This is a genomic window from Chitinophaga sp. sic0106, from assembly GCF_019219075.1.
Taxonomy (GTDB): domain Bacteria; phylum Bacteroidota; class Bacteroidia; order Chitinophagales; family Chitinophagaceae; genus Chitinophaga.
The window spans coordinates 173,015-288,357 of the sequence record NZ_JAHUWJ010000007.1 but is presented as its reverse complement, the minus strand read 5'-3'; the positions used below and the strand labels follow the sequence as shown (position 1 = coordinate 288,357).

Sequence of the window (115,343 nt, the reverse complement as noted above, 5' to 3'; positions counted from 1 at the left end):
TGGAGCTCGCTGGCACACTGAAGTTACAGGGACCTTTGCCGCAACAGGTGAAAACTGCTTTAAATAAATTATACCCTTACCAGGTAGGTAAAAAAGGTAATCTGCAGGAGTGGTATTATGATTGGGAAGATGAAGATCCTCGTCATCGTCATTTGTCGCATTTGTTTGCAGCTTATCCGGGGAACAGCATTACCACTACGGGCACGCCTGCACTGGCAGACGCGGTACGGAAGTCGCTGGAAATACGTGCCAACGATGGTACCGGCTGGGCTATTACCTGGCGTATTAATTTGTGGGCGCGACTCCAAAACGGTGATAAGGCCTACGATGCACTGAAGAAACTCTTGCGTTTCATCGGCAATGAATCCGGTATCAGAATGAGTGGTGGTGGTACTTATACCAACCTGTTCTGCGCGCATCCGCCGTTTCAGATAGATGGTAACTTTGGTGGTGGCGCCGGTATTGCCGAAATGCTGCTCCAGAGCCACCAGGGATTTGTGGAACTGCTGCCTGCACTGCCAAAGGAATGGGCTAGTGGGGATGTGAAAGGACTGCGTGCCAGAGGGGGCTTTGAGGTTAGCATGCGTTGGGAGGATGGTCAGCTGAAAGCGGCGGAAGTGCTTTCGCATAATGGCGGTAAGCTGATGGTGAAGAATGCCGGCAGACAAAAAGAAATAGAGACGCAGGCAGGCAAAAAGTATACAATCGCATTTTAAGCTATCAACCCGTTTTCGTTTATCCGGGAGCGTAATTAACCATCGGATATACATCCGATAGCCGCATTAATCGCCGGGTTAATGCGGCTATCTTGTATTATTGTAGCCAGCTAAGTATTATCTTTGTAGGGAGAAATAAATCCAGCGCAGCAAAAAAGCCGTGTCCTATGGATGCGCTGGGATCAAAATAACTACTATCACGACCTGGAAACAATGGAATTAACCTTATCTAACCGTAACTTCTGCCTCTTTTTGCTGACCCAGTTCCCTTTTGCCTCTAGCGATGACCTGGAAATTATGCTGTCCGATTACCTCTTTGATCATTTTGAAATGCCTTCCGGTGAGTGGCTGAGTGGCCTTACCGGTACTGAAGAGGAGGACCCCTGGAGCGGCTATACCTTCGCGCATCCGCTCAATGAACAGGTAACCCTGTACGCAGAATTTCGCCCGCATGAAACTGTATATTACTTTAACGATACTTACCTGGGCAATACCGGCGGACACTTTCATCTATCCCTCTTCAGCTGGGAGGAACTGAAAGCGCTCACGGCAAAAGCGACCCGGAACGAGTCGCTGTTGTTTTTGCTGTTGCTGCCACTCACCGTGGGCAATGTGGCGGAGCAAGCAGAAATCGAAGCCCTGATATCCCAACATCTCCATAACACCAGCCTGGCATTAAATGCAGAACAGCTGGAACTGATCACCCAATTCCTCAGCCGGCACCTGATTTTCGAAGACCATGAGCAAAATATATTCGAGATCCTGCGCAATGTAGGCCCGGTAATTAACCGCAATCACTCTGAAAGAAGCAGAAAGAAAGAGGATGAAGCGTTGTTGATAGTAAATAAGGCGATTGAATCGGCGCTGAGCTAAATCATTAGGCAGGGAGAAAACCTTGCCCCGAAAATCAGGGAAGTAATTGCAAAATACCCGCCGGTGAAATATGTGATCACCCAAACGGCACGCAACGATGATGGTACGGACCCGTTTCCGCCCAACAGAACGGAGATTCTGGTAGGTCTGAAGGATTATAAACTGTGGAGTGATACCATCCCTAAGAAAGAGCTGGTAAGGCGTATACAGGCGGACCTGGAACGTAATATTCCCGGTGCGAGCTTCAATGCAGGACAGCCGATTATTGACCAGGTGATGGAGATAGTGACGGGTAGTGCAGCTGACCTGGCGATTTCTATTGTGGGGGACGACCTGGAAATGATGCGGCGTAAGGCAGACAGTATAGCCGTGATCGTGAAAGGAACAGCAGGTGCGGCTTCCGTAAATATTGAGCAGGAGGGCACGCAGGCGCAGCTGGCCATTAATATCAACAGGGAAAATGCCGCTCGTTTTGGCATTAACGTTAGTGATATACAGAATATGATTGAAGCCGCGATTGGAGGCCGTGCCGTAGGAACCATCTACCATGGAACCAAGCGGTATGACATGGTAGTCCGATATCTCCCTGAAAACAGAAATTCAATAGATGTGATAAAGACCCTCCAGGTGCCCAGCGCCACAGGTGGACTCATCCCCTTGGAGCAGCTGGCGGATATCCGCTTTGTGGATGGCCAAACGAATATTTACCGCATCGATGGCAAGCGCATGGTAACGGTACGCACCAACGTGCATAACCGCGACCAGGGCTCCTTTGTGAAAGAATTGCAGGAAAAGATTGGCCGGGAAATTCATGTGCCTAAAGGCTATAGCATCATTTACGGCGGCCAGTATGAAAACCTGGAACGCGCCGGAAAGCAGCTGCTGATCACTATTCCGCTCACTATCGTGATTGTGTTTGTATTCCTGTTTATGCTGTTTAAAAATATGCGGCACACCTTTGTGACCATGAGTTGTATGCTGATGGCGATGGCGGGTGGCATTGTGGCGCTGTTTATCCGGGGATATCACTTCAATGTATCTGCCGGAGTAGGTTTTGTATCCATCTTCGGTATATCAGTGATGGCAGGCGTTTTGCTGGTATCTGCCCTAAACCGGGAGTTGTATAAATCTCCCCTCACCGTACGGGCCTCCGTGCAAAAAGTGGCGGTGGATCAGCTCAAAGCTATTATGATGATGCTCATTGTAGCCATCATCGGATTAATGCCGGCCGCGCTCAGCACCGGTATAGGATCGGATGTACAAAGGCCGCTGGCAACCGTGATCATCGGGGGACTAACCGCTACGCTGCTCTTTGTGCCTGTGGTTATTCCATCTCTCTACTACTGGCTGGAAAGAAAAGGCCATAAACCCGCCGGGGAAGCGTGATTCGGTGGCAGACAGGTACTTGTTTACAAGTATCTGTCTGCTTCATTGATTGCAAGATCATTTATGCTCGCATATCTTTTCTGCATTAAACCATTTTCATCGAACTCCCAGTTTTCGTTGCCATATGCCCGGAACCATTGTCCCTCCTTATTCCTGTACTCATACTCAAACCGAACAGCAATGCGGTTGCCGGCATGTGCCCAGTATTCCTTCTTAAGTTTATAATCCAGCTCCTTTTCCCACTTTTGGCGGAGGAATTTTATAATGGCTTCGCGGCCGTTGACAAACTGATGTCTGTTTCTCCACACACTATCTGGTGTGTAAGCCAGTGATATCCTTTCCGGGTCCTGACTGTTCCAGGCATCCTCGGCCAGCTGGATCTTCTGTTTTGCCGTTTCCAGTGTAAATGGCGGCAATGGGTGACGTTGTTCCATGTTGTCAGATTAATTTAGTGATGATTTCTTTGGATTTTTTGATCAGCTCATTGGATTTAAAGAGCTGACTTTCTATGATGGAGCTTTCGAACAGGAGGTATACCTGCGCTGATAGCAGTTCATCCTCCAGCTCTTTTTCAAAAAGATTTCGCAGGTCTTTTTTGTGCGACTGTATCACCGCCAGTATGGCCGCCTGATCGCCGGATATTTCCGAAAGTATATTCAGGAAGCTACATCCTCTGAAGTTCTCCTTTTTGTTCATGTGTATTAGGAAGTCAAAAGCCGCCAGTATTTTTTGCTGGGTGTTTTTGCCTTTGTCCATATGTTCCAGCAGGCCGGCGAACCAGTAGTCGTGCCGCGCTTCCAGGAAAGCTACGCACAGCTCATCTTTGGATTTGAAATGCTGGTAAAAGCTCGCTTTTGCCACATTTGCCTCACTGATGATCTGGTTGATGCCGGTGCTGTTGTATCCCTGCTGGTGAAACAGCACGGTGGCCGTGTCCATGATTCTTTGTCTGGGAGTATTCATGATGTAAAGGTATGGAAATTTTTATTGAACAGACAAGTCTGTCTATATATTTTTTTACAGGGAGATGAAATAGTTTGTTTTTTAGTAATTTTACTTCCGTTTAATACTCCCGCTTAGTCTTTTGCGACAAAAGGCAGTTACTTAAAAACAAGAATGAATGAAGTCTGTCAGCGTTCCGTCCGAGCTGGTTGCAGCGCCGTTTAATCATCGAAGCCTGCAACTGAACGGCTTTTCTGCCATTGAAAGTTGCACCCATGCCGATTGTACCACCGGCAGTATGTTCCTCGAAGAGCACATGCTGTTATATGTGGCCAAAGGCCAGAACATTGTAACCTACGGCAAGCAAACTTTTCCCGTGCGGGAAAATGAGATGCTGCTGGTAAAGAAAGCATCCCTTATCCAGTATAATAAAACCGGCATACCGGCCTCTGGTTACGTATATGAAAGCATCTTATTTTTCCTGAAAGATGAGTTTATACAGGATTTTGTGCGCATGGCGGATATTACTGCCCATAAAACTGGGTGCTCACCACTTCCTGCTTACTTCCGACAAAGCACAGTTTGAAGCAGCGCAAAATACTTTTGATTTCATCCTTGACACAGTGAGTGCGCCACATGATATTGCTGCGTATATGTCGCTGTTAAAAACCGATGGTACGCATATTTGCGTAGGAGCTCCGCCAGAGCCATCCCAGATCCCCGCTTTTGCACTGATTGTTGGTCGTAAGAGTGTGGCTGGTTCCATGATTGGCGGTTTACCTGAAACCCAGGAGATGCTGGATTTCTGCGCTGCCAATAACATTGTTTCCGATGTAGAAGTGATTGATATCAAAGATATCGCTACAGCTTACGAGCGTATGCTGAAAGGAGATGTGCGGTATCGCTTTGTGATTGACATGGCTACGTTGTAGCTTTTTTGTGATATAAGCGTAAAACCAGCAGTGCCTTGGCATTGCTGGTTTTTACGTTTATGAGGATGTGAATGATGATGTTGCCATTTGCCTGAACGTCATTTTCTCCATTAATAAAGGCAGCAGTTGCATGCTACTTGTACGCTTCCATCCCTTCTCCAATCGCATAAAACTGTCCGCCGGAGATATAGTGAATACTCCGCAGCTCAGGATCAGCAGTATCAAACAGCCAGTGGCCATTATTGAATACGCGGGTATCTGCCCAGGCGCCAACTACTTCTCCAATAAAAAGATCATAGGCTTCCTGATTATGTGGCTCCGGGATTACCTTACAGGCCAGCCAGGCAATACAGTCTTCTACAAATGGTACGTCTATGCCGGGCATCTCAAAAAGTTCCACACCAGCGATGTTTAGTTTATCGGGAATGTCGTTCATGCTGATGTTGCCCAGGGTGCGGGTGGTGTTTAACAGTGCTACGGTGGGTACCTGCATCACAAATAATCCACTTTTTTCTACCAGCTCCCGTGTTTTAGTATGGCTGTCAATCACCACGGTTACTTTAGCCGGCACATAATCCAGGCCACAGGCCCAGGAAGCGGCCATCACATTTTCCGTCTCGCCATAGCGGGAGGAAATGAGGGTGGTAGGGCCGTGGTTAATGAGGCGGTAAGCCTTTTCGAGGGGTACGGATGCAATGTGGGTTGTTGCCATTTTTCGGAATGATTTTCTGATTAATTGAATACAAGGTAATAGGAGGAATGTTGCAAATATCAAAATTCATTTTTTGTCCGAAAAATCCTGCATTATCTTTATACCATGTACGAGCAAATTGATCAATTCGTAGACAAGTGTATCCAGCTCACAGCAGAGGAGCGGGAATACTTTCATTCGTTGCTGAAGTTCAGGCGGGTACGCAAGCGTACCTATCTGTTGCAGGAGGGAGAGGTATGTGATTTCGAAGCCTTTATAGTAAAGGGTTTGGTGAGAACTTATTTTCTTAGTGAAGATGGTACCGAAACAATTTTATCATTTGCAGTAGAAAACTGGTGGGTGAGTGATTTATATAGTTTTACGGAGCAGAAACCTACCAACATGTTTATTGAAACCCTGGAGGACAGTGAGTTGCTGCTGATAGATTACAAGAGCAAGCAGCGGTTATTTGAGCAGGTACCCCAGTTTGATACCATGTTCCGTTTGCTGGTGCAGCGGTCGCTGTTTGCGTTGCAGCGTCGGTTTCACAGTCTCGTTTCTCAAACGGCGGAGCAACGTTATGTGGCGTTTACAGAAAAATATCCCGAGATTGTACAGCGCGTACCTCAAAATCAGATTGCCCGTTACCTGGGTGTGTCACCGGAATTTTTGAGTAAGGTGAGGGGAGCGATGCATAAAAAAAAGTAAGCCGGTGAAGGCTTACTTGAATACCAGTCTGTTTGCTTCTCTTATTTCGTCTACCGTTATTGTATGGCCCATCTGAGGATATATCGTTGCGGTTACTTCAGCCCCCATTTTTTTGAGTATTTCGGCCGACTCATGTACCCTTGCTACAGGTACGTGGAAGTCGGGGTCACTGCTGCCGATATACACCGGCGTATGATTAAAGTTTCCTTTATAATTTTCCGGGTAGATGTGATCGCCGATGAGGCCACCTGTAAAGGCCACTATGCCACCGTACTTATCTGCGTTCCGGGTGGTAAATTCCAGCGTAAGGCAGGCCCCTTGTGAGAATCCCAGGAAGTAAATGTTTTCTTTGGCGATGCCGGCAGCTACGGTGTCGTTTACCACTTCGTTCAGGAGGTTTAATGCGCTGCTGAGCCATGGCTCATTCTGGGCCGGTGGCGCCAGAAATGACTGCGGGTACCAGGTATTGCCGGTAGCCTGCGGGGCAATCAGCGTATAGTCTTTCACGTTAAGGTGTGGCGCCAGGGTAATGATATCGCTGGCGGAGGCACCGCGGCCATGGATCATGATGAGCGCTTTTTTGGCTTCGGTGATGGGTGTGCCGGCGGTGATTATATTTTTCTGATGTGTCATTGTTGCTCTAGTTTAGTTTGTTGATAGCATAGGCATTTGTTGGTTTTGGGATGACACCTTCGGTGTCATTCTGGAGGGCCCCGCTGCGCGGGGCCTTAACCTTCATGTTATCCGTGTAGCCCGCGTTACTTGCGGCCTCCCGCTTATTGCGGTTGTTGTTTCTGGTGTCATCCCGCAGGACCGCGCAACGCGCGGTCCTGCAACCTGAATAACTATTTTAATACCGGCAACACACCTTCAATTTCTTTTCTGTGTTGCTCGTATTGTTTTGGGAGTCGCAGGCCCTGACCCAGTTCGCTCAGTGGCTCATCCACGGTGAATCCGGGATTATCGGTAGCGATTTCGAAGAGCACGCCTCCTGGTTCTCTGAAGTAGAGGGAGTAGAAGTAGTCTCTGTCGATTTTCGGTGTGATATGATGACCGGCGGCGACAATTTTTTCACGCAGGGCCATTTGTATCTCATCGTTTGCTACGCGGAATGCCACGTGGTGGTTGGTACCGGCGGCGTTGTTACCACGGTCGCCTTCCGGTGTTGCCAGCAGGTCAATGATGTTGGCGCTTTCCACGGTGTTGGTACCGAAGCGGTAGCGGTTACCTTCCTGTGCCAGCAGCGTGTAGCCGAAGAGGTCAGTGAGCACTTTAGCGGTGGCGTCAATGTTTTTGAGCGTCAGCGTGGTACTGTGGAAACCCTTGGTGGCGGCGTCTTTTTTGATGTCGGCCGTTTCCCATGGGAGGCGGCTATCGATGGCGGGTGTTTCTACGAAGCTGAGTTGCAGACCATCCGGATCGGTAAAGCGAAGTACTTTATCACCAAGGCGTTCGATGGTTTCTTCGAAAGGCACGTTGAATTGTTTGAAGCGTTCTTTCCAAAATTCCAGGCTGCCTGTAGGAACGGTGTAACTGATTTCGGTAGCCATGCCGGTACCGGATGTGCCTTTGCCAATGTTTTGCCATGGGAAGAAGGTGAGGATGGTGCCGGGTGTACCTTGTTCGTTACCGAAGTAAAAGTGGTAGGTGCCGGGATCATCGAAGTTGACGGTTTTTTTCACCAGTCGTTGTCCGAGTACTTTGGTATAGAAGTCGAGATTTTGCTGTGCGTCGCCTGCAATAGCAGTGATGTGGTGTAAGCCTAAAATATTGTTGTTCATAGTAATTATTTTAAAAAGTTAGATTTCAAATGCAATGCGTATTTCATTTTCCAGCAGTCCGCTGCCGCCGCCGTAGTGGCGGATGATGCGGGTGTTGGTTGCTATATTATTTACCTGTGCTTCATCCGCCTGGCTAACGCCGGCGCAGAGCAGGATGCCATCGTAGGCATTGTTTTGCAGCAGTTGCTGCGCCTGTGCCAGTGATTCGGCGATGGTGCCGTGCCAGCCGTTATGGCTGTTGATGAGTCGGTGTACCACCTGCATAATTTCAGGATGGTAGCCTATTGCCAGCAGGTTCAGTGATGATTTGTTTGTCATAATCTTACAATTGAATGTTCATGGGTACATCAATTACCAGGATGGTGGCGCTGCTGCTTTTCACCTGGCCTTTGAAAGCTGCTGTGTCGCTGATACCGAGTGCATCGCCGGAAGAGAGTACATGTCCGTCTATGTCAATACTTCCATCGATTACATATAAATAGGCGCCGTTGCCATTTTGTTGTATTGTATAGGTAAATTCTTTATCTCCGTTGAATTTTCCCATGCTCAGGTAAGCATCCTGCTGGATCATGGCGGCCTTTTGGGAAGCTACCGGCGCTACGAAGGTGCCGAACTGGTTGTCGAACCAGGCATCCTGGAGGGTGAGGCGGCTATAATGCGGCGCTACGTTCAGGGCAGCAGGGTAGATCCATATTTGCAGGAAGCGGGTGTCTTCCGCCGTTTCGTGGTTGTATTCGCTGTGGAATACGCCACTGCCGGTGCTCATGACCTGTATTTCGCCGGCGCGGATCACTTCTTCGTTGCCGAGGTTGTCTTTATGGATCAGGCTTCCCTGCAGTGGTATGGAGATGATTTCCATGTTGTCGTGCGGATGTTTACCAAATCCTTTGGTGGCTTTCACGACATCGTCGTTGAATACACGCAGTGCGCCAAAGTGAATCCGTTTAGGATTGTAGTAATCCGCGAAGCTGAAGGTTTTTTTGCTTTCCAGCCAGTCGTTGTATTCGTGGTGTCTGCTGTCTTCTTTATGTAGGATATACTTGCTCATGGTTTGTATCGTTGTTTGTGATGTAAAATTGCGAAGAAGTGGGGTAGTGGCAAATGAACTGGATTAAGAAGTGGACTTAATCTAGGTTAAGAATTTCTGTCCGATGGGATAGCAAGGTGCACCGTGAAGTTTGCGGAGTGTATTTATTTTGTACCAGGGATTCGATTGAGGAATCGTCAAATTGAGCTAAACCTATATTGTGATTGAATTTTCAGGGTTTATATTTTTATATTAAAAATAAATGTATATAATTTAATTTGAGTTAAATTGGTGTAATTATTCATTTTTGAAAGAAAAAATTAACATCTTCAAAAAAATAATACATACCTTTATGTCGGCATCAGCAAATATGATCGCCATCTTTTAACCCAAGGTAAGCGCTTCACATCATGGAGCATTACCATAAACATCGGACTCAGTACCGGTTACCAATGCCATCCGGCAACCCCGCCTTTATCCATTCCATAGTTAATTAAGATTGTGAATTTGTATCAACTATAATATAGTTTAACCAACATCTGATTGCTATGAAAAAAAAGGGATTTTTGATCGACATGGACGGCGTGATCTACAAAGGCTCCGAACCCATTCCGGGCGCAGTAGACTTTATCAACGGACTCAGAGAAAGGGAGCTGCCTTTTCTGTTTCTGACCAATAACAGCCAGCGTACCAGCAGAGATGTTTGCTACAAGCTAAACAAGATGGGCTTTAAGGTAAACGAAGAAGATATTTTTACCTGCGCCATGGCTACCGCCCGTTACCTCGCCTCCAAAAAAGAAAACGGTACCGCCTACGTAATAGGAGAAGGCGGACTACTCACCGAACTATACAATGCAGGATATTCTATTGTGGATGATCAGCCGGATTATGTAATCATCGGGGAAGGACGTACCATCATGCTCGAATCAGTGGATAAAGCACTGAACATGATCATGAAAGGTGCAAAATTAATTGCCACCAACCTGGACCCTAACTGCCCCGTAGCAGATGGTAAATACCGCGCCGGCTGTGGTGCACTGGTAGCCATGCTGGAATGCGCCAGCGGCGTACAGGCATTCAGCGTGGGTAAACCCAGCCCGGTAATGATGCGCATGGCCCGCAAAGCATTGCAACTCACCACCGACGAAACCGTAATGATCGGCGATACCATGGGCACCGATATCCTCGGCGCCGGTTCCATGGGCTTCACCACCGTGCTTACACTTACTGGTGTCACCAGGCGGGAAGACCTCGTACACTTCGGCTACGCACCTGATTTTATTATCGAATCCATCAAAGATCTGCTCAACCAAAACCTGTTCGAACGCGTGATTGGTCGATCACTCGTACCAGCGGAATATTAGAAAATAGCTGCTGTAAAACCGGCCCTGCTGGCGGTGCGTGACTGCATCTGCTGGTAGGGCTTTCTTGTTTTTCACATCCACAAGTGCCACCCATAAAGTGGTATATGCAAATACCAGCAGACGGACCAGGACCTCAATTAATAAATTCTTGTTGGCAGTCAGACTTCCGGCAATTGCTACCAAAGCTGCCGTTAAAGGAAGAGAGATAAGAAGGTACAGGCTATATTTTTTCATAACGTTGATGAATATAGGAAAACTCCGATACATATAACAGCAGCTGATAAGGTTTTGGGGAGATATCAGTGCTGCTGGGGATCGTAAAGTCGTGAAATCTTGGTGGCCCGCGGCTCATTAGTTTTTGATACTTTCGGGAAGAATTAGTGATTACCCAATCCTTAACCCTTCGATCCCATAGTATGACTAAACGATTTTCCATTTTTTTCAGGCAGCTGGTAATGCTGCTGCTATGCCAGTTTTCCATGATGACTGTTTTCGCCCAGCAATACACCGGCAGCTGGTACGGAACGCTGGCCACGCCATTTCAGAAGATGGTGCTGGTATATCATGTTACGGCCGATGCTGCCGGCAATTTATCGGCTACCATGGACAGTCCCGATCAGAAAGCTTTCTGTATTAAAATGGACACGGCCTATGTGGCCAATGATTCTCTTCACATAATATTTAAAAGAGCACGTATTACCTATGCTGCTGTATTGGTAAACGATACGGCGTTACATGGCAGCTTTTACCAGGGAGCAGCCCTGCAGCTGAACATGACACACGATAAGCTGGACGCCGCACCTGCGGTACGCCGCCCGCAAACGCCCAGGCCGCCGTTTAGCTATAACGTGGTCGATACTACGTACTTTAATGCGGATAAGTCCATCCAGTTCGGCGCCACGCTTACCTATCCCAAAGAGAATAAGCGCTATCCCGTTATGCTGATGATCACCGGCAGCGGACAACAGGATCGTGATGAAAGCCTGTTTGATCACAAGCCTTTCGCCATCATCGCGGATTACCTGGCCAAACAAGGTTATGCCGTGCTTCGGGTAGACGACAGGGGAGCAGGTAAAACCACCGGCCAGTTCAAAGACGCTACCTCCGCAGATTTTGCAAAAGATGTACAGGCAGGAATCGCCTTTCTTAAAACCCTGCCGGTAGTAGATCCCAATAAAATCGGTTTGATGGGACACAGCGAGGGTGGCTGCATCGCCGCTATGATAGCCGCAGAATCAAAAGACGTCGCTTTTGTAATATCGCTGGCAGGCGTGGGCGTTAGTGGTAAAGAGCTGGTGGTGCAGCAGGGGATAGATATGCGCCGTGCTACAGGAAAAACAACCGCCGGGGACCTGAAAATCATCGAAAAATCGTTGGATATGGTAGTTAACACCGTTATCGCAGAACCAGACCCGGTAAAAGGCCTGGCCAAAATTACGGCAGATTCAAAAGCATTTGAAAAAAACATTCCGGATACCACACTGGCACGCCTGTATGAAAATACAGATGCTGCGGGGCGCGACAAAAACCTCCAGGCCACTGTGAATCGCTTTTACGATCCCTGGTTCCGCTTTCTCATCACCCGCAACTTTCCTGACTACTGGAAAAAGGTAACCGTACCTGTGCTGGCTATCAACGGCGAAAAAGATATCCAGGTAGCAGCGGAATCAAACCTGGCAGCTATACGCACCGCCACCAAAAGCAATGGCAATAAAAAGGTTACCACGGTAAACCTGCCGGGGTTAAACCACCTGTTTCAGCATTGTAAAACCTGCACTTTACAGGAGTATGTGTCGCTGGAAGAGTCCCTTGCGCCGGAGCTGCTGGAGCAGTTACGGGTATGGCTGGCTGCAAATGTGAAGTAGTTAATTAATCATAACGCACTGGGAGCAGGCCGCCGGCCTGCTCCCAGTGCGATTGGGGAAGACCTTCGGTCTTCCCCAATCGTTTTTTACGAAAAAAAATAAACCCCGCTTCACCCTTTTTCCAACCCCAATTGCCTCTATTATAAATAGACGCCACCGCGGAGGTATCTATTATTAAATATAATAAATATGACAATTTCGAAATACTGCTGCTATCTGCCGATAATGCTGATGGGATACAACGCCATAGCGGGTGAACCTACCGATCCACAAAAAGAACTAAACCGTAAAAACACCATACGGTTAGTGATGAAGCGAATAAATAACGAACACTATGCTCCTAAACTGGTCAACGACCAGTTCTCCCAAAGGATCTGGCAGCAATACCTCCGCGTGATTGATGCCAATAAAAATACACTGCTTCAGCAGGATGTGGATGGCTTGCGTAAATATGAAACCCTTATCGACGATCAGCTGACCACCCAGTCCCTGGAGTATTTCAATGCCGCATACACCATACAATTAAAGCGACTCGCCGAGTTGCAGCAGCTGTATCGCAACCTGCTCGCTCAGCCTATGAACTTCCGTCAGAAAGAAACCGTTGCCCCCACCAGGACAATGGCATCTTTCCCAAAAACAGAAAAAGAACGTGCAGAAATATGGCGTAAGTCCATGAAGTATGAAGTGCTGAAAAAGGTGATGGAAATCCAGCGCCAGGACAGCACCAAATCCGATGTGGCAGCAGAAGCAGCCGCCCGCAAAGCCGTGCTGGCCAATATGGACCAGCTGTTTAGTAACCTGATGAGCACCACCGCTGCGGATGATCGCTTTGCCGCCTTCCTCAATGCAGTAGCCATGGAAATGGACCCGCACACCACTTTTATGGCGCCTATCGACGCCTCCCTGCGGGAAACCATGATGACCCACCGCTACTTCGGACTCGGAATGGAACTGACTACCCTGGATGGGGATGTAGTCATCAAACGCGTACTCCCCGGTGGTACCGCTGATCTCAGCGGATTACTCCAAGCCGATGACCACATCCTGGAACTGAGTGACGACAACGGTAAAATGGTGACTGTAGCAGGCATGAGTATCACAGAGGCTTCCAGGCTCATACGCGGCCCGCTCAACTCCTCCGTGAAAATGAAGGTGCGCAAGTCTTCCGGCGAAGTGAAACAAATAGAAGTAAAAAGAGGGGAAATAAAGGAAGATGCCAATGCCGCCAGAAGTGCGGTAGTAATAGAAGGAACCAAAAAAATCGGTTACGTACAACTCTCCGAATTCTACCTGGACGCTAAAAATATGAATGGCGTGCGCTGTGCCCGCGATGTAGCCATGGAAGTACTGAAGCTGAAGCAGGAAGCAGTAGATGGGATCGTGATCGACCTGAGAGGCAACCCAGGCGGTTCACTCGATGAAGTAGTGACCATGACCGGCCTGTTTGTGAAAGCAGGACCTGTAGTTTTAGGCAAAGGAAAAGATAAAATAGAATCGTACAGTATAGATAATAATGGCGAAACCCTCTACGATGGCCCACTGGCAGTAATGATAGACGAAGGCAGTGCATCTGCCTCCGAAATATTTTCTGCGGCCATTCAGGACTATAAGCGCGGTATTGTAGTAGGCAGCCCTACCTCCTTCGGAAAAGGCACCATGCAGGTGACTTATCCAATGGGCAAGCTGGGCGACAGCGCCAGAGGTATTCCTAACATTAATTACGGTAGCATAGGCCTTACCATCAAGAAGTTTTACCGTATCAACGGCACCACCACCCAGCTGGGAGGAGTTGTACCAGACGTAATTTTCCCAAGCAAAAAAATATATGCGAAAATCAGGGAAAAGGATTTCGATTCCGCGATGCCGGCAGATACCATACCAGCCGCTCGTTTCCAGCCATACACCAACACTGCGCTCCTGCAGCGAACCATCCAGCAGGCAAATGCAAAAATTGCCGCCGACCCCAATTACCAACAACTTAAGCAACACGTAGAATGGCTGCATAGCCAGCAAAATCAGCCTGTCAACCTGGAAAAAACGCTTTTCAGCAAACAGATGAAGGAAAGCCGCCAGCACGAACTGGCCATTGATAGCGCGCTGACACTATCACCCGATCACCAACTTAGTTTGAAAGGAACCGCGGATGACAAATTACCGGCCGACAAGCGCGCACGGTACCAGGACTGGCTCAAAGCCTGCGCCCGGGACAGGCAACTGGCCGAAACGGTGCAGATGCTGACCGGAATGGCGAATAATTAGCCTGGAGTATTGATTATCCGGTTTTTACGCTATTTTGTGTTGATAATTTTACGGGTGCCAACACGATATGTATCAACCAAACTCTATAGAGCCGGCTTCTTTTGAAGAACTTTTTCGTAGCCACTATTCTATATTGTGCGCCACAGCTTATTATGTATTGGAAGATGAAGATGCAGCAAAAGACATGGTGCAAGACTTTTTCATGTACTGCTGGGATAAGCGCAATATTATCCAGATCACACAAAATTTTAGAAGTTATGCAACCAGAGCTGTTCGTAATGCCAGTTTAAACTACCTGAAAAAAAACGGTAAAGTAATATTTAATGACCCTTCCGATTCCATGGATCAGGCACCGGATACGGTGGAAGACAAGGAATTGGAGGAAAGCCGCCATGCTGCCCTGTGGGCAGCTATCGGCCGTTTGCCGGAACAGCGCCGCCGCATTTTTTTAATGAGCAACCGCGATGAATTGTCGTACAACGACGTGGCCGGCAAACTCAATATTTCTGTCAATACCGTTAAAACACAAATGAAACTGGCCTATCAATTCCTGCGGAAAGAATGTGAATGGATGTTCATCTACATCGTCTTCCTGATTTTTTTTAAATAAAGGAGATTTTTGATTCACCCTTTTTCTGACTCGAATTGCCTTAATTCATATAATCATGAATACACCAGATCAAGATATCAATTGGGATAAGATTTTATCCGCCCTCGCAGATGGTGATACCAGCCAGCTGACCGATGCGGAGAAGTCTGCCTACCTCGCCGCCCTGGAAATGAAGCAGCTGACCAAATCTGCGGAACGTTTTCCGACAGAGGAAGGGTGGCAGCGGTTTGCCGCTGACAGGGAGCAACGTAGCTTAAAGGTGCGCTGGCGCAACCGGCTGGCCGTAGCGGCCACGCTGCTGGTATTGCTCGGCGCGGCCGGTACCTGGTGGGCACTCCATCAAACAAAACCTTCGGCCAAACCGGGCATGCTGGCCAAAGCCACCTTGCCGCCTTCTTCGGGAGTGCAGATTAAAATGGGTAACGGCCAGTTCATTTCCCTGGATAGCGCCGGGAAAACTACGCAACTGGCCAATGGTACTACCGTGCAACTGAATAAAGCCAACGTGATTCAATATAGTGTAAGCAGCACCGTTACCATTCAACTGGATACCCTCGTGGTGCCAAATGGTAATAAAGCACATATTGTTTTGGGAGATGGTAGCCATGTATGGCTCAACGCCGGCTCGCAGCTGGTATACCCTACCGCCTTCAACGGTAAAACCAGGCAGGTATACATAACAGGAGAGGCCTTCTTTGAGGTAGCCCCTAACGCGCAGCAGGTGTTTGAAGTGGCCGCAGGTGCGGTAAACGTGAATGTACTGGGTACATCCTTTAACATCAATAATTACAATACCACTATTCAAACTACGCTGGTAACAGGGAAGGTAAGTACAGGTACAGCCGGTAATACACTGGTGCTTACACCAGGGCAACAGGCGCAGTACAACAGCCATACCCACCAGCAGCAACGGATCAACGTAGATACACGCATTTATACCGCCTGGAAAGATGGCGACCTGTATTTTGAAGAAGCAGGACTGGGGCAGATAATGGAAAGCCTGGGACGTAGCTACGACTATACCTTCACCTGCAAAGATGCCACCCTGGCGCAATTACAGCTCACCCTGGATATGCGCCAGCCAACAAACCTGCAACAGGTGCTGGATCAGATCAGCCGTATCACCGGAACTGTACAGTTCCGAATCGAAGGAAGAAATATTGAAGTATTTAGAAAATAAGTGAATAAAGAGAATCAATTAGAAACGTGGCATCAGGGTACCGCTATCAGCAGGTGAGCCAGACTGTTTAACCAACTAATATCAATCAAGATGAAAACAATGAAGGGCACACCCTCGTTCAGGAGGGCCGTGCAGGGCTATGCTATGCCATTGCTGCTGCTATTTACATTGCTGCTGACCACAGTGACAGCAAGCGCCTGGCAGTCGGACGTACTGGCTAAAAGGGTAACGTACCAATCAAAAGATTTGCCGTTATCCACCGTGTTAAAGCAAATCCGCGACATTACAAAAGTGCGCTTTACCTACGATAACGCCCTGGTTAAAAAAGGCCCCGCGGTTACCGTAGACCAGAAAAACGGCACTTTAGGTGAATTGCTCAAAAAAGTACTGGTCAACTCCGGGCTTGAGTTTGTGGAAGACTTTGGAGGGATTGTAATCTTTCCGCATATCACTGCTTCTATAGACGTACAGGTGGGATTTTACATACAGGGACAAGTGCAAAATGCCCAGGGCGAACCACTGGCAGGTGTATCCATCGCGGCCTCCGGCAAGTCCATGGGTACTACCACACAGGCAGATGGTATGTTTGGGATGGTAGTGAATGATAAGCAGCCCGTGCGCTTTTCGTTGGTTGGAATGAAAACGCTCGTGCGCTCCTTTTCTTCTACCAACAACAGTACCCTGTTTAAAATAGTCATGGATACTGCCGTACAGGAAATACAGGAAGTGGTAGTAAACGGGTATCAGAAAATCGATGCCCGCATGTCTACCGCTTCGGTATATAAACTGGATGCCGCAGAAATGATGATACCAGGCTCACCCAGCATTGATAAAATGTTGCAGGGTAAGGTGCCGGGATTATTGGTAATGAATAATTCCGGTAGCGTAAATGCACGCCCCACCATTCGTATTCGTGGTACATCTACCTTTGTGGGCAACGCCAGCCCATTGTGGGTAATTGATAACGTGGTACGTCCTGACCCGGTAAACATCTCCGCCACTCAGCTGAACAATGTGGTAAGTGATGCGCAGACAGGCGACTTTTCCATGATAGGCAGCGCCGTTAGTGGACTCAATCCATATGATGTGGAGAGTATCACCTTCCTCAAAGATGCTGCCGCTACCGCCATCTATGGCGTACGTGCTGCCAACGGAGTAATAGTCGTGACCACCAAAAGAGGAAAGGCAGGTCCCATGCGTGTGTCCTATAATAGTAACTATGGCTTCAGCCAGCGCCCGGACTTCACCAAAATGAAGCTCATGAACTCCGCCGAAAGAGTGGAACTGAGCCGCCAACTGCTGCAGGACGGACTCCCTCATAGAACCCTTAGCGATTTTTTGAACGAGCCGTACTCCTACGAAGGCCTCTTCATGTCACTGAATGCAAAAAAAATTACAGAAGCCGAGTTTAACACTGCTGTGGAGAAGCTGCAAACCAATAATACAGACTGGTTCAAGCTATTGTTCCGGAACCAGTTTTCCATGACCCAATCCATCAGTATGGGCGGTGGTGCCGGTAAAACAACTTATTACACTTCCTTTTCCTATACCGATAATAAAGGTCTCGCCCAAAAAGACAGGCTAAAAAGATATACAGCAGATGTAGGTGTGCATACGGAAGGAGGAAAGCGACTGGAGCTGGACGTACGCCTGCAAGGTAATTTCAATAAAAATGTAGGTTATTACCCCAGTGTACAACCGCTGACTTATGCACTCAGTACCAGCAGGGCACTGGCGCCGGATATTGCCTATGCACTGTCTTCTTCCACCGTTATCAAGCATCCGATGCCGGGGCCCATTACTTTTAACATCTTCAACGAAATTGCCAGCACAGAAAATACCAGTAGTGTAAGGTCGTTGATGGGTAGCTTATCTGCCAGGTACAAGATTTTGCCGCGCCTGTCTTTAAGAAGTACCATAAATGCAGTACTGGATAACAGTGAGAGTTTTATGGCCGCTTATGAAAACAGCTACAATATTTCAGCGATGCGTGGCTGGGACCTGGGCTATGCACCCACCACACTGCAGGTAAACGAGTCTAAAATACCTTATGGTGGCCTTGCCAACATCGGTACCAGTTTCTCGTCTACCATCACGAACACCAATATGCTGGATTACTCCCTGGGATTATTTAAGGAAAGAGATCAGCTGGCATTTATGGTCGGTACGGAGGCCCGTTCCACACAGCTGAAGATGAATAAAACCCAGCAACCCGGTTACTTCCCGGATCGAGGGCAAACTTTTTCTCCTTCCTATCCCAGCCTCAATCAGCTGATGAATTACAGCATCACCAATTCCCTGAACAACGTATTCTCCCTGATGGCCACGGCCACCTATAGCCTCAAGAGCAGATATGCGTTTAGTGTGACTGCGAGGTCTGATGGTTCCAACCGGTTTGGCCAATATTCCAATGCTAAATTTTTACCCAACTATGGAGTTTCCGGAAGATGGGATGTATCCAGTGAAAAATGGTTACAAACCAGTCGGCTCATTAGCGGCCTCGTGTTGCGTGGTTCCTATGGTTCCCAGGGAAATGTGGTGGACGCGGTAGGGCCTGAGCTGATCGCCTCTTATCCTGTAAACGGCTCCATTAATCAGATCACCGGCTTTCCACAACTCGATATCAAATCATTGGCTTATCCTTCCCTGCGCTGGGAAAAAACGCACCAGTTTAACCTGGGGATGGATGTATCCCTGTTCGACAGAAGGGTAAATATAAACACCGATTTTTATACCAAAAGAAGCCGTGATCTTATCATGGCACGTACCATTGCTGCTGAATATGGTGTTACCACCATGTATAAAAATGAAGGAAGGATGGTTAACAGCGGGCTGGAGCTGACGGTAAACGTAGAAGTGATCCGGAAGAAAAATATGAATCTCTCCCTGACTTTTATTAACAGCAGAAACTATAATACCATAGGAGATAATCAGTTCAGTAATGATTACCAGAGCTATTTTTCTGGTACAGCAAATGTTCCGGGCAGGGCGATCAGTGGTTTTTATTCCTATAAATTTACCGGGCTGTCCCCGGAAAACGGATTGCCGAAATTCGCTGATTTGGATGGTAAAAGGGTTACACTCGATGATCCAACCACGTGGCTCGTGTATTCAGGACAGTTACAACCTATTATGAATGGCAGCTTCTCTGTGAGTGGACGGTATAAGCAACTGTCGCTCCATGCCACCCTCGCCTATGGCTTTGGTAGCCATAAAAGATTAGATCCATTGTTTCTCAATAAAACCAATGACGGCGTGCCGCCGCCATTTGGTAATGCCAACAGTGTACTGCTGAACCGCTGGCGTAAACCAGGTGATGAAGCCATCACAAACATACCTGCACTGGTGGATCAAACCGTCGCAAATGCTAATGCTGCATTGTCGGATAATGTTTATGCCGCCTATACGAAGTCTGATATCAGAGTTGTCCGTAACGACTTTATACGCTGTCCCAGTGTGAACCTGAATTATGCCTTCCCGTTATCAGTAGTAAAGCGGTTAGGTGTAAACGGACTAAACGGAGGAGTATTTGTATCCAATGTGTTTACTATCGCCAGCAAAGCCCTGAATGGGCAGGACCCTGAAACCGACGGGGTAGGTACCTCGGCATTGCCCATTGCACGGCAATATGGTCTTAACCTGACGCTGAATTTATAATACAGATCCATTAAATAAATTATTATGAAGAAGTTATTTCTCCTGGCTTTTTTAGTGGTCCCGTTTGGTGGATGTAAAAAGTTTCTTGAAGAGCGTTCGCAGTACGAAATTATACCTAAAACGACCAAGCAGTTTAGCGAAATATTATATACAGAAGGGATGCCCGGTGCAAAAACATTGTTGCAGCCCTACCTGACTTTTATGGATGATGATTTTCAGGCTTTCAATGGTGAGATGCTCCCTTCCGATGAGGATCTTACTGTTAATGCGCCCTGTTATCAATGGCAGCCAGATTTTATAGACCTGAGTAAGAATGGAGGAGGTACACTGGCTTCCAGCGGAATGGATTCCTGGAGTACCTACTATCAGTTGTTGTTGGGTGCCAATGTGGCCATTCAGGAGATCGATGGTTCGCAGGGAGAACTAAAAGATAAAATTCAGTTTAAGGGGGAAGCCTTTGCAGCCCGGGCCTTTTATCATTTTATGCTTGTGAACCTGTATGCTTTGCCATACAATGACTCCACCACCACACCGGATAAACTGGTGGGTATACCCATGCGTTTGAATGCCAACCTGGAGGACGAAAGCCCGAAGAGAAGCTCCGTAAAAGCGGTATACGATCAGGTGATTGCTGACCTGGATTCTTCTATACAGCTCCTGGAACAGCAAAAGCTGCAACTCCCCGCATTTCGTATGTCCTATTTAGGTGCAGAGTTGCTGGCGTCCCGCGTAAACCTGTACATGGAAAACTGGGAAAAAGTTATTGAACATGCCAGTGTGGTGATCGAACGTCATCCGCAATTGATGGACTTCACGGAATGGCAGCCCATTCCGGATCCCAATGATCCGAATCCAAGGCCGTTCATTGCACCTGATAATCCGGAAGTGCTGTGGTATTATGGCAGCGTCCTGGAATATACATCCAGAGGTTTGATGGTAGCTTATGATGTATCGTACGACTACATGTCCATCCTGGAACCTGGTGACCTGCGCCGGGATAAATATATTTCCGAAGTACCGGAGATCTTCAAACCACTGGTGTTAACCCCTTACTCGCAGCTAAAAAATGTGGGCACGATGGGGAATAGTATGCTCGGTAATGCCTGGAGAACCGCAGAAGCCTATCTGAATCGTGCGGAAGCCTATATTCAACTCTACCGTACCACCGGAAATGCCGAAGCAGCACAGAAAGGTTTGGATGACTTAAATAAACTCCGTGCTTCCCGCTGGGATAAGACCAAATTTGTACCATGGACACTGCACCCCGGCGATGAACTGTTGCAGCTATGCCGCCAGGAAAGAAGGAGGGAGCTGTTTATGGAGGGCGGTCACCGCTGGTTTGACCTGCGTAGGTACGGAATGCCCGCTATCAGGCATTCTTATATGCCTACAAAAAATACGACGGAAATCTATGAGCTCAAAAAACGTGATCCACAATACGTGATGCCAATCTCCAATGAAGTGCTGGAGAAAAACAGGACGCTGGGACAAACTCCCAGTATTGGTGCCAGACGCATGCCTATCTAATGGATTATTCACCTAATAAAAAAACTACCATGCAGATATACAAAAAATTAAGAGGGATTGCCGCAAGTCTGTTTGTGATGTGCAGCCTGTATGCCTGTAAAAAGGAAGCTGCTATTCAACCAGTACCCAATCCTCCTTTCTATACGCTTCCACAGGGTGATCAGCCTTATGATGATTCCATCGTGGCTTTCAGGAATCAATATAGCTCCTACATTTTATACAAGTTTACCAATCACGACCTGTTGTATGAGGTAACAGGGAATGTGCCACGGTTAGCTGCTAAAATAGCCAACCCGCCATACATAGATACAACATTGAAGCTTTTCAAAACTGTATTTATGAATTATTTTCCGGAGGAATTCCTGAAAAAGACAATGCCATACAAGATTTTGCTTGCGGCCTCTATCGATACAATGAATGTCTCTGCCATCACCAAACTGGTTCCTTCCATTACAGGTACTTTTGCCACCGCTACCTCATTGGTGATTGGTTGGGCGGATAGTGCTTTTCTGAAGAAAAAATACCCGGCCAGAACTCTCCGGGAATGGGTGACTGCAGCCTATTTTAAAAATGCTACTTTGGGCGGTGCTATTAAAATTCCCCTTGATTTTGTGAAGCTGGCCCCGCCTGCATACAATACTGCCACCAGTGACCCCCGTGGAATGGGTTTTTTAGGGCAGGCAACCCAGATGTCGGATATCAGTATTTACTGGGATTTTGGTATGTATGTAGCCTATATCTCCAGCCGTACACGTGCTGAGTTGAACAATACGATCTTCAAACCGAATTATGATACCAAAGGTATGGTCAGGAAAAAATATGAGGTAGTGTGCAATTTCTTCCAGACCGAGTATGGGATCGATTTACAGGCTATTGGTGAACGACCGTAGCGTTGTACTGATTTAAATTTGTTTTGACGGGCCCTGCTTTGCGGGGCCTATTTTTTTTATCAAAATTTATTTAAAAAATAACCTGGAAGCTTCACCCTTTTGAAGCGATTGATTGCCTTAATTGTAACTAATACTGTTACGAAAATGAGAGCAATAAGTCTTTCTCTGATGATGATGCTGGGCTGGAATAGCATGTATGCCACAGGCCCGGCAATGCCGGCAAAACTGCAATTACAGGTGACCGGTAACAAACCTTACGGCGGTCAGATACTGGTAAGTTATTTCGGTGGTAAGGAAACAGGTGTATTTAAAGATGAGAGCTATCGCATGGGCAATACGCCCAGCACATCCATTACCAGCACTTTTCCGGCAGTTACACAGGTGATCACGGTAAATGAGGTGGCCATGGTAGTTGAAGCCGGTGAAACGGTGTCAGTAGCATTAAGGTTGAAAGACAAATACACTGCCGCTCCAAAGGGCGTATTTACAGCCCTGTGGTCTGGAAAAAATGCAGCCAAACATGCTTTATTGTATAAAATTGATAGTATCTATCTGTCGGTAGATGTTAAAGCTGTCAACACAACGCAGCAGCTGGATCAGGCAATTAGTTCCTGTGAAAAAACTATCGCGCAGCTCATTGCGGACGCGAAAATTAGTAATCCTACCGTGCGTAATCTCGTGGATTTTCATGAAGATAAAGCCCGGATTCAATTAAAAAGTCGTTTTGCAGATGAACATGCGGCACTGAAAACTACAGCTGGTTTTGGTGACTGGTACCTCAAAGGTTTCAATATCGGTGATTCTGCCATCGCGGCAATTGGTAGTGAAAGCATTACCCGGGAGATCGTAAGTTTCTGGTGGGCCGGTCGCAAAATGCAGGACCCTACACTCAAAACTATCAATCAGGTAACTGAAATACTCACCACCTGCAAATCAGATGCGATGAAAGGAAAATCCGCCATCGCCTGGTTCGTGGTAGAAGGGCGCAACAATGGATTTTTCTCTGAAATGAAGCAGATTCATTCCATTGCAAAAGCATCACTGAAACCCAACAGTTCAGGTTACAAAACCACTGACTCCCTGTACAAAGCATATGCACAGCTGGAAGCAGGACTGCCTGCTTTTAACTTTGCCCTGAAAAACGAAAACGGTGACATTGTACGCCTGTCTGACTTCAAAGGTAAAATTGTGATCATCGACATCTGGGCGATGTGGTGCCATGGTTGCGTAGAAGGTTTGCCTTTCTTCCGTCAGCTGGCTGATTCCTATAAAGACAAAAACGATATCGTATTCCTCACCATCTGCTGGGAAGCACCAGACTCCGAAACCCAGGAAGAGTGGAAGCGTTTCAGCGTGAGAAAAAATATCAACGGGGTGAACAACCTGTTTTTATCCGCTGACAGGTCCGATCCTAAGGCACAGGAGTTCATGCTCCGCTATTGCCTCACTGCCATCACCCGCTGGGTAGCCATTGATCAGAAAGGTAATATACTGGATGGCCACCTGAACTATTCCAAAGATGAGAAGTTCGAACGCATTATTGCCAACGTCTATAAAATGAGAGATTAATTTTCTCAGTTATGCTAAACTATTTACTTTGAACAGCATATTTCCAAAACTGCTGACAGTAGCAGCCTTACTTGTGTGTAGCTCCGGCTACGCACAAGTAAAAAAGGATAGCAGTGTGAGTGCGCGCGAAGCCTTTTATGCGGTAAACCTGCCTGCTGCCAATGCGCAACGCACCGCTGATGGGAGACCAGGGCCAGGCTACTGGCAAAACCGCGCCGACTATGATATTCACGTCAGCTTCGATACCGCTGGCCGTAAACTAAGCGGCCGTGTTGATATCGCTTACCGCAATAACAGCCCGGCAGCGCTGGAGTATATCTGGCTCACCGTGATGCAGAACCGCTTCAAAGCTAATTCCCGCGTGGCCGCTACTACACCGGTCAGCGGTACCCGTTTTGGTGTACAGGAGTTTACGGAAGGCTGTAACATTCACGCCGTTAAATCCGCCGGTGGCAAACCGCTGGCTGTTGAAACTACGGATACCTATGTGAAAGTATTGCTGCCGGCGCTACTGGCTCCCGGGCAGCAGGTGAAGCTCAGCGTGGATTATGATTTTGTGCTGCCGGTAAACGGTTCTGATTATATGGGGGTGCTCAGTACGCCCACCGGCAAAGTGTATCAGTTTGGCGGATTGTTCCCACGTGTATGCGTATACGATGATTTACACGGCTGGAATGTATTTAATGCCGGTTACTACGTAGAACCGGGAAACCTGAATCTGTATTGTACACTGCCCGCTAATGTGGTGATGCAGGGTACGGGGCAGTTAATGAATCCGGAAGAGGTATTAACACCAGCTATCCTGAAACGTTATCAGGCTGCCTGGAAGAGTGATACTGTTGTAAAAATTATTACTTCCGCTGATACCATTCCTGCTTCATCCAACCAGGAAAAGCGGACCTGGCATTTTGCTTCGGACAATGCCGGTGACGGCCTCTGGGCCGTTTCTTCCGCTTATCTGTGGGATGCCGTAAAAGTGAACCTGCCGGGTAACCGTACCTCGCTGGCAATGGCGCTGTATCCGAAGGAAAGCCACCCGGAATGGTTTGGGATAACGGCGCATATGAAGCGTATACTTGAAACCTATTCCAGCTACCTGGAACCATATCCTTATAATACCTGCGTGAACCTTGCTGGTGGCATCACCGGCGTAGGCGGTCCCGGCGTGTCGGTAATTTATTACCAGCAAAGTTTTGGAAGCCCTACCACCTGGACAAAAACCAACCATGAACTTGGGCATACCTGGTTTAATATGATGGTGGCTGCGGATAGTCGCCACGGCTGGATGTGCGAAGGCCTCAACACCTTCATCAACTTCCTGAACTGTGAAAAGCTGAACGGCGCCCCCAGCTTTGAGTATACAGCAGGTATAAAATACCTGTCTGCATTCCCGCCGCTGCCACCGCTGAATACACCGGCATCCGCTATCACCGTAAAGGAAATGGCGATGCATATGTATATGAAACCCGCCATGGCACTGATGATGCTACGCAATGAAGTTGTTGGTAAAGCGCGGTTCGACAAAGCATTCAATAATTTTATACATGCCTGGAAGTTTAAACATCCTTCACCTTATGATTTCCTTAGAGCCATGGAAAACGGTACAGGTGAAGATCTCAGCTGGTGGTGGAACAGCTGGTTTTTGCAGGACTGGCGGGCAGATGTGGCCATCACGAAAGTGGATTACGTAAAAAATAATCCGGCAAACGGCGTGGATATCACGATAGAAAACAGGGATAAGATGCCTGTGCCGGTGATCGTGGAAGTGCGGGAGTTTAATGGGAAGGTATCCCGGCAAACATTGCCGGTACAGGTATGGCAACAGAATAATGTTTTTGCATTCCATTATCCCTCTACCTCCGCCGTTACTTCAGTTACCATTGATCCGGATGGAGTGATACCCGACCGTAACCGGGCAAACAACCGCTGGAAAGGCACAGGGGCTACCGGATTGGTGCCGCCCGGACTTACAGCCGCCAGGGTGATAGATAATTACCTGGCAGCCATAGGAGGGAAGCAGCAGCTGGAGCAGCTTACAAAGGCAGCTGTGAGGTATACTTCAGCAGATACCGCGGCCCTGAGTTTTGCCAGGCAGTGGAGTGTCGACAGCAGCCGGCTTAGTCTCGAAATGAATGCCCTTCACAGTGAACTGGCCACGCTGACAGTAGTGCCAAAAGGTGTACAGCTGTCGATGTTCGGTCAGCAAAGGCATTATGCCCCTGCTGAAGCGCAGCAGTTGTTGTTAAACGCTGCATTTATTCCGGAACTACATTTCTTTGATACTACGTGTAAGGCTACACTGTTACCAAAAACGGTAAACATAAACGGTATGGATGCCTATGTGGTGCGGCTGGAAGCTCCCCGTGGCGGATGGCTGTACTATTATTCCGTGGCGGATGGCCTCAAAATAAAGGAGCAGCCGGACAATGACATGCCAGCACAGCAGCTTTTTTACAATAACCTGGAGTTCGCGGGTTATCAGTCCTACAAGGGTATCCGGTGGCCAACATCGATCCTGTTTGGTGTTCCCGGCGACGAACCAATTACAATGCAACTGAAACAAATATCTCTGTAAAAAAATATTTCTGACTCAATATTAAAACCAAAAGCTATGAATAGAATTTTCCTGGGGCTTGCGTTAATGGCTGGTTTGTCAGCGAGTGCGCAGCAAAAGAAAATGCTGGAACTGGATGTAAAAATTAAAGGGCTGATCAACGGTGATATCGTTCAGTTATGGGGGCCACTCACCAGTACCATTGATACCGCCTATGTGAAAGATGATCATTTTCATTATTCACTGGATATGAGTAAAGGTGGAAGTACTTATATCCTGCAGGTAGGTAACAGGGGAAAGGAATCTGAGGGAACATTTTTGTACCTGGAAGCCGGTACTATGAACATCACCGGCAACGGCCCGTATTTTCAGAATGCGACCTATACAGGTAGTCAGTTTGTAACTGACTGGATGGATATCAATGATACCGTGTTAAAGGGAGATTCATTGTTGTCGGAGAAAGATGCAGCGCAGCAGCGTATGATTGCTGCCACCCAAATCGGTGACCAGGAAGCGAAAGATGAAGCGTATGCAGAATATCAACGTTTGCAGCAAAAAGATGTGGAAGCAAGTTTGGCATGGCTGAAGAAGCACCCTAACTCAGGAGCGGGTTCATACCTGATCAATGCATACCTGGCACAGGGTATGGGCAAAAAGGAACTGGTGGACCTGATCGAAAGCCTGGGGCCGAACCTTAGAAACACCTTTACCATAAATAAAATGATGACCGGTACCATTGGTGGCGGCAGCGCTATGGCTGATTTACTGAACAAGCCTGCACCTGCCTTTAAGCTGAGTAATGCTGCTGGAAAACCTGTGTCGCTGGCCGATTTCAAAGGTAAATATGTAGTGCTGGACTTCTGGGCAAGCTGGTGTAAGCCTTGCAGAGCAGCTATTCCGGAGCTGACCAGTGTATATAACCAATACAAGAGCAAAGGCCTGGAAGTGCTATCTGTTTCCCTGGACGATAAAAAAGACAAATGGCTACAGGCACTGGACGAAGAGAAAATGGCCTGGCCACAGGTATCTGACCTGAAAGGCGGCGCCGGTGAAGTGCCAACGCAATACGGCGTGGTGGCTATTCCTGCCTGCTTCCTGATTGACCCTTCCGGAAAGGTGATTATGCTGGGTGCCAGCGGAGAACGCTTGAAGCAGAAACTGGCTGAGTTAATGAAATAAATTCCACCTACTCATAAGCAAGAGAGCAAGCCGGCCCTTTGGGGCCGGCTTTGTTAATGTAAGGAGTTAATTCAAACGACCACGACTATACGATCCGGAACAGGCTTATGCCTGCCGCTTTCCGGCTTTAATATTCATAAGCTGATGTTGCTCATTGAAATCAAACGCCAGTGTGCCTTTCAGTTGAGCGTTGCCGCTGGTGTGGCCAAGCATTACTTCACTTTTTTCCTTGTTGCGCAGGATGCGTAAGCTGCTGTTATAGCCATGGTGGTGGCCACCGGCAATGAAATTTATCCCGTTGGAATCATTTGCCAGTAGGTAGTTGGATACTTTGCCAGGCGTGGGGTCAAAGCCGAGATGAGAGAGGCAGATTACTACCTGGCAGCCCTGCTCCCGGAGGCGCTTTGCTGCTGCATTGGCCGCAGCCACCGGATCAGTAACGGTAACGCCGCTGATACCCGGCAGGGCAGGGCCTACACCGGTGATACCAATTTTGAGTAAACCTTTGCGTACAATTACTTCCTGTTTCACCAGACTGCCCAGCTGTGCGTCCGCAAAACGGTAGTTACAATTTACCAGGGCGAAATTCATGGCGGGGATCAGCGCAGCCAGTGCAGCGGGGCCGTTGGCAAGTTCCCGGTTGCCAATTGTGGCAGCGTGGTAGCCGGCTTTATTCATCGCCTCAATAAGCCGGAAATGGCTGGCTGGATCATTACTGCCGTCTGTAAAGTCGCCGGCATCCACCAGCAAATCACCAGGGAGTCCATTGTCCTTAAATATAGCGCCATGCATATCGTTGGTGTAATGGACCCTAAATTGGGTGCTGTCGCCTTCAAGGTGAATAGTGGCAGTACTGGAAGATGCAAATGCTCGTACGGGGGATTTAAATAATAGCAACCCCGCTGCCAGCGAGGTGTTTCGGAGAAAACTACGTCGTGTATTCATTAGGTATAAGAATAGTGCTACCGATAAAGATAGACATACTTATCTAGAGTGCAAAGGAGACAACCGTATTTACCGCAAAAATGCCGCATTCGTGTTATTTAGTTTTTAGTTCCGTGGAAATGTTGTTTATTGAGCCTTTTTTCAAAATTTAGTAGGACTATGCCGCCGGAAATAACCGCCCACACAGCATCTGGGACCGTTCCCAGGAGCTGGATTTTTCGCCTGATTACCAATCTGACCTTCTGGGTATTGATTGCCATTATTGCTGCCGTGCTGCTGGGCGTGCAGGCGCCGGCAACTGCCGTGAAAATGGAAATCATCGGGAAAACATTCATTGACATCATCAAACTGTTTATTGCACCTATCATATTTCTCACCATTGTGTTGGGTATCAGCGGCATGGATAGTCTGAAAAAGGTAGGCCGCATTGGTGTGAAATCCCTGTTGTATTTCGAAGTAGTGAGTACCTTATCGCTCGCCATTGGCGTAGGCATGGCTTTGCTGTTAAAACCCGGGCATATCAACCGGGAAGGGTTGCAAATGCAGAGTGCTGCCAAATATACTTCCGCAGCGGAAAAAGGATTTAGCTGGCTGGATTTTTTCATGAGCAATCTTACCTTGCAGGTATTGCTGGCCGCCATTGTTATTGGAGTGGCCTTAAACTATAGCCGTTATCGCTGGCAGGTGATTGAGTGGTTAGGGAAGATATCAAAGGTTGTTTTTACGGCCCTTAAGTACGTGATGTACCTGGCGCCACTCGGCGCTTTCGGAGGGATGGCGTATACAGTGGGGAAGTTTGGATTGCATACCCTGGTACCACTGGCTAAGCTGATGGGTACTGTTTATTTAACCATGATCATTTTTGTGGTGGTAGTATTGGGAAGCATTCTTCGCTATTACAAAATGAGCATCTTCAAATTTCTAAGATACATCCGTGAGGAGCTGCTGCTGGTACTCGGTACCTCTTCTTCCGAATCGGCGTTGCCCTCCATTATGCAGAAACTTGAAAAAATGGGTTGCAGTAAATCAGTAGTGGGACTGGTGATTCCAACAGGTTATTCCTTTAACCTCGACGGTACTTCTATTTACTTATCCATGTCAGTAATTTTTATTGCGCAGTTGTACGATGTGCATCTGGGCATGATGGAACTACTCAGCATCATCGGTATTTTGATGATCACTTCCAAAGGTGCTGCTGGTGTAACAGGCAGTGGATTTATTGTACTGGCATCTACTTTAACAGCCTTACACAAAATCCCCGTGGAAGGATTGGCTTTCCTGCTGGGCATCGACAAATTTATGAGCGAGGCGAGGGCGCTGACTAATATTGTTGGCAATGGTGTAGCTACCATTGTGGTGGCAAAAAGCGAAAATGAGTTTATGGAAACACCGGCTTCATAATTATTTAATAAATGACATTTGCCGGCACCTCCGGTGCCGGTGGGTGGTTCCGCGCATTGCGCGGTAGTGAATTTATACATCAGGATTCCGGGTTTATACAACAAAGCATAGGCCTTTGCCCTTAGCTGCTTCCCGGCAAAAAAAATCGCGAAAAAACCTTACCTCCTACGAACACAATCAAAACGTCATTTGTTGGGCTAATTGGGAACCATATAACACCCATGTGGGTAGATATTCTAAACCAATTAAATAGTCAAACAATGAGCAAGATTACAGTACAAGACGGTACCGAAATTTATTACAAAGACTGGGGCACCGGTCAACCTATCGTATTCCATCATGGCTGGCCTTTATCCGCTGACGACTGGGATGCACAAATGTATTTCTTCCTGGAGCAGGGCTACCGTGTAATTGCGCACGACAGACGTGGCCACGGCAGATCCACTCAAACCGAGGTAGGTCATGATATGGATACCTATGCAGCGGATGTATTTGAGCTGGTGAAAGCACTGGACCTGAAAGATGCCATTCACGTAGGTCACTCTACCGGTGGTGGTGAAGTAATCCGTTATGTAAACAAGTATGGTAAAGGACGTGCAGCAAGAGCGGTACTGATCAGTGCTGTGCCGCCGGTGATGGTAAAAAGCGCCAGCAATCCGGGTGGTGTTGATATCTCCGTATTTGATGATATTAGAAAAAATACTGCTGAAAATCGTGCTCAGTTTTATATAGACCTTACTATGCCTTTCTATGGTTACAACCGCGAAGGGGCGGATGTAAAAGAAGGTATCAGAAGAAACTGGTGGCGCCAGGGTATGATGGGCTCCATCAAAGCACATTACGATTGTATCAAGGCGTTTTCAGAAACTGACTTTACCGAAGACCTGAAAAACGTGGATGTACCAGTGTTGGTGATGCACGGTACCGATGACCAGATCGTACCTTACGATAACGCAGGTCCTAAGTCAGCCGCACTGGCTAAAAACGGTAAGCTGATTTCTTATCCGGGCTTCCCGCATGGTATGCCTACCACAGAAGCAGCTACCATCAATAAGGATCTCCTTGCCTGGCTGAAGTCATAGGCATCACTCCAACGGGTGATAGCCAATAATAATTGCGTTCACTTGCTTATGATAGATTTAAAGCGCTGCGTTGCCGGTTGGTGACGCAGCGCTTTCTTTTAGCAATGGGTCGTGCATGGACAATCTGCACGTTCCTGTTTTTCCTGGTTGCGCGGGAACCCTCCCGCGCAACCAGGAATCCTTTGATGGCTGCAGGCCATCAAAGGATTCCTGACTAATTTTGTTCCCCTTGAATATTATTACTTAAATTTACGAAAGAGACGGCCCCATTATTAAACAACCTCAGATGTTATGAGATTAAAGGTATCTCGTAGACTTTTATTATTTGTTTGCCTCTTACTTTCATACATATGTAGTGCAGCGCAGGATAAGCTTTATGTGGTGAACGGGAATGATCTTGGTTATGTGGATATGGCGGATTATACCTATCACAAGATAGTAACCCTACCTATCGTTTTCACTGACCTGGCGAATACTCCGGATGGAAAGTTTTACGGATTGGACGATGCATCCATTTATGAAATTAACGTAACGGATGGTACCTGTACCCCGGTACCCATTGGGACACACCCTACGTTTACCTATGGTAACTCCATGGTGAGCGACAGGGAGGGCAACCTGTTTGTTGCCGGCAGCGCTGACTATCTCCATAAAATAAATCTGAAAACAGGTGAAGTAACCCAGGTAGGACTCATGGGATATGCGCCCGGTGGCGACCTTTGCTTCAGCGATGGGAAACTGTATATGGTGACCCACGACAGCGAATTGCTGGAAATCACACTCGATGCCACCCGCAGCACCATCGTATCTACCCGGTTGATCGGTAAACTGACCGTAAAAGGGCAGGTGTATAGTATCGGCACCAACCAGTATGGAATTTGTTACCTCATCAGTACCATCGGTGAGCTGGCAATTATTGACCTGGAGGATGCTGCCACCTATGTCATCAGCAACGATATCAAAGGTGGACTGAAAGAAGTAAATGGGATCGCTATACTGAATGAAGGCGCCAACGATAAAGACATTGAAATTTGCGGCAATGGCATCGATGATGACAAGAACGGTTATGTGGATGATAACGACCTGGCCTGTCGCATGAAGCGCGGCGTGTGTACTACGGAGAGTAAAGAAATTTTCCGGGAAGACTTTGGTACCGGCGGTGGCTATGGCAGCGCTGTGCCGGGCCTGCAGGTGGGAGCGTATACCTTTTCCAATACTGCACCACTGCAGGAAGGCCAATATACTGTAGTGGATAATCCACGTACCGCCATCGGCAACAATACCTGGAAGCAGATGCCGGATTACAGCGGCCAGCCTGGCGGCCGTATGATGGTGATCAACGGGTCTTTTTTTCCGGGAGAGATTTACCGCAAACTGATCGGCAGCTTATGCGATCAACAACAATACTCCCTGTCGGTAAAAGCCTGCTCCGTTATCTCGCCGGAGCTTACCTGTGGGGAAAATACGACCCCTATTCCTTCGCGGATCCGCTTCCGGATTGAGGATGGCAGTGGGAACATATTGGGGCAATTATCAGAGAGATATATACCACCGGATGATAACCCCAACGGTACCTGGAAAGATTATGGCCTGATCTTCACCCTTCCTGCCGGCATAACCACGATACAACTGGTACTGCTCAACGATGCCCCTGGTGGCTGCGGCAATGATATGGCAATCGACAATATAGTGCTCAGTACCTGCCTGGTGGAGCAATCGGTAAAAGTTAACAATGGCAATAGCCTGAGTGCCTGTACAAATGAACCAGCCACCTTTACCGCTGATATGACCGGCTCGGCTATCAGTAATCCGCTCTTTACCTGGCAGAAATTTGATGCAACCACCTCCCGTTGGGTGGATGTAAGCGCCACCACGGTACCTTCCTATAGCATTCCACATATCACCCAGGCCGACGCCGGGCAATACCGCGTTATGATAAGGGAAAACACCAGTGCCGCCTGTTTTAAACAGGCCGTATCACAACCGGTAGTACTCACGGTGAAAGCGCTGCCGGAAGTACAGGTAACAGCAGCGATTACGGTATGTATGGGTGAAGCCTTACAGTTAAATGCGACCACCGCTGCGGGTAATACCCTCAGCTGGACGGATGCCAAAGGAACTGCCTACAACGGCGCTTCGCCGGTAGTAGCCACTGCGGCCACGGCGCAGCAGGCAGGCGTATACACGGTACGCGTTACGGCGACGGATAATTGTGTAAATACGGCTACGTCCACTGTAACAGTGCGGGACCGGCAGGCCTACGCATTCAGCCTGCCCGCGCAGCCCATATGTGTGGGAGCTACCCTTCAGGCCACCGTAGCCACAGGGCCTGTCATTGCCGGTTACGAATGGAGTACCGATGCCGCCGGCACTATCATCGGCCAAAATACTGCCACCCCCACAATTAGCTGGAATACACCGGGCACGCATACACTCACTTTAAAAGCAACGGGAAACTGTTTGCAGTTGCTGCCGGTAAGCCAGCAAGCCACGGTAGTAGCAGCTTCGCAGCCAGGGCAACTGAGCTTTAAAACGCCGGTATGTGTGGGCGAAGCAGTAGCAGTGACATTGAGCGGTCAGTCGGCCGGCACCATCACCTGGGACTTATCCGGCAATCCTGCCATGCAGGGAACTGGCACGCCACTTACTGCCACCTGGGCCACCCCCGGGCGCTACACCATAAAATATACCGTCAATGGCTCCTGCGGCCAAACTACCGGAACTGCCGATATAGAAGTAACCAGCATGCCGGTGGTACAGGTAACACCCGCCATCCAAATATGTAATGGGGAAAGTCTGCAACTAAAAGCCACCGCCGGTGCCGGCGCCACTTTCCTCTGGACAGATACCAAAGGGAACACTTTTACCGGCGCTTCGCCGGTAGTGACCACTGCGGCCACGGCGCAGCAGGCAGGGGTATATACTGTGAAAGTTTCGGCGGGCGCCAATTGTACCGCCACTGCGCAATCAACGGTGACCGTGCAGGAAAGAACTGCTTATTCCTTTAGCATACCTCCGCAAAGCATTTGTGTAGGAACGCCTGTTACAGCCACTGTTGCCACCGGACCCACCATTACCGGTTACGAGTGGAGTACCGATAACGCCGGTACCATCATCGGCCAAAATACTGCTACGCCCACTGTACAGTGGAATACACCGGGTACGCATACACTGACCCTGAAAGCCACTGGGAATTGTTTACAGCTGGCCTCCGTACAACAACAAGCTACCGTAGTGGCTACCGGCCAGGTAGGGCAGCTGAATTATAAGCCGCTGGCTTGTATGGGTGATCCGGTGACGTTTACGGTGAGTAATCAGTCGGCCGGTGATATCACCTGGAATTTTTCCGGCAACCCTGTAACGCAGGGGAATGGCACTCCTTTCACTGCCACCTGGGCGTCGCCGGGGCAATATACGATCAGCTATACGGTAAAGGGAAATTGCGGCCAGGCCACGGCTGCTGTCAGAACCATAGAGGTAGGAGGGATGCCAGCGGTTACACTCGCAAAAGATACCACGCTTTGCCGCGGCGTGCAGCTGTTGCTGCAACCAACGTACAGCAACGATGTTACGGGCTTCAGCTGGCAGAACGGAAATTTCAGTACTGATCCTATCTCAGTTGCCAATGAGGCAGGCACCTACACCGTGGTAGTGCAGAATAAATATGGGTGTCGCGCCAGCGATGCTATTACCGTAAAATATGGCAGTTGCGGCTGCGACGTATACATGCCTAATGCTTTTACGCCTAATGGCGACGGGAAGAATGATATTTTTAAGCCGCTTGTATATTGTACCACGCGCATGTTTCGCTTTAATGTATATAATCGCTGGGGGCAGTTGGTTTTCAGTACTAACAAACCTGGTGATGGCTGGAATGGCAGTTTAAATAATTCCGGAAGTCGTAAAGCGGATGCCGGTACTTATGTGTGGGTGCTGGAATATGAAGGTGCGGATAATCCGGTAGCGGTCCGGAAAACAGGTGCAGTAACATTGTTGCAGTAGGAGTTAGGGAGATGTGAGTGTTGTGGTGGAGCGCTTGAAGGAAATAACGTATCGCAGTTGTTAGGGCGTGAGTGCCCTGGTGTCCATAAAGATTTAATCTTTATTTTTTTATATTTTCCTTGGATCGTTGCAGGTATTTACTATTTTTGCAACGATGTTTCATTTAATTATAAATAGGAAAAAGTCGCTCCGGGCCTTTACGGCCGGGCTGCTGCTGGCATTGTTCAGCATCAGCCAGGTGCCTGCACAGTGGCTTCATGGCTGCTTCTCCAGTCATGAGCATTCCTGTTCGGATGGCGTACATAGTGAGCAGACCAGGCTCACCAAAACGCAGATTAAATGTCATTGTTCCCATGTGGTGCACCATGATACACCTTACCTGGTGTGGACTGTTTCCGGCGGAAATAGTGAGGTGGCCTACCATACATCACTTTATAACAATTACCTGCATGCCTTCACCTATGCGGCGCCCAGGTATTTCTTCTCTATTCAGGGGCCTCCTGAAATGTAATGTTCCATTTATTTTTGTAGCGGATGTGGAATGAATTGCCATGCCTCGTAGAGACGCAATGCTTGCGTCTCCTCGGGTCAATCTACTCCATAACTTCCGCGGTTATCAATGCTGATAAAGGATTTTCTGGTAGATTTTAGCGAAGAACCCAGTGTAGAGACGCAAGCATTGCGTCTCTACACTAGGAAAACTGTTTCCGGATCGCAATAATCATTTGATGAAACCATATCAAACGTGATGCAGGAATTTAATCAATAGTCTGTTTATAGTATGCGAATTATAATTGTCTGTATGCTGCTGGCGGCATGGAGTAGCCCTGTGCATGCCCAAAAAGTGGTGGCAAAAGATACGTTGACGGGTGTAACCGTTACAGGAAATCATACGGAGCGCCGTATTAAAGAAAGTGCGCTGCCGATGGAGATCGTAAACCGGGAATACATCCGTCGTAATATGGGCGGCAGTTTGATGAAGTCGCTCGAAAAGCTGCCTGGTATTAAATCCATAGGCATTGGCTCGGGCAACTCCAAGCCGCTGATTCGCGGACTTGGCTTTAACCAGGTAGTGGTGGCGGAGCATGGGATCAAACACGAAGGGCAGCAGTGGGGGGCGGATCATGGATTGGAGATTGACCAGTTCAACGCAGGGCAGATAGAGATTGTAAAAGGTCCGGCTGCATTTCTGTTTGGTGCGGATGCGATTGGTGGTGCTATTGATATCAAGTCGCCGGCCCCGCCCTCGGTGCATACCTATGGCGGCTCCCTGGATCTCACCGGAAAATCAAATAACCAACAGCTGGCTATATCCGCACAGGCTTTTGTGCGCACGAATAAATGGTTCATGACTGCCCGCGTAACGGCCACCGATTATGGCGATTACCGCGTGCCGGCAGATACGGTTTATGTATACAGTTTTGCCGCGCCATTGCATAACCACCAGGTGCGTAATACCGCAGGGCGGGAGCGCAATGCGCACCTCAGTACCGGCTGGATAGGTAAGCATGCGGCCACCACTTTTTATGGCAGCATCGTGTATAACAAATCCGGTTTCTTCGCCAACGCGCATGGGCTGGAGCCGCGCCGTGTGGATACGGAGCTGCATGATCGTTCATCCAGGGATATAGAGCTGCCCTCGCAGGAAGTAACGCATTACAAACTCGTTAACAAAACTACTTTTCATATAGGCCCACATCAATTGCTATGGCAATCCGGCTACCAACAAAACTTCCGGCAGGAGTGGAACAACTATGTAAATCATGGTTATATGCCGCCGGTGTACCCGGAGAGCATGCCCACCCCGCAAACACTGGAACGGCAGTACGATAAAACAGTATGGAATACCGCGCTGAGCGACTACTGGCAGCTGGGGCGGCATGAGCTGCGCTATGGCGGTGAAATTTCGTATCAGCGTAACCGTATCAACGGATGGAGTTTTCTGATACCGGCTTTTTCACAGTTGCAGGCAGGTTTCTACGCCTATAATAAGTTCGCGGTCACAGATGATTTGCTGCTGCACGGCGCCCTGCGCTATGATGCCGGAAAGATCGATATCGCTGCTTATAACGATTGGTTCACCTCTCCCATTATCAATGGAAAAGATACCAGCCACGTGTACTTATCACGTGCCGCGGAGGCTATCCGCCGATTTTCGAGTGTTAACTGGTCGTTCGGGGTCAGCTACCAGCCCGGCCAGCTGGTGCTGAAAGCCAATATGGGCAGTAGTTTCCGCATGCCTATTGCCAAGGAGCTGGGGGCAAACGGTGTCAACTATCACTATTTCAGGTATGAGCGGGGAGACATCAACCTTTCGCCGGAACGCAGCTACCAGCTGGATCTGGGCATCGGGTGGAATGCGCAACAATGGTCGGTACAACTGACGCCGTATTTCAATTATTTCTCCAATTACATCTACCTCAATCCCACGGCGGAGCACGACTACCAATATGGTGCGGGCAACCAGGTATTCTATTATGCACAAAGTAAGGTAGGGAGATACGGAGCTGAACTACAGGCACAGTACAAGTTATGGGAACGTTTACAGCTGGCCCTGGCGGCCGAATACCTGTACAATCGGCAGTTGTCGGGCAGCAAGAAAGGGTATACGTTACCATTTACGCCGCCGCCATCGGCGCTGTTTTCGGCCACATATGCCTTTAGCAGACATACCTGGGCCGGAGTGGATTACCGGATCACCGCTGCGCAGCGCCGGATAGTGCCACCAGAGCGGACTACACCGGGCTACCAATTGCTGGGTCTCAGTGCCGGTACGCAGTTGCATATCAAAGGGCAGCCTTTGCAACTGAACCTGCAGGTGCAAAATTTACTGAACAATAACTATCTCGACCATACCAGTTTCTACCGCCTGATTGCGCTGCCGGAGGCAGGAAGGAATATTGTGCTGTCGCTTAGTATACCCGTTACCGTTAGTAAAACCGAAAAGGCTATCTGACGCATCTTTACCATCTCCCGAAAAAAGAATATCCGTTACCGTTAGTGCCCGAAAAGGCTATCTGACGGCAGCTTTAACATCTCCCGAAAAAAAATAAAACCAATATGAAACGTACACGATTGTATTACGCGTTGCTGTTACTGACAGCGGTATCACTTTACTCCTGTAGCAAGGACGATCAGCAAACCGATACTACCTATCCGGAAATAGACCTGGGCATATCAGGCGCTTTTCCGCAACAATGCAGCATTATGGAACGAGGCAAGATTTTCACCTTCCGTGCAAGGTTTACCGACAATATGGCATTAGGATCTTACAGCCTGGATATACACCACAACTTCGACCATCACACGCACAGCACGGAGGTGAAAGTTTGTGAAGAAGAGGCGGTGAAAGGCGCGGTAAAACCCATGCTTTACATTAAGGACTTTGCTATTCCCGCCGGAACCAGCGACTACACAGCAACGGCGGAAATTGATGTGCCGGCGGACGTAGACCCCGGCGACTACCATTTCCTGATCCGCCTGACGGACAAGGAAGGCTGGCAAACGCTCAAGGGCATCAGCATAAAAATTATCTAATTCATTATTCATTTAAAAATTCAACTATCATGAAATTATCCCTCGGAAAAATCGGGATGGTGCTGGCTATGTCGGCCGGTTTATTCGCTTGTTCCAAAAAAGATGAGGTGGCGCCTAAAGCTACTATTACGTTAAAGGAAATCGGCAGTGGTAACAGTAAGGTAGCCTATGCCGGCAGCGACCTGCATGTGGATGCTGAAATTATTGCCCCTGGCGGTATTAAGGAAGTAAAACTGGATATTCATCCGCAGGAAGCCGGTGGCTGGGAGTTCGACTCCACCTATACGGAAGGCTTCGTCGGTGTGAAAAATGCAGACTTTCATAAACATATCGATATCCCTGCCGAAGCGGCTGCCGGTAAATATCATATACACCTCACCGTTATAGATCAGCATGGTCAGCAAACGGAAGTGGAATCGGACCTGGAAATTAAAATAGATGCTACATTGCCTTCCCTGGCTAGTTTGGAGCTGAAATTAAATACAGCTAAAACCGATTTACATGTAGGGGGAGATATTTCTGCACCTAATAAAATTGCCAGCGTTACGGTGGAAATCCATGGTGGCTGGGAGTACGAAGTAACGTACACCGATGCAGCTATGGTAGGCCAAACTACTTATCATTTACATAAGCATGTGAATGTAAGTGCGGCGCCGGCAGGGCATTATCATGTGCATGTGAAGGTAGTGGATCAGCGTGGGAAGGAGCGGGAGTTTGAAGAGCATTTTGATAAATAATTAACCGGGAGATTTTCTGCTCCCGGTTAATTTGGGGGTTGTTGCGTGCAACAACCCTTTTTTTGTTGCTGTGCCACCGGCACAGCTATATGGTGCATTGGCTATTTATAGTTTAATTTTATCCGGATCGTCCACATTCCTTCTTTACGTATAGCGAAAGCAAACCAGAAGTTGAAATACGCGCCGTTGATATCTCCGTTGTTATACATATCGATGGTAAGCGATTTTCCGGCCACATATGGTAGCGGAAAATTGGCTACTTCCAGTTCCAGGTGGTCCGGAAATGCAGTGTATTTCGTAGGGTTTTCCAATCCCAGGTTATGCCAGTCTTTCAGATCCGGAACGCCGGGAGTAGTGGAATAATCATACCCGAAAAGTTTTTCAGGATCTACCGGGTTGTTATTCTTGTCCACAAAGTAGACTTCGATTTTTTTACCGGTAAGGCTGTTTCTTTTAAAACTTACTTCAATCCCTGTCAGGTTCCCATCTATCCCCTGGAAGGTGTAGGCATAGTCCAGCGCATACGAGATATTAATGGTAAGCGCATTTTTTATAACCATTTCGCCTCCTGAATTTTTTACCCGGATATCAAAGGTGTATTTACCCTTAGGCATTTGCAGCGTATCAAATTCGGGATAGATGACGATGGAGCCGTTAACAGGATTGATATCGATCCCGGGACGTTCTACCACATCGCGTTTAGTATCTATTTCCTTGGCTGTTTTTTCCTTTTCTGTATAGGCAGCATGCCACCAGTTGGTTTTTAACTTGTAGTCCATCAATGACTGCAGGATTTTCCCGTCTTCGGAGCGGATTGCCTCGATAGAAAAGGTGAGTGGCTTGCTGGATTCGTCCGTTACCATGGCACCTGTTACGATGAGGGTGCCGCCAATGCCCGCATTGATGGTTGGATTCGTGTATTTAATAGCCGGACTCAGGAATCCGTCTGTTTTATCTTTCGAGCAGGACAGGGCCAGGAGTATAAAGGCCAGTATCCCGTAGTTTAAAATATGTTTCATCGTACAATGATTTTAGGTTATCTGTAATATCGCTGTTTAAGGCCGGCGGCAAAGCTGGCGCCGTTTTTCAGCACATGCACCACGGCGTTGGCGGTCATAAGGTTATGTGTTTGGATACCGCCGGTATAGCGTACGGAGTCTACCCCTGGAATTTTCACGTGCGTATACTCGATATAGAACGCGGAAGTAGGCAGGGAGCTACCTGGTTGGATGCCACCACCTTTTCCATAGAGGAAGAGGCTATCGCCATTCTCTGCTTTGTAGAACATCTCTTTATCCGTTACTGCTTTTTCCAGGGTAATTTTTGCGTTCGGGATAATGAACCGGCCCAGGAGGAAGCGCAGCGTATCCTTTCCGATGGCGGAGAGGGGGCGTGGTGTTTGTTTGTCGTCCGGCGTGAAGTTCATTTGTAGTCTTTGCACGGCAGAATTTGGTGCAGCAAAGAAGGTGATGTTGTTCTGGTTTACCAATGCTTTGGCATCCAGGAGGTCGATGATTTTCACGAGGGAGTCGAACATATGGTTGGACCGGCTGGTGAGGAAATCATAAACCGGCATGCTCATTTCTTCGCGGGACTGGCCTGACAGGCCACCGTCTACATAGTAGTCGTTTTTGCGGCAGGCTGGCAGCGCCAGTACGACTACTAACAGGCATGCATATATTTTCAGGAAGATATTATTGGTCATGGTGCGTTGATTATTTCCAGAAATCATTCTGGGTGATGACGAAATTGGATTTGGCGATGATCGTTTGGCTGATAGGTAGCAGCCATGCGCCTTTCTCGTACCAGTCGGCCTGTTTGATGCGGGTATCCTTATCAATTTTCCTGTTTCTTACCAGGTCGAAGAAGTATTGGCCTTCACCAAGCAGTTCTTTTTTACGTTCCAGGAGGATGGTATCCTGGATGTTGCCGCCGCCGGTATATTCCGGTGCGTTGGCGCGGCGTCGTACGCGGTTGAGGAGCTCGGCTGCTTCTGCGTTGCGGTTGATACCGTTGGAAGCGAGGGCTTCTGCGCGTAACAGCAGGATATCCGCCAGGCGGGTAATGATGATATTGGATTCATTAATATTTTGGGAAGACGTATCGCCTTTCAGCTGCAGGGTTCTGTACTTGCCAAGAAACACGCGGTCTTCGTTTTTACCCTGGAGGTAGGTTTCATATATAAACCAGGTGGCTATACGATCATCTTTCACGCCAGGTGTAAACATATTGTTGATCTGATCGCGGTGAGGGGTGAGGAGGTATCTGTCGCTACCGCCGCCACCGTCGCTATAATCGCTGTACCATGGTCTGCCCAGTGTTCTGTTAAACACGCGGTTTTTCTGCACTTCCCTGGTATTCACATCGAAGTTGAGTTCGAAGATACCTTCGGTGGATTTGCCGATGAAGATGTTGATGAGCGTAGCGGTGGGCACCAGGCTGTAAGGGCCGGCGGTGATTACGCTGTCGCAATATTTTTCGCTGGTGGCGTAATCGTGGTTCCAGGCCAGCACATGTGCTTTGATGGCCCAGGCAGCACCTTTGGTGGCGCGTACGGCTGCATCACCATCTGCATATTTTATGTCCAGGCTGTTGATGGCTATGTCGAGGTCGGCATTGATTTGTTTGAACACTTCCGCTTGCGGCGCACGCGCAATATTTTCGATATTGATGGCCTGGAGGTTTAAGGGCACATCGCCCCAGAAGCGCACCAGGTAGAAGTAGGTGAGGGCTCTGATGAAGCTGGCCTCACCGATGTGGCGGCGACGTGTTTTTTCGTCGTAGATTTTTATTTGCTGTATGCGTTCCAGCACGAGGTTGCACTGTGCTACCACGGTGTAAAACTGGTTCCAGTTCCCTCCGTCGTTATTGAGTAACGCTGCGGCTGTGTTTTGCGGGATGGGTGTTTCCACTCTCACGTTCTGCACATCCGAGTAACTGGTGAACAGGTTGGCGCGTACATCTCCCATTAAAAAAACTTTATCAGGAACAACAGCGCGCAGGTAAGAGTAGGCCGAGGCGATGGCCTTTTCCACATCAGCGGAAGAGGTGATAGCGTTATCGGCGGTGGGTAATTCAATGATTTGCGGGTCCAGGATTTTTTTACAGGAGAAGAGGGTGGCTGCGATGATCAGCGCATATATAATCCTGTATTTCCGGAATGAGAATAGCTGCATAGTAATTAGAATTCGAAGTTAAAGCCCAGGTTGAATTTGTACGGAATCGGATAGCCGTTACCGAGGTCATAGCCGTAAGAGTCCACGTTTTCAGGATCTACGCCGGTGTATTTGGTGAGGATGAAAACGTTGCTCATGCCACCGTATACACGCAGTTTACGGATATGTGCCCTGCTCAGTACTGCCGGAGAGAAATCGTATGACAGGTTGATGTTATTGAGCCTGATAAAGCTGCCATCTTCCAGAAACAGGTCCGTATTGGTTTCATAGTTACCGATGAAGTCGTAGCTGGACAAACCGTAGTATCTCCACGGATTGAGTACCGGATATTTAGCGTTGGTATGTTCAGGTGTCCAGAAGTCGAGGTCAGAAACATCGAGGAGGTTGCGTTGTCCGCCCGGATAGTTTACGTTTTCGCTGGCGGTCCAGCTAACTGCTTTGATACGGTCGGCCAGCACTTTATTGAACACCTTAGCGCCTACGGAGTAGTTGAAGAACAGGTCCAGTTGTACCACGGCGTTGTTTTTAAACCGGTAGCTGAAGGTATGGGCGAAGCTGCCGCTGAATTTAGGATTCGGATCACCGCTGTATACTCTATCGCTGTTATCCATTACGCCTATACGACCATCGCCGTTCACGTCCAGCAGTTTAATATCGCCGGCGCGGTAAGGGTCCTGGGAGGTAAAGCCGCTGGTGTTGGGATAGAGTTTCATGCCGGTATATTTATTTACAGGCACTTCATCATCCGTGGCATATACGCCGAGGTACTTCATGAGGTAGAAGCCGTTGAGCGGGCGGCCTATCTGCAGGTAGGGCTGGCCAACCGCATAACCGGAGCGGGACACGGAGCGGCCGAAGTCGGGCAGTTTCGTGAGCTCATTGCGGTTGATGGCGCCGATGAAGGTGGCAGAATATTGGAAATTTTTATTTGGTTTGGTGATATAGGCGGTGATGGCTGCTTCGTAGCCGTAGTTGCGAACGGAGCCGCTGTTGACATAGCGGGAAGAATAGCCGCTGGTACCATTAAGTGCATCCGGGAAGAGGAAGCCATCCGTATTTTTATTGTAATAATCGAGGGCCATGGTGATTCTGCTGTTGAAGAATTCCAGGTCCAGCCCGATGCCCTGGTCTTTGGTAGTTTGCCAGGTAAGATTAGGGAGGGCGATACCGTTACCACCGGCGTAGTTAGGCGCCAGCAGTGGGATGCCGTTATAGGTGGCGTTATCGCCGCTTTTGGTGAGGTAGGCACCTACTGCCAGGTAGTTATCTTCGTACTGCGTACCTGATTTGCCTGTGCTGGCACGGATTTTACCGAAGTTGAGGATGTTGCCCAGTCTTTTATTCAGGAAGTTTTCTTCTGTAAACACCCATCCGGCGGACACGGAGGGGAAGTAGCCCCATTGGTTGTCCTTACCGAATTTGGAGGAACCATCTGCACGGACAACGCCCTGGAGGAGGTATCGTTTTTTATAGTTGTAGGAGAGTCGGGAGTAATAGGATAAAAGGCCGTATTTGAGGTTGTGTGTTTCCAGCTTCAGGTTGGCCTGCGGGTAGCCGAGGATCACCTGTTGCGCATCGCTGGGGCCGCCGGTGGCAGCGCCGTAGATGTTATTGTTTTCGCTGGTATTGATGGTATTACCTACGGTGAGGTCGAACGAGTGTTGGGAAGGAAAAGTATGGTAGAGGCGAAGGAATGTTTCGCTCAGCAGGTTTACTTTTTCCTGGGAGTAGTAGGAGGCGGCTGCTTTAGCGTCGCTGCGGGTGCCGCTGGGCTCAAAGGTGCGGGTACGGTAAAACTCGTAGTTGCCGGAAGCGCGGGAGGTGAGGTTGAGGAATTTAAAGATATCGTAGCTCACTTCCAGTTGTGCGAGGCCTCGGCGGGTAAGGTCGAGGTTTACTCCTTTGCTGTAGGAATCGAGGAAGGTGTCGAAATAACCACTTGCAGGACCCGGGCGGAAGGAGGAGGAGAAGTTGTTGCCCACAACGGCGGCGTTATAGGTGTCGCCACGTTTCTGGCTGGCGTCTGTCTGACTCAGGTTAGCCCTTCCCGTTATGGTGAGTTTGGAGGTAGGTTTAAATATACCATTATAAGTCAGGGAGAAGCGGGAGAAGCCGGAGCCCAGTACAATCCCTTTTTCTTTGTAGTAGTCTACGCCCACGCGGTAGCTGGCATTTTCAGTAGCGCCGCTGATGCCGAGGTTGACATTTTTAATATCTGCATCGCGGAAGTAGAGTTTTTGCCAGTCGGTGGAGTTGTTATAGAATCCGTTGAGACTATCTGTTAGTTCGATGGGCATGTCGGTAGCGCCGCCACCTACTTTAGCAGATTTGTACTGGTTGTACAGTGCGATTTTGAAGTTGCGTTCAGCGGCGCCGCCCAGTGTTTTACGGAGGCTGGGGTAGTAGCTGAGGCCGTATTGCGTATTTAACGTTACGATAGGCTTGCCGATTTTACCGCGTTTGGTGTTGATGATGATTACGCCGTTGGCGCCTCTGGAGCCGTAGATAGCGGTGGCAGAAGCGTCTTTGAGGACTTCTACTGATTCGAGGTCGAAGGGGCTGAAACCTGCGAGTATGCTGGTGATGGCTTGTCGCGGGTCGGAAGGGTTGAACACATCCTGTTCCAGTGGTACCCCATCGATGATAAAGAGCGGGGTACTAACTACGCCGGAGTTGGCGGAGTTGGAGAAGGAGGCGAGGCCACGGATTTGTACCATGCTGCGACCGCCGGGCATACCCGAGTTGTTTTGCACGAGCAGGCCGGGAGCGAGACCCTGGAGCAGGCCTTCGATGGAGCCGCTGGGTTTATTCTGCAGTTGCGAACCTTTGATGGTGGAAATGGCAGAAGTAGTTTCTCTTCTTTTTTGTGTACCGTAACCAACGGAGATGTTTACTTCCTGTAATTGGGAGGAGGAGGGTTGCAGGGTGATGAGCAGGTTTTGGGTATTGCTGCGCACGAGCTGGCTCCTGTTTTCTCTGTTGGGTACTGAGAGCGTACCATTATCCAGTTTCAGCAGTAATGGGTTAAAGCCGATGGAGGAGATGACGATGGAGGCGTTGTCCGGTACGTTTTGCAGGTTAAAGTAGCCGTCAGCGTTAGCCGTGCTGCCGAGGCGGGTGCCCTGTACGGTAACGCTGGCGCCTATCACCGGTTGATTGTCCGGGCTGAGGATGCGACCGATGAGGGTGATGGTAGCCTGGTTGATGGCAGTAGGGCTGGTGATGGTAACGATTTTATCCGATACTTCGTAGGTAAAGGGTTGCCCTTTGAATACCTCAGAGAGGGCCTGTTGGAAGGAGGCGTCTTTGAGGTCGATGGTTACCGGCAATGCGTTTTTGGTGAACCGGGCGTCGAATACGAATGAGTAGCCGGTTTGGGAGCGGATGGAAGCCAGGACCTGGTCCAGTCGCGCATCGTGTACTTTCAGATCTACCTTTTGTGAGTAGGCTGAAGCGGCGGAGGCCAGTGATTGTACGGCTGACAGTACGAAACAGCAGGCATAGCGTTTCCAATGGCCCAGCATGTGGCCATGTTGAATTTTCATGATAATAGCGGTTTATAAGGGTGATTGGTTGATAATCTCCTGTCTTATTGCTCTATTGATAAGCGGTTATTATTCAGACTGAATTTTATGTTACTTGTTTTTTCAATTGCTCTTAATAGTACAGGGAGTGGTGTACTCCTTGGTAGTTGGCCGTAAAGTCGGGCTTCCGGTAATGATGCATAATCTATTTCGATATCGTACCAGCGTTCCAGTTGGTGTGCCACGGAGGAGATATCGGTGTCTGAGAAGTAGAACAGGTCGGACATCCAGGCGACATCTTCTTTTGTGTCCACTTTTCTGATGTGGAGCTGGTGGTTGTTCAGGGTAGCCTGTTGGCCGGGTTTCAGCATTGTTGGTGGCTGCTGTTGTGGCTGAACGAGGATGCTACCTTGCAGCAGTGTTGTTTTTACATACGCTTCATCGTGATAGGCTTTAACGTTAAATGATGTGCCGAGAACGGTAATTGTTTGGTTGTCCAGGATTACTTCGAACGGGTGTTGTGCCTGCTGCGCCACTTCAAAATAGGCTTCGCCGGTGAGTGTTACCTGTCGGGAGTCCCCGAATGTGGTAGGGTACTTCAGGCTGCTGGCGGCGTTGAGCCATACTTTGGTACCGTCGGGCAGTTCGAGTTTGAATTGTCGCCCGCGTGGGGTGGTGAGTGTATTGAACACTATTTCCCCTGTGGCGGTGGCGTTGCCGGTATAGGCCAGTGTGCCTTTGTCGGACTGCACTGCGGTGGCGCCGTTGTCATCAATCACTTTGTGGTGGTGCAGCGTATCGAGCGTAACCTGTTTTCCGTTTGACAGGGTGAGCACGACGGCGGCGGACTTAGGTGATGCTGCAGCGATGGTTTTGGTAGCCGGTGGTTGTAAAAGAACATACTGTCGGTATCCCAAAACGATGGCTGCAAACGTGATACTGGCGGCGGCCCAAAGCACGTAAGGTTTTATGCGGGTCACCTTTTTTTCCGGTTGTTTAGCGAGGATCCGTTGCAGCATGGCGTTGGTATCGTCGGTGGTAAACACGGCCGGGTCGGCGGCGGTCAGCGTAGGAAGCTTTTCAAAATAGAGTCTGTACTGGCTTTCGTTGGCAGGATCTGCGAGTAAAGCGTGCAGTTCCTGGTACTCTGCTTCGGTACAGGTGCGGTTGATTGCTTTTTTGAACAGTATTTCCAGGCGTTTGTCGTTCATTGTAAGTCTGTGTACATTATTAAAGACAGGGAGGGATATCAAAAAGGAGATATGGGATAGGAAATTTTTTTTCCGCTACGGCTTTTTGAATAAAAATACGGCGAAGGCGATATGGATTTTAATGGAGATCATACGTTGCAGGAATTTCAGGGCCAGCTGGTTATATTTTTTGACGGAGTCGGTGGAGAGGTTCATTTTATCTGCTATTTCGGGGTTTTTATAACCCTGGGCGCGTAGGAGGAATACGGTTTTTTGCTGGGAAGGGAGGCGCTCGATAGCTTTTTCCAGGTGTTCGTGTACTGTGTTTTGTTCTGTGGTGTTGTGCAACACGAACTGGGAGTATTGCTGCTGGTGTTTTCTTTCTGTGACCAGTTTGTTTATATAGTTGATGGTATGATTTCTTAGTAAGATAAAAAGGTAGGCGTTGAATTTATGGATTTCGGGCAGCCTGGTGCGTTCGTTCCATATTTTGAGGAATACGTCCTGCACGATTTCTTCGGTTTGCTCTTTGGAGCCGGTGATGGCGAATACGATTTTTCCTGTTTGCTGTACATAACCGTTAAAAAGGGCGGCAAAGGCCTGCTCGTCATTGTTGGCAATTTGATTCAGTATGTCGCGCTCATTATCGATACTAATTAACCCCATACTATCCTTTGGTTGATTGTGACCGGTAATTTAGTAAAAAAATAGGTATTTATTAACCTGGGTTAACGAACGGCGGGCGGGCGGGGGCTAGTTTTGCCTTATAAATATTTCAATTATGCTTTTCAGTATTGTATTATTAATCCATTTCATTGCTTTCGCCTTGTATTTAGCCTATTTGGGTATATTATGGCCTACCCGCGGTGCGGGGCCGCGTAGTAAGATGAGTTTGTATTTAGGTATTCTTTTGCTGATTACCGGGGTGGTGCTGGTGTACCTGATGTACCCGCATGTAAATTATTACAAGGTGGTACCGAAAACGGCGGCATTCCTGGGGGTAACGGTGATAAATATACGATTTGCGGAGAAGGAGTTGTCGCGCTGGGCGTATTATATTCTGCTAGGATTGGCCATAGGCGCGGGGTGTATTGCTATTTTTCATTAATTTTTATCTTGGGGGCTTGATTATCAGATAGTTTGCATAACTTTGCGGTCCGAAAGGATGATTCCGTAGCTCAGTTGGTAGAGCAATACACTTTTAATGTATGGGCCCTGGGTTCGAGTCCCAGCGGGATCACACAGGGCGACTCAAAGTCGCCCTTTTTCATTTAAAATCTCCGGCTATAGCAGGTCTGCTAATATTTCTCAATCAAATTAGTATAAAGTCACGCAAGTTATTCGGGTACCTGTTCGGGTACCATCTTGTGTGATTTATATTGGTACCCGAATGCTTTTGTGTGAAAGCGGTTTTAGGCAAATTTCAAACCATAAAACCTTTGAGAAATGAGAATTAACAAGCAACTATCCATTCTTTTCCTTCCAGAAAAATCAAAAATTGATGCCAATGGCGATGCGCCGATTATTGCGAGAATAACTGTCCAAGGGATACGTAGGGAGATATCCCTGAGTATCAAAATCGATCCAGACCAATGGGACCAGTCAAACGAAAATGTCAACCTTGTCTTAGTGGCGGATAAGAAAAAGGGGATGGAGGTTTATCAGAAAGTGGAGAACACACTGAATGATCTGGTGTCATTGTATAAAATGTTAACCAGAGGACAGCAACAGGTAACGGCAGACCTACTCAAGAACAAATATTTAGGACTAGTATTGCCTGATGCCGGTAGAACTGAAACTTCGGCCTCAAGAACCCTCTGCCAAACATTAAACTATAAATACAGTAAACTCGTGGCGCTGGTCAAAGCTGGCGAAAGATCAGCCAACACTTTAAAGCGCTGGAAGGTAACCAAAAAGAAAATCAGGTCCTTTCTTGATTACACCGTGAATAAGAATGATATACCGCTAGATCAGGTAGGCCCATCCCATCCGCACGAAATGCTCCACTTTTTTCTTGTGCACCAGAAAATTTGTAAGAATACAGCTATGAAGTACCTAAAGAATACTAAAGAGTTATTATCCATAGCAGTATTGAAAGGTTGGATAGAAAAAAATCCTTGGGCAGAGTTCATGAGCACATATAAACAGCCCAAAAGAAGTGTGCTAAATCTATTTCAGTTGATCACGATGTACAAAAAAAAGCTTATTGGCAGGTTAGAGCATGTACGAGATGTATTCCTGTTTGCATGTTTTACTGGCTATGCATTCAATGAAATACAAGGACTCTCCAAGGAAATGGTTTTCACTGGTATTGACGGGAAAAGGTGGATTCGTATTGACCGCCGAAAAACAGGTAGCGAAGAGTGTTTGCCATTATTACCTATAGCCGCAGAAATACTGGATAGATATAAGAATGATTCTTATTGCGTCGAAAATAATAAGCTGTTGCCAGTTAAAAGCTATTCCAATTACAATGGCTATCTCAAAGAGGTTGGAGATATATGTGATATTTCATTTGAATTGTCGACCCACGTGGCTCGCCATACTTTTGCGGTTACTGTCTGTTTGGAAAATGGTATTCCAATTGAAACAATTTCTAAAATGTTAGGTCATAAGAATATTAGGACAACTCAGATTTATGCACAGGTGAGCAATGCTAATATCGCATTAAATATGGGAAGGTTGGCACGGCAACTATTCAGTGAGAATGGGGAGTTAACCGTCAAACTTTACTCAGAGATTATAAAAGCTGCATAGTTTGTTCCTTGGGCGATCATCTGTTTTCATCGTCCAAGGAATAGCTAATTCCTTTTAGCTTTCAAGACCAATATGAATTGCCAAGGACAACTGGACAGCTGTTTTTATATGGAGCTGAATTGCTATTGGTGGGTACTGGAACCAGTTTCAAATTTAAGAGCAGTGTTGTTTTTTCATTCGTTTCTATTTCTGAATTAGTGAAGCAGACAATTCACAATATTAAGTGGCAGTAAAATATTATACAAATATTGAAATTATAATTTTTTTGAGAGCCTTTACCTCTTATTTAGGACCCGTTAATTTGATTGTTATGCCTCAATTTCAGATTATGTTGTTGGCAGAAAGTCCTTTTTCATATTGTTGATTTCCTTATTACTAAAATTTTTATAGGTGCGTACCATTATGTGATATAGAGCCGATAAATTAGCTTCACTTAAGTTTCCAGTCTCGGCTTGTTCTATTAGCATTGCCATTTCTTCATCGGTGAAAGGCCCCTTATTTTTGTATTCAATATTAAGTAAAATTTTAATTAGTTTTATTTTGTTTAAAACTGTATTTCTATTGTCCTTTTTTGAACCACCTTCATTATCGGTGACAACTTGGGCATTGATTAGGTCAACGACATCGGTTTCCCTTAAGGTTTCCATTTCTGCAATTGTATCTTCGCTAATTTCTTGGATAAGATTCCTGTCTTTAGCCAATCGCAAAAACTGATCTGCGGAATACAGTAGAAGGCGAGTCTTAGTTTCATCATAAAATTCTTTTATCAATTCTGGTCTGCAACTAACGGTCTTGCCGCTTTCTTTTCGCCACCAGTCTTCTTTAAGGTCATCTGTGATAAGAATGAACATGTTTTTGGTTTTCTTCGACTGCGCAATTAGATCTGACCATATGAGCCAATCACCATACATTGCTCTTTCTCCATCCTTCTTCTTTGTTTCAGCATCCTTATAGCCAGGAGGTATCAATTTTTTATACCTTTCTTCACCTCTTTTATATAACTGAAGCAGTTGTTCCTCGGAAGGAGCATCACCTATCCGCTCACTAAAAAGTTCCGTGATTTTCATAAGTAATTCATCATTCCCACTAAAGTCAGGGTGCTTTTTTTCCTGTTCTGAAAGGTCCGCTTTGACTTTATCCATGAATTCTTCGTAGTACTTCTTAATTCTACTTATATTAATCGTAGGATGCCTTTCAAACCTGTTTATTTGCGCTATTAGGTGTTTGTTAAAATAGGTATTGATGTCTGAATTTAACTCCTCATATGCTCTTCGAGTAGTTTCGATCACAGAGCGCCGGTTCTTATGGAATTCGTAAGCAACCTGATAAGGAATATAAAGCCTATTCCTCTGGCTTTCCAAGACCGAAAGGAAAACCTTTTTGGTTGACTCGCTATATCTGTACAAGTTTAACAGTGTATTAGCATCTAACACGAGTACTGCCTCATTCCAGGATTGCTCCAATTCTTCTTTGGTTGGTTCATAATAGCCGATAAATTCCTTATACATCTGTTTGGGATTATTGATAAATAACGTGACAAGGGAAAAGTCAATAAAAATAACGTTTTATCAGTAATAATCAGTACAAAATAATTAGATCAGTAAATACTTACTTATTAGTAAGTAAATGTTTGTTGTGAATAGTTGGTAAAAAAAGGAGAAAGATTATTGGCTGCATTACAGGTGAAAACCCCGGCAAAGGTAGCGCCCCGCCCGAATTGCCCATTCCCGCAGAACGTGCGGGCGCTGGTCATATCGGTCTGGGGCGCTAATAATTTTGCCGGGTTTTCACCTGTAACACATCCAATGATGACGGTGAAAACAACAGAATTCTTAAACTCAAAAACTTCTGTTATGAAACCTTCACAACTTTCAGTTTATCTCCAATTTGCAATTAGCAACAAGTTTCCGGTGATGATTGTCGGCCGACCAGGTATCGGCAAGACCGACATTGTAAAGGATGCTGCTAATAAAGCCCAGGCGGACCTGATTATTTCTCATCCGGTCGTCAGTGATCCAACAGATTATAAAGGCCTGCCCTTTGCTTCGGGGGATGGTACGGCTGACTTCCTAACCTTTGGAGAACTTAAACGACTAGTTACAGCAAAGAAGAAAACGGTATTCTTTCTCGATGACCTTGGCCAGGCTTCTCCACTCGTGCAAGCTGCATGTATGCAATTGCTTTTAGCCAGAGAAATCAATGGGCAAAAAATTAGTGACCATGTAACATTCATTGCTGCCACTAATCGCAGACAGGACCGAGCTGCTGTTACAGGTATTTTAGAGCCTGTAAAATCTCGTTTTACTAGTATCGTTGGATTGGATGTCGATATTGATGATTGGGCATCATGGGCGGCTTCTAACTCCATGCCTAATGAACTGATAGCATTTATGAGATTCAGGCCAAACTTCCTAAGTGACTTTAGTCCTGTCGCAGACATAGAGAATATTCCAAGCCCAAGAACTATCGCAGCTGTTGGTAAGCAACAATTGGCAGGTATCCCGCAAGGTTTAGAGATTGAAGCTATCAAAGGTGCGGCAGGTCTAACGTTTGCGATTGAATATACCTCGTTTTTAATGTTTTGTAGAGATCTACCGTCACTTAATGATATTCTGGAGGATCCGCTCAAAGCATTAGTACCACAGGAGGTAGCATCAGCTTACGCTATTTGTGGGGTTATTGCTTCCATCATAAATAAGTCAAATATCTCTACCGTACTTAAATATCTCGACCGTCTTCCTATTGAAAATAGTGTTTGCTGTTTGAAGGATGCCTGCCTCCGGAACCCCGCTATAGCCTCGAATCGTGAATTTATTGAATGGGCATCAAAGCACGCATCTTCTTTACTCTAAAAAAATATAGCTATGAAACAGACAAGTATACTGAAGGCAAAGGTCCAACTGATATTGGAACATCCGTTTTTCGCTACCCTGGCGCTAAGACTGCCTTTTGAGATAGATGAGTCTATTGAAACTGCAGCGACAGACGGTACCCGGATTATTTATAACCCTGCTTTTATGGAATCATTGACTTTAGCAGAGGCTGTTGGTGTATTGGTGCATGAAGTAATGCATATCACCTTATTGCACCATGTAAGACGTGGTAATAGAAATCCAGAGAGATGGAATGATGCATGTGACTATGCTATCAATCCACTTTTGTTAACAGCAAATATTAAACTACCAGTCAATCACCTTTACAAAGCGGAGTATGTTGGTAAAAGCGCAGAACAAATCTACGATCTGTTGCCTCCCAAATCCTCAGCCGCTGCTTCCTGTGGAGTAATTCTCGATTTACCGGATAATTGTAGTAAACAGGAAGAAGAGATGAAGATTGATATAAGATTGACCGAGGCCTTGATGGTAGCTCGAAAGCAAGGCAAGGCACCGGCTTTCATGGAACGAATTGTTGACCAGCGTAAGAAGGCTAAAATTCAATGGAAGGATATTTTATCAAAATTCATATGTGAGGTAATTCTAAATGATTATACATGGACTAAACCCTCACGTAGATCCTTGTCAAGTGGGGGGTATTTACCCTCCATCCGGCCTTCGCAAATTGGCACAATCGCAATTATAGTAGATACCTCCGGCAGTATTGATGATGTTACACTGGCGCTCTTTACATCCGAAATTATGGAGATAACAAAACTGGCAGAGTCAGAAACTATTGTGATTTATGTAGATGCAAAGGTTCAAGGGGTCGAGAGATTTACTTCACAAGATCAAATTGTTCTTCACCCTAAAGGCGGAGGAGGGACCAATTTCAAACCAGGCTTTAAATATCTCTCAGAAAATGAAATCGAATGCAAGGCCATTGTTTACCTGACGGATGGATTGTGTAGTTCTTTCCCTGAAGAGCCGTTATGCCCAGTCTTATGGGCACATTTTCCACCTCCATTTGATTTTCCATTTAAACCACCTTTTGGGGATGTCATTGAATTACTATTTCCAAACAATAAATAATTCTTAACTAAATCTTTTTCCAATGAAAAATCTTAGCGAAAAAGCTCTCCTCGTAAACTTGCATATTAGCCAATGGTCTGCCCGTAAACTTGATAAGAATGTTATCAGGCAGTTAGAAAAGCAAAATCATACCCGTAACATTGGCCGTTTTAATAAACTACTTATTGACGAGGAAAAGCTTAAACCGATTCAGAAAATCGCGAGTGCTTGCCGGATATTTGTCATGGATAATACTCTTCCTTGGGGAGACAACGGTGACCGGCTTTTACCAGCGACGAATTATTTCGAATTTCTATCAGAAATTTCTAAATATAAGAATGACTTTCAAGCTGCGGCTGTCCAGTTTTCGCGGGAGTATCCAACCTTGATACAGGACTCAAAACAAAGGCTAGGAGCAATGTTTAGTGTAACCGACTATCCGGCTATTGATTCGATGGAGCAGCGTTTTCAACTTCGGGTTGGGTTTATGCCGATGTCAAATACAGAGGATTTTCGTTTACAAATTGATGACGAGGAGGTCAAAGAATTAAAGAAAATAATGGAGGAAGAGATTAATTCCCGCATTTCAACGGCGACTAGGGATATCTGGTACCGTATCAAAGACCAGGTTGGACATATGGCTGAACGCCTGTCGGATCCAAATGCTATCTTCAAAAATAGTCTGGTTGAAAATATAAGGGACCTGGTGAAAGTGCTTCCCCGTCTTAACTTCACCAATGATCCAGAGGTTGAGAAAATCGTTTTAGAAATGCATAATCTTCTAATAGATCCTGAATTACTTCGAGTGAATCCGGCAGTTCGTTCAGAAAAGGCCGATAGAGCAAGAGAAATTTTCGACAGTGTATCTAGTTTAATTGCGTAAAATCTATACTGGTAGGCGCCTACCAATTTTCACTTTCTATCCTTAAGTATTTCAATCCTACTTGATTGAAGTTCAATCAAAGCCTTTTGTTCCTCAATAATCTTTTCCTTACGGGCTATTTCCTCTTTCAGTCTTTTATTTTCCTCAATTACGTGTTTAATGTCGTATTTGATACTGTCCTTATCAAGATATAAACTAAATAGATCAACCTTAAGGAGATTAGAAATAGCCAGAAGTTGATCGGTATCGATGGATTGCCTTTTGAACATTTTAAACATGGTTGTCCTACTCACATTCGCCGCCTTGGCTAAAGTATCAACTTCTACTTCCTGCATACGGGCAAGCTTCTTTATAGTCTCTCCAATATGTATCGACATTGTTTTCCTTTGAAAATGAAATCTATTGATTATGAAGTTGTTGCATGGAAATTTTCCTAATAATCCTATATAGTTAAATTTCAGTGGTAAAAATTGGATTTTTGTGTTTATTATTTCATTTTTGTGTCGAAATGGGTACTATAGTATCGAAAACGATACTATTGATTGGCCTGATAATATAGATTGGTTAAAAAAAATGTCATAAATACCTATATAAATATGCGTACTCACGAAAAAATAGTGATGCCAGAATGGGCATATAAGCCTTTTCGTCTTACACAGGAAGAAGTAAATGATCCTACGTCAGTAATTCTGGATTTTTTTGAAGAAACCTCTCTGCCAGAACTTCGTCAAACACTTGACAAGTTACAGGATGAATTGCTGATAAACTCCCGGATACCAACCAGAGATTATTTATGGTTTCGCGCTGATTTGGAACGATGTCTGGAGGCAAGTTATCTCCTTGCCCAAGAAGTAGGTGAGGAATTACGCACAGCAAGGCTAATGCAGGATATAGGCCATGAACTCTCAGGTAAACTTGGCATTATATGTATGATGTTGGATGAGTTGTCAGCACAAACTGGCTTTGGGCATAAGCCAACTGAGTTGGCGCTCAGCGAATTATCCCTTGTGGCTAATCTAAGTCATAATATTCTTAAGAATATGTTACATCTTAATGAATCTCCTGAAATTTTAGTTTCTAATTTGTCTATCAGGGATTTGATTAGTCAATGCAGGCTGTTTTCAGTTTGGTATGCCGTTTTGAAACAAGGCAATTTGGTAATTGATACTGAGTTCCTAACACTAACAGAGGTTAAATCAGACGGAGTCATGTTACAGCAATGTCTTTTAAACCTAATTCAAAATGCATTTAAGTACGCTATTCCTGGATCTGATGTATCGTTAATAATAGCAAATACTGATAATGAAGTTTCATTTAAGGTGTTGAATAAAGGCAAAAGATTATCCGATGATCTAATGGCGAAAATTTTTGAAAGATATTTTATGGTTGAGCCGGGCCAAGGAAGCGCAGGATTAGGATTATTCATCACAAAGACCTATGTGCAGTTGTTAGGAGGTAACATTACTGTACATTCCGAAGAACATCAAGTGATTTTTACTATTACCATCCCCATTTAAAAAGTTATACTTATTATGGCTAGAAAAAAATACAAAAATTCTCTCCACGATCTCCATAATCAACTTATGAAGGCTCCAATTTTATTTAGGAATTCAGTGTGTAAGGACTGTGGAATTTCTGTCCCTACCTACTATAGGCTACTTCGGCCAGAGGTTGTTAGAGATGAGGCTAACCCTCCTAAACCGAAGCTTAGTAATGCGGATCTGGAGAAGATCCTAAAAAATGGGGAGGAGATACTAAGAAAGGTTTTGAATAATTTCAATCGCATAAAGAAAAACCCAAAGAACTAAACTATTTTTGGCGATTCTTACCTATGCGTTGTTCCTCAATTTCATCGGAATATCGTAGATATTCATGCTTTACCCAATCTTGAAATGTTGTTGCACCTTTTTTTCGACGCAATATCTCCTGACGAGCTACTGTAATAGTGCCAAGGTCCACCAGGAAGGTCTTTTCAAAATTTTTAGTAATTGCTTCCAATGTAACATTACCATCATTAAATACACCGGCCGCAAAAAAAGCATAAATATACTCGACCAAGCCAATCTTACTTGCAGTCCATCGCAGTGCAGGAAAGTTCTGTTGCGCATTTAGTCTAGTATTGTCTTGGATTCCTAAGCATTCATGGATATAATCCGTTAATTTTTCATATGCTTTAATTGCGGCCACCTTTAAACTATTGATTGTTGTTATATAGTTATCCATAAGGGGGCTAAAATCGTTGAACTCCACTTCTACGGTACCATAGTGCATGAAAAAGTTTTTATCCTGATCGGTGGACTTCGTTCTGTAATACCTATAGAATTCCATATGTTCAAGGAAAAATTCATCAATCCTGCGTAATTCTTTCTGTAAATACTTATTCTTGAGCTTAGGGGATAATGGCTGTAATCGACACTGAATTTTATATAACGAGCAATAATAGAATAAAAGAGCATAATATTCAACGGCAATCTCTTTATTAAATGTTACTTCCTCTTCCTCAGATTTGAATCCGTGCTCATTTACTAATGCTTTAAGGTCTTGCAGGCCAGTTTTTATATGTCGTATAATAGATTCAAGATGGGTTAATTCTTTACTGTGTGCAAGAATGTTGATTTTTTTAATCAAGTTAGTTAACAGAATTTGGGCAGCGGAAAGGATCATGGTATTTAATTTTGAGAGTGTGAGATTTATTCCAATCAAAAATAAAATCCTAATTCATTTCCAAAATTGATATAAATCAACTCAATCAGATCTTATTCCTGATACGTGATAAGGTCTCGGTTGTCATTCCTAAGTAGGACGCGATGAATTTAGCAGGTATCTCCTCCAAAATATAGGGGTATTTTTCGACTAGGAATTCGTATCTATCCTGGGTTTTCTGTTTTCGTAAGCCTAAAATTCTTTCTTCCGATTTCATATAGTAGTGTTCAGTTATTTTTCTGCCCACGATATTAAATTCCAGGTATTTTTCATATAGGAAATTCAGATCTTCAAAGTGCAGGTAGACAAGCTCTGTTTCTTTGATTGTTTCAATAATTTCGAAGCTGGGATTTCTGGTAAAGAAACTGTATACGGAAATTATGAAATCGCCGCTTGTCATGAACCAGCTGCTAACTTCTTCTCCATTTTTCTCATAAAAAGCCCGTAGCGTACCAGAATTTACAAAATAGATATATTGGTTGATATCCCCTTCTCGTAATACCAGTTCTTTTTTCCCATATTTTTTATAATGTAGTCTTTCAAGTAGATCAGATTTGAATTGATCGGGTAATCGATATATGTTATCGATATAACTAAATAGTTGGTCGAATTTACTGTCCTGATACATGGTGATATGGTTATTTTGGAATGGAAAATTATGGTTTTCAATATATTATATATAGTTGCGATAAGTCAATATGAGGCTTGATATTGTTCTTTAGTTTTGACCTATAAACCATATCTTCTATGAAAAACAACCACCTACTCATTATGCTGATACTAGCGTTTTTTTCCTGTAAGAAGGAATATTCGACCAATACAGCGTTACCTGAAGGAACATTTTCAATTGAAGGAGCAATGGAATTATATTCTAAGTTACAAAATGATAATTCATTTTCAAACAGATTTCCCGCTTTAAAAGGCCAGTCTCCAAGTTGGGCCTATGTCAGCATAAGTGGGGACTCTGCTGTTCGGAGGATAGTCGTGCCTTTCTCCAATGTTAAGACTGTTACAAGGTTTACTGATTCAAGTAAGGAGATAGGTACGCCAGCATTAATGTTTGAAAATACGTCATTTGGCAGCACAGTAGATTTATTGATAATTAACGCTCCATCTGCCAATTACCCAAGATCGTATATACGCTACAGTGCGGAGCTTGATAAAGCGAGTTTCCATCGAAGTGCGAAAAGAAATGCCAAGTCGTTCGGTCGTCCACCAACTACAGAGTATATGATTTGTTCTCAAACGGATTGGTATACTTGTACTGAAAGTGGAGGCATAAGTTACGGTTGCAACTATAATTATACTGCAACTCAATGTCTAGATCTACCTGATGGTGGTTCTGGAGGGAGTTCCGGTGATCCAGGAGGCGGTGACGGTGTTTATTGGAATTATTTGGATTACGCAAACCTGATACTTCCACCTGTAACGGAGAGAGCTGTAGAGATAAGGAATTATGTGGCATGCTTTAGTTCCTCCCCAAGAGCGCGATATGAAGTTAAACTTTGCGTACGGCAGCCTAAAGTTGGTAGTAGGGCAAAGGTAGCGGACGCTAATGGAAATACCGACCCATCTTCGATGGATTACACCGCATTAACGGCTGGACATACATTTATAACGTTGGACCAAATATTTGTCATTACACGTGAACCTATGAGGGTAACTCGCAGTGTTGGTTTTTATCCGGGCACCATCACTAAACCTATTTCACCTGTGGCCCCTGGTTTATATGCGGACGACAGTGGCCAATCATTTGATATTGCTGTTACCATTCAGGTAGATGCTAATAGTTTTTTTACTATACTTGATGCCCTGCAAAACAGTACTTCCGGAACCTATAATTTAAACACTAACAATTGTACTAGTGTTTGCTTAGATGCGCTTACTAAAGCTGGCATTCAACTGCCAAAGACAGTTGGCAAATGGCCAATAGGAGAGGGATTAAACCCTGCTGATTTGGGTGAAGACCTTCGCTCTTTGCCAGTTGGAGGTAATATAACAGCAAAAATAATCGGCGGAACTGCACCTAGTAATACCGCACCATGTAATTAACTGAAACTTTTCTATATGAACTTAATATTATTAACCATTGCTGCACTCAGTTTTGGTACTTCAACAAAGGATACAGCCTGCATAGACTGGGACAATGCAAAGACCTTTACTATTTACCGGTGGCCAAGTGGTGGTAAACTAAATGAGCTTAGAGCTGGCATTGACACAATGAAGGGATTTGAAGTCGATATACATAAGGTCAAAGAGTTCCTAGTGCCTGCTAAATGTGAAATGCAGCCTATGCATATGTGGCAAGGGTACTACCTGGGTAGAGTCTTTTTTCTGACTGGACAGCCGAAGATATTGTTGGTGAGTAGTCATGGAGATGTGGTGTATGATGTGGACGCGCGGCGATTTTATTCTTTGGTGACAGAACGTTGGACCGGTTGGACTAAGTCATTGTTAAAAGCTCAAAATATGGCAGCCCCTTGAGTGTTTTTCAGAGTTTACCAAACAAATTTCATCAAAATCTTTCTATAAATGCTGGGTTTGCATTCCTTAGGATCGCCAGGACCGATCATAGCTAAATCAAGGATGCGAAGGCCAGAGCAGCTTATAGATAAAACGGGCTGATCATCAGATCAGCCCGCCGCATATTCATGCCAACTCAATTACTCTGGAACAAGATTTATTAACTTAAATTTCATATCCTCCTGCTGTTTTACGAACATTTGAACTAGATCAATAGCTTCCCATTTCACACTGTTTTGAAGGAATAAAATAAACCTCTCTAAATCCAAGTAATCGTAAGCCCCGATCAATATGACACATTCCAAATTCTTAGTACCACCATACCAGCTGATTGGTAGTTTATCATCATTTACAGAAACAATATTAAACTCTTTCGTAAATCCCTTAATTGCCTGGATAATCTGATATTCATCCTCTAATGTGCTACTGGTAATTATAAGATTCGTTACATTACTCATAATTAATTAGCAACGTTTACTTGTTTTGTAAAGTCAAATCATTCGCCTGCGATATTATAGGAACAGCAAATCAGGGAACTCCCAATCTAATCGATTTTACAGTATGGCTTCCATAGCACTTTGAAAAATATCGCTAGTAGTCTATTTCAAACTGATACTAAATGCGTTTAATAAGATAAATCACCATTAATCATTTGCATTAAATACCAGCAACTAGTCTGAATCTGTTAGCACGCAAGTATTGACATGGCAAATTTCTGCAATAAATCTGGCTAACCATAAAGATAAATTATACATTTGACCAAGTGATAATACGTCATGGCTAAGACTTGTTTCAATTTGCAAAATAAAATCATCGCCTTCCATCACACACTTGATTTATTAAGCCCAAGCTCAAAACCTAGAGCCTCACATGAACCAGTTAGATCATATGGAGGTTCCTCTCGATTTTCAACTCTAAAATCAGGCAAAATTAAGCCCTTACTTAATTTCTCAGACAATACATTTATCTCTCCTTTATAATCAATAAAGACCTCTGCCTTGGCGCCAAATATCCTATTCATAAATTATTGCTTTGATGGTTTAAACTTGATTGACAAGCCTTCCTTGTTAGGTTTTAGACCTTCAAAACCTGGTATTTTACTTAAAATTTCTCTAAACTTCAAGTCAGCCCTTAAATTAGGGCCGTATTTTTTGAATAGGATATCGCTTTCTATCCAATAATCAATATCAAATTTCTCCAAATTGACACTTTGGCCATAAGTAGGTTTACTCGGATTCCCAACTTTACTAGTCTTAAACGAACCTGTACATCCAACTTTTAAATTTGGATCATCAATTAGATATTTCGGCAATAATTCTGTCTCAGCCAACTGCTCAAATTGGCATTGAAGATCGGCCAATTTGGTATTTGCATCAGAACTAGAACCTCCAGAATTTGTATTATATGTCTCATTATTATTACTACTTGAAGTTGCGGTTGAACTCGCGAATTTAAGAGCACTCAATTTGATAGTTAAATCTTGCACTCTCGCAAGTGGAGTGCTTCCTCCGCTAGCGCCTGCAAATACGGGGGATGGTCCAGATGCGATAGGCAGGTCAGGCAACGGTTGGGACTGCGCTACCAAACTTGCCATATCATACCATCCTCTGTATTCCTCTGGCAAGTTCAGTTTATCATAAGGAGTACTATATAGCCCCAAAGTTAGAACCTTCGTAGTTCCATTTAAGACACCTAAGCCAGAACATAAACTTGTGCTGTCGTTTTCCCTAAAGTATTTTCCGCATTGGTTTTGCCACTTGCTTTACTGTTGCCTGGATAACTACTTTAGCCGAATACAACAGTATATTAACAAATAATTGTATAGCATTACCTGGTCCAGCTCCTGCTGTATGGATGAAACGGATAGGACTATTTCCTGCATATAAATATGGAGAATAGAAAGGATAGGTCGCAGCCAAAGGATCTAAACTAAGGAAGTCACCTACTCTCGGATCATAAATCCTCATTCCATAATCCTGCTGATTAAATCTCCAATTGCTTTTTTTTCCAATTTAGGTACTCTAGTAAAGTACTATAAACCTTATCATCACCGGTGCCTATACCATTTTCAGCTGGTAAGAAATAAATGAATGGCTCCCATTCATTGGGGTAGTCAAATTTTTCCCACAGAATTTCTACATCAACAAGTTTTTCTTTAATAGATTTATCAGAATCGACAATTTCCTGCAAAAAAATGACTCCCCACACTTCTATTGCTCTATACCTAAGGTCATCAACTGCATCACAAAGTGTTGATATATAAGAAGAGAAGGTCTTCAAGTCATCTTTTCTTATTTCCAATTCAACAATAATCGATTCATCTATTTCTGTCCTAAAATCACCATTATAAGCAGCAGCGGCAATGTCAGTAGGCAACACCCATCCATTAGAGAGTCCAAAATCGACAATACACCAATCTAATTTAATTTTACTTTTAATTAATTTACTCATTACACTTATTTCTTTATCGGTATTCCGTTTATGGCATCCACTTCTTTTTTCGTGATCTTTTTAGGATTTGACTGTCCTATCTTTTTAAGAATTGGTCAATTATCTTTAGAGAGTTTTTATCATCATAGTAAATTTCCGTTTTGATTTTGTCTGAGAAGACTTTCAATGAAATTTTCTGACAAAATGAAATTTGGTTTTCACTGTTGACCCATCCATTAAAAGTATAAATTTGGTCAGTTTTAGAAGTGTCTGGATTCATGATTTGGTCCAGAGACTCCCAAATAGTGCCATCCTTTTTGTGAACTACTAAAATTCGACCGTCTGCCGATTTATAAATCGGCAGTGATATTTGTATTGTGAGATCGGAATCTGCAACAAAATCGTGACTGGATATCAATATCTCCGCTTCTTTTTTCGTGATCTTTTTAGGATTTGACTGCTCCATAGTATTAAGCTTTGATAAAATAACCAGTTAATTAACTATCATGCAGATGTTGTTGTAGAGTATCGGTCACCAAGTAACAATGGAAACATTCTATAAGCTCATTGCCTAACCAACCATTAAAAATAAAATGTAAATAATTTACTATAGGTGGGTGAGTAGAGTTTTCTATTTTTGTTCCTTCACCTAATTCCCCTGATACTTCAAGTAGTAACCTGTCATATTCTTTATTCATTTATCAATTATTATAGCTTTTTCAGAAGGAGGGATTAGTGTACCCATCTTTCCGATATCAGAATTGCCATCCATGGGATATCCTTGCCGCCAATAATAAGCTTCTCTGCTTGCTGTCTGTAATTTTTTATCCAATTTTCTATTAGAATTGATCTTCCTAGCAGCGTACAGCCTTGCCCCTTTTGAAAATATTTGTACTGGCAATTGAAATAAGTTAAATCTTGAAGCTGTTTGAACCATTCGGAGCATTAAAAAGGTTAGGTGTTTATCGGAATACAGAAAGATTTTATCCGTCAACTTGATCTATGCTCAGGAGACAGTATTCAGACAGCCGAGATTAACTGGTAGTAATTATGCTCCGTCAAGTAGTTTGTAACGCTGGGATTCTAAATATATTATCTCGCTTAAACTACATTTTTCTTTTTCTAAAATGCACTCAATTAACTCTACATAAGGCTTATATGTTCTTAATTTCTTATCCTTTACAACTAAGGTATATTCCGATTGACTGTCTGTTTTATCAACTGTGACTTCTCCACCTAATCGTTGCGATAATAATTCGCAAGAAAAATAAACTAATGATAAAAATACATGGCGATCAATGTGATTCTGCCTTTGTAAATATTTATCCAGTAAATTAAGAGAGTTTTCACTATAATCAATGTTTGTCTGGAGTTCGGTTGACAAAACCTCAAGTGTAAGGATAGGGAGCTCTTTAAGCTGCTGAATATCAGTGATCCAATTAGATAAATCATAAATATCAGTATTTTCTGAATCTAATTCAAATAAGTTTAGCATATCAGATAATGAACTCCAAATAAAGCCACCTTTATTATTAACAGTTAATATGTTTCCACTTTGTGACTTGTATGTTGGCGAATTATACTTATCGGATAACTTCGCATCTAGAATAAATTCTCCTGATGCCACTTTCTCCTTTATTTGTTTTTTACTTAACGGTAATGGTTTGGATTGAGCCATGATATCTATTGCACATAGAATGAAAAAAATAATTGATATTAAATACCTATTTGACGTCGGCGTCATTTGGATCGGGATCATTTGGTATTTGCGGTGTTTCCCATGCTGGATGAAATGTGAATGGCAATGGTTTAAAATTGCCTTTAGGCCAAACTCCATAATTTAACATTCTTGGGTATGAAAAATAAATTCTATCATTATCAGTTTCATAATTTGCTGTGACTTGAAACAATTGAATTCCATTTTTAGTTGCATAATTGACAACATCAAGTCCGATTTTAGTATTTGCTGTTGTGACAAAAGTAAAAAGTGCTCTTTTCTCAGAATAACCGGGAGTTTTTTTAATTGCATCTAGCTCTCCCTGAATTTGATAATTACTATATGATAAATTGATTGTTCCATCAACTGCCTTCACTTCATAAAAATGACTATTGGGTAAAACCACAGTTGACATTTGTAAATATGCGATGTCGAGCCTTTTATAAGTCACGGCACTGATTCCATCTGGAATTACGTCTTTCACATTTCCACCTGTTTTTTGAAATCTTTCTATTGAACTGTACTTAACTCCGTTCTTGGTCAATGCTCCTTGTGACTCCAATGCTAACCCTTCAAATACTCTACCTACAAACTTATTAAATCTAACTCCCTGCCTATCTCCAGCAAGAGGTCGAGCGATCCTTTGTAATTCAAAAGTCGTTAAAGGGGCAATTGTATCTCCTTGTGGATCATTATATTGAATCGGTCTATTAGAGAATGCTACATATTGGCTTATGCTAACATTCGGCTTAGGGTCCACATTCCATCTTCTTCCAATCCTAGGATCATACTCCCAGAACATTGCAGTATAGCTGTTTCCTTCTCCTTTTATCTCATTACTCTTCTCTTGTCCGTTGACGCCATAACGGTATCCACCTCCATTCACTACCCAATTCCCACCCGTATCCAAGCTGCCATTCCTTCCAGGAATCAACATCCCAAAAGCGTAATAATCATGTGCACTTAAGACTACAGGTTCATAACGATCTATCAGACTATCATTAGTACTAATAGGGCGCTTTCGATCTGACAGGGTAGTAAGAACATTCCCCAGGTGATTACTTAATTCAAAGACCTTGTTTCCTCTATTAAATATACTAATAATTCCATAACCAGCGCCAGTGAGTGAGACTGTGTCAGGAAGTACCCTGTTTTTTACATTAATACGCTGATTCAATACGCCCAGCCTGCTGCTACCATAAAGTGAAGTTTCTACCTGTGTCATGTCACCGCTGTTGACGCTAAGGTCTCCAGCCGTATAGATGCTCATGATATTGCCGCTGGCATCACGTACGTAATAAGTCCCAATGCCACCAACTTCCTTGCTTACACGATTACCCATTGCGTCATAGGCATATGTGATTACTGTGCCATTATTCTTTTTAATACGCGATATTTTCCCATATACTGACCAGCGGATACTATCGATGCCGGCTGCTTCGTCATACACCAGGTTGCCGATGGAGTCATATACGTAATTTTGGGAAGGCTGATTGTCTAGGTCAGCGCTGTAATTGCTATTGCCGACAGAGTCTTCCACATGATTTAGCTGGTTTTTGCCAGGATAGTATTCATATGTCAGGTTATCCATCACAAGTGGATTACCTGCAACAGCGGTATTGCCATTCCGCCTGTATGCTGTAATGTTGCCATTGGCATCATAGGAGAGCTCTTCTTTGAGGTCTTCCGTCGCCACCGGAGTCCAGGTGTTGGTAGTAGTGTTGAAGCCATTGGCTGCACGTTTAGCGCTAAGCCTGTTCAGAACATCATATTGATATGTATAGAGTAGGGGAGAACCAAATTTCGGTAGATTCACGCCCATGGCTGCAATGTTGCCATTAAACAGCGGTTTGAATAGTGTGGTATTACTGGCAGTGCCTTTTGCTAATTTATCAGCAGTACCAATAGCTATATAATCACTATCTCCATAATAATGCAAACTGAAGCCAAACGCGTCTTGAGCTGAATAGCCACCGGACTTACCATCATGCCCCATGTCAGTGGCCGTAGCAGGTGAGCCTCCATTTACTCCCTTCAGCCATCCCTGTAAGGTATAGGCATAATCGATACCCTGTATCTGTTGCTGCCCAATTACACTACGCGCCAGGGGGCCATGTTTGTAATACTGGTAAAAGGCATCCTTTTCCCAGTGGAAATCATCAGAGCTGGTTTCCACATCGGTAATGCGGTTTTCAGCATCGTAGCGATACCTATGATAGAATGCATCGATATTTCCCGGTTGGTAGCTTACCTTATTTACCTTGCCGGAGATCAGGTCATAATTGTATGCAATTTTCTTAAATCGGTTGAAACTACTATTCATAGCACCACTACGGAAATCCTGAAGCAGTGTATCTACATTGCCATGTGTGTCATAACTATAGGCGGTGGAACGGGTGTAGGTGTCCATATCCACAGCATTGTTGAAATACGACACCCATGATACCCTGTTACGCAGATTACGTTGAACCAGTGGAGAAGGAGATCCCAGGTAGCCGTAATATGGCTGATCATAATTCGTTTGTACAATCTGTGTCCGGGTACTGGCAAAATAACTAAGAAACATCTCCAGTGTTGCAGGATCGCGGGTGATGTAATCAAAGAACCCAAAAGTGGATGTGATCTCGCCCACTTCATGAACCCTTCCCAGTGTATCATAGGTGGTATAGCTATACATGGCGCTCCGACCCTGCTTCTCATTCCTTGAGATCACCAATCTGCCAATCCTGTCATAGAAGAAATGGCTTTGGCCACCATCAGGAGAGACCTGGTCGGTGACTTTGTTGAGGGAGTTGTATCGATAGCTGGTTATAAAGTTATGTGGTGGCGTAAGATGTGTCCCACTGGCCCTTGCAGCACGTACGTCCTGCAACCAGGTAGCAGTCGTGTCCAGCACTACTCCTGCCGGAGGAATGGTTTTGGTGAGGTTGCCTGCCTGGTCATAATAATATAAAGTATAATGATACTCTGATTTCTTATGTGCTACTGTAAATTGCTCATTGGTAGCTGCATTTAATGCTGTCTGTAAATATTTTGAGATGAAATCAACGCTGGCAGAATCAATCTTCGCTTTGTATATTTCTGTGGCAGTATTGACGATAAAAAAGGTACTGTCGAAGCAATTATTAACAGTGTCAATGGCCGTAGACTCAAAAGTAGGTTGCGACTGTCCACATAACCAGGGGCCAGTGTAGTAGTGGACGTTAGTGATATTACCCGTGCCGGTACTGCAGGAGTAATAGGATGTTGAAACAGAAATACTGGAATCTTTCAGATCTAACCTGCCATACAGGCCCACTCCGAGCAGGTTAACGATATTAGCCGTATCCACCGCAAAAGTGTAGGAAGCATAGGAAGGAGTTGAAGCAGTAGGCGCTGTAACTGTTGTTTCGCAATCCGCCGCGGCAGAATTGTTAAACGTATATATCTCTGCGGCTGATCCACTGGAGCCAAGCGACACAATTTTGCTTCCTATTGGTCCTGTCCACCTCGTAAAACCATAGATACCAGTGAGCTTTTTACTCCAGGAAAATGCACCGGTGTTACCACTATTATATTTCATCAGGTAGACGGGCCCAGGTCCACTTTCCATTTGAAGGCCAAAGAATATAGAACCATCCGTTTGTTGACTGGCTGCCAGCCAACCAAAATTAAAGCCTTCGAGTCCAGTAAGTGTTTTCTGGCGCTGTATAACTCCATATCCACTTACATCTATGATTGTTATTGGCCCCCTGGTAGCTCCATTACTTTGGGATAATATAGCACTGATGCGGTAGGTGCCATCTGCTAACTTATCAAACTGATTCATATCCGCTTTAAAGGACGTATGAATATAGAAAGATGGTAGGAATGCTCCAGTGGTCTTATTCCACCTAAGCAGGTGGGGCTGAAACAAAACCTCAGGTGGTTTTACGAGGATACCTGCTAAAATCAGGGTATCATTGTCTTCCAGCAATCTTATTGATAAACAATGGTTAGGCATATTCTTAATGCGTTTCCGCCATTTCAGGATACCACCATTGCTCATCACACCTACCATCCACTGTGCCGGGGTTACATCTCCAGGATAACTCCAGTCTCCCATAAATCCATAATCACCATTCTGTAATTCAATTACCTGGCGGATAAGTTCTACCTGATCACTGTTAAATCCTTGGCCCCACTGTACGACGCCTGATGCGTTGAACTTCACCATCGTACCTGCTCCTTTTAATGCAGGGAGGCTGTCAACAGTGATGGCGTTGCCGCTGAACTCAGAACCCAGGTTCACACCGCAGGCAACAATATTTCCATCGCTGGCTACCATCACCCGGTAAAAGAATCCACTGGTCATTCCTTTGGATGCCACCGTCTTCTGAAATACAGGATTACTATTCCTGTCTACTTTGGAAATAAATGGAATTGCGACACCACTGGAATTGTTAACACTGCCCACAAACACGTACCCACCATCGCCGGTTGGGCGTGCATCACGAATAGTGAGGCCGCTGCCATAATTAAAGGTGGATCTGGTGTAATTGGGCTCCGTTATAATAGAATCAATAAATACAGCTGTTGAGCAGTTATTCAGAAATTGAAGGTAATCGCCTGATCGGAAGCTAAAGCCTAACCGGCTGTTCATGTAATTGGCGTATACCTGATTATAGATTTGCTGTAATGAGTCTACACCAATACTATCCGGCAAGATGCCCGGGTAGGTGTATTTAAAACTGTCACTGACCGCTTTTACAACCGCACACCTGGCACAAGGAGGAGCAGTATAGCATTGGAAAGCGGGAGGTATAACCAGTTCCCTTTCTGTATAAACGCAGGCACTCTGGCCAGAGCATGCACTCAGTAAATCATTCAACTGTTGCTCAGTCATCCGCAGGTGTTGTGTCCGGAGGAGATATTGAGAAAATGATTCCCCTGAAAGTTTTGCGAGATCATATGAAAACTTGATTTCCTTTATTTTGGTACACTCACAGGGGGTAGGTGGTGTAGTGGTTCGCCGGGTTACACCTTGCTGCTGCGCATAGTAAGGAGCAGGTATCGTCAGTAGTGTCGGACAGCCGGCAGGTACATTCAGTTCAGGATGTGCCACCTTGAATTTGGTAAGCACATCTTCAAATGAGGAATCACTCAGACTACTGTTGTAAGGAACAGAGCTTGCACCCATCGGGTGATCAGTATCGGTACCGGCTTTACATACAGCAAGAAGCCGGGCCTTGATTTCAGTCCAGTAGGGTGTGTAATTGCATCCTGTGAGTTGTTTCATCCAGGTATCCACATAGCTGTTACAGGCGTCATTTTTAAAACTAGCTCCGGCGGAATCGGCAAAGTGTTGCACGCTGCTTTGTGTACTGCCTATGTTAATTCCGCTGAGGCCATTCCTTGTCAGATGGTCTTGCACCGCTGCAAAGTGGGAGAACTTACCTTTGGTCAGGAGCTGGGTAGGAGTAGGGCTGCAACTGATATTACGGATGGCCGCATTCATCAGTGAATCGCGCCGTTGTAGATACAGCTCCCGAAAGGTTCTCCAGATAGCGTCCTTATCACCGGTGCATAAACCACTTTTACTGAAAATATTTGATTCTCCCTGATAAGTAGATAAGCATATACTCTGAGAACAAAGGGTTGTAGCGGCTGCCACGACCCAGATATTGTAACTGGTGCTTCCTTGTTTGATATAAGAGGAGAGAAAGGTGTTCACCAATGCAGTGTTACTTCCCATGTTCACAAACGGATCCTTATTTGCACCTACCGGCATACCATATGCCGCGCTGTAGCTGCTGTTGGCAGTAGGGTTTAAGTACCCTTTCAACAGCGCTTCCTGATAGGTGTCCACGGCACGTATTTCGTCTTCCCATCGTTTGCTATCATCGAATTTCCGTGACTCTACATACCTGCAATATTCCGGATGATAAGGCAGCAGTTGTTGCGCCCAGGAAGCCTTGAACTTATTGGTAAACTGGTCCGGCGATAATTGCTGTGGCAAAACCATTCGCTCCATGTCTTCGTCATACACCAGATCAGGTTTTCCTTCTTCGTTCAGATAGACGATAGCAGGATTTCTAAATAATGCCTCCGTTTGGCTTCCCAGTTCAAAAAAGATTGAATACTTATCGGTGGTGTCAGTGTTTGCATATTGACCACCAGGAGGTGTCATGTCCTGCAACATGGCAGCTTTGAGATTGTCGCCCTGGGGAACGGTGTTACATAGCTTATTGCAATAATCTATTTGCTGAGTGTATGCGGTTGCAATTTCTGTTCTGTAGGCAGCTGAATCAGACACATTCAACCCTGCCCTGTTCATATAAGCGACAGTAAAGGTTGCAATGCTGCCTATCTCTGTTTTGCAAGTGCTACAGTCGGGTGCACAGTTGGGGCTATTCATTATAGTACGTTGCTGCCGGGTAATACTGTCCAGGTTGATACATACACTACCGGGAAGGTAAATACTGTCCCGATAGCGTTCCATTTCAGCCTCATTGATTACCAGGGTTTTCGTTACTTCATAGTTACCTCGTGGTAGAAATATGGAAAAGGTATCTGTCAGTGGACCAGTGATCGTGTACCTTTTAACAAATGGCTGATTATCGGGAAGTAGCAAGTTATTTACATCATCCGTTATCCGGATCTCCAGGTTATATTTTGCGGTATAATCTATTTCATTGTTATTGCAGTCCCGGATCTTCAACGTAGGAGGGGTGATTGCATATTTAAAAGTATAGCGGGTATCAGATTCTACCAACAATGATCTGCGGGTAAGCAGCGAATAATGTTGTATCTGCGTATTAGATAAGCCGCTTAAAGTATCCAGTACGGTTGCAGGTTTATTGGATGGCAGACTTTTTAACTGGCTATTTTCATCCGTGCCTGCCAGGGCGGTGGCTACCGTACGGCCATGCATATCGGTATAAATAACTGATAGTTGGCCATTGGCATCCTGTAACATATTCTTGAAATAATGAGAGGCATCTCCGGCTTCGGTACCAAATAAACGATCTAATTCCTCCTGGCTGGGGCTGCCATAGTAATATTTGGTAGTATGGGTCCCATTGGTCCGGAACGCCGGGCCGACGTTGCCCTGCCTGCTGATCCTTCCTGTATTATCATTGGTATAAACAGTTTCCGTGAAAGGATAACCACCTGCATTGGGTACATTAGAATGTATGCTGTCGGTAACAAAAGGACTTTGGGGCGAATAGTACTGTGCAGCACCTGAAGTCGTCCCCATGGCCGGTGCGGCAGCATCTATGATGTCCCGGACAGCGACCACTGTATCATATAATGATTTATCGTACTCATTTCCGTTGATGTCCGTATTAAATCGGAAAGTATACTGTATGATATTGGAAAGAGTAGGAGCGGGTAATACCTGGATGGCTGGACGGCCTTGTCTGTCATAGAGTGTTTCTGCAACAATAGTGGTGTTGGTCGTATTGTCTTTGGTCACCGTTTGCCGGTTCAGGAGTCCTCCATCGAAATACTTTACGACTGCTTTACGTTTTCCATCTTCCGCATAGTTAATGAAAGACTGCCAGTTGAGATTGCGCTGATGTCCACGATAACTCATGATGGCTACGTTGCCAATTGCATTGCTCCACTGTGTTTCAAAGCGGGTGTTATCCGCTTTTAGCGATACTGCACGTACCCTTACATACAGAAATCCTCCATTGTCATATAGCAGTGGGATCGAATAACTGTTGCCAGCAACGGTGACACGAGTAGCGTTATTGTTAAATATTTTTTCATAGTTTAGGGGGCTGCCATACCTGCCACTTGCAATAACGGAGGAATCAATATAGGCCCATTCTACGTCATATTCATCTGCACCCAGAACCGCATTCCAGGTGGTGGTTGCCTCATCTGACTCTGGCAGGGAAAGGGGGGTGAGCTGAATGTTTTGGACTGCATCTGTAGTCCGGTTCAGTTTATACACCGGTCTTACCTGTATTTCATTTTCCAGCAGTACTGTTTTCAAGGCCCGGGGAAGGGATGCTGTGACACTCTGTACTTTTACCGTTACCCGGTGCGCACGGCTGAATACAAAAGCAGCATTGTTTGTATAGGCTTTGCCCGTATCATATTTTATCTGTAATTGTTTTGTGACTGATCGCAGCGTGCTATCGCCGCCAATATAGCTGATCAGGAGGTCAGCAGTAACGGTGTAAGGCGCATTGATATACACATTACTATACTCATTGATCTTAAGTGTTACCGCATTTTTTAACGGATATTGTCCTTCTAGTTTTCCGATGAGAGTAGCGTTGAAAAAAGCACTATCCTGTACCGTTATTTCGGCATTTGTCACTATTTCATTCAACGCACCATTCAGCACCTTTTTAATACTGGTAAAGGATTGCGCTTTTACTGCCATTGGTGTTAACCAGAATAGCAATAGACCAATGATAGCTGGCATAGTATATTTTGCACGCATGGTACAGGTTTTAAATATTAGGGCTAGCAAGAAATATCTGATAATCGGCATACGCAGCAGCAGGCTTTATAACATTGCCCTCGCGGGTGAAAAACATCTTTTCATTGAAAATGGAATCATTTGGTTGCTCCGTTTTCATGGCAGTGAAAAAGGTTCTAATCATTATATATTGTTCGGAGCCACGTGTAGTTACGGATTCTTCCGGTGACAGCGGTTGTGGTATCTGGGTGACGACTTCCCGGATAAGGCTGGTGGCTTCGTCGATAGTGATTTCCATTCTCCGGCACGGGCTTTCTCGTGAGTATTCGAAAATGATCGTAGTCAGTTGATGATTCCGCAACAGTCGGCATGCAGTGACGCCGGCCTGGTGCAATGCGGTGCTAATCTGATCTGAGGGTAGTTGCATCTCCTTGCTGAGTGTGGAGGGTCTGCCCAGCATGATCAGTTTATCCTCTTTAAATACAGAGATATTGTAAGACTGATTTCTAAAAAAGATAATATTTCCAAGGGTCATGAAACAATTGCTCCCCTGGAGTCGTGCGTCACCCTCTAAGGAGTCCGTTACAGTATTGGGTTGATCTGCCTCGGCATATGTATACTTTAGATGAAAGGAGATATTAGCGGAATCATATGTTTGTTTGACTCGGCTGAGTAATTTGCCTGCTTCGTCAATATCAGCTTGTGCATACAGTCGGTGCCCTGATATACAGAGGAGGAGTAGCAAATAATATTTTGGAAGATGTGATTTCATGGTATCAAGGGGTTTCGTCTTTGATTAATGCACTTCTTGTTTCCTGGATAGTTTTTATGCCTCTTTCTGTTTCCTTTTTTACCCTTATTAGTGTGCCATCATCATCATATTCGTAAAAGGAAGCGAAGTTGTTTTCATCCATCTGCGCCATAAGTCTCAGCGTAACAGGGTCATAGACATATGATTGCATATTGGCGTTGAACGGATGAATTCTTATATCATCGAAGTATACTGCTGTGTTGCTACTGGCCTGAAATTCCACGGTAAAGAAGGTAGCTGCTGCCGGAATAAGCACTGCTCCTTCTATATGCTGCCAGCCATCAATGATCTGTCCGGAAGGGGTGCAGGTAACATTAGTGGTGCCTGCGCGTAGTATGATGGCTGATTTCGTATAGCTGGTACAGTTACAATCTGACTGCTCTTTGACCCAGGCGCTCACCAGCATTTTCTTACCTGGAAACGGTGAGAATGGAGGTATGATCACCTGAGTGTTTGCACGGATACTTTGGAGGCCTGTACCCGAAATACAGGTCATGTTTTTTCGGTTGATGTTGAACGAAAAGTCTGTGACATCATTTGTAGTTACGTTGGAGCCAATAGAAATCGACTGGGAGGCGGGAATGCGGAGGCAATACCGTCCGGAATGGGCTACTGTACTATCAAATTTTGTTTTATAAGGCAGAAAGTCAAATCCTTTACTGACAGGACATGCTGTGTCATACGCGGCCATTCCGTAACCATAATCCTCAAATCCTTCAAATACTACCTCCCTGTACCTTGCATTTTGAATCACCGCCACGGGAAGTTCGTTATCGTATCCATATATGCCGGCATTATATCTCTCTAATGCATCTTTATTTTCCAGTTCGAATCCTTTTCCATTGAAGATGGTAGATTGCTGGTTCCAAAACCAGACAGTCGTATCAGGATCGGCCTGTAGGCGGCCCGACTGAAACTTCCAAAAGGGTATAAAGGATGAGATGGTGCCGGCAGTCCGGATGTTTATATCTGTAGTCGCATTTTGTTCGTTACGTGTACTATAATAAACGTAGGTGGCCTGTGGACGCCAGTTGCCAGCAATGCCAAGGTGGTAGGGATTTACAGCGGTATCCAGAACCGCGCTGTAGCAGGTACCACTAGTATCAGCTTTGCTGCTATTGAATCTTTCCATACCATGCAAGCTGCTGGCATAGAAAAGGAGGAGCGTGATTGTGATAAGTCTCATCATAATTTAATTAATTCACTATTATGTAATCATCACTGGGTAGTAAGGTGAACGTGGCCAGGAAGGTGGAAACAATGACGGATGGGTCTGTGTTGGGGAGTGATTCATCTTTAAAAAGTACCTGATTAAAAACTCTATTAATATCATCTCCTATAGAAAATGAACTTTCGGAATATGACTGTTCCACAAGCCCAGTTGGGGTTCCATTTTGATAATATGTCCTTACATTAGATTTTTTGATCCCAACTGTTATATTGTCACCTGGAGTGTAACGAATGGTGCAGGCTGCATCTGCAAAAAAGTGAATGTCTACATTTTCAAAAGAGTAATAATGGTATATGCTACTGTTGGACGAATCATAAACTTGTTGCTGAGTTAAAAATAATTTCGCGTAGACTTTACACCTTCCAATTTCATCAGCGTATGCCTGTCCCTCCGTTTGCAAACGGAGATCTGCCAATTCATTTGCAGCTTCCTTGCTTATTTCAGAAGAATCCGAACCCGCAGGAATGCTAAAAGGGGTAGGAAGCGCTACTAATTCACCTGGACAGGTTGTTCTGAGAAACGATCCTGATCTTTCATCACTGAAATACTGGCATTTCCCAGTGGCATCCGCTCTTGCCTGTCCATTGATGGCAAGTTGTTCTATTGCCTGATTATTGGCATCAGCAACACTGATATAGGAACTGAAGGTATTAGCAGCAATAGTATCTTTCACGAAGAACCCGACCCCACCATCTGTACAGTTGCTGCGTTGGAAACTTCCAATTTGTTCGGTATTCCAATACAAAGGACAGGAGAGCTGTTGCCTGGCCAGGAATAGGCCATTGTGGCGCATGTATATCCCTGCTAAGTCATCGGCAACCTCCTGGCTTACTACAGAGGAAAAGGTACCAGCCGGCACTGTAATGATCGCTGATGGGGTGGTGCCTCCACATGCAATAACAAAGGTGCAGTCTAAACGGATGTTGTAAAAGGTGTCTATGATCACCCCGGCTACCTTTCTGTCTGAGACTTTCCAGAATTGGCTATAAGTGGCAACAGAGGCATTTACCACTCCTGAGTTTTCATCAATCACCAACTCATTGCCAGCAATGGGATTGTGCAACATGGTTACTGTTCCGCCGGATGCAGCGATATTCCTGCGTCCTGAGCGTGTAATCTTCAACGTAATATCATTACCGGTAAGGGCAGAGCCATCCTGGTTGATGAAATATATGTCCGGCGTGCCACCTGTCAGCATATTGGCATCTACTGCCCACACACGGAAGGGTACTGGCCAGCGTGCGAGGTTATAGCTGCATTCTGTTCCAAATACTTTGCGTTTGGTAAATGCAAGGATTTCATCTCCACTAAAAAAATAGTCATTGGGACTTCCGGATAACCCAGCCGTGATTTTACCATTTGTAATGTCAATATGATTAAGGGTGGTGCCAATATTCTTATAGGCACCTCCCATGCCTTCATATACCCATGCTGCCGGGTAATTAAAGGTATATACGTCGTCGTTAAATTCATTTTGTACACTGCTTAGTACCGGGTCTCCAGATTCCTCGTCGTAGAGAAGGTGTCTGGTAACAACTTTACTACCTTTGTCAATTGCAACTATGCTATCGATGATTCCATGCCGGTTAATCACTTTTGTGGTACCCACAGACCGAAAGCGATTTTCTTCCCGCTGTGGTAGTCGGATGTAGGAAGGAATGATGACGGGGAAAATAGCCACCATGAATACCTCACTGTTAAGGCTGTAAGAAGAACTATTTATAAGAGTGGATTGCTCACGGAAATCCACCATCAGTTCCATATCCTTCCCAACTATGCTGGATTTGATGCTACCGTCAGTACCCATGGTAGGTACTTCACTTTTTAGATGTTTTTCGCCTGTTTGCTGGTTGTCAACATGATAGAAGTTTTCCGTATAGGCTATGTAATTATTAGGATCAGATTCTCCATATACGGCACGTGATCTAAGTTGACCATGCATATCATTGAGCTCCACTTTAAATCCCTGAGAAATAGTTAAGTAGTGGAGGGAGTTGATTTTTAGGAGATCGGCCAGATTGTTTTTGAATCTTTTTTTTGTATCACTATTAATGGTGGTTCGTTCTGTTATTACTGGAAACTCTTTTGCGGTATAAAAGCAATATTCTTCAAACCCATTAGCTGATTTGACTTTGTCGGCGTTGATGGATCTTACCCTTACCTTTGAGTACCCGACAGTAGGAGCAGGGAAGAATGTTTCTCCCAATGGTTCCTCTGTATATCCCATGACCACCGGCGCTAATGGTGTTACTTCCTCCAGGTATTCGATCGGCTGGCGAAATGGATTTTCCTCCCCTCCAGTCAGGGGTTCATAGGCTGCTACGCCGCTACTGATCGTCAGTGTGTCTGTCCCTGTTACCTTTGTGGTGGTATACTGATAGGATTTTCCATACCTGGATTCCCGCTGGCCGGTCATCTTATTCCAGTGATCATAGCTGATTATGCTTTTGACACGGAGGCCGCCACCATACTTTTTGTATACGGGACTGTTTAAACGTACCAATGAGCGTACAGGATCGAACTTCCTGGCTAACTGCCGAATCTTTGATTGGACGTCAAAACCTGTTAATAATTGGCTGATGTTTGCCGCCTGATTGTACAATAGCTTTACTGCATCAATGGCAGAATTACCATCACCGTTGTCGGAACCTGGATATGCCTTAGAGGGTAGATTTTGTTTTATAAAGTTAAATGCGGCAACCACTAAGGGGCTGGATGTGCCAGCATGCCCCAGCTTGTCAATACCGGAAATTTTGACCCAAATGGTATTGCCGCCGTTGTAATATCCATAACCGCCGTCAGAAGCGATCCTGGCATAACAGGGAATGAGCTCATAACCATTGCCATAGGTGTCGGAAGGTACGCTAACGTACATACGAAAATAGATTTTACTGATACCTTCCAGATATTTGTTATACAGATCCTGATTGGACTTGACGGCAACAGGAACATTGATACTGATGTATTTGTAGTCCAACCCTACCGCACTGTACAGGTTATTTGAAATATCGGAAAGGGAGGTGGGGGCGTTGGCACTCAAACCGGCCACTTTGAATAGCTGCATGGCGCGACGGTTTTGTACGTAGCCGTAATCATCACTTTCATAATTAATTTTCAATCTGCCACCTGCTGGCGTGATAATAGAATCTAATGTCCAGGCGGCGGCGTTACGGGCCGCCAGGATGCTATCCTGTAAAGCATATGGGTAATCTGAATTCTGAATGATATTACCTGTGACGGAGCCCGGATTATCCGTTGCTGGTTTATAATTTCCCCAACGATCAAACATCTGGGTATTATAACCTGGATTGAGGGAGTTATATACAAAGAGGTAAGAATTATTTCTTCCCTTGGTATTGCCATTATAACTAAACCAAACCCGCTTCAGTGTGAGTTTTCCGCTGTCGGATGGGTATCCGTTTCCGTTAATACCCGGGCATAACTGGTAGGTATACTCGAAATGAACTGTTTTTATGGGAGTTGCATTGGTGCCATTTTTACGGTAATCAGCTTTGCTGTAGATATCAATTTTTTCCAGTTTCATGGCACCGTTGGCAGACTTAACACCTGTACTGCTGATTTGCAGCTGATCTTTCCGGCTACCGAGCCGGAATACGGCAATCATATTTTTTGATTCTACAGAATTAAGGTACCATAATTCCTTGGAGCCTCGTACGTAGCTTCCTTTGTCATCCCGGAAGTCTGACTTGAGCCCTATGTTATAAGTGGCACTGTCGTTATATGGTATACGCCACCGATATGGGTTAGAGGCTCCTGCTGTTTTGGTGTAGTTAAACCGTATGGCATTTCCAATGTCATCATCTGTGATACCGTTTCCTGTAACGTCTACATAATCGGGTGACAATATACCTGTCAGCAGAAATGAATGCGCATAGGAAGGAATCAATTCGCCGGAGTAATATTTATCAGGTCCGCCAATGGCATCGTCCACGCCTGAAGTGTATTTTACCAAGCCATTGTCCGAATTGGCCAGGTTTTTATTTACGAAAAAAGTGGCTTCTTTTTGATCTAAATTGTATACAGGTATGCCATATACATACTTTTTTCCATCTGCATTTAGCACATTTACCTCAGAAATATGGTTGGGCTTTCTATAGGAGGTAACTCGTTTTTCTAATATCATTACTGAACTTGTGCCAACTGTATCGCTGTCGTATGGTTTGAAAAAGAATTCAGGTGCAATGGGTTGGAACTGTGTATTGGGACCCAGTGCCTCTGAGCGCCAGGCCAGTGTGATTTTGGCAAATGTAGGGCCATCGGTATATAACAGCTTAATGGGATATAACCTACCCCCTTCCATATAAACAGTGTCATAATGATTTGAAGTAGGCCGGTACCCGGAAGATATGGAATCGCCATTTAGAAAAAATTTCCAACCATCATCACAATCGATTTTGAAAATGTAGCGACCTGAATGTGGTACTTTCAGGCGGCCTTCATATTTGGCGTTGAAGTAATCGTATAGAGCTACAGCATCTCCAGGCTTTTTGAATTCTTTGTTTTCTTTAAAATTTATAGCACTGTCTACCCTGGTGAAAAGGGAGTCTTTTTTCTGAAATCCACCAGAATGATAATAAGTAGCGATCAGGCCATTGCCTTTACCAATAAAGGTAACAGGAGATTCCTCCGTACGGCTGGAAATGTCGGGGTAAGTGTTTAACTTATAGTTTTCAATATATTTGGACAACCCAATTTCTGTTGCTTCACTGGCTGTCAGGTAGGTGATCACCTGGGTACGTTTTTCCCTGGCAGGTTTAATACTACTTGCTGCCGATAGGGGAATATCTGCCTGAGGCGTTGCGTTTTTATAGGGTGTTAACTTAGCCACGCTGGTTATAGAAGGTGACAACCAGGAGGACTGATTAAGTTTGGCGGTTACTACCTGATCACCACCTAGGTTGTCGTAAAATGTTTTGGAATTGATCGTTTTCTCGGCAGGGTTTCTGAAGTAAACCGATTCATAATTTCCCTGGGAATTGGTGAACTTAATAGCCGTTTTCAAAGGATTATCGGTTTCCCATAGCGCAGTTCTGGTATAAGCCCTTGTCAGGCCGAGATCCACCCCACCATGTACCAGGTATCCAAATCCTACATCCACGCTCGCATTGAGGGATTTGTCCCTGGAAGTCACTAACGGATCGAACACATAACCAACATCATTGCGGTATGCACGGAAAGCACCACCAGCGCCCTCTCCGGCGATTGTGAAAACATCGTATGTATAAGAGGGGATGGCAATATTGGGCACTGCCGGCGTTTCACGATAGGTGATATCCCGTTCGCGGTTAAAGTCAAGCAATGCGCTGGTATTAGTGTACCCGTTTTGATAATTAAGGTAGCCGTAGGCTGGGAACGATAGGCGCTGATCAGCCGGATCTACTTTTTGCGTGTTGATATACCCGCTGATAAAAAGGCTTGGATGGATAACAGTCGCTTCTGTTCCTAGCTTGATTGTAACAGCTGTGTTTTTGCTGGTAAATGGAACGGTTGCGCCAGGAGTGTAAGCCGGTGAAGCAAAGCTGATACTGCTGGAGGTATTGCCAATACTTCTGCCATTTGGGTCTTCCATTTTCAAGGATGCAGCATATTGACGCATTCCTCCGGAAAACATTACGCCTTTCATGCCAGACCTTGAGTTATAAGGAGATGTAATGGAAAAGGATCCGGTGTAAACAGACTTATCAGCGGATTCTTTAGCAGGGAACTCATACCCGATAGATGGGGAGATGGTAACACCTGTTTGACTATTATTATTGATGGAAAGCGCGCCGGATAAGTGCCCGGAATTCTTGGAACCTACCGATATATTGGCATTGACGCTTGTTTCCATTCCCCAGCCACGGATGGAATTCTTGTAAAAGCCTATACCCGCATTAAAGCCAATTCCTCCAATGCTTTTTGGAAAGCCGATGACTTCAATATCTGCACCTGCAGTTACACCTACAGTCTTGTTCTCTTCGATTTTATTTTCCCTTGTAATGGAGTCAGTACCATTAAAATCATCTGGTAAACCTCTCATATTCCGTGTGATGGCACCCGGGTTAAGGCCCCATCCCAAACCTACCCAACTGGCTTCCTGGTCCATCGAAATGCCGCTGTTGTAACCTAATGTTAACGGATATCCACCTACATCCACCAGGGGTATGGTATAATTGAAATCACCGGTGAACAGGTTTACCATCTGGTCTGTGTTGGCTGAATGAAACGCTTCCATTTCCGGTTGGGTCGGGCCACCTTCATTTTTAGTATTGGAAGGCAATACTGCTGTTTTACTGATATTATGCTTTGGTGCCGGCAATGCAGCAGGTGGGTGAAAGATACTTGCCGGGGTGGAAGTAGCCACTGCCGGTGTTACATGTATGGCAGGTGCTGCTGCCAAAGCATGTAGAGGGAGTACGGCTTCAACATAAAAGACCATTATCAGTATTCTGGCAATGAACGTTTTTGTCTTTGCGAATTTGGCCAATATCATGTACTATACATTTTGAGGTAAGGGCATGTGATTTTAAATATTATCGCTCCGCCTTAAATATGAATTTCAGCTCCCAGTTTTCATTGCGACTATTTTTGAACCGAAATGCATATAGGGAACCAGCGGATAAACCAACAATTCGTTTTAGGGGGATAGTAATGAGATTAGGACCGGGCTGCATTGTCAGCCTTCCGCGAGTGACTAACTGGTTGCCTTGTTGAAGGGCTACAATTTCATAATCAACGGATGTCTCCCCGGATTCATTGGTGTAAGCACACTTCAACGTACTTTCGGCCAGTAGGGGTTTGGCATCTCCGTTCAGGCTAAGCCCTACAAATGCCGAAAGATCATTCGCCGGTACTGGTATTGGTTTGGAAACTCGAAAAGTATGCACCTCCGTTTGTGATGAAAACTGATTTCCATTTAGTGCATCCACCATCCAGGCATAGGTAATGCCTGTGTCCAGTGGAGGAGCACCGGCCGGATAGTTCATAAATGGCTGGCGGATGAACGATCCATGATAAACGGGGATATTCTGCTGTATCGCAGCTGCCGGTGCCTGACCTGGCATTACAGCTGCTACGGTGATCTGGTAGTTTAGGTCACTATAAATATTTAATGGTGCTGGTGGGATCCAGGTAAATGCAGGAAGCGTTGTTTGCAGGGTGTCTTTGTCAGCCGGTAAATGTAGGATGGGAGGACTTACAGGTTCTACTACAAACCTAAGACAGTCTTCCGACACCGGCACGCCGCTTTTGTAATCTGTCACTACTACACTGTAACAAACAATGTACTTTCCTGGTAGTAAAAGCGCATTTTCCCGTTGATCCGCAGTAGGTCTGAGGTATTCCGTAGCAATAGGCTGGAAGTCTGCAAGGTGCAAAACAGATCCACCGGTTGGAACCTCCAGGAAACGGCTAATGGCGGTCATCACACCCTGACCGGTATTGGCATCTGTAAGGCGCATGACTACCTTAATATATGCCGGTTTCTTACCTGCATTCGTCAGCAGGATGTTCCAGAGCTGCGACTGTTGAAGGATACCGGTAGGTGGAACCTGTGCTGAAATCACTACCTGGCCTTGTAAGCGCTGTGTGGCCATACTTGTCAGTAGGAGGATGTAAAGTAAGTTCCTAATGTTGTTCATAGATTTCAGAATATCTTGGTATAGGTTATTCTGCCTGTATTGTTTGATACCAGTTGTCTGGAAGATCCGGGCAGGTATCGTTTCTGAGCACTGCCACTGATGTCCCCGACATAGGGTATCCTCAGTCTGATATTCATACCATAACCTAATTGTGATAAATTGTATTTTGATTGATAATTATGCTGTACTGAACCGCCTGCCTGTAGCCAGTAACAAATCTGCCAGTTAACATCCCCGGAGGCGGTATAGAGATTATATGCGTTTGTAATACTGGTATTTAACTGGCCAGTCAATGTCAATTTATGTAGGAATATAGTTTGGCTAGCGGTGAAGTTGGTACTGTTGAAATACACGAAGGTGCTATCAGTATCCTGATTGAAAAATCTGGAGTAAGCCAGCAAAGTGTTCATCATCACTTCATTTAAACGATAGTTGTAGGTGGCCGTACCAGTAAGGGTATGAAAGATTTGCTCTGTAAAACGCTGATCACTGAGTTTTACCAACTGGGACGTAGGCTGATAAGCCAACGTAATAAAAGGCAGGCGTGGAACCCTAATGGAAATCTGGAAACGCTTAAATAGGGTATTGCTTTCAAAAGCTGCCGGCTCAAAATAAGTACTATAACTATTTTTGCGTAATGCCGCAGATAGTAGTAACTGCTCTTTAAATAATGGTTGATCCACCTGTACCACCCATGCGGTTTGCTGTGAGCCGGTAGTGTACAGGCTGAAGGATTGGAAATTACTTCCCATTTGGCGATAGCTGCCCGTTAGTCTGGTGGCGGTCCGAGATAACATGGTGGCGATGCCTATGCTCCATGCTTCGTTGCTGTGTCCGTCAAAATTGAGCATACTCTGAAGGTTACCTTGCCCATGTCCTTTTCGGACATTGAATGGAAGGGAAGATTTGGCTATTTCACCGGTCACATAGGTTTGACGACCCAGTTGCCATTGACCTTCGAGCGCAATGCCCATCAGGTGGTTGTCCACAGAGACAGACGGGTCTGCGGGTGTTGCATTCGCACCGTAAAGCTCTTTTTTTCCGGTGTAATAGGTGAGATAAATATGACTTGATTCCCGTTGCCCCAAGCCGGTTCGGATCAGGTTTAGATATTGCGGGGACCTCTTCTCCCTGATAATAAAATTTCTGAAGGTATAGTCAACAGTCCCGCTGGCTACTGCCAGGTACCAGGATGGATTTAATTCCAGCTGTACCCCTGTAATGCTGATGTTTCGGGCAGTAAGCTCAGAATAATCAACCATTGATCGCCCTATGCCAACATTTCGTATTGCCAATAGCGTCTTGTAGCCTTTAGGTAATACTGAATCTGGTACCTGGAGTGCATCGAGCGCATCGGTAAGTGCTTTGTTATTTTTACTATGTTGTAGGGCATTCAGTAGTCTGGTTTTCTGAGACATTAGCCCTTGATATGTTTTATCATACTGTTGCTTGAGATGATCATAGTGATCCCCCAGTGAATCGAGCTCTCTGTTGTATTTTTCTTTTTCCAGGATCTTGGATTGGTAAAGAGAGTCATGGTTTTTGAAAGATGATAGCCTACCCATGGCAGTATCGCGTGCTCGCAGGTACAATAATTCTCTGGCTTCCACGGATTGCTGCGTATATACGTTGCTGTTATATGAGGACTTCAGTTTATTAAGCTGGTCAAAGGTATCATCAAGTTGTTGCTGAAACTTATCGAGGTTGGCCTGGCGTTTTGGGTCAGTTACTACCCACTTTCGGGCATTCATAAACAGCTGATTTTTAAAATCATTGCTGTTAAAGGATATTTTACCGCCTGTCAGATTGTTGAATAGGGAAGAGTTACCCTGTTGGGTACTAAACGAAACCTGGACGGGATAACGATTTCTTACAGTAATACTCAGATTGGTTTGCAGGGTGTGCTGATGTATGTTGCGCTCTGCAAATGGTGTGTCGATGTTTGATTGATAAAAATAATCATAGGTAATATTTCCTTTAATTGTCAGAAATGGCACTTTGGAGGGTGGAGGAGTAGGTTCAGTTCTCATTGGTTCTGCAATAAGGTCCAGTGTTTGCATTGGATGATAGAGCATTACCTTTGCTACCACCCCTGTTTTGCAATCTCCCCGTAATATCAATATACCTGAATCGGCTGAAGGTCTGGCCCCCAGGCTAAATGTTTGTGCATACACCTTGATCTGAAGGGTTATTAGGCAACAAAAGCATATAGTCTTAAATGTACGAATATTGGTCATACAGCCTTCTATTTCCGATTGTTAGCGAAATGGAATGTCAGTGATGATGAAATACCTGGGCATAAAAGGTAACCACCGGCGAAAACCGGTGAAAATACTGGATATAACACTGAGAATCCTGGACCTGCCAGGTCGGACAACGACGATTTAAAGGTTACATAAGAGTAGTATACAACAAGTGCTGTTTTAACTGCTACTCAGCTAATTACGAAAAATGAAAGTCAGGCGAAATTCCGGTGGAGATCAGGTATAAGAATGCCAATGCTAATAAGTTACATCCAATCACTGATTATTATAACCTGGAGGGAAATACGATAAACAGGGCGTCTTGAATTATGCGATTATGTGTTACTGCCGGTTGATAAAATTCAGGGGTTATGATAAATCAGAATTAATACAAGGATACACTTTTTTTTGATTAGTAAGATTGAATTTTTTGAACTAGAAAATATTAGGTGCCTATCAATACGAGGAACTTCAATATGGACTTGTAAACGGAGCATAGTTAAGTGGATAGTAGTGCCGCAATGTTGCCGCAGTGGGTTATAAGCCGTGAGTAGAAAAATTTAATTGAGTTTTTTTTCATACTGGGAAGTGAACTATGAAATACCACCTTTCCATCACCATACATTTGCCGCAAAGGTTTAAATTATGGCAAAACAAACCTCCTCTTATCGCATTCCATCCAATCCGGATTTACTCGTCACTTATGGTGACTTACAAAATTTTCATAACGACCTTTTAAAATCCATTCGCCAAGCTATATCTGAACTCCTGCCAAAGGCATCGCCCAAGTGGTTAAAAACATATCAGGTTCAGCGCCTCCTTGGATGCAGTGCAGGAACCCTCCTTACCCTGCGTTCAAATGGAACTTTGCCGTTCTCCAAAATTGGAGGTACAATCTTTTACTCAGTTGATGATATCGAAAAGCTCCTTCAATCCAGGAAGGAGAATTCTAATAATTCAAAAAGTAAATTATGAAAAAGCAATTATTACTGTTAGCACAGAGTCCGAATATCAGGTTGTATTTTATTTCTGATCCTTATCAACATAAAAAGTATCCACAACGCCAAAAGATTAATACAAGAGGGTTGAAATTAGACGTTTTACTAGGCATAAATATTCCTAAGTTTTTTGGGAAGCACCTTGTGATACAGCATTACTTGCCAGATCCCACAATCTTAAAATGTAAGGCGTGAGAGTGTTTTATTATTGCATTTTGTGTCGGTGCTCGCGCCCCAGTAATATATTTTAAGTTGCTATTTCATTGTTGGGATATGGTGTCTGGCATATCTCTGACACCATATCCTCATAGTTTGAGTTTACATAATCCCTCGTGGAATATTCTCATAAATGTGTGGATATCGTGTCGATATTTTTGTAGACCAAAATACATTTCCGGATATTAAATACTTTAAGGCCATTACTTGCTTATGTAATTGTTCTCGTAAGGCGGGATATCGATTCATTAAATCTAATGAATTTGCAATAAATTGGTTCATTTCATCATCATGGAATTTTGCAGCTGCTGTTATACCATTCTCAATCGTCAAATTATCGGTTTTCATAAGTACTGTGACGAGGTTGAAGTCAGCCCCTGATGTGGATTGGCCTAATTCTTTTCCCAATGAAAATAAATCATTTGAATAACAAATGACATTGCGCACATTGATTATCATATTTTTATAAATCTGATCACTTTTAACTGAAATAGGTAATTGGCAGGCTGCCATTAATGGCATAGAGTCCGTTGCTAAGTGAGCTGCGCCCAGATACTGGCGCATTTCAATGTAGGATTTGAGAGTTGGTGCTTTGCCTGCTAGGGCTGTACTAAGCTGCCACATACCTCCTAAAAACATATCCCGTATGTTTTCGATAAAAATTGTTAACCAGGTAGCAGTACCAATAGAACATAGCCTTTTCCAGATGTCCGCAAAGGCTATTAGCATGTTATCATTGCAGTCATTTGGTAAGCCACCTGATAGTATGGAAAAGTACTTGTCAGCCAGATTCTGCATGGCAGCCATAGAATTAATCGTGGTTGTTTCGTCAAGGTTGTCATCTAATAGAAAAAGATAAGTGTTCAAATCGCACCAAACATATAATGCCTCTTCTGTAGCAAATGGATAGCTGGAGACGATCATTGCGGCAAATTTCTGTCTGGTATAGAATTGCTCATGTTCGGGCGACTTAATCAAACTAAACTTTCTTAGCCATGATCTGGTATGAGCTTCGACTTTTTGAACCAGGAGTGCATTTTCATATGGAATGAATGGACAATGCAATTTTGGAATCGCGTACAATTTAAATTGTGGCATGGTGAAATGTCTTAGGTTAGGAAATAATGCTGTAATTAGTATAATGTTAATTTAATAAACACCTTGATAACTTAATCATGCAATATTCTCCAATCTACGATTTCATTTTACCACGATGAACTAATCTTATCTAGTTCGGGTTGTTGTTAGCTCAAATAATAGCGTATTTGAAGGGTTCTTAGTGTTTGGAGTTTGATTAATTGTCTCCTTTATTTTTGTAACCAATCTTACTAAAATTGGATTTTGGAAGGATAACATGAAACGCAATTAAATCTTCCTCACAAGTTACAGTTAGTGTTCCGTTCATTGTTTCAATACATTGTTTTGATACAGATAGCCCAATTCCTACACGTTTTGAATTAGACCTTTCGATACGTGCGTGGCTATCTGTAAATAATTCATCTATTTGCGTTGCGCTCATCTTTTCCTTAATTGAATTTTTTACGCTTATTAGTATCGAATTTATATTTGCTCGAAGTGAAATAACAATTTCTGTTTTTTTAATTCCGTAGCGAATCGCATTTTGTAGGAGATTGTTAATTACCATTTTGGTCATGGAGACGTCTACGACAATAGGAGCGAGTAGAGAGCTTTGGACAAGTCCTGTAAATGTTATTACTTTTTCTTCATGCTGCGCATAAAGCTCATTCAGTTTTATCATTTCTATGATGATTTCTTCCAAATCACATAGTTCATAATTAGGCTCAATTTGGCCACGTTCCAGTCTGTCGGCATTCAGAAGATTGGAGCCTAACCTCTGTAAATTTGAGTGGGCTATGAAAAAATAATTTACTAACTCTTTAACGTCAGGTTGATTTTGTACCTTCTCCAATACAAGTTCCGCCATAGGCATGGCCATATTTAGCACGAGATTCATTTCATGTGCAACTGATCTCAAATGATGGTTTCTTATGGAGTTAAGCCCTTGCTCATGGATAATCAATTCATCCTGGCCTTTGATGACTTTTTCCTTTGTATCCAACATCCCATTTTTAATTTTAGCGAAAACCCCGAAAATGGCAACGACAAGTGTGAAAACGCACAATATTCCGATTCTTTCCAACCAATTTTGTTGAGCAATTGTACGACTCAAGGCCACGTCGATTCGGTAGTCATATCCTATGATTAAAATGGAGAGAATTAACAATGAAAAAAACAGACTGGCAATAATTTCTGCTTTTGTCTGAAAAACAAACATTGCAGCGCCAGCCAAAAAGAAAAGCATCAGGATAATACTAAGTGTCGGACCTAAGATAATTCCAAAATATAGTGTGGCAAGATTTAATGTTAAAAGGAATAATATATTTGCGCATTTAGGTCTACGTATAACATTAAGCAATAAGACTCCAGTCAGCATTGCAATTTCAATACTTCCGCCGAGCAAAACTCTTGAGTCATTGAGATAGTAACTGAAGATGGGGGCGATCGTCAGATTGATGGCAATGATCCCTAAACAGAAGTAATTAATGATTTTAATAACCGCACGTGTGTAGGTATCGAATTGCGGCATTGATAAATCCTCTGAATCATTTTGAATGGAAAGCAGGTTTTGTATTGATTTCATGGGAGGTGGTGTTAAGAATAATGGTGTAATATGATGGAATATTAAATTTGGTCAATAAAGTGCTCAAAAGGGCACTATTGTGAATGAGGGACTGTAATTTAATGATTTGATAGTATTTTATCAAAAATACATTTAAAATTATCTTAGTTGTAAGGTCGATGATCATGGTAAGGCTTCAATAAAGAATTATTTGATCCCAAATATGGAAAATACCTTACTCGTCTATTAATTCTCTTTCCATTTCTTCAATTGTCGGAAGTTGAGTTTTAAGGTCATCAGGGATTATTTCTGATAACTCAAAGGAACTTATACCTATTGGCTTATTTAGGTCGCGAAGAGCATATTCTACTTCTATTTTATCTTTTAATCGACATAAAATTATCCCGATTGATGGGTTATCGGTTATGTGTTTTAATTTACTATCTACTGCGGAAAGATAAAAGTTCAATTTTCCTGCATATTCAGGAAGAAATTTTCCTGCCTTTAATTCTATGACCACAAAACAACGAAGGTGTAAATGATAAAATAATAAATCCAGGAAGTAATCGGAATCGCTGATTTCTAATTTATATTGACGGCCAACAAATGCAAAACCCTTTCCGAGTTCCAGCATAAAGTGAGTAATCTTCTGTGTCAAGGCAAGTTCAATTTCTCGCTCCTGCGCAGTCTCTTCTAATCCAAGAAAATCAAAATGATATGGATCTTTGATAGCTTCGGCCGCCAGGTCAGACTGTGGTTTAGGAAGCGTGGAATCGAAATTATGATCAGACTTGCCTTGTCTTAAATGAAAATTATGTTTAATGTTAATTTCTAACTGATTTCTCGACCATCCATTTTTATGGGTGGCTTTGGCGTATAAAACTACCGTTGCCAGGTCTTTAATTTTAGAAATTAACAGTCGTTGGTACGACCAAGGCAATTGTGCCACAGGCTGTGGCACAAATTCGAATTGTTGAGAAAAGAAAACGTACCATTGCCGTATTGAATACAAATTTCTGCGAGAAAATCCATTTATCTGAGGAAAACTTTTTTTGAGATCGATGGAAAGTTGTTCCAGAAAATTCTCTCCCCATTTGTATTCAGTTTGTTTGGAAATAATTTCCTTTCCTAGGTCCCAGTAAAGTTCTATTAAAACTATATTGAAATTGGAAACTGCCTTTAATTGAGCTTGATTAACCTTGTTTTTTATTTCCACCAGCCACTCTTTATAAGCCTTGTTGGTCATTTCAGTTGTTTTTGCATTTTGCTAGTTAGAAGTTATTTTAAAGCATGAAATTTAATGAGTACTTATGTAGAAAGTGTTTAGATAATGTGAATAAAAGGAGCTTAACTTATTAATAACAATAATTAACTGACCTCAAAAACGAAAATCATAAATTGATGGAAGAGAACGAGGCTAACAGGAAACTGCTGCTGGATATACAGGCCAGGCTACAGGCACTGGAAAAACGTGTAAAGTAATGACCTGAAAAATAGTCTGAAAGAGATTTAATTCTCCTAAATACCTAGTGCGTTCATATAATACCGCATTTGATATGCAGGGCTATTGTATGAACGCATTTCTAAAACTCACGGTGCTGATATGCACAGTGTATGTAACTTATAGCATCTCCACCCACATCCCCGTCCGCTTCGCCAAATCAATCTTCTCCTGCCCAAACTCCGTCATCAACCCTTCCGCAATCAATCGCGTCGCTCGTTCTATATTAGGTTTACTCCACTTGCTTTTCGCCTTCCGGGGGGTAAAGGTGAGATAAAAGCTCTCCGGATCACGGCGCTTAGCTTTACTATCTATCCAGCCGAAGCAGAGGGCCTCCTCGGTGGCCTCGATCAACGATATGCAAGGGACTTTACTGTGCTTACGGTACTGGATTAGCCATACGCCAGCCTCAGTTTGAGAGTTTTCCCGGAGCCATTTACGCCATTCGGCCCTGGTAGCGGCATATACGGCTTGTCTTCCATCAAGTGTTTCCATAATGATTGATTGTATGGTAAAGGTAGGATGGGGGTTTGACAACCCTATGTCAGCAGGTGGAGGAGAGGAGCTAACTTTTTTTAAGGCGGTGAGGAAGGGTATGCCAAATCATCACCATTTAGCATACCCTTTACCATTACTGAGCAATAAATTCTTCAAATACACCGGACAGTTCCCCGGCTAACGACTGTGCATCTCTCGATTCGATACGGAATTTTGGAAGAAAGTACACCAGCTCCTTGTCTTTAAAAAGCGCAATACTGGGGGAGGACGGTGGGATATCGGCCATATACGAACGTAGGCGGGCAGTAGCTTCCAGCTCCTGGCCAGCAAACACGGTAACTATCCGGTCCGGCTTTTTGATGCTGCCGTCTTCCATGATTTTTCTGATAGCCGGGCGCGCCATACCTGCGGCACAACCACATACACTGTTGATGATGACCAGGGTAGTGCCATCCTGCTCCATCACTTTGTCCACATCCTGAGGCGTCAGTAGTTCCTGTACACCCACACCGGTGAGCTCTTCCTTAAATGGCTTGATTAATAAGGGGGAATAAGGCATAATATACATTTTGAGGTTAAAGATGGGTATACAACAGCATAGCCACTGAAATGTTTAATCGGGCTTCCACCTTAAAATGCTAAAATATGCCCAATCCTGGTCAATCTCCAATCAATACCCTGCGGCTGAATCGGTTATATTTGTGTTATACTCGTGACCACGTTGAAAAGATGGCTTTACATCTCCCGTTACAAAACAGACCAATGAAAAAAAATACTTTTACAACTGCCAGCTTATTTTTACTTACCGTATTGTCTGCATTGATTTCCCGTGCGCAAATACTGCAACCCGCCACTGCTCCCAATCGCGCACAACAGGCGCTCATTAACAGGGGCTACGGGATGTTCATTCATTTTGGTGTAAATACCTTTGCCGACGTGGAGTGGTCCGACGGTACGATTCCCGCCGAAAAATTTAATCCCACACACCTGGACCCGGAACAATGGGTGAAAACCGCAAAGGACGCAGGTTTCAGGTATGTGCTACTGATCACCAAACATCACGACGGGTTTTGCCTCTGGGATAGCAAATACACCACCTATGACGTGGGATCGGCGCCCGTTAAAATGAACATCGTAAAAGCAGTTTCTGACGCCTGCAAGAAATACGGGATTGGCTTTGCTATCTATTATTCTCTGTGGGACAGACATGAACCTGTATATAAAGACAAAAATCCCCAGCTGTACATCGACTATATGAAAAAACAGCTGACGGAACTTTTTGAAATCAACCCGAATATCTGTGAGCTCTGGCTCGATGGAGGCTGGGATAGGAAACCGCAGGACTGGGGCCTGGATCAGGTGTATAAACTGGTGAAGCAATTCAACCCTGCCTGTGCCGTAGGTGTAAACCATACTATCGTAAACGAAGAAGGAAAACGAAACTTCACCAGGCCAGGCAAAATGACCGAAGATAATAAGTACTATTTTCAATATTATCCATCCGATTTCAGACTGTGGGACCCGCAGATTATTACCCTGTATGATAAAAAACAATACCTGCACGAAGGGAAATCCTATTACCTGCCTTTCGAACATACCCTTTGCATCAGCAGCCGATGGAACTGGTTTGAAAAATCAGCCGAGCTGCCAGTGCGCGACCTGGATGAACTGCAGGAACTTTTCTATTGGTCAACTGCAAACAATAATTCATTGGTTATAAATGTGCCGCCTGACAATACTGGCCGCATCAGACCCTATACCGCTAACGCTGTTATTGAACTGGGAAAAAGACTGGGACTGCAACCCAACAAACCACTCCCTAAAAATGGGGAGCTGATCTCTGGGCGTCAACCTGTGACAGCAACGAGCACGGGACAATATAAGGGTAACCGTTTGGAAGCTGCCAATATTAATGATGGAAACCTGGATAGCCGTTGGGAGGCCGCAGACTCAACTGCCACTATTGAACTCTCACTCAATGAAGCAAAAGCCTTTAACAAAATCAGCATCTTTGAATACAAAGATGTAAAGGAACTTCCTGATGGTTTTTCGCAGATTCGTATCCCCCGTATCTTACAGTACAATATTCAGCTGCTGGAAAAAGGGGAATGGAAGACTATCTTCCTGGGAGAAGAACCAATGGGGGATTGTAAAGTAATTAACTTCCCCCAGCAATACCGAACGCCAAAGCTGCGGCTAAATATCCTAAAAGCCAGTAGCTTGCCGGCGATCAGCGAAATTAACGTTATGCTGAAATCAGGTAAATAATAAGTAGCCCGGTAAACTATGTTTTACCGGGCTTTTTTGTAACCTTTTTGTTGTGCTTGTCATCTAATGGAGCAGGTAGTTTGAACAAAATCTACTCCTATGACAAAATGGATAGCAACATACCCGCAAATGAACTCACACAGATATTGGAAAATGCCATTGAACAATTACCGGAACAATGCCGCCTGGTATTCCGGCTCCGTGAAATAGCATCCATGACTGTCCGGGAAACAGCTGACACCCTTCACATACCGGAAGTAGAGGTAAATGCGTTGTTGACCAAGGCCAAAGTAATGCTGCCGGAAACGCTGCATGGTTATTTAAAATCGTCTGTAAACAATTTAACAGCATCACAGGCTGATCGAATTGTGCATTATGTAATGCATTACCTGGGAATTAAAGACGCCTGAGCTGCACAAAATTGGCGTATATCCCCCGTCATACACCATCGCTGCATAGTGGCCGCCTTTAAGGCAGCCCTGATATCTCCCTAAAATCAAAAAAGGTCCGGCTCATAAGCCGGACCTGTAAATTTTAATTTCCATATCCTGTATTCTGCTCCAATACCGCCCCTGTATTCTGCGTGATCTCCGTAGTGGGTATCGGCCATAAATTATGGTACGGCTCTATGGTAAGCCCCGACTTCGGATTATACTTTTTATCACGGTCGTACAGCAAGCCTAAGCGCGTCAGCGTTACGGCACGGAACTCCTCCATGTATAACTCACGTAAGCGCTCATCCAGCAGGTAATCGATGCTCATTTCCCCAGCAGTGGCAATGCCAGCCTGGGACCTGTTACGCACCACGTTCACATCTTCGGCAGCTTTTTGTCTGTCACCTTTGCCCAGGTAAGCTTCTGCCCTTAACAGATAGGTTTCCGCCAGGCGGGCCATGTACTTCTGCATAAATAACCTGGAAGCGCCATTTAACAATAAGCCACCAAAAGGATTGGTCACATTCGTTAAAATAGCGGGGCCCGCAACGGATACAAAATCACCCGCCGAAGGAGAGGCTTTCCGGATCACCGGATAAAAATTACGAATAGTATCACGGAAATCCGCCGGCTGCACCTTGGCCTTGTAGCCATCCTTTACATACCATTTGCCATAATCAGGAGAGGTAGCAGGCACTCCGGAAATCTGAATATCCCTCACAATGTTATTCGGTGAATTGCGAATGTCCCCAGGAGTCCAGATCTCGTAAAAGAAATGGGAGGTAGGCCGTATCCAGCCAACACCATTGGAGGATACACTATCCACGAATTTAGCGTTGAACAGAATCGGTATTTTTGTTTTCGTAGTAGACTCCACAATCCGCACCCCTGTTAAGCTCGGTACTACTGCCCAGGCAGTCTGATCGCCCACAGAGGCAGAGTTGTTCAGGGTAGACTGTATCACCAGCAATCCTTCATGGTTACCGGTGCTATAATTCTGATTGTTGTACTCAAACAAATCGCGGTACACATCACCCGGTAAATTGGCTCTTCTGCCAAACCTGCTGGTCATCAGCGATACACCGGAAAAATTGATCACAGAAGAAGCGCTGGCAATAGCGCCATCGTAATCTTTCAGCGAAATCAGGACTTCTGTAAGTATGTGTTGTGCAATCTGCTTATTAACAGTACCATCCGGCACCTTGTTGATATCGGACAGCAAGGTCACCGCCTGCTCCAGATCCTTTTTACATTGGAGATATACACTGTCCCTGCTGGTACGCACATAATCGTAGCGGGGAGCCGCCAGCTCATTCAGTTCCAGTGGAACGCCACCAAAGAGATTCGCCAGGATTTTATAGGAATAAGCCCTGAAAAACAAAGCCTGGCCCATGAAATTATTCTTGTCGGCGTCGCTCAGTTGGGTGGATTTATTCAGCTGACTAATGATCAGGTTAGCGTTAGTGATAATCTTGTAATAAGCGGTCCAGATGCCTTGCGGAATAAAGTAGCTGGGCACCATCGTAGCTTTGTAAGCGTTCAGCTTTGCTGCCGGATCATAGTCAGTAGCGTTGTAAGCAAAGTCCGTCGCATAATACAGCCCGAAGTAAGTATCCAGATTGATATTACCCATGTAAATATTACGCACACCATTGTACAGGTTATTAGTAGCCTGCTGATACTGGGTGGCGTTTTGCAGGGAGTTGTCCGGCGTGTAGATCGACAGCGGATCTTCGTCCAGGAAGCTCTTGCTGCAGGAAGAAACGATTGCACTGATGCCAAACAGGTATATGAAGATGCTTTTTTTCATGTCTTTAAGTTTAATGCATTAAAATGTCACGTTCACACCCAGTGAAAAGTTTTTCATCACCGGGTAACCATTCTGGTCCAAACCGAGGCCACCAGGCATTCTCAGGCCAAGCGACGAGCGCTGGCTGGCTGGAGGATTGGATTCAGGATCCCATCCGTCCCACTTGGTGATGGTCAGCAGATTTTGTGCATTCACATATATGCTGGCGGATCTGATCACTTTTAAGCGACTTAAAACCCCTTCCGGTAAGGTATACGTGAGGGTTACATCTTGCAAACGGATAAAACTCCTCGACATATACGGCCCGAAATTCTCGCCCAGCGTGGCCACGTAAGCCGCAATACTTCTGTAGCGTGCATTCGGGTTATTAGGCGTCCAGTAATCATACACAAAGCCGTTGTTGTTGCGGATGTTGTCCGGATTTTGCAGCATGATACCCGGTGCTCCGAGGTAACCATTTTTACCGCCCTGTATGGTGTTGATGAAGAATTTCAGCTGGAAAGCCTTGTAGCTGAAACTATTGCTGATACCCAGACTATATGATGGGTCCAGCTTTCCGAGGATCTGTTTATCATCCGGAGTAATCTTTCCATCGCCGGTTCTGTCTTCGATACTGTACTGACCCGCTTTGAAACCCTGTGCGGCGAGGCCGTCCGGGATCTTGTCGCCGATCTGATACATACCGGTGATTTTGTAGTCGTACACCACGCCATAAGGCTGTCCGATGAAGTAACTCAGGATCGGATCTCCGCCATTGATCAGGTCTTTTTGGGTCCCATCGATATCCAGCACTTTATTGCGGTTGCGGAAGAAGTTACCCGTTACTTCCCATTTGAAGTCCTTGCCGGCAACAGGAACACCGGTGATGTTCAGCTCCTGGCCTCTGTTCTGGATTTTTCCGATGTTGATCAGGAACGTATTGAAACCCGTGATAGTAGGGGTAGCCCTGGAGTTCAACAGGTTTTTTGAATTGGAGAAATAGAGATCCAGTGAACCGAAGAGACGATTGTTAAGGAAAGAGAAATCCACGCCGGTGTTAAAGGAATTGGTGGTTTCCCAGCGAAGGGCGGAGTTAGGCAGCTGATTTAAGAAGGTACCTAATTGCGCACCGCCGGAGGTCCCGTACAGATAACCGTTGCCGAGGCCTACACTCATCTGTGCCAGTGTTTGATAGCGGCCCACAGTTCTGTTACCGGTGGAGCCGTAGGAGAGTCGCAGTTTCAGGTCATCGATAAAGCTAACCGGTTTGAGAAACTCTTCTTCCTTCATACGCCATGCAAATGCAAGTGACGGGAAGGTAGCCCATTTGTTGGTAGCAGAAAATCCGGAGAATCCATCTCTTCTGACAGTACCGGTGAGAATATATTTTTTATCGAAAGAGTAGGAGAGTCGCGCCATTTGGTATAGTGCCTGCTCTTTCCAGGGCAGTATACTCAGGTCGTTAGAGGTGGTGAGTCGCGCAGGATCACCAACATCCAGCCTGTTGTACGACAATACGCCGTTTGTAATACCACCTGCGGAAGTACTGGTTCCGTCATGATTATTCACTTCCGCGCCATATAGCAAAGTGAGGTCCACACCGTGTTTCCCGAAATCTCTTTTATAGGTGAGAATATTATCCAGCGTCAGGAAGTAGTCCGTCTGATAGGTTTTGTAGGCAGTTGCTTCCACAGAGGGGGCATTGTAGTTGAACCTGTTGGAACTGATATAGTTGTTCCCGAAGTTGACCCGATAGTTCAGCCCTTTGATGTAAGGAATGTCGATGCTCACAAAAAAGTTACCTGTTAAGTTCAGGTTGCGATCGAGGTCCCTGGATCTTTTCAGGACTTCAATTGGTGTAGGTGTGGTCGTTTGTGCATAAAACTCCAGCATTTGTCCGGTTTTTGGGTCAAACGGGAGATTATAAGGCTTCAGCAGCATGATGTCGGAGAAAGCAGGAGAAACGCCGCTGTAATCATTGATAGAAAGACTTGTTTGCGCGCCAACGGTCAACCAGTCGGCTGGCTTGGCTTCCACGTTTACGCGGATGCTGTTTCTGCGGTAGTTATCACCTTTGATGAGGTTCACCTGATCGAAGTAACCATAGCCCATGTAGAAGCGTAGTTTCTTGGAACGGCCGCTAAGGCCGATGTTATGGTTTTGGATGCGTGGGCGGCTGTTCGTCATCAGGTCCCACCAGTTGGCCTCGTAGCCGTTTTTATAGTTGTCGGCCTCAATAGCTGGCATTTTCGTAGTGGGGTCCCAGTTAGGGTTCATTTTCGTAGGGTCGTTCGGGTCACGACTCTCGGACAGGTACCAGTCGCCCAGCTTTTGCACGTACTGTGCACCGGATGCCGGGCGCATATCTTTCTTGGTCATGTCCTGAATGGAGTAGGAACCGCTATAATCCACCGTTAATTTATCCATGCCGCTGGCGCCGCTTTTGGTGGTCACCAGGATCACCCCGTTAGAGGCCTGAGAGCCATATACAGCGGCGGCACTGGCATCTTTCAATAAATCAATACTGGCGATATCAGAAGGATTGATGGAGGTCAGTGAGCCTCTGTAAATCAGTCCATCCACCACAATCAGGGGCGAGGTAGTACCGGAAATAGAGTTGCGGCCGCGTACCATCAGAGTAGGGTCGGTACCGGCCCTGCCTACCTGACCTACGGTGAGGCCGGGTACTGTTCCCCTGAGGGACGACATTACGTTTGCATTCGGCGATTGTTTCTGTACCTGTAAATCTGCTTTCGCAACGGCGCCGGTCACATCCTGGCGTTTGCGGGTACCATAACCTACTACCACTACGCTGTTCAGCTCACTCACGTTGGAGGACACGATGAACGATAGCGGTGTATTGTTGCCGGTGCCGATTTTATAACCGGTAAAAGATTTAGCATCGAAGCCAATCATACTCACGTTAAAAGTATAGCTGGCTGCGGGTAAATTTCTGAATACAAATTTTCCGATACTATCGGAGATAGCGACGTTCACACGTTTCCCGCCGGAGGTGGCTTCCACGGTGGCGCCGGGAAGCGGTGAGCCTCCCTGGTCAGTTACGGTGCCCGTTACAGTGCCTGATTGTGCATACGAATGCACATAGGAGACACAGAGGAGCAGCATGATGGCAATGATAATTTTCCCTTTACTTCTCATAACGCAATTTTTTGGGTGTTAGTCAGGGTATGAAAATGTGTTAGTTGGTAACAGCCGCCAGCAGATGTTTCTGGTGCGCCGTAACGGGCTGATGTTTTTTTCATAATGTGGTTTTATACGTGAATAGATACTGGTTGTGCAAACGATTGCATTTCTTCAATAAAAAAAGAGACTCGAAGGTCTTTAGTTGATAGTTTATTCGCCTGTCTATGTACTATATCTGGTTCTTCTCTTCTGGCAATGCTAACAGTATGACTTTCAGCATTGGGCGGTTTTGGTTGTAAATGAACAGTTGTGGAATTTGCCGGTGGCAGCGTGGGCTGTAGCACTGACGTAACGGGAAGTTATAGAATAATTGATATCGACGGAGGCAAATTTTGGGGTGGGATAATATTGTATTAGCAAATGATTAATTTATATTTAAAATAGGAGGGAAGATTAGACCTTCGGTGTCACCTTTAGAGGGGCCGCGCGGGCGCGCGGGACGCCCAACGCTACTTTTCTGCATGCAAACCTACCTTATTACCTTCTGAATCGAGTATGATGGCAATGTAACCTGCAGGTATCTGTACTTTGGGAGACAGTAATTTTCCGCCGGCAGGTACTACACGGTCTAACACCGTTTGCAGGTCCGGGCTGGCGTTGATATACACCACTGTACCATTGGCGGATGGTGTATGCCTTTCTGATTTAGCCAGCACGCCTGTTACGCGTCCGGATGTAGCTTGTACCACCTTGGGGTCGTACGGGAAAAAAACGGACTCATGATCTCCATCCTTTCTTTTTTCCATCTGAATTCCGAGAATGGTTTCATAGAATTTTTTAGCCCTGTCGAGGTCCTCCGCCGGAATTTCAAACCAGGTGAGGACATTGGTGTGTGCGTCGATTTTTTGAAGCTTTTGCATATGTGATGGTGTTGATGATGAACATAAACGAACACAAAGTTCCTGCCGGTATGATAAAAAAAAGTCAGCAGCCGGTTAAGGCTGCTGACTTTTATAGAAAGATGCTAAACTAATACTTATTGTTCTCTTACGATGGTGATGTAACCTTTGGCCACTTTAGCACCATTTTCTATCGATAAGATATAATAGTAAGTGCCGGTAGACAATGGTGCACCGTTTACGGTAGCATCCCAGTCGTTGCTGTAGTTTTTGCGACTGTATACCATGCGGCCGGAGCGGTCAAAAATTTTCACTTCATTATTTGGATAGCTGTCCAGGTTGCGGATTACCCACTTATCATTTCTGCCATCCCCGTTAGGAGTGAGGATATTTGTTGCGTCTACTTTGAAGTCGGCCACAACGGTTACGGCAAAGTCTGCCGTGTTTTTACAGCCTAAGTCATTGCTTACGGTTACATGATAAGTAGTGTTCAGCATTGGTCTGGCTTCCAGTACGGAGGTCTGTTGACCGCTGATGATGCCGGCGGCATTATCCCATTCGTAGTGTGTACCACCGGTAGCGGTGAGGTGTATAATATCTCCTTTGGAGATGGTGTTGCCTTTGTCGCTGGTGATGGTTACGGCACCTAAGGTAGCCACTTCAATATTGAAGGAGCGGCGTAATGTATCGATACCACCGTTGGCGGTACCGCCATTGTCCTTAATGGTGACGATCACATTTTGAATGCCGGTGGCGCTGGTTTTGAGCTGGTAGGTGATTACACCGGCAGCGCTTACACTGAGCTTATCGAAGTTGGAAGCTTTATCCGTGAGGATGTTGAAGGTGTATGTCTGGCCTGGCTCTACAGTAGCAGCACCACTGAGTTGGATGGTGTGTTCCTGGCCATCAGGGCAGATGGTGGTGTTGGCGATCGCATTGAGCGTAGGCGCCTGGTTCACCATTTTCACCTGGATGGTAACTGGTACGGCTACACTGGTATTGAGTCCGTCGCTAACGGTGATGCCTAACGTTACGGTGTTGTTCACCATGCTGTTGAGTTTCGCCTGGTCTGCCACGGTGATGTTACCGTTGGCATCTATGGCGAAGGCGCCGTTGGAGTTGTCGGTAGCGATGGTCCAGTTTTGCAGGATACCTGAGGCATCGGTGGCCGTTACTTTACCTACCTGTGTACCTACGGTACTTCTTTCCAGTATCTCAAAGGCGAGGCCTGTGGCGATAGCAGGAGCGGTGTGATCGTAGAGGAGGGTAATGGTATTGGAGGCCGTATTGCCGTTATTCACCACATTCTGTGCCTGTGCGGCCGGGAGTGTTACGCTCACGTTGCCGTCGGCAGTTGGGGTGATGATGAGGGTATAAGTGATATTATTCCCTGTTTGTACGTTGCTGGCCGTGCCGTTGGTGACGTTGAAGTCGGCGGCTATCAGTCCGGTTACTGCTTCGTTGAACACCGCGGTTACGGTAAACGGTGCGTTTACGCGGCTGGCGGCGGTGGTGGACAACTGTACAGACGGTGATCCTGTATGAACAAATACGCCGCTGGTTGCAGCAATGTTGTTCAGCGTGAGGATGGCATTATTGGTAGCATTGTCTTTAATGCTGCTGCCGTTTAAGCTGATGGCAGTACCCAGTGCAATGCCGTTGAGGTCCATATCGCCAGGCTGTACGGTGTAGCTAAACGCCAGGCTGTTGGCGGTAGCAGTGGTATAGTTAGCTTTCACGGTGCCAGTAGTCAGGATCACATCCAGGGAAGGTGTTCCTCCGCTGAGTTGGATGTTTTCGCTGAACCGTACAGTGAAGTTCAGTACATCGCCTGCTTTGTAATAACCGTTGGTTGGTACTGTTACGGCAGTTACCGTTGGTGCAGTGCCATCGTAGGTAAAGTTGAGTGTGTTGGAAGCGATATTCGGATTGCCGCCAATGTTTACCGCTTTGTTAGCCGGCAGTTGTACACTTAAGGCACCATCTGCTGTTGGCGTGATGGTAACGGTGTAGGTGATATTATCTGTCGACTGCACGTTGCTGGCAGTACCGTTAGTTATGGTCAGGTCGTCCGCTGTCAGCACAGCTACTGCTTCACTGAAGGTAGCGGTAACGGTGAACGGCGCATTCAGCAATGCCGGAGCTGCGGAGCTCAGCACTACGGTAGGGCTGGTGGTATTCACCAACACGCCGGTGGTAATACCGATGTTATTAAGGGTCAGGTTTGCATCGTTTGTAGCGGCATCTCTGATGGTTGAACCATTTGCGTTCAGCGCATTTACAGTAATACCGTCTGTATCCTCATTTCCGTTTACAACCGTGTAGCTAAAGTTCAGTTCGCGGTTAGTGGAAACGCCGGTGTAGGCAGCCTGTACTGATTGGGAACCAATAGTCAAGGCCAGGTACGGATTACCGCCTGTAGTATTCAGGACGAAGTCCTCATCGAAGTTCACGGTAAAGTTCAGTACATCACCCGCTTTATAATATTTGCTTGCAGGTACTGCTACAGCAGCTACTTTCGGAGCGGTGATATCGTAGTTGACCGTTAATGTATTGGAGGCAGTGTTGCCGTTGTGACCGATGTTTTGTGCTTTGTCAGCAGGAACATTTATGGTAACCGGGCCTTCGCTGGCTGGTACGATGATCACGCTGTAATGTGCATTGTCGATAACGGTCACCGGACTGGAAGATCCGTTGGTGACGGAAATACCTGCGCTGGTGAAGCCGGTTACATTTTCACTGAATGCGATATTCACCGTGAATGGCGTATTCATGCTTGGTGTAGCCGGTGTGCTGAGTGTTACCGTTGGGTGAGTGGTGTTCACTCTCACAAATGATGTATTACCAACATTATTGAGGGTCAGGTTTGCATTGTTGGTGGCGGCGTCTCTGATAGTACTTCCCGCAGTATTGAGGGATACTACCTGGATACCGTCCATATCCGACTGACCATCCAATATGGTATACTGGAAGTTGAGGCCGTTGGTGCCGTTTTGGCTGGTGAAGCCGGCGTTTACATTGGTACCTCCGATGTTGAGCGTCAGGGTAGGTGTTCCGCCGCTGATGTTAATGACCAGGTTCTCGTTAAAGCGAACGATAAAGTTGAGCGTGGTGCCGGCATTATAATAATCGTTTGGCGGTACGGCAACTGAGGTTACCGCTGGCGCAGTACCATCGTAGGTGAAGTTGAGTGTATTGGAAGCCGTGTTACCGTTGTTACCGATATTAACTGCGTTATCAGCATCGAGACTAATGCTCACTGGACCATTTGCGGCAGGCGTTACCACCAGGGTGTAGGTGGTGCCGGTGCCGGTCAGTATTGCTGATGCGACATTTGTCAGGTTGAAGTCGCTGACGTCGAGGCCAGTTACCGCCTCACTGAAAGTCGCTGTTACCGTTACCGGGCCATTGACGAGGGCAGGTGTAGTGGTAGATAGCGTTACTGTTGGATGTTGTGTATTCACAAACACACCTGCTGTTGATGGAACGCCGTTTAATACCAGCAGTGCGGCATTGTTGGCAACGTCAACGATGGTGGCGTTGTTAAGTACCAGGTCATTGACAGCGATGCCGTCACTGTCCATGTCGCCGTCGACTACAGTATAGCTGAAATTTAATCCATTGGTACCATTCAGACCGGTGTAGGTGGTATTAACCACGGTGCTACCGATGGTGAGGTTGAGTGTTGGTGTGCCGCTGGTGGTATTCAGTGTAATGTTTTCACTGAAGCGAACGGTGAAGTTCAGCGGCTGGCCTGCTTTATAATAACCGTTAGCAGGCACAGTAACACTAGTTACCGCAGGTGGTGCTGTATCGTATATGCGGGAGAGTGTATTGGAGGCAGTGTTGCCATTGCCACCGATATTTTGTGCCATATCAGCAGCTACCTGCACAGCGACAGTACCTTCCGCGCTTGGTGCAATTTGTATAATATACGTGGAACCGGTGATTTGTGTGAAACCCTGTACTACACCATTAGTAACAGTAATGTCAGTAGGTGCGAAGTTTGTAACACTCTCACTGAAATTGATAGTGGCATTAAACGGCGCATTCACGATAGCCGGAGCGGTACTGGTAATAGTCGTAGTTGGGTGCGACGTATTTACACGTACGTTCCCTGTGGATGGAACACCGTTCAACGTCAGGTTCGCATTGTTGGTGGCAGCATCCTTGATAGTGGAGCCGTTTAGGTTCAATGCACCTATTGTGATGCCATCCATATCCATATCACCGGCAGCCACTGTATAAGTAAAGGTGATGGAATTACTTGTGCTGCTGGAGTAGGCTGCATTTACAGTAGCCAAACCTATGGTCAGTGGCAGGCGTGGTGAGCCACCGGTGGTGTTGACAATGATGTCCTCACTGAAATTAACAGTGAACGCCATGGTTTCACCCACCTTATAATATTGGGGAGATGGCACCGTTACTGAGGTTACAGAAGGAGCGGTAGCATCATAAGTATACGTGAGGGTGTTGGATGACGTATTAGGATTATGACCGATGTTTTCAACTGCTCCTGACGGAAGGCTGATTGTTCTGGTTCCATCCGATGCTGGAGTCATCACTACATCATAAGTGATGTTATCGATGGGAAAAAGCAAACTCACAGTGGTATTCAGCACATTGAAATCGCTCACAGTTAAGCCAGTAACAGCTTCGCTGAATACTGCTCTTACAGTAAACGGTGTATTTGTAGGCATGGTAGTACCCACAAAAGACAGTGTAACCGATGGAATAGAGGTATTGACCCTCACCAGGTTGGTAGCAGCAACGTTTTGCAGCGTGGTGGATGCATTGTTACCCAGTGCATCTTTGATGGTGCCGCTGTTATTCTGTACCAGCGGTTGCACCTGTATACCATCCATATCCATTTCACCTTGTTGTACTACATAGGTAAACGTGAGCTCGTTGGTGCCGGTGCCGCCTGTATAAGGTACCTGTACAGCATCCAGGCCTATAATGATGTTGATATACGGAGTGCCGGCCGTTTGATCCACGAAGGCTGCTTCATTGTAGATTACCTTAAAGGCGAGCGACTGCCCTGCGTGGTAGTATTCGTTAGCAGGTACGCCTACGCTGGTGATCTGAGGGCCGGTGGCATCAATTACCCAGAGATAGCCGTCGGGGCTGGCATCGACATTTCCAGCCGCGTCTGTAGCTGCTACCTGGAAGGTATGCGGACCGTCCGCAAGTCCTGTGAAAGTAATCGGGGAAGTAACCGGATTAGCTGGGCCACCATCTAGCCTGCCTGTGAAAGTACAATTTGGCTCATTGGCCGAAAAGGTAAAGGTAGCGGTGGATGAATTGCTTGGATCTGTTGGGCGGGTACCAATAGCTGTATTAGGTGCCACGCGATCCAAAATAATATTATCACTAAACGTAGTAGTATTCCCAGCGGCATCTTTCAAGCGCACGGTTATTGTCTGGGTGCCGTCTGTAGCAGCTAGCGTGAAGTTTTTTGTGGTGGCAAAAGGTTCATCACCTGTAAACGAACTACCATCCGTTGAGAACGCCATTTGCATCGGTGTGGATGCATCACTGCCGGTTAGCGTCAATGTAAAATTAGGCGAATTGGTGTAAGCTGCACCACCATTGATGGTAACTGACCCGGTAGGAGGTACTCTGTCAATGGTGTACGATGGTCCGGAGGTATAAGGTACAGGGGTAACTATCGGGGAGATGCCGGTGCCGTTAACGTCCAGTCTGACCGTACCTGCGGTACCGGTACCTGTAACAACTGTTACATCATATTCCGTAGCACTGTTTTGCACTACAGAGCCGATGGATGAACCAGTAAGACCTGTTGTAGTCAGCGAGAATGAACTAGCCGTAACATTGGAAGCAGCTCCGCTGAAGGTCACGCGGAAGACTACCGTGTTTGAGGCTGTTGGGTTGTTGGACAGTCGGGTGATAGAGGTGACACTGATGGTAGGAGGGGATAGAATCACTACTTCTCCGCCATTTTCGCCGTCGTTAGCATATACTTTGCCATTGGGCGTTACTGTTAAGCCCCACGGATAATCATATAGGGATGTTTGGTGAAGTTGAGTATAAATCGGCTCACCTGCGGCAGCAAAGCTGGTATATTTTACCACCTGGTACCTATTAGGATCACTTAATACAGCTTCAGATGTGTAGAAATTATCATTGATGTCAACTGCAATTCCAGTGAATGCCCGACCTGTGGCTACAGTTGAGGCGACTCCTGCGGGAGTTACTTTCACAATTTGTCCGCCCGTGGCATCTAGAAAGCCCGTCACATAGATATTATCATGCGAGTCAACTGCAATGTTACTGGGTAAGGAAATGGTAGAAGATGTTGGATATGGAATTCCACTCCATACTTCTTGCAAACCGGCATTTTGTGCAAATGAATTGTAGCGCACAAGCCGGTAAGAATCAGTGGCCTGTAAATATTCAAGTGCTAACAGTTTGTCATCATTGTCAATTGCTAGCGCAGAAAAGTAACGTCCCGATTGAATTATGCTGCTGGTTGGACTATATATATAACCAGGAGGTGAGAGTTTTATGATCTCCCATTGGCTTGTCTGATTAGGGTTAGTGACGAATACATCTCCGGCATCATTAACCGCCAGGCCCCAGGGGTAATTATTGGGAGGAGAGTTTTTGATAAGATTTCCATAGATTACCTGCGCGGTTCCAGCACCATTCGTGTATTTCACTACTTCGTAATTGGTACCAGCTGCATTAAGGCGTACCAGGTAGATATTGCCTTGCTTGTCTTTTGTTATTGCAGTATATCTACCACTTGAAATGCCTACTGCTGCCTGCTCTAAAGTAGTTTTAGTGTACTGCGCAAAAGCATCAGCAGCTGATAATAATGAGAGAAAAATCAGCAATATCCTGCTGATACTTCGAGTAAAAATATCCTTCATAAAAATGGGATTAAATACAGAGGAAAGGATTTTGCCATCCAGAAACTGATTCATTATGAATCGACTCAAATTCTTTCGCATCATAGCGCATGCCTGCTCCCTGATCAAGAATTAATTTATTTATTTTATTACCAGTAGTACTGATCTTGAGAATGTTGACTGTAGGAAGTGCAAAGCCTGAAGAGGGGTAAAAATTCTTCTCTCCTCTGGGGCCATCTATCACGCCTGTACGTAGTTGCTGTTTTACTGCACTCCAGTCTTTTTTCTGTGCATAAGGCAACAGTTCACGCCACATCAATCCGGCTTCATAGCCCATCAGGGCATAAATGTTTGCAGGTTGTTGTGCCATGCTTTCAAATTTCTTTACAAACAATTGGTTAGCCTTGGTTTGATCCTCACGTATCCAGGTGGCTGAAGAAAAAATTTCAAAGTCAATATGCTTAATGTCCTGCAATATGTCATCATAAGCCATCGTTTCGTTGATCAGTAACGGAATTTTTTTATGGAAACCGCTCTGAATCCACTTTTGCATAAATCGGCTACCCATAGCACCGGCAAAGATGCCATGGACATAGGACGGAGGATCTTTCGCGAGTGCTGAAAAGAATTTATCCAGATCCAGTTTTGAAGGATCATTTTCATCGAATGGCAAAACCGTCAGACCTATATGTGTACTACCTGCTGCTATCACACCTTCCCTGAAGGCACTATTAAGGTGATAACCTGCTTCATATACAGGCATGATCATGTGCCCGCCATCCCCAAACCGCTGATGTGCCCAATTTCCCAGGGCATATTCCGATTGCCACAATTGATGGGAGGCATAGAACATATCATGGCTGAGATGTGGGAAATGTGGTATGTATTCACCCATATCAAAAAAAAATCCCGGTTTACGGGATTGTTCTACCAGTGGAATGATATCCGCAACTACCTTATAACTGATTAAACCGGAAAGTATATCGACATTATTAAAAAAAAGCAGCTTACGGGCTGCATCAGCAGATGCACGAGCGCTTCCCATATGGGTATACTCTGATGTAAACTGCACGGTTCTTTGACGCACGGGGTCCAGGCCCATGCCCAACATCCAGCCTGTAACCAGGTGGGCAGAATAGGCAGGGTAAACACCGGAATAAGGAGTAAGAAGCCCAATAGAAAGCGCTGCTTGCATATAATTTACTTAGTTACGGCTAGGGAATATACCTTCATTGGCAATGAGCCAGGTCATTGCCAGGTAAGGGTTCAGAATACTGAATGGCTGACTGCCACCTGCAATTCCAACGTTTACAGTACCTGTAACCTGGGTTGTTGGCGCCATATAAGTGGTAGTATCTGGAACTGCATAGCCCTTTATGGATTCGGGGTGAGGACCGCCACCTATAACTGGCAATGCCGCTGGCACTAAGGTCGGACCGGGAACATTGGTAGTACCTGGCTGAGCGCTGGCTGCCATAGAAACCGATGCAGATGCAATAGTACCTGCGTGATTGTGCGCCGGCATGTTCAGGATCGTCAAGGTCGTACTTTCTGTACCACCCAGCTGCCCCGAGGCATAGTTACCTAAGCCAGGGCCTTGTCCCCAGCCTATTGGGGAACGACCCCTGAGATCCGGTAATGCGAAGGTGGTTTGTCCATTACCGCCATAGGTAGTGCCTAATAGGGAGAACAGTGCAGTATTTTGGGCAATACTAATAATTTGCCCCCAGCACATCATATAGCCTCTTATGGCAAAATTTCCGCCAAATAGCAGGAGAGAACCAATATAAGTGTCCATTGCTTGTGTAGTGGTTTAAGTTATAAAATTGGAATTCTGAACATTCGGAAAAGGGGTGTGCCCATTGTAGTACATGCCGTACCATTTGCGCGATGACAACCTGTTGTCGGAGAAGACAACAATAAGGCAAGTAACGGTAATGAGGGGTCTGCATCTTTAAACAGATGCCTGCTGCTTCGTGTGTGCATAAGGAATAGTTCCTATTGAGTCTCCCGAAAAACGAACTGACCTCGCATTTGCTCCAATATCCATTGTAACTGCCAGTCCGCGCCAAAAGACGGAAAGTTTTTGTTGTGGTTGACTGGTTTTCAATAGTTTAGGGTTAAAATCTTTATAATAAGCCTTCCAAAGATATATCTTCTTTTTTATCAAGCAGGAATTTTTTTCATGTAATTTTAATGTTATGAGTAGGAAGCTCTTCCATTTGTCTTTGTGGATCAGCTGCACATTTATCTCCCTGAAAAACCAGTAAAAACGACTGCTTCCTGCATTAAACTCCAGCGACTCCGGATTTAACCGAATGTCCACCGGCATAAGCGCCGCCGTTTTATTATCGAAATAATTACCAGGATACATGTAATGAAATTAGATGATGCTCAGGTCCAGGAAGTCAGCCAAATCTTCACCCATCGCATTGTTTTATTCTTCCTCTGTTTGCAGCAGCTCTTCCAGGGTACTACCCTGGTACTGAGCCACCCAGACAAGTAATTTGAGCCATAGAGGAAAACCGGTATGCTCCGGGATGTGTGACCTTTGTACTGTTCATTCAAATCAACAGCACTATGAGTAAAATAAAAACAATGACCCTTGGCCACAACGGTCCACAGGTATCTAAACTCGGATTCGGCGCTATGCGTATGTCGCCCGTATGGGGTGGTCCGGCAAGGGAGGAAAAGGAAAGCATCGCCACCATTCAGGCAGCGTTGGATAATGGTATTAACTTTATTAATACGGGCGACTTCTATGGCGCCGGCCACAACGAAATGCTGGTAGGTAAAGCGATCAAAGGCAGGAGAAACGATGCTTTTATCAGTGTTAAATTCGGAGCCATCTTCCATGGCGGACAAATGCTGGGCCTGGACTTGCGCCCCATCGCCATCAAAAACTTTATCAATTACTCGCTGATGCGCTTAGGAGTAGATACCATCGACCTGTATCAACCCTGCCGGCTGGATAACAGTGTACCGGTGGAAGATGTAATAGGTACCGTGGCCGACCTGATCAAAGAAGGTAAAGTGCGCTACCTGGGGGTTTCAGAAATTACCGCCGCACAACTCCGCCAGGCAAACGCCGTGTACCCGGTATCCGCATTGGAAATAGGTTATTCCCTGGCTGACCGCCAGATTGAAAGCGAACTGCTGCCCACCGCCAAAGAACTGGGCATCGGCGTAGTAGCATTTGCCAACACCGCCGAAGGCCTGCTCACCGGTAATATGACGGCGCCACTGCCAGCCAACGGCTACCACCATCACTTCTCCCGCTTCCAGGGTGATAACCTGGTGAAAAACCTGGAAAAAGTTGAAGTATTAAAGGATATGGCTGCTGATAAAGGATTTACACCCAGTCAATTAGCTATCGCATGGGTGAATGCCCAGGGAGAGCATATCATGCCACTTGTAAGCATTAACCAGCGCTCCCGACTCCAGGAAAATATGGCTGCCATGGATATTACCTTCACCGCCGATGAACTCAATACCCTGAACACCACCTTTGCACCGGGTGCTATTTTAGGAAGTACCTATCTGCAACGGTAGGAAGTATTAATTTTATAGTATGTTAAATCCAACGACCATTTTGCCAGGCATGATCTTTTATTCTTACAACTCCACCTTAAGAAAGGAGAAATGTGCCTTCATGCAGGACAACATCCTGGTGTTACAGGTGGCCGGGCAGCTTACTATTGAAACCACCACGGAGAAGGTATCCACACAAAAAGGACAAATGATGCTGGTGCATAAAAATCAGTTGGCGGAACTAAATAAAATGCCGGTGGATGGCTCCTACCAAACGGTGGTGATCCGACTCCAGGAAGACTTGCTCCGGCAAATTGCCCTTGAAGAAAAAATTGAGGTAAAACATAAGTACACCGGGCCATATAATGTGCTGATACCTGGAAATGATTTCCTGTCGGCCTTTTTCCAGTCGCTAATGCCGTATGTTAATCACCCTGATGAGAAAGTAACCGCCGCTGTAGGCCTCCTGAAAGTCAAAGAAGCCGTATACCTGCTGATGGATACCATGCCAGCGTTGAAAGCGCTGTTGTTCGACTTCTCTGAACCTCATAAGATAGACCTGGAGAAATTTATGGTGACGAACTTCCATTACAATATTCCCGTAGAAAAATTTGCGAGGTTAACGGGCAGGAGCCTGGCGGGCTTTAAGCGCGATTTTCAAAAGATTTTCGACAAGGCCCCCCGGCAGTGGCTGCTGGAGAAACGGTTGTCGGAAGCGAAATTCCTGATGGAGAAAAAGCATCGAAGACCTTCCGATTTTTACCTGGAACTGGGATTTGAAAGCTTGTCCCATTTCTCACATTCGTTTAAGAAGAAATACGGGCACGCACCTACGGAATTGGTGGGGATGGCCCATCAGAGCCATCCCTGATAATATCAGGCATCCGGAATCTCCGGCTCTACCAGTCTGATTAATTTATCCAGCGAGTCCTGCCAGCCCAGGTAACACATTTCTGCCGGTATCTGTGGCGGAATTCCTTCCTGTGTGATTTTAATTTCTGTGCCTGCTATATTTTTTTTCAGCCACACGGTGGTGATCATTTCTCCCGGGAGATTCGGATCATCGAACGTGTCGGTGTATTGCAGGTATTCATTCGGCTTTAATTCCACGTAAGTTCCGCCGAAGGAGTGACTATTGCCGGTACTGAAATTCTGGAACGCCATTTTAAAGGAGCCTCCTTTTACTGCATTCATTTCCTGCACCGTGCATACAAATCCGTATGGTGGCAACCAGGATGCAATAGCAGCAGCCTCTGTAAAGGCGCGATATAATTTTTCAGGAGAGGTTTTTATAACCCTGTGCAGTGAAACTGAATTGTTTGACATATGATTAGATTTTTTGTGATCAACAATTCAAAGGTCAGGATTAAAGAGGAATCAAACACTGGGCAGATGGGACAATAAGTGGGGGATATGCGACTATAAAAGCCGAAGGCAACGCCTTCGGCTTTTAGTTATATTACTTCACATATTCTTTAAATATTCCATTCAGCCATCGCAGCATCAGGAAAATGATGGCCGCGGCGCCGCCCAGCAGCAAACAGTTTACCAGGTAGTAGTTCGCTTTATTGTCATAGTTATCCCAAAGGGTAGCCAGAATACCTGATAGTTTATTACCGATGGAGGTAGCCAGGAACCAGCCACCCATCATCAGGGAAGTGAGGCGGGCAGGACTCAGTTTGGAAACAAGGGAGAGTCCCATCGGGCTCAAAAATAATTCGCCAACGGTGATCACCCCGTAGCAGCCGATCAGCCACCAGGGCGAAGCCTTGATTTCACCATTACTGCAGGCATATACGGCCCCTACCATCATCAGCGTAGATGCGGCAGACACCAGCAATCCCCATGCAATTTTTGACGGGGTACTCGGTTCGCGCTTACGCTTACGCAGCATACCGAAGAACCAAACGATCAAAGGCGTAAGCGTGATCACGAAAAACGGATTGATGGACTGGAACAGCTCTGTGTTAAAGAGGCTGACCGATTTCCCTTCTTCCGGCATTTTCTCCGGCGCCACGTTTTTGAAGTAAGGCACTTTGTCCCATACCTTCACCGGCTTGCCGGCAGCATCGCGGATCACGCGGAACTCGCTGTCGTAGGCGGTAACAGAATCCGGTTTGTTCGTCACCGTTTCCACGAGATATAGTTTTTGTGCCGGCGCTTCTATCGCTGCCGGTATCTCACGGTCGGTATAGTACTGCGCCCAGGTAGTAAGGGCGGTACCGTTTTGCTTGAAAACAGCCCAGAACACAATGGACACCGCGAAGATGGAAAGCAGTGCCGCTATTGGTTTACGATCTTTTGCACCCGCCTTAACGAGCAGGGATACAAAAAAGAATAATATTGGAATACAAGCGAAAATAAAGGCATCAGTAGAGTCGGAACCGAAGATATTTCCCGGGATAAACCAGGCACCGAGGCCTACTACAATGGCAGGCAGGAATACCACGGAGAAAATCCTGCTCAGCGGCATATCACCTTCCTGCATTGGTTTTCGTACATCCGCATGGCGGTAGTGCTTCATACCTATCACAAAGATGAGCACGCCCAGGAACATACCCACACCGGCGGCAATAAAGGCTGCGCCCCAGCCTACAGTATTGCGGAGGAAGGCCGCAAAGAAGTTACAGATGAAAGCGCCGATGTTAATACCCATGTAAAAGATATTATAGCCGGTATCCTTACGGCTGCGGTACTTTTCATCGTTATATACGTTACCCAGCAGGGTGGAAATATTGGGTTTAAAGAAGCCGTTCCCCACGCAAATGAGTCCGAGCGACAAATAAAAAACCGTGAGGTTATGTACCGATAATCCGATGTAACCAATACCCATCAGGATTCCACCTATTATGATGGATTTACTGTAGCCCAGTTTGCGGTCAGCAATTAAACCACCGAGGAAAGGAGTGAGGTATACGAAGGCGATAAAGGTACCGAAGATATCCGCCGCAGTGGCGCGGTCCATTCCCCAGCCACCTTTTGACGTATCAGTGAGGTAAAGCTGGAAGATACCCAGAATCAGATAAAAACCAAATCTCTCCCACATTTCAGAGAGAAAAAGGAACGGCAATGCGGCCGGATGGCTACTAGTTTTGTTCATACAGGTTAAATGGTGTTTTGGCCTCAGGTTATGCTATGGCGGGGCTACCGCCAAACCGCTAAAATAAGGGAATTTATTATGTTTTGGCATCAGCCGGGTATTCGTGTGCTTCCCGCATACGAATACCCGGCTTAGTTCCCTGGCTCTTAGGCTTATTTTAACTAAGTTTTTTTACAGAGATACTAATTTCAATCTGGTTACTTTCCAGTATAATCGGCACTGCTTCCATGCCTGGTACAAAATTAAATATCCTTTCGCTCAGCGGGACGCTAACCTTGACGGGTACACTGGCATTAATTTCCACTATAGCGCCGGGTTTTCGTATAGTGATGCGCGTGGGAGAGGGTTGGGAAACCTCTTCCTGGCGGGGACTTACCACCGGCAGGCTAAATACTGCTGCGTTGTTACTGCTGGAGGCTTTAATTGTAACGCTGTCCGCCGTGAAAGTGTAACTGATCTGACAGGCGGCATCCTGCGGCGTTGCCTGGGCGGCATCAGTGAGGTTGGTTTGGGTGCTGATTCGTATAGCCGCTGGTGTGGTATCCGTGTGGATGGTTGCTTTCAGGTCCTGGGTGCTGAGGTAGAGTTTTTCTGCCTCCTGCAGCCGGAACCCCGGTGTAAGCGGAATGCTGTGTGGGTCCCTGTCCTTCTGCATGTTAAAGCTTTCCACCATCTGGTATTGGTTCATGCTGCCGGTGAGCAGGGTGCCGGCATCGTTGTGCCATAGGAGCGATAAAGCACCACCGGTGGCATGGCCACCTTTCATCGTGTATTCCTGGTCGTAGGCCGTTACGGTGCCTCTCCACTTGTTTTTGCTGACCAGCCAGGTATAAATTTCCGGGAAGGCTTTTAGGCCGTATTCCGTGGTACGCGGGAGAGGCACAGGATTTGCCGGCGCTGCTTTGGCATGGAGCAGCAGGGTCACCAGCGCTTTGCTATGCGCCATGGAATGCGCCACACAGGGCTTGATACCGTGGAATACATAGTGCGGGCCGCCGTGTAGCAGCTTATCGTGTGTGCATGCAGCGAGCAGCCGCGTATTTTGCAGGGCGGCGGTATAAAAGGCCGGGTCTTTATCGGCCAGGAGTCCGTACGCGGGCAGGCAGCCATCGCTGGTGCGGCTACCCCAGTAAGTCCACTTATAATTGCGGGTGCCCCAGCTGTTATCCCAGGCCCCATCCGGGAGCATGAATTCCAGGTGTGCTTTCATGGCGCGGGCTACGGCCGCCAGGATTTCCGTATCGTTGGTGAGCAGGGCATATTGCGCCAGGGAGGGCAGAGATTCTTCTACATTATAGCCCAGGTCAATGGCGTAGCATCCCTTTGCGCTTTTGTCGGGCTTGGGCCTGCCTTCGCCATATAGCAGGTTACTGGTGGTGATATAGGCCAGACTCTCTTTCGCCAGCTCCTTACCACGTTGGGCGTAGCGGGGCTCCCGCAGGTATTGACCGGTGAGTGCCAGCAGATAGCTGCCTGCAATGGGGTAGTTGATATTACCGTAGGTGATGGTGAAGTTTTGGTATACGTATTCGGTAGCGCGCTGCAGGCGGACTTTCCATTTTTGCTGAGTAGGAGCATCGAGCAGGTGACCAAAATGGATCAGACTTTCTGCCAGGGCGGTGGCGCCAAATACCGTGATGCCTTTCCAGTCGCTGGTGCTTACTTCGTTTAGCCACGCACCGTCCGCGGTGCTTACCATTTCTTCAGCCCAGTCGTACAGCCGCAGCGCTGCGGTTACATATTTCTGTTGTTTAGTTTGCTGTGCCAGGTAGAGGAACGGATAGATCATATCGCTGCATCGGCCGTGGATGGTGGCGCAGGCGGGGCAGAGGATGCCGCCGTGAACCCCTTTGGCGGCCGGTTGGTTTACCTGGAGGGACAACAACGTTTCGCCCCATTGGTGCAGCAATTGTGTGCTCAGGTTGGTTAGCTCGTCTTCAGCGGGCGGCTGCGGATAGGCGATGCCGTTAGCCGCGGGGAGTAACAGGCCGGTGGCTAAGGGGGGCAGTTCATCTGTAACTGGTGGCTGCGGATAGGCAATACCGTTAGCCGCAGGCAGCAACAGGCCGGTGGCACCCAGCGTGCCCATTTTCAGGAAATTTCTTCTGGAAGTATGCATGCTTACGTGGAAATTGAATAGTAATAAGTGGTTTTAAAGGTATAAAACTTTTGGAGAGATAGGTAGTGAATGTTGGCAGCGCTGCAATATGTTTTATACTTAGGAGTCCTAAGTGGTAATGATTTTTTTGAACTTACTGCAATCCATTTGCATGTCCCGATTAGTTGCAGGAACTGCGTGAGGGCCGCAGGCCCTTACGCAGTTCCTGCTCCACCGATGCCGAAGGCATCGGTGGAGCAGGAATAAAAATGCTTTTTGTTAAAATGGCGTGTATTTGTTACATTTAGTATAGATATACCCGCACGGTTAATCCCCCGGAATAACGGTTTTTTATACACAAAAGTAGCCAGTATGAAGATCTTAGCCGTAATGCTGTTAGCATGTGCTTACATGCTCACTGGTTCCGCCCAAACCAAGAGCGATTGTATTCGCTGGGACCAGGTTGATACTTTCATTATTTACAACTGGCCTACCGGCGGGAGCTTCAGCAATCTGCGAACGAAACTCGATAGTTTACCGGGCTACGCACTACCGGTGCAAACGGTGAAGGAGGTACTTCCCGGCACTTCCTGCGAAAAGAAAACGACTGGTTATTTATGGAAGGGGTATCACCTTTGTAATGTGATGCTGCGTTCGGGAGAACAGCGGCTGCTGCTCATCAGCACACAAGGGGAAATGCTGTACGAACCTGACACCAAAAGATTTTATGAAGTCCCGAACGACCAGGTAGGGCGTATGCATGA

General features: G+C 45.6%; 88 protein-coding genes and 1 tRNA gene (2 of these 89 running past the window's edge). 40 read left to right on the top strand and 49 right to left on the bottom strand.

The genetic code is table 11. The annotated features are described in order from the left end of the window. From KW844_RS13140 to KW844_RS13130, 3 genes are all read left to right on the top strand, one after another. Positions 1-716, top strand: partial view of a glycoside hydrolase N-terminal domain-containing protein gene (locus KW844_RS13140; RefSeq protein WP_218377194.1) — the 3' end only. 1,669 nt of this gene lie to the left of the window's left edge; the window shows 716 of its 2,385 coding nt (coding positions 1,670-2,385); the start codon falls outside the window, past its left edge; its stop codon occupies positions 714-716. A 171-nt stretch (positions 717-887) separates the two neighbouring features. Continuing rightward, entirely contained in the window at positions 888-1,589 is a 702-nt protein-coding gene (locus KW844_RS13135; protein WP_218377193.1) for an Imm19 family immunity protein, read from the top strand. Beyond that, positions 1,590-2,975 (top strand): efflux RND transporter permease subunit, encoded by a 1,386-nt coding sequence (locus KW844_RS13130; RefSeq protein WP_218377273.1) that lies wholly within the window; start codon positions 1,590-1,592, stop codon positions 2,973-2,975. A gap of 23 nt (positions 2,976-2,998) precedes the next feature. Here KW844_RS13130 and KW844_RS13125 read toward each other — a convergent pair whose 3' ends face one another. Then, positions 2,999-3,409 (bottom strand): nuclear transport factor 2 family protein, encoded by a 411-nt coding sequence (locus KW844_RS13125; RefSeq protein ID WP_218377192.1) that lies wholly within the window; start codon positions 3,407-3,409, stop codon positions 2,999-3,001. 4 nt (positions 3,410-3,413) lie between these two features. Further along, entirely contained in the window at positions 3,414-3,938 is a 525-nt protein-coding gene (locus KW844_RS13120) for a TetR/AcrR family transcriptional regulator (RefSeq protein ID WP_218377191.1), read from the bottom strand. A 157-nt stretch (positions 3,939-4,095) separates the two neighbouring features. Here KW844_RS13120 and KW844_RS13115 point away from each other — a divergent pair, with 157 nt between their 5' ends. After that, positions 4,096-4,503, top strand: a complete 408-nt coding sequence (locus KW844_RS13115) for a hypothetical protein (RefSeq protein WP_218377190.1) — start codon at positions 4,096-4,098, stop codon at positions 4,501-4,503. After that, entirely contained in the window at positions 4,406-4,849 is a 444-nt protein-coding gene (locus KW844_RS13110; RefSeq protein WP_218377189.1) for a zinc-binding dehydrogenase, read from the top strand. Before KW844_RS13115 ends, KW844_RS13110 begins: the two co-directional genes overlap by 98 nt. 133 nt (positions 4,850-4,982) lie before the next feature. Here KW844_RS13110 and KW844_RS13105 read toward each other — a convergent pair whose 3' ends face one another. Further along, positions 4,983-5,561 (bottom strand): flavin reductase family protein, encoded by a 579-nt coding sequence (locus tag KW844_RS13105; protein WP_218377188.1) that lies wholly within the window; start codon positions 5,559-5,561, stop codon positions 4,983-4,985. Positions 5,562-5,666: 105 nt separating this feature from the next. On the opposite strand from KW844_RS13105, the gene KW844_RS13100 reads away from it, so the two are divergent. Then, positions 5,667-6,248 (top strand): Crp/Fnr family transcriptional regulator, encoded by a 582-nt coding sequence (locus tag KW844_RS13100; protein ID WP_218377187.1) that lies wholly within the window; start codon positions 5,667-5,669, stop codon positions 6,246-6,248. 12 nt (positions 6,249-6,260) lie between these two features. Here KW844_RS13100 and KW844_RS13095 read toward each other — a convergent pair whose 3' ends face one another. The 4 genes from KW844_RS13095 to KW844_RS13080 all read right to left on the bottom strand — a co-directional run bounded on the left by KW844_RS13095 (position 6,261) and on the right by KW844_RS13080 (position 9,077). Beyond that, on the bottom strand, positions 6,261-6,881 hold the full coding sequence (locus KW844_RS13095) for an alpha/beta hydrolase (protein ID WP_218377186.1): 621 nt from the start codon (positions 6,879-6,881) through the stop codon (positions 6,261-6,263). A gap of 212 nt (positions 6,882-7,093) precedes the next feature. Continuing rightward, a complete protein-coding gene (locus tag KW844_RS13090) occupies positions 7,094-8,029 on the bottom strand; it encodes a ring-cleaving dioxygenase (protein ID WP_218377185.1) in 936 nt (311 codons plus the stop codon). Positions 8,030-8,047: 18 nt separating this feature from the next. Beyond that, positions 8,048-8,347: a hypothetical protein gene (locus KW844_RS13085; RefSeq protein ID WP_218377184.1), complete on the bottom strand. Its 300-nt coding sequence runs from the start codon at positions 8,345-8,347 to the stop codon at positions 8,048-8,050. Between the two features lie 4 nt (positions 8,348-8,351). After that, positions 8,352-9,077: a pirin family protein gene (locus tag KW844_RS13080; protein ID WP_218377183.1), complete on the bottom strand. Its 726-nt coding sequence runs from the start codon at positions 9,075-9,077 to the stop codon at positions 8,352-8,354. Positions 9,078-9,604: 527 nt separating this feature from the next. On the opposite strand from KW844_RS13080, the gene KW844_RS13075 reads away from it, so the two are divergent. Beyond that, on the top strand, positions 9,605-10,420 hold the full coding sequence (locus tag KW844_RS13075; protein ID WP_218377182.1) for an HAD-IIA family hydrolase: 816 nt from the start codon (positions 9,605-9,607) through the stop codon (positions 10,418-10,420). On the opposite strand, the gene KW844_RS13070 is transcribed toward KW844_RS13075, so the two are convergent. Continuing rightward, entirely contained in the window at positions 10,397-10,654 is a 258-nt protein-coding gene (locus KW844_RS13070) for a hypothetical protein (RefSeq protein WP_218377181.1), read from the bottom strand. The two genes, KW844_RS13075 and KW844_RS13070, sit on opposite strands and share 24 nt — an antisense overlap. A 182-nt stretch (positions 10,655-10,836) precedes the next feature. On the opposite strand from KW844_RS13070, the gene KW844_RS13065 reads away from it, so the two are divergent. The 10 genes from KW844_RS13065 (at position 10,837) to KW844_RS13020 (ending at position 27,710) form a co-directional block, all read left to right on the top strand. Further along, positions 10,837-12,285 (top strand): S9 family peptidase, encoded by a 1,449-nt coding sequence (locus KW844_RS13065; protein ID WP_218377180.1) that lies wholly within the window; start codon positions 10,837-10,839, stop codon positions 12,283-12,285. A gap of 189 nt (positions 12,286-12,474) precedes the next feature. Beyond that, on the top strand, positions 12,475-14,544 hold the full coding sequence (locus tag KW844_RS13060; RefSeq protein ID WP_218377179.1) for a carboxy terminal-processing peptidase: 2,070 nt from the start codon (positions 12,475-12,477) through the stop codon (positions 14,542-14,544). 67 nt (positions 14,545-14,611) lie between these two features. Beyond that, positions 14,612-15,154 carry an RNA polymerase sigma-70 factor gene (locus tag KW844_RS13055; protein WP_218377178.1) on the top strand — a complete coding sequence of 181 codons (543 nt, stop codon included), beginning with the start codon at positions 14,612-14,614 and terminating at the stop codon, positions 15,152-15,154. A 55-nt stretch (positions 15,155-15,209) separates the two neighbouring features. After that, positions 15,210-16,334: a FecR family protein gene (locus KW844_RS13050; protein ID WP_218377177.1), complete on the top strand. Its 1,125-nt coding sequence runs from the start codon at positions 15,210-15,212 to the stop codon at positions 16,332-16,334. A 90-nt stretch (positions 16,335-16,424) separates the two neighbouring features. Beyond that, complete coding sequence (locus tag KW844_RS13045; protein ID WP_218377176.1) at positions 16,425-19,991, top strand: SusC/RagA family TonB-linked outer membrane protein; 3,567 nt, start codon at positions 16,425-16,427, stop codon at positions 19,989-19,991. Positions 19,992-20,015: 24 nt separating this feature from the next. Further along, positions 20,016-21,518, top strand: coding sequence for a RagB/SusD family nutrient uptake outer membrane protein (locus KW844_RS13040; RefSeq protein WP_218377175.1), 1,503 nt, complete (start codon positions 20,016-20,018; stop codon positions 21,516-21,518). Positions 21,519-21,547: 29 nt separating this feature from the next. Next, positions 21,548-22,408: a hypothetical protein gene (locus KW844_RS13035; RefSeq protein WP_218377174.1), complete on the top strand. Its 861-nt coding sequence runs from the start codon at positions 21,548-21,550 to the stop codon at positions 22,406-22,408. A gap of 144 nt (positions 22,409-22,552) precedes the next feature. Beyond that, positions 22,553-23,977 (top strand): TlpA disulfide reductase family protein, encoded by a 1,425-nt coding sequence (locus KW844_RS13030; protein ID WP_218377173.1) that lies wholly within the window; start codon positions 22,553-22,555, stop codon positions 23,975-23,977. A 28-nt stretch (positions 23,978-24,005) separates the two neighbouring features. Continuing rightward, the gene (locus KW844_RS13025) at positions 24,006-26,552 is read left to right on the top strand and encodes a M1 family aminopeptidase (protein WP_218377172.1); all 2,547 of its coding nucleotides are present in this window, start codon (positions 24,006-24,008) and stop codon (positions 26,550-26,552) included. Between the two features lie 36 nt (positions 26,553-26,588). Beyond that, positions 26,589-27,710: a TlpA disulfide reductase family protein gene (locus KW844_RS13020; RefSeq protein WP_218377171.1), complete on the top strand. Its 1,122-nt coding sequence runs from the start codon at positions 26,589-26,591 to the stop codon at positions 27,708-27,710. Positions 27,711-27,815: 105 nt separating this feature from the next. Here the strand turns inward: KW844_RS13020 and KW844_RS13015 are convergent, their stop codons facing one another. Continuing rightward, a complete protein-coding gene (locus tag KW844_RS13015) occupies positions 27,816-28,655 on the bottom strand; it encodes a metallophosphoesterase (RefSeq protein WP_218377170.1) in 840 nt (279 codons plus the stop codon). 159 nt (positions 28,656-28,814) lie between these two features. Between KW844_RS13015 and KW844_RS13010 the strand changes: the two genes are divergently transcribed. From KW844_RS13010 to KW844_RS12980, 7 genes are all read left to right on the top strand, one after another. Continuing rightward, on the top strand, positions 28,815-30,056 hold the full coding sequence (locus KW844_RS13010) for a cation:dicarboxylate symporter family transporter (RefSeq protein ID WP_218377169.1): 1,242 nt from the start codon (positions 28,815-28,817) through the stop codon (positions 30,054-30,056). A 260-nt stretch (positions 30,057-30,316) separates the two neighbouring features. Further along, positions 30,317-31,138 carry an alpha/beta fold hydrolase gene (locus KW844_RS13005; RefSeq protein ID WP_218377168.1) on the top strand — a complete coding sequence of 274 codons (822 nt, stop codon included), beginning with the start codon at positions 30,317-30,319 and terminating at the stop codon, positions 31,136-31,138. Between the two features lie 381 nt (positions 31,139-31,519). Further along, positions 31,520-35,140: a gliding motility-associated C-terminal domain-containing protein gene (locus KW844_RS29410; RefSeq protein ID WP_218377167.1), complete on the top strand. Its 3,621-nt coding sequence runs from the start codon at positions 31,520-31,522 to the stop codon at positions 35,138-35,140. Between the two features lie 154 nt (positions 35,141-35,294). Then, positions 35,295-35,651 (top strand): hypothetical protein, encoded by a 357-nt coding sequence (locus KW844_RS12995; RefSeq protein ID WP_218377166.1) that lies wholly within the window; start codon positions 35,295-35,297, stop codon positions 35,649-35,651. Positions 35,652-35,921: 270 nt separating this feature from the next. Beyond that, complete coding sequence (locus KW844_RS12990; RefSeq protein ID WP_218377165.1) at positions 35,922-38,096, top strand: TonB-dependent receptor; 2,175 nt, start codon at positions 35,922-35,924, stop codon at positions 38,094-38,096. Positions 38,097-38,200: 104 nt separating this feature from the next. Beyond that, on the top strand, positions 38,201-38,677 hold the full coding sequence (locus KW844_RS12985; RefSeq protein ID WP_218377164.1) for a DUF4625 domain-containing protein: 477 nt from the start codon (positions 38,201-38,203) through the stop codon (positions 38,675-38,677). 29 nt (positions 38,678-38,706) lie between these two features. Further along, entirely contained in the window at positions 38,707-39,414 is a 708-nt protein-coding gene (locus KW844_RS12980; RefSeq protein ID WP_218377163.1) for a DUF4625 domain-containing protein, read from the top strand. 101 nt (positions 39,415-39,515) lie between these two features. On the opposite strand, the gene KW844_RS12975 is transcribed toward KW844_RS12980, so the two are convergent. From KW844_RS12975 to KW844_RS12950, 6 genes are all read right to left on the bottom strand, one after another. Then, positions 39,516-40,433, bottom strand: a complete 918-nt coding sequence (locus KW844_RS12975) for a DUF5007 domain-containing protein (RefSeq protein ID WP_218377162.1) — start codon at positions 40,431-40,433, stop codon at positions 39,516-39,518. A gap of 17 nt (positions 40,434-40,450) precedes the next feature. After that, positions 40,451-41,119, bottom strand: coding sequence for a hypothetical protein (locus tag KW844_RS12970; RefSeq protein ID WP_218377161.1), 669 nt, complete (start codon positions 41,117-41,119; stop codon positions 40,451-40,453). Positions 41,120-41,129: 10 nt separating this feature from the next. Continuing rightward, the gene (locus KW844_RS12965) at positions 41,130-42,590 is read right to left on the bottom strand and encodes a RagB/SusD family nutrient uptake outer membrane protein (protein ID WP_218377160.1); all 1,461 of its coding nucleotides are present in this window, start codon (positions 42,588-42,590) and stop codon (positions 41,130-41,132) included. A 5-nt stretch (positions 42,591-42,595) separates the two neighbouring features. Then, entirely contained in the window at positions 42,596-46,135 is a 3,540-nt protein-coding gene (locus KW844_RS12960) for a SusC/RagA family TonB-linked outer membrane protein (protein ID WP_218377159.1), read from the bottom strand. A gap of 44 nt (positions 46,136-46,179) precedes the next feature. After that, the gene (locus tag KW844_RS12955; RefSeq protein WP_218377158.1) at positions 46,180-47,325 is read right to left on the bottom strand and encodes a FecR family protein; all 1,146 of its coding nucleotides are present in this window, start codon (positions 47,323-47,325) and stop codon (positions 46,180-46,182) included. Between the two features lie 75 nt (positions 47,326-47,400). Next, the gene (locus KW844_RS12950) at positions 47,401-47,970 is read right to left on the bottom strand and encodes an RNA polymerase sigma factor (protein WP_218377157.1); all 570 of its coding nucleotides are present in this window, start codon (positions 47,968-47,970) and stop codon (positions 47,401-47,403) included. Positions 47,971-48,085: 115 nt separating this feature from the next. Here KW844_RS12950 and KW844_RS12945 point away from each other — a divergent pair, with 115 nt between their 5' ends. The 3 genes from KW844_RS12945 (at position 48,086) to KW844_RS12935 (ending at position 50,061) form a co-directional block, all read left to right on the top strand. Next, on the top strand, positions 48,086-48,412 hold the full coding sequence (locus tag KW844_RS12945) for a hypothetical protein (RefSeq protein ID WP_218377156.1): 327 nt from the start codon (positions 48,086-48,088) through the stop codon (positions 48,410-48,412). Positions 48,413-48,471: 59 nt separating this feature from the next. Further along, positions 48,472-48,544 (top strand) — tRNA-Lys (locus KW844_RS12940). Positions 48,545-48,750: 206 nt separating this feature from the next. Then, positions 48,751-50,061 (top strand): site-specific integrase, encoded by a 1,311-nt coding sequence (locus KW844_RS12935; RefSeq protein ID WP_218377155.1) that lies wholly within the window; start codon positions 48,751-48,753, stop codon positions 50,059-50,061. A 326-nt stretch (positions 50,062-50,387) separates the two neighbouring features. Here the strand turns inward: KW844_RS12935 and KW844_RS12930 are convergent, their stop codons facing one another. Further along, a complete protein-coding gene (locus KW844_RS12930) occupies positions 50,388-51,569 on the bottom strand; it encodes a PIN-like domain-containing protein (protein WP_218377154.1) in 1,182 nt (393 codons plus the stop codon). A 159-nt stretch (positions 51,570-51,728) separates the two neighbouring features. Between KW844_RS12930 and KW844_RS12925 the strand changes: the two genes are divergently transcribed. From KW844_RS12925 to KW844_RS12915, 3 genes are read left to right on the top strand one after another with little or no spacing between them, the layout of a single operon-like run. Beyond that, complete coding sequence (locus KW844_RS12925) at positions 51,729-52,913, top strand: ATP-binding protein (protein WP_218377153.1); 1,185 nt, start codon at positions 51,729-51,731, stop codon at positions 52,911-52,913. 12 nt (positions 52,914-52,925) lie between these two features. Then, on the top strand, positions 52,926-54,026 hold the full coding sequence (locus KW844_RS12920) for a VWA-like domain-containing protein (RefSeq protein WP_218377152.1): 1,101 nt from the start codon (positions 52,926-52,928) through the stop codon (positions 54,024-54,026). 22 nt (positions 54,027-54,048) lie between these two features. Then, on the top strand, positions 54,049-54,888 hold the full coding sequence (locus KW844_RS12915; RefSeq protein WP_218377151.1) for a DUF3150 domain-containing protein: 840 nt from the start codon (positions 54,049-54,051) through the stop codon (positions 54,886-54,888). A 29-nt stretch (positions 54,889-54,917) separates the two neighbouring features. On the opposite strand, the gene KW844_RS12910 is transcribed toward KW844_RS12915, so the two are convergent. After that, a complete protein-coding gene (locus tag KW844_RS12910) occupies positions 54,918-55,265 on the bottom strand; it encodes a hypothetical protein (RefSeq protein ID WP_218377150.1) in 348 nt (115 codons plus the stop codon). 219 nt (positions 55,266-55,484) lie between these two features. Here KW844_RS12910 and KW844_RS12905 point away from each other — a divergent pair, with 219 nt between their 5' ends. Both KW844_RS12905 and KW844_RS12900 read left to right on the top strand, forming a co-directional pair. Further along, positions 55,485-56,405 carry a sensor histidine kinase KdpD gene (locus tag KW844_RS12905; protein ID WP_218377149.1) on the top strand — a complete coding sequence of 307 codons (921 nt, stop codon included), beginning with the start codon at positions 55,485-55,487 and terminating at the stop codon, positions 56,403-56,405. Between the two features lie 15 nt (positions 56,406-56,420). Continuing rightward, positions 56,421-56,696 (top strand): hypothetical protein, encoded by a 276-nt coding sequence (locus tag KW844_RS12900; protein ID WP_218377148.1) that lies wholly within the window; start codon positions 56,421-56,423, stop codon positions 56,694-56,696. 1 nt (position 56,697) lies between these two features. On the opposite strand, the gene KW844_RS12895 is transcribed toward KW844_RS12900, so the two are convergent. Next, positions 56,698-57,552 (bottom strand): RteC domain-containing protein, encoded by an 855-nt coding sequence (locus KW844_RS12895; RefSeq protein WP_218377147.1) that lies wholly within the window; start codon positions 57,550-57,552, stop codon positions 56,698-56,700. 85 nt (positions 57,553-57,637) lie between these two features. After that, positions 57,638-58,219, bottom strand: coding sequence for a Crp/Fnr family transcriptional regulator (locus tag KW844_RS12890; RefSeq protein WP_218377146.1), 582 nt, complete (start codon positions 58,217-58,219; stop codon positions 57,638-57,640). 119 nt (positions 58,220-58,338) lie between these two features. On the opposite strand from KW844_RS12890, the gene KW844_RS12885 reads away from it, so the two are divergent. Continuing rightward, complete coding sequence (locus KW844_RS12885) at positions 58,339-59,643, top strand: hypothetical protein (protein ID WP_218377145.1); 1,305 nt, start codon at positions 58,339-58,341, stop codon at positions 59,641-59,643. 15 nt (positions 59,644-59,658) lie between these two features. Next, positions 59,659-60,075, top strand: coding sequence for a hypothetical protein (locus KW844_RS12880; protein WP_218377144.1), 417 nt, complete (start codon positions 59,659-59,661; stop codon positions 60,073-60,075). Between the two features lie 179 nt (positions 60,076-60,254). Here KW844_RS12880 and KW844_RS12875 read toward each other — a convergent pair whose 3' ends face one another. From KW844_RS12875 to KW844_RS12805, 15 genes are all read right to left on the bottom strand, one after another. Further along, positions 60,255-60,572 (bottom strand): hypothetical protein, encoded by a 318-nt coding sequence (locus KW844_RS12875; protein ID WP_218377143.1) that lies wholly within the window; start codon positions 60,570-60,572, stop codon positions 60,255-60,257. Between the two features lie 365 nt (positions 60,573-60,937). Then, on the bottom strand, positions 60,938-61,135 hold the full coding sequence (locus tag KW844_RS12870) for a hypothetical protein (protein ID WP_218377142.1): 198 nt from the start codon (positions 61,133-61,135) through the stop codon (positions 60,938-60,940). A 3-nt stretch (positions 61,136-61,138) separates the two neighbouring features. Further along, entirely contained in the window at positions 61,139-61,708 is a 570-nt protein-coding gene (locus KW844_RS12865) for a hypothetical protein (protein ID WP_218377141.1), read from the bottom strand. 133 nt (positions 61,709-61,841) lie between these two features. After that, positions 61,842-62,126 carry an RHS repeat-associated core domain-containing protein gene (locus KW844_RS29405; RefSeq protein ID WP_370626493.1) on the bottom strand — a complete coding sequence of 95 codons (285 nt, stop codon included), beginning with the start codon at positions 62,124-62,126 and terminating at the stop codon, positions 61,842-61,844. Further along, a complete protein-coding gene (locus KW844_RS12855) occupies positions 62,098-62,565 on the bottom strand; it encodes a DUF2247 family protein (RefSeq protein WP_218377139.1) in 468 nt (155 codons plus the stop codon). Before KW844_RS12855 ends, KW844_RS29405 begins: the two co-directional genes overlap by 29 nt. Positions 62,566-62,641: 76 nt before the next feature. Next, complete coding sequence (locus KW844_RS12850; protein WP_218377138.1) at positions 62,642-63,010, bottom strand: hypothetical protein; 369 nt, start codon at positions 63,008-63,010, stop codon at positions 62,642-62,644. A gap of 31 nt (positions 63,011-63,041) precedes the next feature. Then, a complete protein-coding gene (locus KW844_RS12845) occupies positions 63,042-63,242 on the bottom strand; it encodes a hypothetical protein (RefSeq protein ID WP_218377137.1) in 201 nt (66 codons plus the stop codon). Then, positions 63,239-63,481: a hypothetical protein gene (locus tag KW844_RS12840; RefSeq protein WP_218377136.1), complete on the bottom strand. Its 243-nt coding sequence runs from the start codon at positions 63,479-63,481 to the stop codon at positions 63,239-63,241. The genes KW844_RS12845 and KW844_RS12840 overlap by 4 nt, the downstream gene beginning before the upstream one ends. Positions 63,482-63,592: 111 nt before the next feature. Further along, positions 63,593-64,222, bottom strand: coding sequence for a hypothetical protein (locus tag KW844_RS12835; protein WP_218377135.1), 630 nt, complete (start codon positions 64,220-64,222; stop codon positions 63,593-63,595). A 46-nt stretch (positions 64,223-64,268) separates the two neighbouring features. After that, entirely contained in the window at positions 64,269-72,683 is an 8,415-nt protein-coding gene (locus KW844_RS12830; RefSeq protein ID WP_218377134.1) for an RHS repeat domain-containing protein, read from the bottom strand. A gap of 10 nt (positions 72,684-72,693) precedes the next feature. After that, positions 72,694-73,434: a hypothetical protein gene (locus tag KW844_RS12825; protein WP_218377133.1), complete on the bottom strand. Its 741-nt coding sequence runs from the start codon at positions 73,432-73,434 to the stop codon at positions 72,694-72,696. A 4-nt stretch (positions 73,435-73,438) separates the two neighbouring features. Continuing rightward, entirely contained in the window at positions 73,439-74,662 is a 1,224-nt protein-coding gene (locus tag KW844_RS12820) for a hypothetical protein (protein ID WP_218377132.1), read from the bottom strand. Between the two features lie 7 nt (positions 74,663-74,669). After that, positions 74,670-81,143 carry a DUF5977 domain-containing protein gene (locus KW844_RS12815; protein WP_218377131.1) on the bottom strand — a complete coding sequence of 2,158 codons (6,474 nt, stop codon included), beginning with the start codon at positions 81,141-81,143 and terminating at the stop codon, positions 74,670-74,672. A gap of 94 nt (positions 81,144-81,237) precedes the next feature. After that, positions 81,238-82,344, bottom strand: a complete 1,107-nt coding sequence (locus KW844_RS12810) for a hypothetical protein (protein ID WP_218377130.1) — start codon at positions 82,342-82,344, stop codon at positions 81,238-81,240. 5 nt (positions 82,345-82,349) lie between these two features. Beyond that, on the bottom strand, positions 82,350-84,374 hold the full coding sequence (locus tag KW844_RS12805; RefSeq protein WP_218377129.1) for a hypothetical protein: 2,025 nt from the start codon (positions 84,372-84,374) through the stop codon (positions 82,350-82,352). Between the two features lie 858 nt (positions 84,375-85,232). Here KW844_RS12805 and KW844_RS12800 point away from each other — a divergent pair. Beyond that, the gene (locus tag KW844_RS12800; protein ID WP_218377128.1) at positions 85,233-85,562 is read left to right on the top strand and encodes a helix-turn-helix domain-containing protein; all 330 of its coding nucleotides are present in this window, start codon (positions 85,233-85,235) and stop codon (positions 85,560-85,562) included. A gap of 341 nt (positions 85,563-85,903) precedes the next feature. Here KW844_RS12800 and KW844_RS12795 read toward each other — a convergent pair whose 3' ends face one another. The 5 genes from KW844_RS12795 to KW844_RS12775 all read right to left on the bottom strand — a co-directional run bounded on the left by KW844_RS12795 (position 85,904) and on the right by KW844_RS12775 (position 91,000). Next, a complete protein-coding gene (locus KW844_RS12795; RefSeq protein ID WP_218377127.1) occupies positions 85,904-86,899 on the bottom strand; it encodes a hypothetical protein in 996 nt (331 codons plus the stop codon). Positions 86,900-87,095: 196 nt separating this feature from the next. Beyond that, positions 87,096-88,463 carry a sensor histidine kinase KdpD gene (locus KW844_RS12790; protein WP_218377126.1) on the bottom strand — a complete coding sequence of 456 codons (1,368 nt, stop codon included), beginning with the start codon at positions 88,461-88,463 and terminating at the stop codon, positions 87,096-87,098. 214 nt (positions 88,464-88,677) lie between these two features. Next, entirely contained in the window at positions 88,678-89,688 is a 1,011-nt protein-coding gene (locus tag KW844_RS12785; RefSeq protein ID WP_218377125.1) for a YhcG family protein, read from the bottom strand. A 375-nt stretch (positions 89,689-90,063) separates the two neighbouring features. Continuing rightward, on the bottom strand, positions 90,064-90,480 hold the full coding sequence (locus tag KW844_RS12780; protein ID WP_255578406.1) for a YdeI family protein: 417 nt from the start codon (positions 90,478-90,480) through the stop codon (positions 90,064-90,066). A 94-nt stretch (positions 90,481-90,574) separates the two neighbouring features. Beyond that, on the bottom strand, positions 90,575-91,000 hold the full coding sequence (locus tag KW844_RS12775; RefSeq protein ID WP_255578405.1) for a BrxA/BrxB family bacilliredoxin: 426 nt from the start codon (positions 90,998-91,000) through the stop codon (positions 90,575-90,577). Between the two features lie 203 nt (positions 91,001-91,203). On the opposite strand from KW844_RS12775, the gene KW844_RS12770 reads away from it, so the two are divergent. Together KW844_RS12770 and KW844_RS12765 are read left to right on the top strand one after the other, a co-directional pair. Continuing rightward, positions 91,204-92,709, top strand: a complete 1,506-nt coding sequence (locus KW844_RS12770) for an alpha-L-fucosidase (protein WP_218377123.1) — start codon at positions 91,204-91,206, stop codon at positions 92,707-92,709. Between the two features lie 80 nt (positions 92,710-92,789). Then, positions 92,790-93,119, top strand: a complete 330-nt coding sequence (locus KW844_RS12765) for a sigma factor-like helix-turn-helix DNA-binding protein (protein WP_218377122.1) — start codon at positions 92,790-92,792, stop codon at positions 93,117-93,119. A gap of 124 nt (positions 93,120-93,243) precedes the next feature. Here KW844_RS12765 and KW844_RS12760 read toward each other — a convergent pair whose 3' ends face one another. From KW844_RS12760 to KW844_RS12730, 7 genes are all read right to left on the bottom strand, one after another. Beyond that, complete coding sequence (locus tag KW844_RS12760) at positions 93,244-94,953, bottom strand: RagB/SusD family nutrient uptake outer membrane protein (RefSeq protein ID WP_218377121.1); 1,710 nt, start codon at positions 94,951-94,953, stop codon at positions 93,244-93,246. Between the two features lie 18 nt (positions 94,954-94,971). Further along, positions 94,972-98,091 (bottom strand): SusC/RagA family TonB-linked outer membrane protein, encoded by a 3,120-nt coding sequence (locus tag KW844_RS12755; RefSeq protein WP_218377120.1) that lies wholly within the window; start codon positions 98,089-98,091, stop codon positions 94,972-94,974. Between the two features lie 494 nt (positions 98,092-98,585). Continuing rightward, positions 98,586-98,996 (bottom strand): VOC family protein, encoded by a 411-nt coding sequence (locus tag KW844_RS12750; RefSeq protein ID WP_218377119.1) that lies wholly within the window; start codon positions 98,994-98,996, stop codon positions 98,586-98,588. Positions 98,997-99,112: 116 nt separating this feature from the next. Continuing rightward, positions 99,113-105,871, bottom strand: coding sequence for an Ig-like domain-containing protein (locus KW844_RS12745; RefSeq protein ID WP_218377118.1), 6,759 nt, complete (start codon positions 105,869-105,871; stop codon positions 99,113-99,115). Positions 105,872-105,881: 10 nt separating this feature from the next. Further along, complete coding sequence (locus tag KW844_RS12740; protein WP_218377117.1) at positions 105,882-107,045, bottom strand: ABC transporter substrate-binding protein; 1,164 nt, start codon at positions 107,043-107,045, stop codon at positions 105,882-105,884. A 9-nt stretch (positions 107,046-107,054) separates the two neighbouring features. Further along, the gene (locus KW844_RS12735) at positions 107,055-107,648 is read right to left on the bottom strand and encodes a phage tail protein (RefSeq protein ID WP_218377116.1); all 594 of its coding nucleotides are present in this window, start codon (positions 107,646-107,648) and stop codon (positions 107,055-107,057) included. 156 nt (positions 107,649-107,804) lie between these two features. Next, positions 107,805-108,224: a hypothetical protein gene (locus KW844_RS12730; protein WP_218377115.1), complete on the bottom strand. Its 420-nt coding sequence runs from the start codon at positions 108,222-108,224 to the stop codon at positions 107,805-107,807. A gap of 206 nt (positions 108,225-108,430) precedes the next feature. Here KW844_RS12730 and KW844_RS12725 point away from each other — a divergent pair, with 206 nt between their 5' ends. Both KW844_RS12725 and KW844_RS12720 read left to right on the top strand, forming a co-directional pair. Further along, positions 108,431-109,402 (top strand): aldo/keto reductase, encoded by a 972-nt coding sequence (locus tag KW844_RS12725; protein WP_218377114.1) that lies wholly within the window; start codon positions 108,431-108,433, stop codon positions 109,400-109,402. A 19-nt stretch (positions 109,403-109,421) separates the two neighbouring features. After that, a complete protein-coding gene (locus KW844_RS12720; RefSeq protein ID WP_218377113.1) occupies positions 109,422-110,252 on the top strand; it encodes an AraC family transcriptional regulator in 831 nt (276 codons plus the stop codon). 5 nt (positions 110,253-110,257) lie between these two features. On the opposite strand, the gene KW844_RS12715 is transcribed toward KW844_RS12720, so the two are convergent. The 3 genes from KW844_RS12715 to KW844_RS12705 all read right to left on the bottom strand — a co-directional run bounded on the left by KW844_RS12715 (position 110,258) and on the right by KW844_RS12705 (position 114,600). Further along, a complete protein-coding gene (locus KW844_RS12715; RefSeq protein ID WP_218377112.1) occupies positions 110,258-110,707 on the bottom strand; it encodes an SRPBCC family protein in 450 nt (149 codons plus the stop codon). A gap of 133 nt (positions 110,708-110,840) precedes the next feature. After that, entirely contained in the window at positions 110,841-112,481 is a 1,641-nt protein-coding gene (locus KW844_RS12710; protein WP_218377111.1) for a peptide MFS transporter, read from the bottom strand. 157 nt (positions 112,482-112,638) lie between these two features. After that, positions 112,639-114,600, bottom strand: coding sequence for a hypothetical protein (locus tag KW844_RS12705; RefSeq protein ID WP_218377110.1), 1,962 nt, complete (start codon positions 114,598-114,600; stop codon positions 112,639-112,641). A gap of 351 nt (positions 114,601-114,951) precedes the next feature. Here KW844_RS12705 and KW844_RS12700 point away from each other — a divergent pair, with 351 nt between their 5' ends. Next, positions 114,952-115,343, top strand: partial view of a hypothetical protein gene (locus KW844_RS12700; protein ID WP_218377109.1) — the 5' portion only. It continues 52 nt past the right edge of the window; 392 of the gene's 444 nt are visible here — the first part of the coding sequence; it begins with the start codon at positions 114,952-114,954; the stop codon falls past the right edge of the window.

What these genes read in the sequence shown, in the direction of transcription:
- KW844_RS12865 (WP_218377141.1), bottom strand. Translation starts at nt 61,708, where the DNA reads ATGGCAAGTTTGGTAGCGCAGTCCCAACCGTTGCCTGACCTGCCTATC.
- KW844_RS12720 (WP_218377113.1), top strand. Translation starts at nt 109,422, where the DNA reads ATGTTAAATCCAACGACCATTTTGCCAGGCATGATCTTTTATTCTTAC.
- KW844_RS12850 (WP_218377138.1), bottom strand. Translation starts at nt 63,010, where the DNA reads ATGGAGCAGTCAAATCCTAAAAAGATCACGAAAAAAGAAGCGGAGATA.
- KW844_RS13035 (WP_218377174.1), top strand. Translation starts at nt 21,548, where the DNA reads ATGCAGATATACAAAAAATTAAGAGGGATTGCCGCAAGTCTGTTTGTG.
- KW844_RS12760 (WP_218377121.1), bottom strand. Translation starts at nt 94,953, where the DNA reads ATGAAAAAAAGCATCTTCATATACCTGTTTGGCATCAGTGCAATCGTT.
- KW844_RS12820 (WP_218377132.1), bottom strand. Translation starts at nt 74,662, where the DNA reads ATGATGAGACTTATCACAATCACGCTCCTCCTTTTCTATGCCAGCAGC.
- KW844_RS12800 (WP_218377128.1), top strand. Translation starts at nt 85,233, where the DNA reads ATGGCAAAACAAACCTCCTCTTATCGCATTCCATCCAATCCGGATTTA.
- KW844_RS12755 (WP_218377120.1), bottom strand. Translation starts at nt 98,091, where the DNA reads ATGAGAAGTAAAGGGAAAATTATCATTGCCATCATGCTGCTCCTCTGT.
- KW844_RS12815 (WP_218377131.1), bottom strand. Translation starts at nt 81,143, where the DNA reads ATGGTCTTTTATGTTGAAGCCGTACTCCCTCTACATGCTTTGGCAGCA.
- KW844_RS12740 (WP_218377117.1), bottom strand. Translation starts at nt 107,045, where the DNA reads ATGCAAGCAGCGCTTTCTATTGGGCTTCTTACTCCTTATTCCGGTGTT.
- KW844_RS12980 (WP_218377163.1), top strand. Translation starts at nt 38,707, where the DNA reads ATGAAATTATCCCTCGGAAAAATCGGGATGGTGCTGGCTATGTCGGCC.
- KW844_RS12705 (WP_218377110.1), bottom strand. Translation starts at nt 114,600, where the DNA reads ATGCATACTTCCAGAAGAAATTTCCTGAAAATGGGCACGCTGGGTGCC.
- KW844_RS12935 (WP_218377155.1), top strand. Translation starts at nt 48,751, where the DNA reads ATGAGAATTAACAAGCAACTATCCATTCTTTTCCTTCCAGAAAAATCA.
- KW844_RS13120 (WP_218377191.1), bottom strand. Translation starts at nt 3,938, where the DNA reads ATGAATACTCCCAGACAAAGAATCATGGACACGGCCACCGTGCTGTTT.
- KW844_RS12920 (WP_218377152.1), top strand. Translation starts at nt 52,926, where the DNA reads ATGAAACAGACAAGTATACTGAAGGCAAAGGTCCAACTGATATTGGAA.
- KW844_RS12745 (WP_218377118.1), bottom strand. Translation starts at nt 105,871, where the DNA reads ATGAAGGATATTTTTACTCGAAGTATCAGCAGGATATTGCTGATTTTT.
- KW844_RS12880 (WP_218377144.1), top strand. Translation starts at nt 59,659, where the DNA reads ATGAACTTAATATTATTAACCATTGCTGCACTCAGTTTTGGTACTTCA.
- KW844_RS12995 (WP_218377166.1), top strand. Translation starts at nt 35,295, where the DNA reads ATGTTTCATTTAATTATAAATAGGAAAAAGTCGCTCCGGGCCTTTACG.
- KW844_RS13105 (WP_218377188.1), bottom strand. Translation starts at nt 5,561, where the DNA reads ATGGCAACAACCCACATTGCATCCGTACCCCTCGAAAAGGCTTACCGC.
- KW844_RS12985 (WP_218377164.1), top strand. Translation starts at nt 38,201, where the DNA reads ATGAAACGTACACGATTGTATTACGCGTTGCTGTTACTGACAGCGGTA.
- KW844_RS12970 (WP_218377161.1), bottom strand. Translation starts at nt 41,119, where the DNA reads ATGACCAATAATATCTTCCTGAAAATATATGCATGCCTGTTAGTAGTC.
- KW844_RS12875 (WP_218377143.1), bottom strand. Translation starts at nt 60,572, where the DNA reads ATGAGTAATGTAACGAATCTTATAATTACCAGTAGCACATTAGAGGAT.
- KW844_RS13015 (WP_218377170.1), bottom strand. Translation starts at nt 28,655, where the DNA reads ATGAATACACGACGTAGTTTTCTCCGAAACACCTCGCTGGCAGCGGGG.
- KW844_RS13030 (WP_218377173.1), top strand. Translation starts at nt 22,553, where the DNA reads ATGAGAGCAATAAGTCTTTCTCTGATGATGATGCTGGGCTGGAATAGC.
- KW844_RS13020 (WP_218377171.1), top strand. Translation starts at nt 26,589, where the DNA reads ATGAATAGAATTTTCCTGGGGCTTGCGTTAATGGCTGGTTTGTCAGCG.
- KW844_RS13135 (WP_218377193.1), top strand. Translation starts at nt 888, where the DNA reads ATGCGCTGGGATCAAAATAACTACTATCACGACCTGGAAACAATGGAA.
- KW844_RS13095 (WP_218377186.1), bottom strand. Translation starts at nt 6,881, where the DNA reads ATGACACATCAGAAAAATATAATCACCGCCGGCACACCCATCACCGAA.
- KW844_RS12890 (WP_218377146.1), bottom strand. Translation starts at nt 58,219, where the DNA reads ATGTATCAGGACAGTAAATTCGACCAACTATTTAGTTATATCGATAAC.
- KW844_RS13110 (WP_218377189.1), top strand. Translation starts at nt 4,406, where the DNA reads ATGAGTTTATACAGGATTTTGTGCGCATGGCGGATATTACTGCCCATA.
- KW844_RS13085 (WP_218377184.1), bottom strand. Translation starts at nt 8,347, where the DNA reads ATGACAAACAAATCATCACTGAACCTGCTGGCAATAGGCTACCATCCT.
- KW844_RS12805 (WP_218377129.1), bottom strand. Translation starts at nt 84,374, where the DNA reads ATGAGAACTGAACCTACTCCTCCACCCTCCAAAGTGCCATTTCTGACA.
- KW844_RS13070 (WP_218377181.1), bottom strand. Translation starts at nt 10,654, where the DNA reads ATGAAAAAATATAGCCTGTACCTTCTTATCTCTCTTCCTTTAACGGCA.
- KW844_RS12830 (WP_218377134.1), bottom strand. Translation starts at nt 72,683, where the DNA reads ATGCGTGCAAAATATACTATGCCAGCTATCATTGGTCTATTGCTATTC.
- KW844_RS12825 (WP_218377133.1), bottom strand. Translation starts at nt 73,434, where the DNA reads ATGAAATCACATCTTCCAAAATATTATTTGCTACTCCTCCTCTGTATA.
- KW844_RS13060 (WP_218377179.1), top strand. Translation starts at nt 12,475, where the DNA reads ATGACAATTTCGAAATACTGCTGCTATCTGCCGATAATGCTGATGGGA.
- KW844_RS13125 (WP_218377192.1), bottom strand. Translation starts at nt 3,409, where the DNA reads ATGGAACAACGTCACCCATTGCCGCCATTTACACTGGAAACGGCAAAA.
- KW844_RS12710 (WP_218377111.1), bottom strand. Translation starts at nt 112,481, where the DNA reads ATGAACAAAACTAGTAGCCATCCGGCCGCATTGCCGTTCCTTTTTCTC.
- KW844_RS12810 (WP_218377130.1), bottom strand. Translation starts at nt 82,344, where the DNA reads ATGAACAACATTAGGAACTTACTTTACATCCTCCTACTGACAAGTATG.
- KW844_RS12990 (WP_218377165.1), top strand. Translation starts at nt 35,922, where the DNA reads ATGCGAATTATAATTGTCTGTATGCTGCTGGCGGCATGGAGTAGCCCT.
- KW844_RS12885 (WP_218377145.1), top strand. Translation starts at nt 58,339, where the DNA reads ATGAAAAACAACCACCTACTCATTATGCTGATACTAGCGTTTTTTTCC.
- KW844_RS13065 (WP_218377180.1), top strand. Translation starts at nt 10,837, where the DNA reads ATGACTAAACGATTTTCCATTTTTTTCAGGCAGCTGGTAATGCTGCTG.
- KW844_RS12915 (WP_218377151.1), top strand. Translation starts at nt 54,049, where the DNA reads ATGAAAAATCTTAGCGAAAAAGCTCTCCTCGTAAACTTGCATATTAGC.
- KW844_RS12960 (WP_218377159.1), bottom strand. Translation starts at nt 46,135, where the DNA reads ATGAAAATTCAACATGGCCACATGCTGGGCCATTGGAAACGCTATGCC.
- KW844_RS13075 (WP_218377182.1), top strand. Translation starts at nt 9,605, where the DNA reads ATGAAAAAAAAGGGATTTTTGATCGACATGGACGGCGTGATCTACAAA.
- KW844_RS12930 (WP_218377154.1), bottom strand. Translation starts at nt 51,569, where the DNA reads ATGTATAAGGAATTTATCGGCTATTATGAACCAACCAAAGAAGAATTG.
- KW844_RS12735 (WP_218377116.1), bottom strand. Translation starts at nt 107,648, where the DNA reads ATGGACACTTATATTGGTTCTCTCCTGCTATTTGGCGGAAATTTTGCC.
- KW844_RS12840 (WP_218377136.1), bottom strand. Translation starts at nt 63,481, where the DNA reads ATGGTTCAAACAGCTTCAAGATTTAACTTATTTCAATTGCCAGTACAA.
- KW844_RS13080 (WP_218377183.1), bottom strand. Translation starts at nt 9,077, where the DNA reads ATGAGCAAGTATATCCTACATAAAGAAGACAGCAGACACCACGAATAC.
- KW844_RS12955 (WP_218377158.1), bottom strand. Translation starts at nt 47,325, where the DNA reads ATGAACGACAAACGCCTGGAAATACTGTTCAAAAAAGCAATCAACCGC.
- KW844_RS13050 (WP_218377177.1), top strand. Translation starts at nt 15,210, where the DNA reads ATGAATACACCAGATCAAGATATCAATTGGGATAAGATTTTATCCGCC.
- KW844_RS12785 (WP_218377125.1), bottom strand. Translation starts at nt 89,688, where the DNA reads ATGACCAACAAGGCTTATAAAGAGTGGCTGGTGGAAATAAAAAACAAG.
- KW844_RS12845 (WP_218377137.1), bottom strand. Translation starts at nt 63,242, where the DNA reads ATGAATAAAGAATATGACAGGTTACTACTTGAAGTATCAGGGGAATTA.
- KW844_RS12855 (WP_218377139.1), bottom strand. Translation starts at nt 62,565, where the DNA reads ATGAGTAAATTAATTAAAAGTAAAATTAAATTAGATTGGTGTATTGTC.
- KW844_RS12910 (WP_218377150.1), bottom strand. Translation starts at nt 55,265, where the DNA reads ATGTCGATACATATTGGAGAGACTATAAAGAAGCTTGCCCGTATGCAG.
- KW844_RS13005 (WP_218377168.1), top strand. Translation starts at nt 30,317, where the DNA reads ATGAGCAAGATTACAGTACAAGACGGTACCGAAATTTATTACAAAGAC.
- KW844_RS12790 (WP_218377126.1), bottom strand. Translation starts at nt 88,463, where the DNA reads ATGAAATCAATACAAAACCTGCTTTCCATTCAAAATGATTCAGAGGAT.
- KW844_RS12715 (WP_218377112.1), bottom strand. Translation starts at nt 110,707, where the DNA reads ATGTCAAACAATTCAGTTTCACTGCACAGGGTTATAAAAACCTCTCCT.
- KW844_RS12730 (WP_218377115.1), bottom strand. Translation starts at nt 108,224, where the DNA reads ATGTATCCTGGTAATTATTTCGATAATAAAACGGCGGCGCTTATGCCG.
- KW844_RS12725 (WP_218377114.1), top strand. Translation starts at nt 108,431, where the DNA reads ATGAGTAAAATAAAAACAATGACCCTTGGCCACAACGGTCCACAGGTA.
- KW844_RS13090 (WP_218377185.1), bottom strand. Translation starts at nt 8,029, where the DNA reads ATGAACAACAATATTTTAGGCTTACACCACATCACTGCTATTGCAGGC.
- KW844_RS13115 (WP_218377190.1), top strand. Translation starts at nt 4,096, where the DNA reads ATGAAGTCTGTCAGCGTTCCGTCCGAGCTGGTTGCAGCGCCGTTTAAT.
- KW844_RS12870 (WP_218377142.1), bottom strand. Translation starts at nt 61,135, where the DNA reads ATGAATAGGATATTTGGCGCCAAGGCAGAGGTCTTTATTGATTATAAA.
- KW844_RS13040 (WP_218377175.1), top strand. Translation starts at nt 20,016, where the DNA reads ATGAAGAAGTTATTTCTCCTGGCTTTTTTAGTGGTCCCGTTTGGTGGA.
- KW844_RS12975 (WP_218377162.1), bottom strand. Translation starts at nt 40,433, where the DNA reads ATGAAACATATTTTAAACTACGGGATACTGGCCTTTATACTCCTGGCC.
- KW844_RS12900 (WP_218377148.1), top strand. Translation starts at nt 56,421, where the DNA reads ATGGCTAGAAAAAAATACAAAAATTCTCTCCACGATCTCCATAATCAA.
- KW844_RS12795 (WP_218377127.1), bottom strand. Translation starts at nt 86,899, where the DNA reads ATGCCACAATTTAAATTGTACGCGATTCCAAAATTGCATTGTCCATTC.
- KW844_RS13045 (WP_218377176.1), top strand. Translation starts at nt 16,425, where the DNA reads ATGAAAACAATGAAGGGCACACCCTCGTTCAGGAGGGCCGTGCAGGGC.
- KW844_RS12965 (WP_218377160.1), bottom strand. Translation starts at nt 42,590, where the DNA reads ATGCAGCTATTCTCATTCCGGAAATACAGGATTATATATGCGCTGATC.
- KW844_RS13010 (WP_218377169.1), top strand. Translation starts at nt 28,815, where the DNA reads ATGCCGCCGGAAATAACCGCCCACACAGCATCTGGGACCGTTCCCAGG.
- KW844_RS12895 (WP_218377147.1), bottom strand. Translation starts at nt 57,552, where the DNA reads ATGATCCTTTCCGCTGCCCAAATTCTGTTAACTAACTTGATTAAAAAA.
- KW844_RS12950 (WP_218377157.1), bottom strand. Translation starts at nt 47,970, where the DNA reads ATGGGGTTAATTAGTATCGATAATGAGCGCGACATACTGAATCAAATT.
- KW844_RS13055 (WP_218377178.1), top strand. Translation starts at nt 14,612, where the DNA reads ATGTATCAACCAAACTCTATAGAGCCGGCTTCTTTTGAAGAACTTTTT.
- KW844_RS12775 (WP_255578405.1), bottom strand. Translation starts at nt 91,000, where the DNA reads ATGCCTTATTCCCCCTTATTAATCAAGCCATTTAAGGAAGAGCTCACC.
- KW844_RS12770 (WP_218377123.1), top strand. Translation starts at nt 91,204, where the DNA reads ATGAAAAAAAATACTTTTACAACTGCCAGCTTATTTTTACTTACCGTA.
- KW844_RS12835 (WP_218377135.1), bottom strand. Translation starts at nt 64,222, where the DNA reads ATGGCTCAATCCAAACCATTACCGTTAAGTAAAAAACAAATAAAGGAG.
- KW844_RS12750 (WP_218377119.1), bottom strand. Translation starts at nt 98,996, where the DNA reads ATGCAAAAGCTTCAAAAAATCGACGCACACACCAATGTCCTCACCTGG.
- KW844_RS12945 (WP_218377156.1), top strand. Translation starts at nt 48,086, where the DNA reads ATGCTTTTCAGTATTGTATTATTAATCCATTTCATTGCTTTCGCCTTG.
- KW844_RS12905 (WP_218377149.1), top strand. Translation starts at nt 55,485, where the DNA reads ATGCGTACTCACGAAAAAATAGTGATGCCAGAATGGGCATATAAGCCT.
- KW844_RS13100 (WP_218377187.1), top strand. Translation starts at nt 5,667, where the DNA reads ATGTACGAGCAAATTGATCAATTCGTAGACAAGTGTATCCAGCTCACA.